This window comes from Novosphingobium sp. (assembly GCF_020852455.1).
In the GTDB taxonomy this organism is placed as follows: Bacteria; Pseudomonadota; Alphaproteobacteria; order Sphingomonadales; family Sphingomonadaceae; genus Novosphingobium.
This window is the reverse complement of record NZ_JADZAT010000031.1, coordinates 1-112,364: the sequence shown is the minus strand read 5'-3', so window position 1 is coordinate 112,364 and position 112,364 is coordinate 1. Positions and strand designations below refer to the sequence as shown.

The 112,364-nt window shown below is 64.0% G+C and carries 111 protein-coding genes, 2 tRNA genes and 2 pseudogenes (1 of these 115 running past the window's edge); 66 read left to right on the top strand and 49 right to left on the bottom strand.

What is annotated here, in order from left to right:
• From rpsA to aroA, 9 genes and pseudogenes are all read right to left on the bottom strand, one after another.
• Positions 1–926, bottom strand: partial view of a 30S ribosomal protein S1 gene (gene rpsA, locus IT549_RS14420; RefSeq protein WP_292974290.1) — the 5' portion only. The gene continues 784 nt to the left of window position 1, outside the view; 926 of the gene's 1,710 nt are visible here — the first part of the coding sequence; its start codon is at positions 924–926; its stop codon lies beyond the left edge, outside the window.
• Between the two features lie 220 nt (positions 927–1,146).
• Positions 1,147–2,163: a PHB depolymerase family esterase gene (locus IT549_RS14415; RefSeq protein ID WP_292974289.1), complete on the bottom strand. Its 1,017-nt coding sequence runs from the start codon at positions 2,161–2,163 to the stop codon at positions 1,147–1,149.
• 4 nt (positions 2,164–2,167) lie between these two features.
• Positions 2,168–2,527 carry a c-type cytochrome gene (locus IT549_RS14410; RefSeq protein WP_292974288.1) on the bottom strand — a complete coding sequence of 120 codons (360 nt, stop codon included), beginning with the start codon at positions 2,525–2,527 and terminating at the stop codon, positions 2,168–2,170.
• An 82-nt stretch (positions 2,528–2,609) separates the two neighbouring features.
• Positions 2,610–2,762, bottom strand: a pseudogene (locus tag IT549_RS14405) (cupin domain-containing protein); the annotation flags it as partial.
• 12 nt (positions 2,763–2,774) lie between these two features.
• Positions 2,775–2,951 (bottom strand): hypothetical protein, encoded by a 177-nt coding sequence (locus IT549_RS14400; RefSeq protein WP_292974287.1) that lies wholly within the window; start codon positions 2,949–2,951, stop codon positions 2,775–2,777.
• Between the two features lie 6 nt (positions 2,952–2,957).
• Complete coding sequence (locus IT549_RS14395) at positions 2,958–3,587, bottom strand: d(CMP) kinase (RefSeq protein WP_292974286.1); 630 nt, start codon at positions 3,585–3,587, stop codon at positions 2,958–2,960.
• 32 nt (positions 3,588–3,619) lie between these two features.
• Positions 3,620–4,198 carry a hypothetical protein gene (locus IT549_RS14390; protein ID WP_292974285.1) on the bottom strand — a complete coding sequence of 193 codons (579 nt, stop codon included), beginning with the start codon at positions 4,196–4,198 and terminating at the stop codon, positions 3,620–3,622.
• A 107-nt stretch (positions 4,199–4,305) separates the two neighbouring features.
• On the bottom strand, positions 4,306–4,524 hold the full coding sequence (locus IT549_RS14385) for a hypothetical protein (RefSeq protein WP_292974283.1): 219 nt from the start codon (positions 4,522–4,524) through the stop codon (positions 4,306–4,308).
• Positions 4,521–5,819, bottom strand: coding sequence for a 3-phosphoshikimate 1-carboxyvinyltransferase (gene aroA, locus IT549_RS14380; RefSeq protein ID WP_292974298.1), 1,299 nt, complete (start codon positions 5,817–5,819; stop codon positions 4,521–4,523). Before aroA ends, IT549_RS14385 begins: the two co-directional genes overlap by 4 nt.
• A 193-nt stretch (positions 5,820–6,012) precedes the next feature.
• On the opposite strand from aroA, the gene IT549_RS14375 reads away from it, so the two are divergent.
• From IT549_RS14375 to IT549_RS14350, 6 genes are all read left to right on the top strand, one after another.
• Positions 6,013–6,333 (top strand): FYDLN acid domain-containing protein, encoded by a 321-nt coding sequence (locus IT549_RS14375; protein WP_292974282.1) that lies wholly within the window; start codon positions 6,013–6,015, stop codon positions 6,331–6,333.
• A 97-nt stretch (positions 6,334–6,430) separates the two neighbouring features.
• Positions 6,431–6,506 (top strand) — tRNA-Ala (locus IT549_RS14370).
• A gap of 87 nt (positions 6,507–6,593) precedes the next feature.
• Positions 6,594–8,054 (top strand): signal recognition particle protein, encoded by a 1,461-nt coding sequence (gene ffh, locus IT549_RS14365; protein ID WP_292974281.1) that lies wholly within the window; start codon positions 6,594–6,596, stop codon positions 8,052–8,054.
• A gap of 40 nt (positions 8,055–8,094) precedes the next feature.
• Positions 8,095–8,673, top strand: a complete 579-nt coding sequence (gene rpsP, locus IT549_RS14360; protein WP_292974279.1) for a 30S ribosomal protein S16 — start codon at positions 8,095–8,097, stop codon at positions 8,671–8,673.
• A 3-nt stretch (positions 8,674–8,676) separates the two neighbouring features.
• Positions 8,677–9,186, top strand: a complete 510-nt coding sequence (gene rimM / locus IT549_RS14355) for a ribosome maturation factor RimM (protein WP_292974278.1) — start codon at positions 8,677–8,679, stop codon at positions 9,184–9,186.
• A 17-nt stretch (positions 9,187–9,203) separates the two neighbouring features.
• Positions 9,204–9,536, top strand: coding sequence for a hypothetical protein (locus IT549_RS14350; RefSeq protein WP_292974277.1), 333 nt, complete (start codon positions 9,204–9,206; stop codon positions 9,534–9,536).
• On the opposite strand, the gene IT549_RS14345 is transcribed toward IT549_RS14350, so the two are convergent.
• Positions 9,533–10,393: an N-acetylmuramoyl-L-alanine amidase gene (locus tag IT549_RS14345; RefSeq protein WP_292974275.1), complete on the bottom strand. Its 861-nt coding sequence runs from the start codon at positions 10,391–10,393 to the stop codon at positions 9,533–9,535. The two genes, IT549_RS14350 and IT549_RS14345, sit on opposite strands and share 4 nt — an antisense overlap.
• A gap of 80 nt (positions 10,394–10,473) precedes the next feature.
• On the opposite strand from IT549_RS14345, the gene trmD reads away from it, so the two are divergent.
• From trmD to IT549_RS14295, 10 genes are all read left to right on the top strand, one after another.
• Positions 10,474–11,211 (top strand): tRNA (guanosine(37)-N1)-methyltransferase TrmD, encoded by a 738-nt coding sequence (gene trmD, locus IT549_RS14340; protein WP_292974274.1) that lies wholly within the window; start codon positions 10,474–10,476, stop codon positions 11,209–11,211.
• Positions 11,212–11,217: 6 nt separating this feature from the next.
• Positions 11,218–11,586 carry a 50S ribosomal protein L19 gene (gene rplS, locus IT549_RS14335; protein WP_292974273.1) on the top strand — a complete coding sequence of 123 codons (369 nt, stop codon included), beginning with the start codon at positions 11,218–11,220 and terminating at the stop codon, positions 11,584–11,586.
• A gap of 144 nt (positions 11,587–11,730) precedes the next feature.
• Positions 11,731–13,068 (top strand): DUF418 domain-containing protein, encoded by a 1,338-nt coding sequence (locus IT549_RS14330; protein ID WP_292974272.1) that lies wholly within the window; start codon positions 11,731–11,733, stop codon positions 13,066–13,068.
• A gap of 172 nt (positions 13,069–13,240) precedes the next feature.
• Positions 13,241–15,418 (top strand): DPP IV N-terminal domain-containing protein, encoded by a 2,178-nt coding sequence (locus tag IT549_RS14325; protein ID WP_365777274.1) that lies wholly within the window; start codon positions 13,241–13,243, stop codon positions 15,416–15,418.
• A 2-nt stretch (positions 15,419–15,420) separates the two neighbouring features.
• Positions 15,421–16,029, top strand: coding sequence for a DUF1287 domain-containing protein (locus IT549_RS14320; RefSeq protein WP_292974270.1), 609 nt, complete (start codon positions 15,421–15,423; stop codon positions 16,027–16,029).
• 35 nt (positions 16,030–16,064) lie between these two features.
• The gene (locus IT549_RS14315) at positions 16,065–17,090 is read left to right on the top strand and encodes an aspartate-semialdehyde dehydrogenase (RefSeq protein WP_292974269.1); all 1,026 of its coding nucleotides are present in this window, start codon (positions 16,065–16,067) and stop codon (positions 17,088–17,090) included.
• Between the two features lie 4 nt (positions 17,091–17,094).
• Complete coding sequence (locus IT549_RS14310; RefSeq protein ID WP_292974267.1) at positions 17,095–17,562, top strand: GFA family protein; 468 nt, start codon at positions 17,095–17,097, stop codon at positions 17,560–17,562.
• On the top strand, positions 17,555–18,127 hold the full coding sequence (locus IT549_RS14305; RefSeq protein ID WP_292974266.1) for an RES domain-containing protein: 573 nt from the start codon (positions 17,555–17,557) through the stop codon (positions 18,125–18,127). Before IT549_RS14310 ends, IT549_RS14305 begins: the two co-directional genes overlap by 8 nt.
• A 10-nt stretch (positions 18,128–18,137) precedes the next feature.
• Entirely contained in the window at positions 18,138–18,584 is a 447-nt protein-coding gene (locus IT549_RS14300; RefSeq protein WP_292974265.1) for a GFA family protein, read from the top strand.
• The gene (locus IT549_RS14295) at positions 18,581–19,327 is read left to right on the top strand and encodes an alpha/beta fold hydrolase (protein ID WP_292974264.1); all 747 of its coding nucleotides are present in this window, start codon (positions 18,581–18,583) and stop codon (positions 19,325–19,327) included. Before IT549_RS14300 ends, IT549_RS14295 begins: the two co-directional genes overlap by 4 nt.
• Here IT549_RS14295 and IT549_RS14290 read toward each other — a convergent pair.
• The 5 genes from IT549_RS14290 to IT549_RS14270 form a co-directional block, all read right to left on the bottom strand.
• Positions 19,320–20,753: an AMP nucleosidase gene (locus tag IT549_RS14290; RefSeq protein WP_292974262.1), complete on the bottom strand. Its 1,434-nt coding sequence runs from the start codon at positions 20,751–20,753 to the stop codon at positions 19,320–19,322. The two genes, IT549_RS14295 and IT549_RS14290, sit on opposite strands and share 8 nt — an antisense overlap.
• A 97-nt stretch (positions 20,754–20,850) precedes the next feature.
• Positions 20,851–21,474: a 50S ribosomal protein L9 gene (gene rplI, locus IT549_RS14285; RefSeq protein ID WP_292974260.1), complete on the bottom strand. Its 624-nt coding sequence runs from the start codon at positions 21,472–21,474 to the stop codon at positions 20,851–20,853.
• A 13-nt stretch (positions 21,475–21,487) separates the two neighbouring features.
• Positions 21,488–21,712 (bottom strand): 30S ribosomal protein S18, encoded by a 225-nt coding sequence (gene rpsR / locus IT549_RS14280; RefSeq protein ID WP_292974259.1) that lies wholly within the window; start codon positions 21,710–21,712, stop codon positions 21,488–21,490.
• A gap of 3 nt (positions 21,713–21,715) precedes the next feature.
• Positions 21,716–22,078: a 30S ribosomal protein S6 gene (gene rpsF / locus IT549_RS14275; RefSeq protein WP_292974257.1), complete on the bottom strand. Its 363-nt coding sequence runs from the start codon at positions 22,076–22,078 to the stop codon at positions 21,716–21,718.
• Positions 22,079–22,233: 155 nt separating this feature from the next.
• Positions 22,234–22,605 (bottom strand): hypothetical protein, encoded by a 372-nt coding sequence (locus IT549_RS14270; RefSeq protein ID WP_292974255.1) that lies wholly within the window; start codon positions 22,603–22,605, stop codon positions 22,234–22,236.
• Between the two features lie 334 nt (positions 22,606–22,939).
• On the opposite strand from IT549_RS14270, the gene IT549_RS14265 reads away from it, so the two are divergent.
• Both IT549_RS14265 and IT549_RS14260 read left to right on the top strand, forming a co-directional pair.
• On the top strand, positions 22,940–23,890 hold the full coding sequence (locus IT549_RS14265; RefSeq protein WP_292974253.1) for a DUF808 domain-containing protein: 951 nt from the start codon (positions 22,940–22,942) through the stop codon (positions 23,888–23,890).
• A 101-nt stretch (positions 23,891–23,991) separates the two neighbouring features.
• Positions 23,992–24,519, top strand: a complete 528-nt coding sequence (locus tag IT549_RS14260; protein ID WP_292974251.1) for a GNAT family N-acetyltransferase — start codon at positions 23,992–23,994, stop codon at positions 24,517–24,519.
• Between the two features lie 10 nt (positions 24,520–24,529).
• Here the strand turns inward: IT549_RS14260 and IT549_RS14255 are convergent, their stop codons facing one another.
• Positions 24,530–25,939 carry a Mur ligase family protein gene (locus IT549_RS14255; protein ID WP_292974249.1) on the bottom strand — a complete coding sequence of 470 codons (1,410 nt, stop codon included), beginning with the start codon at positions 25,937–25,939 and terminating at the stop codon, positions 24,530–24,532.
• A gap of 53 nt (positions 25,940–25,992) precedes the next feature.
• Here IT549_RS14255 and IT549_RS14250 point away from each other — a divergent pair, with 53 nt between their 5' ends.
• From IT549_RS14250 to IT549_RS14220, 7 genes are all read left to right on the top strand, one after another.
• Positions 25,993–26,817, top strand: a complete 825-nt coding sequence (locus IT549_RS14250) for an LD-carboxypeptidase (protein WP_292974248.1) — start codon at positions 25,993–25,995, stop codon at positions 26,815–26,817.
• A 27-nt stretch (positions 26,818–26,844) separates the two neighbouring features.
• Positions 26,845–27,780 (top strand): ACP S-malonyltransferase, encoded by a 936-nt coding sequence (gene fabD, locus IT549_RS14245; RefSeq protein ID WP_292974247.1) that lies wholly within the window; start codon positions 26,845–26,847, stop codon positions 27,778–27,780.
• Positions 27,781–27,825: 45 nt separating this feature from the next.
• On the top strand, positions 27,826–28,257 hold the full coding sequence (locus IT549_RS14240; protein WP_292974245.1) for a GxxExxY protein: 432 nt from the start codon (positions 27,826–27,828) through the stop codon (positions 28,255–28,257).
• A gap of 4 nt (positions 28,258–28,261) precedes the next feature.
• The gene (gene fabG / locus IT549_RS14235) at positions 28,262–29,023 is read left to right on the top strand and encodes a 3-oxoacyl-ACP reductase FabG (protein ID WP_292974243.1); all 762 of its coding nucleotides are present in this window, start codon (positions 28,262–28,264) and stop codon (positions 29,021–29,023) included.
• A gap of 326 nt (positions 29,024–29,349) precedes the next feature.
• Positions 29,350–30,468 (top strand): DNA polymerase III subunit beta, encoded by a 1,119-nt coding sequence (gene dnaN, locus IT549_RS14230; RefSeq protein WP_292974241.1) that lies wholly within the window; start codon positions 29,350–29,352, stop codon positions 30,466–30,468.
• Between the two features lie 173 nt (positions 30,469–30,641).
• Positions 30,642–31,025 (top strand): hypothetical protein, encoded by a 384-nt coding sequence (locus IT549_RS14225; protein WP_292974240.1) that lies wholly within the window; start codon positions 30,642–30,644, stop codon positions 31,023–31,025.
• 20 nt (positions 31,026–31,045) lie between these two features.
• Positions 31,046–32,122: a DUF2855 family protein gene (locus tag IT549_RS14220; RefSeq protein ID WP_292974239.1), complete on the top strand. Its 1,077-nt coding sequence runs from the start codon at positions 31,046–31,048 to the stop codon at positions 32,120–32,122.
• On the opposite strand, the gene IT549_RS14215 is transcribed toward IT549_RS14220, so the two are convergent.
• The 5 genes from IT549_RS14215 to IT549_RS14195 all read right to left on the bottom strand — a co-directional run bounded on the left by IT549_RS14215 (position 32,123) and on the right by IT549_RS14195 (position 39,229).
• Positions 32,123–33,892, bottom strand: coding sequence for a D-aminoacylase (locus IT549_RS14215; RefSeq protein WP_292974238.1), 1,770 nt, complete (start codon positions 33,890–33,892; stop codon positions 32,123–32,125).
• 85 nt (positions 33,893–33,977) lie between these two features.
• Positions 33,978–35,369 carry a S41 family peptidase gene (locus IT549_RS14210; RefSeq protein ID WP_292974237.1) on the bottom strand — a complete coding sequence of 464 codons (1,392 nt, stop codon included), beginning with the start codon at positions 35,367–35,369 and terminating at the stop codon, positions 33,978–33,980.
• On the bottom strand, positions 35,366–36,679 hold the full coding sequence (locus tag IT549_RS14205; RefSeq protein ID WP_292974236.1) for an FAD-dependent oxidoreductase: 1,314 nt from the start codon (positions 36,677–36,679) through the stop codon (positions 35,366–35,368). The genes IT549_RS14210 and IT549_RS14205 overlap by 4 nt, the downstream gene beginning before the upstream one ends.
• A 4-nt stretch (positions 36,680–36,683) precedes the next feature.
• Positions 36,684–37,517 carry an alpha/beta fold hydrolase gene (locus tag IT549_RS14200; protein WP_292974235.1) on the bottom strand — a complete coding sequence of 278 codons (834 nt, stop codon included), beginning with the start codon at positions 37,515–37,517 and terminating at the stop codon, positions 36,684–36,686.
• Between the two features lie 14 nt (positions 37,518–37,531).
• Positions 37,532–39,229 (bottom strand): alpha/beta fold hydrolase, encoded by a 1,698-nt coding sequence (locus IT549_RS14195; RefSeq protein WP_292974234.1) that lies wholly within the window; start codon positions 39,227–39,229, stop codon positions 37,532–37,534.
• A gap of 160 nt (positions 39,230–39,389) precedes the next feature.
• On the opposite strand from IT549_RS14195, the gene IT549_RS14190 reads away from it, so the two are divergent.
• From IT549_RS14190 to lepA, 6 genes are all read left to right on the top strand, one after another.
• Positions 39,390–42,113, top strand: a complete 2,724-nt coding sequence (locus tag IT549_RS14190) for an EAL domain-containing protein (protein WP_292974233.1) — start codon at positions 39,390–39,392, stop codon at positions 42,111–42,113.
• Positions 42,114–42,219: 106 nt separating this feature from the next.
• A complete protein-coding gene (locus IT549_RS14185; RefSeq protein WP_292974232.1) occupies positions 42,220–44,463 on the top strand; it encodes an EAL domain-containing protein in 2,244 nt (747 codons plus the stop codon).
• A 94-nt stretch (positions 44,464–44,557) separates the two neighbouring features.
• Positions 44,558–45,298 carry a hypothetical protein gene (locus IT549_RS14180; protein ID WP_292974231.1) on the top strand — a complete coding sequence of 247 codons (741 nt, stop codon included), beginning with the start codon at positions 44,558–44,560 and terminating at the stop codon, positions 45,296–45,298.
• Positions 45,299–45,385: 87 nt separating this feature from the next.
• Positions 45,386–46,228 carry a hypothetical protein gene (locus tag IT549_RS14175; RefSeq protein ID WP_292974230.1) on the top strand — a complete coding sequence of 281 codons (843 nt, stop codon included), beginning with the start codon at positions 45,386–45,388 and terminating at the stop codon, positions 46,226–46,228.
• Between the two features lie 5 nt (positions 46,229–46,233).
• Positions 46,234–47,778 (top strand): peptidoglycan DD-metalloendopeptidase family protein, encoded by a 1,545-nt coding sequence (locus tag IT549_RS14170; protein WP_292974229.1) that lies wholly within the window; start codon positions 46,234–46,236, stop codon positions 47,776–47,778.
• 60 nt (positions 47,779–47,838) lie between these two features.
• Positions 47,839–49,656, top strand: coding sequence for a translation elongation factor 4 (lepA, locus tag IT549_RS14165; RefSeq protein WP_292974228.1), 1,818 nt, complete (start codon positions 47,839–47,841; stop codon positions 49,654–49,656).
• A 24-nt stretch (positions 49,657–49,680) separates the two neighbouring features.
• On the opposite strand, the gene IT549_RS14160 is transcribed toward lepA, so the two are convergent.
• The gene (locus tag IT549_RS14160; RefSeq protein ID WP_292974227.1) at positions 49,681–50,733 is read right to left on the bottom strand and encodes a diguanylate cyclase; all 1,053 of its coding nucleotides are present in this window, start codon (positions 50,731–50,733) and stop codon (positions 49,681–49,683) included.
• Between the two features lie 225 nt (positions 50,734–50,958).
• Here IT549_RS14160 and IT549_RS14155 point away from each other — a divergent pair, with 225 nt between their 5' ends.
• Positions 50,959–52,905, top strand: coding sequence for a lipoxygenase family protein (locus IT549_RS14155; protein WP_292974226.1), 1,947 nt, complete (start codon positions 50,959–50,961; stop codon positions 52,903–52,905).
• A 40-nt stretch (positions 52,906–52,945) separates the two neighbouring features.
• Here the strand turns inward: IT549_RS14155 and IT549_RS14150 are convergent, their stop codons facing one another.
• Positions 52,946–54,289, bottom strand: coding sequence for a DUF4118 domain-containing protein (locus IT549_RS14150; protein ID WP_292974225.1), 1,344 nt, complete (start codon positions 54,287–54,289; stop codon positions 52,946–52,948).
• A 102-nt stretch (positions 54,290–54,391) separates the two neighbouring features.
• Here IT549_RS14150 and IT549_RS14145 point away from each other — a divergent pair, with 102 nt between their 5' ends.
• From IT549_RS14145 to ligA, 9 genes are all read left to right on the top strand, one after another.
• A complete protein-coding gene (locus tag IT549_RS14145) occupies positions 54,392–56,317 on the top strand; it encodes a potassium transporter Kup (RefSeq protein ID WP_292974224.1) in 1,926 nt (641 codons plus the stop codon).
• 121 nt (positions 56,318–56,438) lie between these two features.
• Positions 56,439–57,236 carry an outer membrane protein assembly factor BamD gene (locus IT549_RS14140; protein ID WP_292974223.1) on the top strand — a complete coding sequence of 266 codons (798 nt, stop codon included), beginning with the start codon at positions 56,439–56,441 and terminating at the stop codon, positions 57,234–57,236.
• Positions 57,237–57,333: 97 nt separating this feature from the next.
• Positions 57,334–57,777: an Rrf2 family transcriptional regulator gene (locus IT549_RS14135; RefSeq protein ID WP_292974222.1), complete on the top strand. Its 444-nt coding sequence runs from the start codon at positions 57,334–57,336 to the stop codon at positions 57,775–57,777.
• Positions 57,778–57,813: 36 nt separating this feature from the next.
• Entirely contained in the window at positions 57,814–59,478 is a 1,665-nt protein-coding gene (recN, locus tag IT549_RS14130; protein ID WP_292974221.1) for a DNA repair protein RecN, read from the top strand.
• 102 nt (positions 59,479–59,580) lie between these two features.
• Complete coding sequence (locus IT549_RS14125) at positions 59,581–60,171, top strand: hypothetical protein (RefSeq protein ID WP_292974220.1); 591 nt, start codon at positions 59,581–59,583, stop codon at positions 60,169–60,171.
• Positions 60,168–60,740, top strand: coding sequence for a hypothetical protein (locus tag IT549_RS14120; protein ID WP_292974219.1), 573 nt, complete (start codon positions 60,168–60,170; stop codon positions 60,738–60,740). The genes IT549_RS14125 and IT549_RS14120 overlap by 4 nt, the downstream gene beginning before the upstream one ends.
• On the top strand, positions 60,733–61,425 hold the full coding sequence (locus IT549_RS14115; protein ID WP_292974218.1) for a GNAT family N-acetyltransferase: 693 nt from the start codon (positions 60,733–60,735) through the stop codon (positions 61,423–61,425). Before IT549_RS14120 ends, IT549_RS14115 begins: the two co-directional genes overlap by 8 nt.
• Before the next feature lie 2 nt (positions 61,426–61,427).
• The gene (locus IT549_RS14110) at positions 61,428–62,078 is read left to right on the top strand and encodes a hypothetical protein (RefSeq protein WP_292974217.1); all 651 of its coding nucleotides are present in this window, start codon (positions 61,428–61,430) and stop codon (positions 62,076–62,078) included.
• The gene (gene ligA, locus IT549_RS14105; RefSeq protein ID WP_292974216.1) at positions 62,078–64,144 is read left to right on the top strand and encodes an NAD-dependent DNA ligase LigA; all 2,067 of its coding nucleotides are present in this window, start codon (positions 62,078–62,080) and stop codon (positions 64,142–64,144) included. The genes IT549_RS14110 and ligA overlap by 1 nt, the downstream gene beginning before the upstream one ends.
• Here ligA and IT549_RS14100 read toward each other — a convergent pair.
• From IT549_RS14100 to IT549_RS14080, 5 genes are read right to left on the bottom strand one after another with little or no spacing between them, the layout of a single operon-like run.
• Positions 64,141–64,518 (bottom strand): PilZ domain-containing protein, encoded by a 378-nt coding sequence (locus tag IT549_RS14100; protein WP_292974215.1) that lies wholly within the window; start codon positions 64,516–64,518, stop codon positions 64,141–64,143. The genes ligA and IT549_RS14100 overlap by 4 nt on opposite strands.
• A gap of 35 nt (positions 64,519–64,553) precedes the next feature.
• Positions 64,554–65,438, bottom strand: a complete 885-nt coding sequence (locus tag IT549_RS14095) for a DMT family transporter (RefSeq protein ID WP_292974214.1) — start codon at positions 65,436–65,438, stop codon at positions 64,554–64,556.
• 7 nt (positions 65,439–65,445) lie between these two features.
• Positions 65,446–66,408, bottom strand: coding sequence for a 50S ribosomal protein L11 methyltransferase (locus tag IT549_RS14090; RefSeq protein WP_292974213.1), 963 nt, complete (start codon positions 66,406–66,408; stop codon positions 65,446–65,448).
• Positions 66,405–67,298 (bottom strand): subclass B3 metallo-beta-lactamase, encoded by an 894-nt coding sequence (gene bla / locus IT549_RS14085; RefSeq protein ID WP_292974212.1) that lies wholly within the window; start codon positions 67,296–67,298, stop codon positions 66,405–66,407. Before bla ends, IT549_RS14090 begins: the two co-directional genes overlap by 4 nt.
• A complete protein-coding gene (locus IT549_RS14080) occupies positions 67,288–68,007 on the bottom strand; it encodes an SDR family oxidoreductase (RefSeq protein WP_292974211.1) in 720 nt (239 codons plus the stop codon). The genes bla and IT549_RS14080 overlap by 11 nt, the downstream gene beginning before the upstream one ends.
• A 213-nt stretch (positions 68,008–68,220) precedes the next feature.
• On the opposite strand from IT549_RS14080, the gene sdhC reads away from it, so the two are divergent.
• The 3 genes from sdhC to sdhA are packed head-to-tail and all read left to right on the top strand — an operon-like array spanning position 68,221 to position 70,812.
• Positions 68,221–68,610: a succinate dehydrogenase, cytochrome b556 subunit gene (sdhC, locus tag IT549_RS14075; protein ID WP_292974210.1), complete on the top strand. Its 390-nt coding sequence runs from the start codon at positions 68,221–68,223 to the stop codon at positions 68,608–68,610.
• Between the two features lie 10 nt (positions 68,611–68,620).
• Complete coding sequence (gene sdhD, locus IT549_RS14070; RefSeq protein ID WP_292974209.1) at positions 68,621–69,001, top strand: succinate dehydrogenase, hydrophobic membrane anchor protein; 381 nt, start codon at positions 68,621–68,623, stop codon at positions 68,999–69,001.
• 2 nt (positions 69,002–69,003) lie between these two features.
• Positions 69,004–70,812, top strand: coding sequence for a succinate dehydrogenase flavoprotein subunit (gene sdhA / locus IT549_RS14065; RefSeq protein ID WP_292974208.1), 1,809 nt, complete (start codon positions 69,004–69,006; stop codon positions 70,810–70,812).
• Here the strand turns inward: sdhA and IT549_RS14060 are convergent.
• The 3 genes from IT549_RS14060 to IT549_RS14050 form a co-directional block, all read right to left on the bottom strand.
• A complete protein-coding gene (locus tag IT549_RS14060) occupies positions 70,809–71,324 on the bottom strand; it encodes a hypothetical protein (protein ID WP_292974207.1) in 516 nt (171 codons plus the stop codon). The two genes, sdhA and IT549_RS14060, sit on opposite strands and share 4 nt — an antisense overlap.
• Positions 71,325–71,424: 100 nt before the next feature.
• Positions 71,425–71,745: a type II toxin-antitoxin system RelE/ParE family toxin gene (locus IT549_RS14055; RefSeq protein ID WP_292974206.1), complete on the bottom strand. Its 321-nt coding sequence runs from the start codon at positions 71,743–71,745 to the stop codon at positions 71,425–71,427.
• The gene (locus tag IT549_RS14050) at positions 71,742–71,984 is read right to left on the bottom strand and encodes a type II toxin-antitoxin system ParD family antitoxin (RefSeq protein ID WP_292974205.1); all 243 of its coding nucleotides are present in this window, start codon (positions 71,982–71,984) and stop codon (positions 71,742–71,744) included. Before IT549_RS14050 ends, IT549_RS14055 begins: the two co-directional genes overlap by 4 nt.
• Before the next feature lie 151 nt (positions 71,985–72,135).
• Between IT549_RS14050 and IT549_RS14045 the strand changes: the two genes are divergently transcribed.
• Complete coding sequence (locus IT549_RS14045; protein ID WP_292974204.1) at positions 72,136–73,089, top strand: MBL fold metallo-hydrolase; 954 nt, start codon at positions 72,136–72,138, stop codon at positions 73,087–73,089.
• Here IT549_RS14045 and IT549_RS14040 read toward each other — a convergent pair.
• The 3 genes from IT549_RS14040 to IT549_RS14030 all read right to left on the bottom strand — a co-directional run bounded on the left by IT549_RS14040 (position 73,086) and on the right by IT549_RS14030 (position 76,593).
• A complete protein-coding gene (locus tag IT549_RS14040) occupies positions 73,086–73,514 on the bottom strand; it encodes a hemerythrin domain-containing protein (protein WP_292974203.1) in 429 nt (142 codons plus the stop codon). The genes IT549_RS14045 and IT549_RS14040 overlap by 4 nt on opposite strands.
• Before the next feature lie 79 nt (positions 73,515–73,593).
• Complete coding sequence (locus IT549_RS14035; protein WP_292974202.1) at positions 73,594–75,204, bottom strand: GMC family oxidoreductase N-terminal domain-containing protein; 1,611 nt, start codon at positions 75,202–75,204, stop codon at positions 73,594–73,596.
• Between the two features lie 66 nt (positions 75,205–75,270).
• Positions 75,271–76,593, bottom strand: a complete 1,323-nt coding sequence (locus IT549_RS14030; protein WP_365777235.1) for an APC family permease — start codon at positions 76,591–76,593, stop codon at positions 75,271–75,273.
• Positions 76,594–76,868: 275 nt separating this feature from the next.
• Here IT549_RS14030 and IT549_RS14025 point away from each other — a divergent pair, with 275 nt between their 5' ends.
• Positions 76,869–77,261 carry a BlaI/MecI/CopY family transcriptional regulator gene (locus tag IT549_RS14025; protein WP_292974200.1) on the top strand — a complete coding sequence of 131 codons (393 nt, stop codon included), beginning with the start codon at positions 76,869–76,871 and terminating at the stop codon, positions 77,259–77,261.
• Positions 77,258–78,868, top strand: a complete 1,611-nt coding sequence (locus tag IT549_RS14020) for a M56 family metallopeptidase (protein WP_292974199.1) — start codon at positions 77,258–77,260, stop codon at positions 78,866–78,868. Before IT549_RS14025 ends, IT549_RS14020 begins: the two co-directional genes overlap by 4 nt.
• Positions 78,869–79,031: 163 nt before the next feature.
• On the opposite strand, the gene IT549_RS14015 is transcribed toward IT549_RS14020, so the two are convergent.
• Positions 79,032–80,180, bottom strand: a complete 1,149-nt coding sequence (locus IT549_RS14015) for an alpha-hydroxy acid oxidase (protein WP_292974198.1) — start codon at positions 80,178–80,180, stop codon at positions 79,032–79,034.
• A gap of 105 nt (positions 80,181–80,285) precedes the next feature.
• Between IT549_RS14015 and IT549_RS14010 the strand changes: the two genes are divergently transcribed.
• The gene (locus IT549_RS14010) at positions 80,286–80,876 is read left to right on the top strand and encodes a hypothetical protein (RefSeq protein WP_292974197.1); all 591 of its coding nucleotides are present in this window, start codon (positions 80,286–80,288) and stop codon (positions 80,874–80,876) included.
• A gap of 65 nt (positions 80,877–80,941) precedes the next feature.
• Here IT549_RS14010 and IT549_RS14005 read toward each other — a convergent pair whose 3' ends face one another.
• A complete protein-coding gene (locus IT549_RS14005; RefSeq protein WP_292974196.1) occupies positions 80,942–81,805 on the bottom strand; it encodes a neutral zinc metallopeptidase in 864 nt (287 codons plus the stop codon).
• Positions 81,806–81,891: 86 nt separating this feature from the next.
• On the opposite strand from IT549_RS14005, the gene IT549_RS14000 reads away from it, so the two are divergent.
• The 5 genes from IT549_RS14000 to IT549_RS13980 all read left to right on the top strand — a co-directional run bounded on the left by IT549_RS14000 (position 81,892) and on the right by IT549_RS13980 (position 87,482).
• On the top strand, positions 81,892–82,647 hold the full coding sequence (locus tag IT549_RS14000) for a 3-hydroxybutyrate dehydrogenase (protein ID WP_292974195.1): 756 nt from the start codon (positions 81,892–81,894) through the stop codon (positions 82,645–82,647).
• A gap of 123 nt (positions 82,648–82,770) precedes the next feature.
• Positions 82,771–84,243 (top strand): M20/M25/M40 family metallo-hydrolase, encoded by a 1,473-nt coding sequence (locus IT549_RS13995; RefSeq protein WP_292974194.1) that lies wholly within the window; start codon positions 82,771–82,773, stop codon positions 84,241–84,243.
• Between the two features lie 59 nt (positions 84,244–84,302).
• A complete protein-coding gene (gene guaB / locus IT549_RS13990; protein WP_292974193.1) occupies positions 84,303–85,766 on the top strand; it encodes an IMP dehydrogenase in 1,464 nt (487 codons plus the stop codon).
• Positions 85,763–86,935 carry an RsmB/NOP family class I SAM-dependent RNA methyltransferase gene (locus IT549_RS13985; RefSeq protein ID WP_292974192.1) on the top strand — a complete coding sequence of 391 codons (1,173 nt, stop codon included), beginning with the start codon at positions 85,763–85,765 and terminating at the stop codon, positions 86,933–86,935. The genes guaB and IT549_RS13985 overlap by 4 nt, the downstream gene beginning before the upstream one ends.
• Positions 86,936–86,975: 40 nt before the next feature.
• On the top strand, positions 86,976–87,482 hold the full coding sequence (locus IT549_RS13980; RefSeq protein ID WP_292974191.1) for a tetratricopeptide repeat protein: 507 nt from the start codon (positions 86,976–86,978) through the stop codon (positions 87,480–87,482).
• Between the two features lie 24 nt (positions 87,483–87,506).
• Here the strand turns inward: IT549_RS13980 and IT549_RS13975 are convergent, their stop codons facing one another.
• Together IT549_RS13975 and IT549_RS13970 are read right to left on the bottom strand one after the other, a co-directional pair.
• A complete protein-coding gene (locus IT549_RS13975; protein ID WP_292974190.1) occupies positions 87,507–88,007 on the bottom strand; it encodes an RNA pyrophosphohydrolase in 501 nt (166 codons plus the stop codon).
• An 8-nt stretch (positions 88,008–88,015) separates the two neighbouring features.
• Positions 88,016–88,960 carry an alpha/beta hydrolase gene (locus IT549_RS13970; protein ID WP_292974189.1) on the bottom strand — a complete coding sequence of 315 codons (945 nt, stop codon included), beginning with the start codon at positions 88,958–88,960 and terminating at the stop codon, positions 88,016–88,018.
• A 184-nt stretch (positions 88,961–89,144) separates the two neighbouring features.
• Here IT549_RS13970 and IT549_RS13965 point away from each other — a divergent pair, with 184 nt between their 5' ends.
• The 7 genes from IT549_RS13965 (at position 89,145) to IT549_RS13935 (ending at position 96,395) form a co-directional block, all read left to right on the top strand.
• Complete coding sequence (locus tag IT549_RS13965; protein ID WP_292974188.1) at positions 89,145–91,016, top strand: 2-oxoacid:acceptor oxidoreductase subunit alpha; 1,872 nt, start codon at positions 89,145–89,147, stop codon at positions 91,014–91,016.
• Between the two features lie 139 nt (positions 91,017–91,155).
• Complete coding sequence (locus tag IT549_RS13960) at positions 91,156–91,512, top strand: hypothetical protein (RefSeq protein WP_292974187.1); 357 nt, start codon at positions 91,156–91,158, stop codon at positions 91,510–91,512.
• A 74-nt stretch (positions 91,513–91,586) separates the two neighbouring features.
• Positions 91,587–91,949: a hypothetical protein gene (locus IT549_RS13955; RefSeq protein WP_292974186.1), complete on the top strand. Its 363-nt coding sequence runs from the start codon at positions 91,587–91,589 to the stop codon at positions 91,947–91,949.
• On the top strand, positions 91,946–92,959 hold the full coding sequence (locus IT549_RS13950; protein WP_292974185.1) for a 2-oxoacid:ferredoxin oxidoreductase subunit beta: 1,014 nt from the start codon (positions 91,946–91,948) through the stop codon (positions 92,957–92,959). The genes IT549_RS13955 and IT549_RS13950 overlap by 4 nt, the downstream gene beginning before the upstream one ends.
• A gap of 7 nt (positions 92,960–92,966) precedes the next feature.
• Complete coding sequence (locus tag IT549_RS13945; protein ID WP_292974184.1) at positions 92,967–93,422, top strand: GxxExxY protein; 456 nt, start codon at positions 92,967–92,969, stop codon at positions 93,420–93,422.
• A gap of 58 nt (positions 93,423–93,480) precedes the next feature.
• Positions 93,481–95,025 (top strand): sodium:solute symporter, encoded by a 1,545-nt coding sequence (locus tag IT549_RS13940; protein WP_292974183.1) that lies wholly within the window; start codon positions 93,481–93,483, stop codon positions 95,023–95,025.
• The gene (locus IT549_RS13935; RefSeq protein WP_292974182.1) at positions 95,022–96,395 is read left to right on the top strand and encodes a deoxyribodipyrimidine photo-lyase; all 1,374 of its coding nucleotides are present in this window, start codon (positions 95,022–95,024) and stop codon (positions 96,393–96,395) included. The genes IT549_RS13940 and IT549_RS13935 overlap by 4 nt, the downstream gene beginning before the upstream one ends.
• Here the strand turns inward: IT549_RS13935 and IT549_RS13930 are convergent.
• From IT549_RS13930 to infA, 5 genes are all read right to left on the bottom strand, one after another.
• Positions 96,396–96,471 (bottom strand) — tRNA-Phe (locus IT549_RS13930). It lies immediately after the preceding gene.
• Between the two features lie 87 nt (positions 96,472–96,558).
• Complete coding sequence (gene yacG / locus IT549_RS13925) at positions 96,559–96,726, bottom strand: DNA gyrase inhibitor YacG (protein WP_292974181.1); 168 nt, start codon at positions 96,724–96,726, stop codon at positions 96,559–96,561.
• Positions 96,723–97,670: a ribonuclease gene (locus tag IT549_RS13920; protein ID WP_292974180.1), complete on the bottom strand. Its 948-nt coding sequence runs from the start codon at positions 97,668–97,670 to the stop codon at positions 96,723–96,725. The genes yacG and IT549_RS13920 overlap by 4 nt, the downstream gene beginning before the upstream one ends.
• Positions 97,663–98,241 (bottom strand): nucleoside triphosphate pyrophosphatase, encoded by a 579-nt coding sequence (locus IT549_RS13915; protein ID WP_292974179.1) that lies wholly within the window; start codon positions 98,239–98,241, stop codon positions 97,663–97,665. The genes IT549_RS13920 and IT549_RS13915 overlap by 8 nt, the downstream gene beginning before the upstream one ends.
• Positions 98,238–98,489: a translation initiation factor IF-1 gene (gene infA, locus IT549_RS13910; RefSeq protein WP_292974178.1), complete on the bottom strand. Its 252-nt coding sequence runs from the start codon at positions 98,487–98,489 to the stop codon at positions 98,238–98,240. Before infA ends, IT549_RS13915 begins: the two co-directional genes overlap by 4 nt.
• A 190-nt stretch (positions 98,490–98,679) precedes the next feature.
• On the opposite strand from infA, the gene IT549_RS13905 reads away from it, so the two are divergent.
• Positions 98,680–101,136: a TonB-dependent receptor gene (locus IT549_RS13905; RefSeq protein ID WP_292974177.1), complete on the top strand. Its 2,457-nt coding sequence runs from the start codon at positions 98,680–98,682 to the stop codon at positions 101,134–101,136.
• A 43-nt stretch (positions 101,137–101,179) separates the two neighbouring features.
• Here the strand turns inward: IT549_RS13905 and IT549_RS13900 are convergent, their stop codons facing one another.
• From IT549_RS13900 to IT549_RS13890, 3 genes are all read right to left on the bottom strand, one after another.
• Positions 101,180–101,611 carry an MAPEG family protein gene (locus IT549_RS13900; RefSeq protein ID WP_292974176.1) on the bottom strand — a complete coding sequence of 144 codons (432 nt, stop codon included), beginning with the start codon at positions 101,609–101,611 and terminating at the stop codon, positions 101,180–101,182.
• A 13-nt stretch (positions 101,612–101,624) separates the two neighbouring features.
• The gene (locus IT549_RS13895; RefSeq protein WP_292974175.1) at positions 101,625–102,056 is read right to left on the bottom strand and encodes an MAPEG family protein; all 432 of its coding nucleotides are present in this window, start codon (positions 102,054–102,056) and stop codon (positions 101,625–101,627) included.
• 72 nt (positions 102,057–102,128) lie between these two features.
• Positions 102,129–103,106 carry a pyridoxal-phosphate dependent enzyme gene (locus IT549_RS13890; RefSeq protein WP_292974174.1) on the bottom strand — a complete coding sequence of 326 codons (978 nt, stop codon included), beginning with the start codon at positions 103,104–103,106 and terminating at the stop codon, positions 102,129–102,131.
• 46 nt (positions 103,107–103,152) lie between these two features.
• Here IT549_RS13890 and IT549_RS13885 point away from each other — a divergent pair, with 46 nt between their 5' ends.
• Both IT549_RS13885 and IT549_RS13880 read left to right on the top strand, forming a co-directional pair.
• Positions 103,153–104,376, top strand: coding sequence for a saccharopine dehydrogenase family protein (locus IT549_RS13885; protein ID WP_292974173.1), 1,224 nt, complete (start codon positions 103,153–103,155; stop codon positions 104,374–104,376).
• Positions 104,377–104,560: 184 nt separating this feature from the next.
• Positions 104,561–105,760: a carboxynorspermidine decarboxylase gene (locus tag IT549_RS13880; RefSeq protein WP_292974172.1), complete on the top strand. Its 1,200-nt coding sequence runs from the start codon at positions 104,561–104,563 to the stop codon at positions 105,758–105,760.
• On the opposite strand, the gene IT549_RS13875 is transcribed toward IT549_RS13880, so the two are convergent.
• Positions 105,753–106,724 carry a DUF3137 domain-containing protein gene (locus tag IT549_RS13875; protein ID WP_292974171.1) on the bottom strand — a complete coding sequence of 324 codons (972 nt, stop codon included), beginning with the start codon at positions 106,722–106,724 and terminating at the stop codon, positions 105,753–105,755. The two genes, IT549_RS13880 and IT549_RS13875, sit on opposite strands and share 8 nt — an antisense overlap.
• Before the next feature lie 69 nt (positions 106,725–106,793).
• Between IT549_RS13875 and IT549_RS13870 the strand changes: the two genes are divergently transcribed.
• The 3 genes from IT549_RS13870 to IT549_RS13860 all read left to right on the top strand — a co-directional run bounded on the left by IT549_RS13870 (position 106,794) and on the right by IT549_RS13860 (position 109,921).
• Positions 106,794–107,342, top strand: coding sequence for a LemA family protein (locus tag IT549_RS13870; protein WP_292974170.1), 549 nt, complete (start codon positions 106,794–106,796; stop codon positions 107,340–107,342).
• A 2-nt stretch (positions 107,343–107,344) separates the two neighbouring features.
• Entirely contained in the window at positions 107,345–108,589 is a 1,245-nt protein-coding gene (locus IT549_RS13865; protein ID WP_292974169.1) for a serine hydrolase, read from the top strand.
• Positions 108,590–108,730: 141 nt separating this feature from the next.
• Positions 108,731–109,921, top strand: coding sequence for a type III PLP-dependent enzyme (locus IT549_RS13860; RefSeq protein ID WP_292974168.1), 1,191 nt, complete (start codon positions 108,731–108,733; stop codon positions 109,919–109,921).
• Positions 109,922–109,987: 66 nt separating this feature from the next.
• Here the strand turns inward: IT549_RS13860 and IT549_RS13855 are convergent, their stop codons facing one another.
• Both IT549_RS13855 and adh read right to left on the bottom strand, forming a co-directional pair.
• Complete coding sequence (locus tag IT549_RS13855; protein ID WP_292974167.1) at positions 109,988–110,671, bottom strand: TorF family putative porin; 684 nt, start codon at positions 110,669–110,671, stop codon at positions 109,988–109,990.
• A 155-nt stretch (positions 110,672–110,826) separates the two neighbouring features.
• Positions 110,827–112,239 (bottom strand): annotated as a pseudogene (gene adh, locus IT549_RS13850) (aldehyde dehydrogenase); the annotation flags it as partial.
• Positions 112,240–112,364 lie beyond the last annotated feature (125 nt).

The window sequence follows — 112,364 nt, the reverse complement described above, 5'->3', positions numbered from 1 at the left end:
ATGCCCGATTCCAGTTCGACGAAGGCGCCGTATTCGGTGATGTTGGTCACTACGCCGCGCAGCTTGGCGCCGACCGGGTACTTGGCGGCAACGCCTTCCCACGGATCCGATTCCAGCTGCTTCATGCCGAGCGAGATGCGCTGGGTGTCCTGGTTGATGCGGATGATCTGGACCTTCACGGTGTCACCGATGTTGATGACTTCGTTCGGGTGGTTGACCCGCTTGTAGCTCATGTCGGTGACGTGGAGCAGGCCGTCGATGCCGCCCAGGTCCACGAAGGCGCCGTAATCGGTGATGTTCTTGACCACACCGTCGATGATCTGGCCTTCGGCCAGGCCCGAGATCAGGCCCGAACGCTGTTCGGCGCGGGTTTCTTCGAGCACCGCACGACGCGAAACGACGATGTTGCCGCGGCGGCGATCCATCTTGAGGATCTGGAACGGCTGCGGGATATCCATCAGCGGCTGCACATCGCGAACCGGGCGGATATCGACCTGCGAGCCGGGCAGGAAGGCCACGGCGCCGTCGAGATCGACGGTGAAGCCACCCTTGACGCGGCCGAAGATCACGCCGTCAACGCGCTTGCCTTCGCCGAATTCGCTTTCCAGCTTGTCCCAGGCGGCTTCGCGGCGGGCGCGGTCGCGGCTGAGCATCGCTTCGCCATCGGCGTTTTCAACGCGATCGACGAACACTTCGACTTCATCGCCGACCGACAGGCCATGCGGCTGACCCGCCATGGCAAATTCCTTGAGGGGGACGCGGCCTTCGCTCTTGAGGCCGACGTCGATCACCGCCTTGTCGTTTTCGATCGCGGTGATGGTGCCCTTGACCACGCGGCCTTCAAAGCCACCGTCGGCAGCGCCGCCGAGCGTTTCGTCAAGGAGAGCCGCGAAATCATCGCGGGTGGGGTTGGCAGAACTTGCCATAGGGTAGAGTTTCCTCTTATCGATGTTTCCGGCCAAGCGGTTGTATCCGCTGGTCTTTTCTCCAGGCCGGCGGGATTGCCGGGCTGGGCCAAAAGGGCCGATTTGCCGTGGTGGCCGAATGCCTGCCACAGCGTCTTTCAAGCCAGGGGCTGTCGGGACCGGCGCCCCTTAGGCTCGCGGGGGGCGAAATGCAAGGAATTCCTTGGCCGGCGCGCGCCGATCAGACCCCGTCGATCTGCCGCAGCAGGGCCAGCGAACGCGGCAGCGCCAGCCCGCCAAAGCGCGCGTCGATCCGCAGCAGGTCCTTGCGCGCCTGGGCACGATCACCCCTGGCGATCAGCGCGGCCACCGCATCAAGCTCGGCAGCGATCCGGGTGTCGAGTTCGCTCCGGCACTTCTGGCTGGCCGGATCGAGCCTGGGCGGCGCGCCGTCCAGCGCATTGAGTGCGCGCAGCAACCAGCCGGAATCGACCAGCTCGTGCCCCAGGCCGGGGACCGACAGCTTGGCGGCGGTCCGAGCGCAGGCCCGGCGGATCGACGCGGCGGCGCTATCGGCCAGGCGCACGTTGATCTCGTCCCGGGCACCGGTCACGAAGACGATCCGGCTGTTGGCCCGAAACCGGTCGAACAGCTGGGCCGAAGGGAAGGTGAAGCCATCCTCGCCCACCGGATCGGCCCCGGCCAGCAGCAAGGCCCCGGCGAAGAGGTCGGGATAGCCGACCGCCAGCTTGAACGCGACTTTCGACCCGCCCGAAAAGCCCCCGACATAGACCCGCGCGGGATCAACCGGATAGCGCGCCTTGACGTTGATCGCGGCCAGCATGGCCAGCGGATCGCGGCGGCCCAGCACCGGCTCAGCGTTTCCGCTGCGCGCGGCGGTGACCATGATGATCCCCTTGCGGTCCAGCACCCCGCGCCAGGCCGGGGGGATCTGTGCGCCCTGCCAAGGCGGCACGAAGACCAGCAGGCCGTAACCGGCGGCGGGTCTTTGCGCCGGCACGAAGATCCGGAAGCTTTCGGCGGCCAGTTCGACCGGCTGGTCGCGGAACACCTGCCGGCGCCTGGCCAGATCGCGAAAGGTCTGATCGACCTCCAGCGGCGGCATCAGCCGCTGCGCCAGCACCTGGTTGGAGGACAGCGGATCATAGCGATCGAAGCTGATCTCGCGCTCCTCGCCCGGCGGCGGGCTGGCGGCCAGGACAAGCGCGGCCAGGACGGCGCGGGCGATCCGGCGCATCGGATCAGATCGGCGGGCGATAATCGGCCCGCTTCAGCGTCAGCATGTAGGCGGTCAGGTCATCGACCTTTTTGGGATCGACCTCGAACGCCATCTGTCCCGGGAAATTGTGCGAATCCCTCAGGAAAGTCTCCAGCGTCCGCGCGGTCAGCCCCTTGGTGTTGACCACCGCTTCGAACGGCGGGCTTTCGGGATTGGGCGAGGTGGCATTGGCGGTGATCGCGTGGCACCCGGCGCAATGCGCCTTGGCAAAGGCATAGCCGCCCGCTTCCTGCTCGGTCAGCTCGATCACCTGCCGGGGTGGGACGGTTTGGCAGGCGGCAAGGGCGGCAGTGCCAAGGGCGAGGGGCAGGAACTTGTGCATGGCTTGTCCTACCATCGAGAGCCCGGCCGGGGCAACCGGATCAGGGCAGGCGCATCAGGGCAGGCGCATCAGGGCAGGCGCATCAGGGCAGGGCGATGACCCAGGTCTTGGTCATGGTTTCCTCAACCAGCCATTCGCCGCTGAAGCCGGCCGGGATCACGAATTCATCCCCCGGACCGATCGGGCGCACGGTTCCATCGGCGGCCACCACTGCGCCTTTGCCCGACAGGATCCGGCAATATTCGTTCTAGTCGTAGGCGATCCGCCAGCGGCCGGGAGTGCAGGTCCATACCCCGGCTGAAAAGCGCCCATCGGGCGATTCGAAGTCGGTTCGCGCGGTTCCAACCGGGCGGCCCGCGAGCAGCCGCTCGTCTGGCGGGCTGGCCGGTTCGGTAATCGGCGCTGCCGGGTCGATCATGCGCATCGCAGGCTAGTCCTTGCTGGTCTGGCGCGCCGCCGCGATCCGGATCGCGGCCGCGATCGCCTCGTCGCGGCCAAGATCGCTGGTGTCGAGCAGCACGGCATCACTGGCGGCGATCAATGGCGCTTCGGCGCGGGTCCGGTCGCGCTGGTCGCGCGCTTCAAGATCGGCGGCAATCTCGGCCAGGCTGACCGCGCGGCCCTGGGCCTGCATTTCCCTGAAGCGGCGCTCGGCCCGGGCGGGGACCGAGGCGACCACGAACAGCTTTACCGCTGCTTCGGGCGCGATCACCGTGCCGATATCGCGCCCATCAAGCACCGCGCCGCCCGGCTGCAGGGCAAATTTGCGCTGGCGCTCATACAGCGCCTGGCGCACGTCCGGGTGAACCGAAACCCGGCTGGCCAGGCCGCCGCTGGCTTCGCTGCGCAGTTCGGGATCATCGAGCAGGCTGTCAGGAAAGTCGCAGGCGGCCAGCGCGTCGAGCGGATCGTCGGCATTGCCGTGGCTGAGCGCGCACTGCCGCCCGACTGCGCGATAGAGCAGCCCGGTATCCAGGTGCGGCAGGCCAAAATGCGCGGCCAGCGCCTTGGCAATGGTGCCCTTGCCCGAGGCGGTGGGGCCGTCAACGGCGATAATCATGACCGGAAACTAGGGCAGTTTGGTTCGGCCCGTCAAATCCCGCCGACCTGGTAGAGGTCGGCGCGGAGCAGCTGGTTGGCGCTGCCGAACAGCAATTTGACCCTGATTTTCGAGAATTCGTAAGTGCAGGAGGCAATCCCGTCGCCTTCGCCGGCGGCACCTGCCTCCAGGCAGCCAGGTTCTGCCCCCAGCAGATGACGGCTGGCATTCTTGAGCACGGTGGCCCGGTCACGGGCCGTGCCGATCCCCAGCGCCGCAATCGGGCGACCGGCAAAGTCCTCGGCAACCACAGCCTTGGACATCAGCATGTTGTCGGCATCCAGATAGTGCAGCACGCCATCAGGATCGCGCCACACGCAGCCGTCGCCGGATTTGGCGCAGTCCGCGTCAACCAGTGTGAAGCCCTGCTTCCGAAGGCCCAGCGCCTCTTCACCCAGCAGGTAGGCGGAAAAGCTGGTATCGGCCCGCTCTTCGATTTCATCGGTGCGGATCGGGCGGCCCACATCTTCGCTGTCGGCAGCGTCCGCGGCTTGCGCTGCGACGCCGGGCTGGCTGGTGGCGATCAGTGCTGCGGAAAGCAGGAAAGTTGCCGCAAGCCTTTTGGTATCCATGGATGCACCCCTATCGTCATGATCCGATCATCCGCTTTCACGCGGCGGCGGCTTTACCCTTGCTGAATGGCCGGGCCTTCACGCCGCGCCGATGCGGAAGGTCAGGATTAAGACCCTTTGGTCTGGTCGATCCGCTGTTTCAGCCGTTCCCGCCCAATCCTTGGCGCATAGTCCCAGCGCAGCCAGACCATGAACGAGGCCACCACCAGGAAGGCGGCGGCCAGTCCCAGTCGCGCAGGGCTGACTGCGGGGAAGCCGTTGTAACCCCAGACAGCGAGCGATGCGGCCGCCATCAGGGCAAAAGTCCACAGCAGTTGCCGGTTCATTGCGTTGCTCCATCCAGTAGGGCTTCGAACTGCGGAAAGCTCGTGGCGATCGGGCGGGTGTCGTCCACCTCCACCCCGTCTTTGCTGGCCAGGCCGGCCACCGCCATGCTCATCGCAATGCGGTGATCGAGGTGGGTCTTGACCCGCGAATTGGCGCTGCCGCGCAAGGGCGCGCCTCCGCTGCCGTGGATGGTCAGGCCGTCCTCGGTTTCAGTCACGCTGGCCCCGGCGCCGGTCAGTGCGGCGGCCATTACCGAAATGCGGTCCGATTCCTTGACGCGCAGCTCCTCCAGGCCCGTGCAGACCGTGGTCCCCTCGGCCAGCGCGGCGGCGACGAACAGCACCGGGAATTCATCGACCATGCTGGGCACCACGGCCGGATCGACCGCGATCCCCTTGAGCGGCGAGTGCCGGACCAGCAGGTCGGCCACCGGCTCGCCGCCGACTTCGCGCGGGTTCACTTCCGTGATGCTGCCGCCCATCTGGCGTAGCACGTGGACCAGCCCGGCGCGGGTGGGGTTGAGCCCGACATTGCGGATCAGCAGCTCGCTGTCCGGCACCACCAGCGCCGCGACCATGAAGAAGGCGGCAGAGCTGGGATCGCCGGGCACTTCGATCACCTGCGGGCGCAGCTCGGCCTCGCCGCGAACGCGGATCACGCGCTCGCCGCCGATCTCCTCGACGTCCAGTTCGGCCCCGAAACCGCGCAGCATGCGTTCGCTATGGTCGCGGGTCGGCACCGGTTCGATCACCGTGGTGATCCCCGGCGTGTTGAGCCCGGCCAGCAGCACTGCGCTTTTCACCTGGGCCGAGGCGACCGGCAGGCGGTATTCGATCGGCACGGCGGGATTGGCGCCGCGCACGGTCAGCGGCAGGCGGCCGCCTTCGGATGCTTCGAACGCCGCGCCCATCTGGCTGAGCGGTTCGATCACCCGGCCCATCGGCCGCTTGGACAGGCTGGCATCGCCGAAGAAGCGCGTTTCGATCGCGTGGGTCGCGACCAGGCCCATCAGCAGCCGGGTTGAAGTGCCGGAATTGCCCATGTCGAGCGGCGCTTCGGGCTGCAGCAGCGCGCCCACACCGACGCCAAGGACCGACCAGGCGCCTTCGCCGGTGCGTTCGACTTGCGCCCCCATCGCCCGCATCGCCGCGGCGGTGGCCAGCACGTCCTCGCCCTCAAGCAGGCCGGTGACCCGGGTTTCGCCCACCGCCAGCGCGCCCAGCATGATCGAGCGATGGCTGATCGACTTGTCACCGGGCACGCGAATCTCGCCCTTCAGCGGGCCCGAGGGCATGAACCGGCGCGGGGTGGGGGCAGAGTTTGCAGGGGCTGACACGTGCGGGCTTTCGGTGAAAATGCGCGCGGCTTTTGACAGCGCCTTCGCGCTATGGCAAGGCGCGCCCGCGCTGGGACTGGCGCAATGCGCTCCCAATACGTATTTAGCGATTTTTCGCGGCCCCACCGGGGCGGCGCTAGTGAGGAATTGTATGGTCAAGGCTGAATGGGGCGCCAAGCACGGCTGCCCGAAATGCGGCACCCGCTTTTACGATCTGGGCAAGGGCGATCCCGTCACTTGCATCGAATGCGGCTATGCCTGGCATCCCGATCCGGTGCTCAAGTCGAAGCAGCCGATTCCCTATGAAGAAATTCAGAAGGAAAAGGCCGAAGTGGTTGAGGATGCCGATCTGGCCGACAGCGATCTGGATATCGATGAAGACGGCGATTCGCCGGACAACGACGTCGATCTGGGCGGCGATGACGACCTTGGGGTCGGCGTCGATGCCGATGGTGACGGCGACGACAATTAGGGTCTTGCCATTCGCGAAGGCCGCCACTAGAGGGGCGGCCTCTCGCGGATGAAGCGAGGGTGGTTGGCCTCCCAGGGCTGGCCGAATGGATTGGTAAGGGGCCTTAGCTCAGCTGGGAGAGCGCCTGCATGGCATGCAGGAGGTCAGCGGTTCGATCCCGCTAGGCTCCACCATTCCGGACGATTTGAGTACCTGATTTACACGCTGGTTGACGAGGTTTCGTCCACCGGCGTTTTTCGCGTTTTGGAGTAGTTAGGCGAATGTTCGACGCACTGTCCGATCGGCTCGGCAATGTCTTCGACCGGCTCAAGGGGCGCGGCGCGCTCAAGGAGCAGGACGTTCGCGATGCCATGCGCGAAGTACGCATCGCGCTGCTGGAAGCCGACGTTGCGCTGCCGGTGGTCCGCCGCTTCATCGACCAGGTAACCGAAGCTTCCGTGGGGCAGAACGTGCTGCGCTCGGTCACGCCGGGCCAGCAGGTCGTCAAGATCGTCAACGATGCGCTGGTCGAGATGCTGGGCGGCGATTCGCCCGCCGAGCTGGACCTTGCCGCCACCCCGCCGGTGGTGATCATGATGGTCGGCCTGCAGGGTTCGGGCAAGACCACCACCACCGCCAAGCTGGGCAAGCTGCTCAAGGAAAAGCAGGGCAAGAAGGTGCTGATGGCGTCGCTCGACGTCAATCGCCCCGCTGCCCAGGAACAGCTGCGCGTGCTGGGCGAACAGGTCGAGGTGGCGACGCTGCCGATCATTGCCGGCCAGCAACCGACCGAGATCGCGACCCGCGCGCTGCAATCGGCCAAGCTGCAGGCGGTCGATGTCCTGCTGCTCGATACCGCGGGCCGGCTCCACGTCGATCAGCAGCTGATGGACGAAATGCAGGCCGTGGCCGGCATTTCGGCGCCCAAGGAAGTGCTGCTGGTGGTCGATTCGCTGACCGGCCAGGATGCAGTCAACGTGGCGCAGGCCTTTACCGCGCAGGTCCCGCTGACCGGCGTGGTGCTGACCCGGATGGACGGCGATGCGCGCGGCGGTGCGGCGCTGTCGATGCGCGCGGTCACCGGCAAGCCGATCAAGTTCGCCGGTACCGGTGAAAAGCTTGATGCGCTGGAACGCTTTGACCCCTCGCGGGTCGCCGGGCGGATTCTGGGCATGGGCGATGTCGTCTCGATCGTCGAGCGCGCCGCCCAGGCGATCGAGCAGGAAGATGCCGAGCGCATGGCCGAACGCATGGCCAAGGGCCAGTTCGACATGAACGACATGGCCGGCCAGTTCCGCAACATGCGCAAGATGGGCGGGATCGGCGCGCTGGCCGGGATGCTGCCGGGGATGAAGAAGGCCAAGGCGGCGATGGACGCCAGCGGCATGGACGACAAGGTGCTGATCCACCTTGAGGCGCTGATCGGCTCGATGACCCCCAAAGAACGCGCGCGGCCCGAACTGCTCAACGCCAAGCGCAAGATCCGGATCGCCAAGGGCGCGGGCCTGCAGGTGCAGGACGTCAACCGCCTGCTCAAGATGCACCAGGAAATGGCCGGGGCGATGAAGAAGCTGAAGAAGATGGGCGGGCTCAAAGGCCTGGCGCGCATGTTCGGCGGCGGCGGCGGAATGGGCGGCGCCGGCGGCCTGCCGGGACTTGGCGGGGGCGGCGGACTGCCGGGCCTGGGTGGTCCGGGACAGGGCGGCTTGCCCTCCAACCTCAATGATTTGCTCAAAAAGTAGTTTTCAATTGTTTATCTGTTTTGTTTGAAAGGTAGTTCAAATGTCTGTTTCTCTTCGTCTTTCGCGTGGTGGCTCGAAGAAGCGCCCGTATTACAAGGTCGTCGTCGCCAGCAGCCGCAGCCCGCGCGACGGCAAGTACCTGGAGCAGGTCGGCACCTACAACCCGCTGCTGGCCAAGGACGATGAAAACCGCGTCCGTCTGGTCGAAGACCGCGTCCGCTATTGGCTGGGCGTCGGCGCGCAGCCGACCGACCGCGTTGCCCGCATGCTCGACAAGGCCGGGATCAAGGAACGCGCCGCGACCGTGAACCCGAAGAAGGGTGAACCGGGCCAGAAGGCCAAGGACCGCGCCGAAGAAAAGGCTGACAAGGCCCGCGAAGCTGAAGAAGCCGCCAAGGAAGCCGCGGAAGCTGCTGCCGCTGCTGCTGCCGCCCCCGTGGTTGAAGAAGCTGCTGCTGAAGAACCCGCTGCCGAAGCTCCGGCTGCCGAGGAAGCCGTGGCCGAAGAAGCCCCGGCCGCTGAAGAAGCACCTGCCGCTGAAGCAGCCGCTCCGGCTGAAGAAGCTGCCGCCGAGGAAGCTCCGGCTGCTGAAGCCGGTGAAGCACAGGCCGAAGGCTAAGCCTTGGCTACCGATCGCCCCGTCACGCTGGCCGCCATCACCGGCGCGCACGGCGTGAGCGGGGAGGTCCGGCTCAAGCTGTTCGGTGAAGGCGTGGAATCGCTCCGGCGGTTCCGCGCCTTCAACGATTCCAGCCTGACGCTCAGCAAGCTCAAGGACGATGGCAAGGGCGGGGCGATCGCCCGCTTTGCCGAAGTGACCGACCGCACCGCAGCCGAAAGGCTGCGCGGCACCGCGCTCACCGTCCCCCGAGCCGCCCTGCCGCCGCTGGGCGAGGGCGAATACTATCACACCGACCTGCTCGGCCTGGCCGCAGTCTCGACCGAAGGCGAGGTGCTCGGTACCTGCGTCGCGGTCGAAAACTTCGGCGCGGGCGACGTGATCGAGATCGAGCGCCCGGCCGCAGATGGTAAGCCGGGCAAGAAATTCATGGTGCCGATGCGGATCGAGGCCGTACCCGAATGGGATGGCGAACGGATCGTGATTACTGCGGTGTTTGCCGAACAGGACTGAGCGGCTAGTCTGCGGCGATGCTCGCAATCATTTACCTATTCATCCTGGTCCTGCTTCCTGCAGCGATTGCCTTCATACTGGCGTCGACCTTGCCCAGGCTGTTTCCCGAAATGTCCCACCGATCGCAAACTTTCAGCGCGGCCGGGGCTGCAGGTTGCCTGCCGATGGCCTTGCCAATGATCGGATTGGTGATCGGTGCGTCTTATGGCGGCTTCGATGCCAGCTTGCTGATACCTGTGGCGGCGCTGTTGGTGGTGGCGCTGATCATCGCCCTGGTAATCGGTTTGCCGGTGGCGATGCTGGCGCAGCGGGGCAAGGGCGCCCCGCCTGATAGCGCTGATTTTGACTAGGCTGGTGATTTTAGCAAACGCTCCAGCTCTTTCCCGAACTGTTTCAGGTCGAAATTCTGCGGATCGTCGTGGGCGTCGGGGATCGTTGTATCGACGGTGTTGTGCTGCGCCGGGATCAGCCAGCGTCCGGCCCGCGCGCTGACATAGATGTAGAGCGCGGCCAATTGGCGGTACTGCTGCTTGGTAAAGCCGGGCCTGGGGCCATGGGTAAAGGCGCGCGAGGTGGCGCCGGGCAGGAAGCGGCGCGGCTGGACGGTTTCGATATGGACCATCCGCCCGCGTGCCCGCGACCCCACGACGCGGCTTTCCAGCTTGGTCGCGCGCCAGGGTTCCTGGAATTCGTGGCCGGCCCAGATCTGCCCGACCCGGTTCAGGAAGATGTGCGCGACCGGTGCCTTGGCGAAGGTCTGGTTCATGTATGGCGTGAAATCGTTGACCGTCAGGTTCCGGTTGAGGTTCTGGGGGAAGCGATCGTGCTTGTAGAACGGGTGACTGGTGTCGTGGATCACGAAATAGAGCAGCGGCAGGCCTTCCTCGGTCTGTGAAACCGGAGCCTGGGCATATTGCGCGGCATAGCTGCGATAGGGTTCAGGGAAAGCGGCGATTGCTGCGGCCTGCTGATCAGCGCTGGGCGCGCCGCCCTGGGTCATCAGGCGGACGATCACCGGCGGCAGCGGCTGGGCCTTGCGCACCGCGCCCAGCTCGACCTTGCGCAGCAGGCAGGTGGCCTGTTCCAGCGGGGTGCCGGCAAAGGTCAGCGTTTCGCGGCTGAAGCGGCATTCACCGATGTCCTCGGCCAATGCTGGCAGGGCCAGGGCCGAACCAAGGATCAATGTCAGGAAAATCCGCCGTACCATCGCCCAAGCTTTGCAACGTCGGGCCCTGCAAGCAATAGAACATTTGCGCAAAACAGCGGATTCTGGGAAAGGCCGCGCCGATGACCTTTCGCGCCACCGTTCTGACGCTCTATCCCGAGATGTTCCCCGGGCCGCTGGGCCTGAGCCTGGCCGGCCGTGCGCGCGAGGAGGGCAAGTGGAGCCTCGACACCGTCCAGATCCGCGATTTCGCGATCGACAAGCACAAGACTGTCGACGACACGCCCGCCGGTGGCGGGGCCGGAATGGTGCTGCGGGTCGATGTGCTGGCCGCCGCGATCGACCATGCCCGCGCGGCCAATCCGGATGCTCCGGTGCTGGCCATGACCCCGCGCGGCAAGCCGTTGTCGCAGGCCCGCGTGCGCGAACTGGCGGCGGGGCCGGGGGCAATCGTGCTGTGCGGCCGGTTCGAAGGGTTCGACGAGCGGATTTTCGCTGGACGCGGCGTGGAAGAGGTCTCGGTCGGTGACATCGTGCTGTCGGGCGGAGAGCCGGCGGCGATCATGCTGCTTGACGCTTGCATTCGCCTGCTTCCCGGCGTAATGGGCGCCGCTTCAAGTGGGACCGAAGAGTCGTTCGAGAACGGCCTTTTGGAATATCCCCACTATACCCGACCCCAGGAATGGGAAGGGCGCACGATCCCTGAAGTGCTGCGATCGGGGGATCATGCGAAGATCGCGAACTGGCGCAAGAGCCAGTCAGAGATCGATACACGGTTACGCAGGCCGGATCTTTGGGAGCGTCACTCCGGCGCTCGGGTCCAGTCTGCCTCTGGCGCGCAGGCGAAGAAGAAGGACTGAGGACCAGTGAACCTGATCCAGCAGATCGAGGCCGAGGAAGTAGCCAAGGCCGGCAAGACCATCCCCGAATTCCGTCCCGGTGACACCGTGCGCGTTGGCGTGAAGGTGATCGAAGGCGAACGCAGCCGTGTGCAGGCCTATGAAGGCGTCTGCATCGCGCGTGCGAACAAGGGGATCTCCAGCAATTTCACCGTCCGCAAGATGAGCTTTGGCGAAGGCGTGGAACGCGTATTCCCGATCTATTCGCCCAACATCGACAGCATCACCGTGGTCCGCAAGGGCGTGGTGCGCCGGGCGAAGCTCTATTACCTGCGTGGCCGCACCGGCAAGCGCGCGCGTATCGCCGAACGCCGCGACGTTCGCAGCGACGCCTAAGCGCTTCATTGCCGCAAGGTTTCAGGGGGCTCCGACCTTGGTCGGGGCCCCTTTTGTGTTGGGAAGCCCTGGCGGACCTGCCGCGTTGCGGCTTTTGGTCAGGATGATATCACTCCGGCACCAAAGCGTGCGGGAGAGACTTCGATGACAGCTTCGCCGGCTGCGAGCCGACCGGTTACGCTTGCGCCTGTGCGCGGCAAGGATCGGATTGCCGTGCTCGATGTGCTGCGCGGGATCGCGATCCTGGGGATCCTGTTCATGAACCTGCCGCCGATGGCGGGCCCGATCAGCGCGTTTATCGGTGATTTCCGGGCAATGGGCTGGGCCCCGCATGATCAGTCTGTCTGGCTGTTCCTGCAGACCTTCTGGGACGGAACCCAGCGCGGCGTGCTGGAATTGTTGTTCGGCGCCGGACTGATGGTGACCGCAGCCAAGGCGATGCACCCCGATGGACCGGTGGAGGTTGCCGATCTCTATATCAGGCGCAACCTGTGGCTGCTGGCATTCGGTCTGTTTGATGTGTTCGGGCTGCTGTGGTTCGGAGATATCCTGCACGTCTATGCGCTCTGCGCGCTGGCGCTGTTTCCGTTTCGCAAGCTGGCCGTGCGTTGGTTGCTGCTGCTGGCGCTGATCGTGCCGACCGCCGATGTGATCAGCGGCGGTGTCGAATATTATCAGCGGGCGGCATTGCAGCAAACCTATCAGGCGGCCATCGCCAATCAGGCTGAAGGACTGCCGGTCAGCCCCGAACAGGCTGCGGCGATCAGCGACTGGAACGAGGAGCTGGACCGGATCAATGGCCGGGACCCGGAAGAGCGCAGACTGGTTCGCGAAGAGCAGCAGGCCCGGGCCGGAAGCTTCGCCGACTATGCGGGGTTCTGGATCGCCACCTACAAATACCTTAGCGGGAATGGGCTGCTGCTGGGCAGTTTGACCGAAGCCTTCTGCACGATGCTGCTGGGCATCGCGCTGTGGAAGCTGGGCTTCATCCAGGGGCAGCGATCGACCAGGGACTATCTGATCGTGCTGGTGCTGGCCTATGGTTTCGGCCTGACCGCCCGCTATTGGGGCGGGCTTGAGCGGATGACCTTCCAGCCAATTCCCAAGACGATCTGGATGACCACCGAATATGCCCGCGTCGCGGTTTCGCTGGGCCATGTTGCGCTGATCAACCTGCTGATGCAGCTGGGCGCTGGCAGGGCGCTGCTGAAGCCGTTCATAGCGGCCGGGCAGATGGCCTTTTCGCTCTATTTCCTGGAACAGTTCATCGGCATCTACGTGATGTATTCGCCGCTGGGCCTGCACCTGCCGGGTGCGCAGGGCTGGGCACATGTCTCGCAGCTGGCCGGGCTGGTCGTGATCGGGCTGCTGGTCTTTGCCAACCTGTGGATGCGCTGGTTTGTCAGCGGACCGCTTGAATGGGTCTGGCGCAGCCTGTCGTACTGCCGCCGCCAGCCCTTTCTTCGCCGCGCGGAGAGCTGACGCCAAAACATTCTAGCGCTGGCAGGCGAAGCCGAACTAAGAAGGCGCGCTCCGGTCAAGGCCGGGGCGCGTTTTCGCCTTTTGGGAGCCGTCTCTTGCCATGCGCCTGCCTGCCGCCCTGCTTTCCGCCTCGGTCCTTTGCGCGTCACCGCTCCACGCCGGAGAACCTCCGGTGAGCGGGACTGAACAACCGGGCGCCCAGCCGCTCTCGATCGAACGCGTTTTTGCCAGCCCCAGCCTGGGCGGAGCGGTGCCGCGCGGGGTGAAGCTTTCACCCGACGGGCGCTGGCTGACCCTGCTGCGTAATCGCGCCGAGGATCGCGAGCGCTATGACCTGTGGGGCTATGACCGGCAGAGCGGGCAGTGGCGGATGCTGGTCGATTCCAAGACCCTGTCGAGCGGCAAGGAACTGTCCGAAGCCGAAAAGATGCAGCGCGAGCGCCAGCGGATCGGCGATCTCAAGGGCGTGGTGACCTATGACTGGAGCGCCGACAGCCAATCGGTGCTGGTGCCGCTGGATGGCGAGCTGTTCCTGGTCCGGCTGGACGGGACCAGCCGCAAGCTGGGCGGCGGGGGCGGCGATCTGCTCAATCCCGGGCTCAGCCCCAAGGGCGGCTATGTCAGCTTTGTGCGCGGGCAGCGGCTGTGGGCGGGGCAGGCGGGTGGCGAGGCCGCGCCGGTCACGCCTGACGAGACCGCCGAAACCGTCCATTGGGGCGAGGCCGAATTCGTCGCGCAGGAAGAAATGGACCGGATGACCGGCTATTGGTGGTCACCCGATGACCGCCGGATCGCGGTCCAGCGGTTCGATGAAGCGCCGGTTGGCGTAGTCACCCGCGCGGCAATCGGGGCCGAGGGGACCAGAACCTTCGCCCAGCGCTATCCGGCGGCGGGCACGCCCAATGCCACGGTGCAGCTGTTCGTGATGAACCCCGATGGCTCGCACCGGGTCGAGGTTGATCTGGGGGCTGACAAGGACATTTACCTGGCCCGGGTTGACTGGGCGCCCGATGGCAAGCTGCTCTACGTCCAGCGCGAGGATCGCGGCCAGACCCGGCTCGATATGCTGGCGGTCGATCCCGCGACCGGCAAGGCGCGGGTGCTGTTCAGCGAACAGGCCGCGCAGGGCAGCTGGATCAACCTGTCCAGCAGCTACAAGTTCCTGAAGGACGGCAGCCTGATCTGGTGGTCCGAACGCGACGGTTTCGGGCACCTCTATCGCTTTGCCAGGGGCCAGTGGCAGCAGCTGACCAAGGGGCATTGGGTGGTGACCGATCTGGTCGGCGTGGATGAAAAGGCCGGGCGGGTCTATTTCACCGCGACGAAGGACGATGTGCTGGCCCAGCAGGTCTATGCGCTCAATCTGGCAAATCCGGCCAAGATCGAGCGGCTCAGCGATCCCGCCTTTACCCATACCGCCGGGATGGACAAGGCCGGGCAGACCCTGCTGGTCACGCGCTCCTCCACCAGCCAGCCGCCGCAAAGCTACATCGCCGATGGCGCGGGCAAGCGGCTGGCCTGGGTTGAGGAAAACCGGCTCGATGCCAGGCATCCCTACACGCCGTTCCTGGCCAGCCATCGCCAGCCCACCTTTGGCACGATCAAGGCGGCGGATGGCAGCGAACTGCACTGGAAGATGATCACCCCGGTGATGGAACCGGGCAAGCGCTATCCGGTGTTCTTCGAACACTACGGCGGTCCGCATTCGCAGCAGGTCACCCGCGGCTGGGGCGGCGGGCTGGAACAGGCGATCGTCCAGCGCGGCTATATCTATTTCAAGCTCGACAACCGCGGCAGCGCCAACCGCGGAGTGGCGTTCGAATCACAGATCTATCGCGCGATGGGTTCGGTCGAGGTGGCCGACCAGAAGGCCGGGGCGCTGTTCCTGAAGGGGCTGCCCAATGTCGATGGTGCGCGCATCGCGACCTATGGCTGGTCCTACGGCGGCTATATGACGCTGAAGATGCTGGAGGCCGATCCCGGGCTCTATGCCGCCGGGATCGCCGGCGCGCCGGTCACCAAGTGGGAACTCTACGATACCCATTACACCGAACGCTATCTGGGTGATCCGCGCAAGGTTCCGCAGGTCTATGGACATTCGGGCGCGCTGGATCAGGCGGGTGCGATCAGGGATCCGCTGCTGGTGATCCACGGCATGGCCGATGACAACGTGGTGTTCGAAAACACCTCGATGCTGGCGGCACGGATGCAAGGGCAGGCGGTGCCGTTCGAAATGATGCTCTACCCCGGTCATACCCACAAGGTCGGCGGACCCAAGGTCAGCGTGCACCTGTGGAACACGATCTTTGCCTTCCTCGACCGGGCCATGCCCGCGGGCGAGGGCAAATAGCGATGCTGTCACGCCGGCAGGCGCTGGCGGGCGGGCTGGGCCTGGCGCTGGCCGGATGCAGGCAGGCTGCGGCGCAGGTCCGCACCGCCAGTCCCCGCGCACTGTCGTTGATTGCGGCGGCGCGGCGACAGATCGGCGTGACGCTGGCCTATGACCCGGCCTATACCCGGATCGCCTATCCGCTGGGTGATGTCAGCCGGGCCAAGGGAGTCTGCACCGATGTGGTGATCCGGGCCTATCGCGATGCGCTGGGCATCGACCTGCAGCGCGAAGTGCATCAGGACATGGCGGCACACTTTGCCGCCTATCCGCGCCGCTGGGGGCTGCGCCGGGCGGATCCGAATATCGATCATCGCCGGGTCCCCAACCTTGAAACCTTCTGGACCCGCGCGCGCGGCCGATTGCCGATCCCCGGCGATCCGCGGTCCTGGCAACCGGGTGACCTGTTCACCCTGCTGATCGACGGACGGCTGCCGCACACCGGGATCGTTTCGGACCGGATTGCCGCCAATGGCAACCCGCTGGTGATCCACAACATCGGTGCTGGCACGCGCGAGGAAGACGCGCTGTTCGACTACCGGCTGACCGGGCGCTTTCGCTGGCGGCTGTAACGCGCTAGGGCCGGTGGCCAGCAAGGAGTGCGCAAATGGGTTATCGGGTAGTCGTGGTCGGTGCGACCGGGAATGTCGGGCGTGAAATGCTCAACGTGCTGGCAGAGCGCGAGTTTCCGATCGACGAGCTGGCCGCAGTCGCCAGCCCGCGCTCGACCGGGGACGAGATCGAGTTCGGCGAGACCGGCAAGATGCTCAAGGTCAAGAATATCGAGCATTTCGATTTCACCGGCTGGCACATGGCGCTGTTCGCCGCCGGGTCCGACGTTTCGAAGGTCTATGCTCCCAAGGCGGCGGCGGCGGGCTGCGTGGTGATCGACAACTCCTCGCTCTACCGGATGGACCCCGATGTGCCGCTGATCGTGCCCGAGGTGAACCCCGATGCGATCGATGGCTACACCCGCAAGAACATCATCGCCAATCCCAACTGCTCGACCGCGCAGATGGTTGTCGCGCTCAAGCCCTTGCACGATGCCGCCCGGATCAAGCGCGTGGTGGTGGCCACCTATCAGTCGGTGTCCGGTGCCGGCAAGCAGGGCATGGACGAACTGTTCGAGCAGAGCCGCAACATCTTTGTCGGCGATCCGTCCGATCCGAAGAAGTTCACCAAGCAGATCGCCTTCAACGTGATCCCGCACATCGACAGTTTCCTGGACGATGGTTCGACCAAGGAAGAATGGAAGATGGTGGTCGAAACCAAGAAGATCCTCGATCCCAAGATCAAGGTCACCGCCACCTGCGTGCGGGTGCCGGTCTTCGTCGGCCACAGCGAGGCGATCAACCTGGAATTCGAGGACGAGATTTCAGCCGAACAGGCGCAGAAGCTGCTGCGCGAAGCGCCTGGCGTGATGCTGGTCGATAAGCGCGAGGATGGCGGCTATGTCACCCCGATCGAATGCGTCGGCGATGGCGCGACTTTCGTCAGCCGGGTGCGCGAGGACCCGACGGTCGAAAACGGCCTGGCGCTGTGGTGCGTATCGGACAACCTGCGCAAGGGCGCAGCGCTAAACGCAGTGCAGATCGCGGAGTTGCTTGGCCGGCGGCATTTGCAGCAGGGGTAGGGTGATGTCTGCAACGCTGAGCGGTGGGTGCCTTTGCGGTGCAGTGCGCTACACCGTTGAGCAGTCCGTCAGATTCGACGCCTATGCTTGCCATTGCACCGATTGTCAGACCCGCAGCGGCAGCGCGTTCGGCATCCAGCAGAGCGTTATGGCTAACGACCTGACAGTTGAGGGCCCACTGATTCGCGGCGAGCATATCCAGCCGAGCGGTGCTGTCGCGGGGATCTACGCCTGTGAGAAGTGCCTGACCCGAATCTATACGGACAACAACAACAGACCTGGGATCGTCAATTTGCGGGCCGGAACTCTAGATACCAGCTACCATCTGGTTCCGGGAGCGCACCTCTGGACAGCCAGCAAGCTGCCATGGGTGGTGATACCCGATGACGCGATCAACCTGCCGGGACAGCCTGCTGATCAGGTGGGCTGGATAGAAATCCTGAAACCGACCCCAGTCGAAAGTAATGGCTGAGGCCCCGCTCCACCGCATTTCAGGCCGCTTCTGGCGGGCCATTGCTGCGGGGCGAGCGAACGAGGTCCTCGTTCCGCCGGGGCCGGACAGTGCCGGGCGCTATCACCGGCCGGGGCAACCGGCGCTCTACATTACGCCCGAGGCGGACTGGGCCACGATCGCGATTGGGCGATATCTGTTGGCCGACGGGATTGCGCGGGTGGTGGTGCCGCTGGAGCTCGATGGAGCAGAGCTGTTTGACCAGCGCGACCCCGCCGCCTGCGCCGCGCTAGGGATCGATCCGGAGCGATCGCAGGTGCGCTGGAACGATGAACTGGCTGCCGGGCGTGAGCCGCCATCGTGGCTGGCCTCCGATGCGGCGCGGGCTGCGGGCGCGCAAGGGATCATCGATGTCTCACGCGGGATCGCGGGCGGCTGGCATGCCTGCCTGTTCGCGTGGAATGTGCCTGGTGCGCCGCAACTGCGGGTAGCCGGCGATCCGCTGCCCTGCGATTACTGGCCCGCGCGCGATCTCTGGCCGGCTCCCGCCGGCTGGGCGCTTCCCTCGCACCTTACGTCGCGCTAGGCTGCGCGCCATGACCCAGACCATGACCGGCGGCTGCCAGTGCGGCCGCGTTCGCTACAGTGTCGAGATCGACAGCGACGACGCCTATTGGTGCCATTGCCGGATGTGCCAGAAGGCCACCGGCGGGATCGCGGCGGCCTTTGTCGAGGTGTTGGCGGGCAAGATCACCTGGCTATCGGGGCCGGAATGGTATCAAAGCTCGCCGGTGGCGCACCGGCCGTTCTGCTCGGCATGTGGCACACCGTTGGGCTTTGCCTGGATCGACGGAACCGGAGGGCAGGACCTGACGGTCGGCAGTTTCGACGATCCTTCGCGGTTCAAGCCGGTTGCGCATGCCGGAAGCGAATCAATCCATGAGGCCTGGCTCGATACGAAGGACCTGCCGCGGCACACCTCGGGAACGACCGAAAGCGTCGTCAAGCGCTGGCAGGCGGCAGGGCTTGAGGTGCCCGAATGATCACTGAATTCTTCCCCGGCTTCGATGGCGCGCGGCTGGCGCTGCACCGGATGGGCACCGGGCGGCCACTGGTCATGCTGCACGGGCTGTTTTCCAGCGCGGAGATGAACTGGGTCAAATGGGGGCAGGCTGAGCTGCTGGCGGCGGCGGGTTTCGAATGCCTGATGCCGGATTTGCGCGCCCATGGCCACAGCGCCGCGCCGCACGATCCCGCCGCCTATCCTGACGATGTGCTGGCCAAGGACCTGGCCGCACTGATCGCGCATCTGGGCCTGACGGACTATGACCTGTGCGGTTTTTCGCTGGGCGCGCGCACTTCGGTGCGGGCCGTCATCAGGGGCCTCAGGCCGCGCCGGCTGGTGCTGGGCGGGATGGGCTTGCAGGGTCTGGCCGGATGGACCGGGCGCGGCGCCTTCTTCATCGATGCGATTGACCGGTTCGACAGCGTCAAGCACGGCGATCCGGCCTTTCCCGCGGTCTCGTTCATGAAGACCATGAAGGTCGATCGCGTCGCGACCCGGATGCTGCTGGGCACCTTTACCGATACGCCGCCTGAAGCGCTGGCCGCGCTCAGCATGCGCACGCTGATCGTCAATGGTGAGCAGGACCGCGACAACGGCGATCCCCAGGCCCTGACCGACACGCTGCCCGATGCGGTCCACGTGATTGTGCCGGGGACGCACATGAGCTGCGTGACCAAGCCCGATCTGGGGCTGGCGATCCGCGATTTCCTGCTTACCTGAACGGCGGCTCGTTGAAGGCCCGCAGCTTGCGGCTGTGGAGGCGTGAGCCTTGCGCGCGCAGCAGATCGACCGTGGTGGTGCCGATCAGGAGGTGCGAGGCAATGGTTTCCTCATAGAACCGGTTGGCCTGCCCGGGCAGCTTGAGCTCGCCGTGGAGCGGCTTGTCCGACACGCACAGCAGGGTGCCGTAGGGCACGCGGAAGCGGTAACCCTGCGCGGCGATGGTGGCGCTTTCCATGTCGATCCCGATCGCCCGGGCCAGCGAGAGCCGGCGCGAACTGTTGGTGAACTGCAGTTCCCAGTTGCGATCATCGGTGGTCGCGACAGTGCCGGTGCGCATCCGCTTCTTGAGGTTGGCGCCGATATCGCCGCTGACCATCTCGGCCGCCTGGGCCAGCGCAATCTGCACTTCGGCGATCGCCGGGATCGGGATTTCGGGCGGCAGCACGGTATCAAGCACATTGTCGTCGCGCAGATAGGCGTGAGCGAGCACGAAATCGCCGATCCGCTGGGTATCGCGCAGGCCGCCGCAGTGGCCGATCATCAGCCAGGCTTCGGGGCGCAGCACTGCCAGGTGATCGCAGATCGTCTTGGCGTTGGAGGGGCCGACCCCGATGTTGACCAGGGTAATGCCCGACTGGTCATCGCGGCACAGGTGATAGGCCGGCATCTGATGGCGCCGCCAGGCGGTATCGGACAGCAGCGCGCGGGCATCGTCGGTCTTTTCTTCAACCATCAGGCCGCCGGCACCGGACAGGCGGGTATAGCCATCGGTGCCCAGCATCTGGCCAGCCCAGTCAACGAATTCATCGACATAGCGGTGATAGTTGGTGAACAGCACGAAACGCTGGAAATGCTCAACCTGGGTGCCGGTATAGTGCGCCAGGCGGGCCAGGCTGAAATCGGTGCGCAGGCCATCGAACAGCGCCAGCGGGATCAGGTCTTCATCGTCGTCGAGGATGATCCCGTCGGCCAGTTCATCGCCGATCGCGGCAAGTTCGGTTGACGGGAAGTGCCGCGCCAGATCCTGCGGGCTGATCGAACCCAGCGTCGCGCTGGCGTCGATCACATAAGGGAAGGGGATTTCCTGGGTTGAACGGCCAACTTCGACATCGATCTCGTAATCGTCGGCCAGCAGCGCCAGCTGTTCGGTCAGGTAGCCGGCAAACAGCGCCGGGCGGGTGACGGTGGTGGCGAAAGTGCCCGAATGGGCCAGCCGGCCAAAGGCGCGGGCCAGATCGGGGCGGGTTTCGACGCCTTCGTAGTGGATCCTGAGTTCGGGATAGCACCACGCGCATTCGCTGCGCCGGCCGGGAGGTGGAAGGGTGCCGTCCTTGGCAAATGCGGCGATATCGCTGCGCAGGGTTGAAACGGCTTGTTCGTAAACGCGGACCAATTCCGCGATGATCTTTTCTGTCTTTTCCATCGCGGGCCTATATCCGCAATTGTGTGTCATTTCAATGACGCAAACGAAAAGGGGGCGCCGAAGCGCCCCCGATCCGGTGCAGAAGTGGCTGAAAGGCTTAGCCTTCGGCCTCTTCCGAAGCTTCGTCGGCAGCCGGAGCTTCGGCGGCGGGAGCCGCTTCTTCTTCGGGCAGTTCGCCGTTGCCGGCTTCGAATTCGCTGGCCGCATCAGCCGCGGCTTCGTCTTCGAACATCGCCTTGATGACATCGACGCCGGCAGCCTGCTGTTCGGCTTCGTCAGGCGAACGCGCGACGTTGACCTTGACGGTCACGGCCACTTCGGGGTGCAGCGCAACCTTGACTTCGAACACGCCGATGGTCTTGATCGGGCGTTCAAGCACGATCATCGCCTTCGACACTTCGGCGCCATCGGCATTCAGCGCATCAACGATATCGCGCACCGAAACCGAGCCATAGAGATGGCCGGCGTTCGACGAGGCGCGGATCAGCACCACCGACTTGCCGTCGACGTTCAGGGCGTGCTTTTCGGCATCGCCACGACGCGCGTCGTTGTCGGCAACGATCTTCGCCTTGTTGGCTTCGAAGACCTTGCGGTTGGCTTCGTTGGCGCGCAGCGCCTTCTTGTTGGGCAGCAGGTAGTTGCGGGCGAAGCCGTCCTTGACGGTCACCACGTCGCCGATCGTGCCCAGCTTCTCGATCCGTTCGAGGAGGATGATTTCCATGGTCCTTCTCCCCTTACTTCACGAGGTAGGGCAGCAGGCCCAGGTGCCGGGCGCGCTTGATCGCCTGACCCAGTTCGCGCTGCTTCTTGGCGGAAACGGCGGTGATGCGCGAAGGCACGATCTTGCCGCGTTCGGACATGTAACCCTGGAGCAGGCGCGTGTCCTTGTAATCGATCTTCGGCGCTTCCTTGCCCGAGAAGGGGCAAGACTTGCGGCGGCGGAAAAATGCGCGGGCCATCTCTTAGAACTCCTCGCGTTCGCGGCGCTTGGTGCGCTCACGGTCTTGCTTGCGCATCTGCACCGACGGGCCGGCTTCATGCTCGTCAACGCGCACGGTCAGCCAGCGGATCACGTCTTCGTTGATCGCGGTCTGGCGCTCCAGCTCGGCAACGGTGCCGGCGGGGGCCTCGATGTTGAGCATCACGAAGTGCGCCTTGCGGTTGCGCTTGATCTTGTAGGCGAGGTTCTTGAGGCCCCAGGTTTCGGTCTTGGTGACCTTGCCCTGGTTGGCTTCGACGATCTCGGTGGCGGTGGCAGCCAGCGCATCAACTTGCGCTTGGCTAAGGTCCTGGCGCGCCAGGAACACGTGCTCATATAGAGCCACGGCAGCTTCCTTTATCTATCTAACCGATCGCTGGCTGATCCGCACGATTGCGGGGCCCCTCCGGCTTTCTTTGATTTCCCTGCTGACGCGGGGAAGTGGCGGCCCTTAGCGAATGGAGAGCGGATTGCAAGGGAAAACGCAGCTTCCCTGCCGTGTCAGTCCAGATCCTTGACCACGACTTTCCAGGCCGCGCCATCATCGCCGGTTGACTTGCCATGCAATATGTAGCGACCGGGGCGGTCCCGATCCATTGCGAAGGTCAGTTCCGAGCTCGACGGCCCCCAGGTAATCTGCCGAGGAGGAGTATCGGCGGAAATCAGCCGGGTGAGTGGAATTGCGACGCCGACCTGATCGCCGCGAGACCAGCACCAGCCCGACATTTCGAATTTCGCCGAGTAATCTCGGTCGTCAAGGTTGAACCGTTCGATCCAGGTCCCGGTGAAATTGAATTCGGCATCGAGCAGGAAGGCGAGATCGAGCTGCGATACCCATTGTCCTTCCTGGGTGGTGGTTGTCGGGATGGTCATGATGCCGCGCCAGCGCCGGGCCAGGGCATTGCGGACGACCGCGCCAAATGGCCCAGGATTGCCGGCCCGTGCAGGCACAGCACCCAGGGTGATTGCGCCGGTTGCTGCGGCGATTCCATGAAGGGCGGTGCGACGTGAAATCAACAAAGGCTTGATCCTGTCCTGGGCTTTTTGCGGGTTCCACCTAACGCCGCGACTCTCCTCCAGCTTGTGAAACCGCGACAACGCGTTCGCCACGCTACACCATCTTCGCAATTTGGCTGATCGAACGGCTTGAACACGGCGGCCAAGTGCAGCACAGGAGCTTAAGGATTGTGACAGGAGATCGCTTTCAATGCCTACCGGCCTGGTTGCCCTGCTCGACGACATTTCCGTGATCGCCAAGGCCGCTGCCGCATCGATCGACGATGTTGGCGCGGCCGCGGCCAAGGCTGGAACCAAGGCAGCGGGCGTGGTGATCGATGATGCCGCAGTCACCCCCAGTTACGTCACCGAGTTCACTCCTGATCGCGAACTGCCGATTATCTGGCAGATCGCCAAGGGCAGCCTGAAGAACAAGCTGCTGTTCCTGCTGCCCGGAGCCCTGGCGCTAAGCGAGTTCCTGCCCTGGGCGATCACCCCGCTGCTGATGCTGGGCGGCCTGTTCCTGTGTTATGAAGGCGCGGAGAAGGTGATCGAGAAGCTGGGCGGAGCCAAGCATGGCGAGACGCTGGGCGATCAGATCACCGATATGGCCCAGTTCGAACAGGAGCGGATTTCGGGTGCAGTGCGGACCGACTTCATCCTTTCGGCGGAAATCATGGCGATCGCCCTGGCCGAAGTGGCCAGCGAGCCCTTGCTCAGCCGGGGGCTGATCCTGGCCATGGTCGGGATCATCATCACCATTGCGGTCTATGGCGTGGTCGCGCTGATCGTGAAGATGGACGATATCGGCCTGCATCTGGTCGAAAAGCGCTCAACCAGAGTTGAGAAGCGCATCGGCACGCTGCTGCTGCACGCAATGCCCAGGCTGCTGGTCGTGCTGTCGGTGGTGGGTACGCTGGCCATGTTGTGGGTTGGCGGTGGGATCATCCTGCATGGCAGCCACGAACTGGGCCTGCATGGCCCGAGCGAAACCGCACATACGGTTGAGCACGCGGTCGAGCAGGCGAGCGGAGCGCTGGGCGGACTGCTGGGCTGGCTCAGCTACGCAACTCTTTCGGCAGTGATCGGGCTGGTGCTGGGCGCGGTGGTTGCATTCTTGCTGCACAAGCTGCCTGCCCTGCTGGGGCGCGGGCACGCCTGAATCGCCTTCAAATCCTCGCTTGACCGTCGCGCAGTTGCGCAAGGTCAATGACGGCAATGCTGCACTTGCTAACAATTGCTGCATTGCAAAGGAGAATGGCCATGTTGGCTGATGAAACCGCCCCCAGGATCCAGGAAATGCGCACCCGCACCGGAAAGACGCTGGCCGTCCGGCCCGTGACGGTTGATGACGAGGCGCTGCTGGCCGATTTCTATGACCGGGTCAGCGACGAGGATCGCCGGTTCCGCTTCTTCACCCCGCGCAAGCACCTGACCCACGAACAGCTGGTGCCGCTGGTCGATGTCGATCACTTCCGCACCGAGAGCTTTCTGGCCTTTGACGAAGCCAGCGATGCTGTGGTCGCCCATGCCATGCTGGCTTGCGACGGGCCGCTTGATACCGGTGAAATCGCCGTGGCGGTCTGCAAGAACTGGCGCGGGCAGGGCGTGGGCTGGGCGATGCTCGACGTGCTGGCCCAGGCCGCGCAGGAACGCGGGCTGCGCCGGGTGATCGCGATCGAAGACCGCGAAAACCACGCCGCGATCGAACTCGAGCGCGAAAAGGGCTTTACCCCGCACGGGGTCGAAGACGATCCGCATGTCGTCATGCTGGAAAAGCTGTTGCGCTAGGGCAGTCGCGCTAGGACAGGCGCGCCAGCAGGTCCTTGGCGAACTGGGTCAGGGTGTCGTCGCGGGCACCCATGATCACCACCCGGTCGCCCGGGCTGGCGAGTTGGACAATCCGCGTTGCACAGTCGGGGCGGTCGGGCACATGTTCGGCCTGACCGCCGGCTTCGCGGATCAGCCCGACAATTCGCTCGCTGCCCTGGCTGCGATCGACAGTGCCGCCGAAATAGACCGGATCGCACAGCAGGGTCAGATCATCGGCGCACAGTTCGCGGGCGAAGACCTCGGCCAGTTCGTGGCCCATCTGGCGCAGCGGTCCGTAGCCATGCGGCTGGAAGAAGGCGATCACCCGGCCCGGATGGGCCTTCAGCGTGCGCAAGGTGGCCGCCACCTTGTCCGGATTGTGGCCGAAATCGTCGATCACCGTCACGCCCGATGGGCTGGTGCCGACAATATCGAACCGGCGGGCCAGGCCTGAGAAGCTGCCCAGCGCATGGACCGCCTCGGCCACCGGAACCCCGGCGGCGTTGCAGGCGGCAATTGCGGCCAGCGCGTTGGCCAGGTTGTGGCGGCCGGGCACCTGCAGGCGGAGCGGGATCGCGCTGCCATCGCGGCGATCCTCGATCGTGGCGGCCAGGCTGGTGGCCTGTTCGGCAATCGAGCCGGGACGGACGCCCAGCATGGCTTCACCGCTGTCGATCCCGAAACTGACCAGGCACTGCGCGCGCGGAGCCAGCGCTGCCGCCTCGGCATCGTCGAAATTGACTGCTGCGACTTCGGCTCTGGCCAGAAAGTCGCCAAACAATTCACGCAGTTCTTCCATGCTCTTGTGATCGAGGCTGACGTTGAGCAGCGCCGCCACCGCCGGGCTGTAGAGCGCGATCGAGCCGTCGCTTTCGTCGACTTCGGACACGAACACCCCGCCGTGACCGACCCGCGCGCTGGCAAAGGGCGCGTCAGGACCGACGAAATTCTTCATCACCGCGCCGTTCATGATCGTCGGGTCGCGTCCGGCCTGTTGCATGATCCAGCCAGCCATCCCGGTGACCGTGCTCTTGCCGCTGGTTCCGCCGATGGCGATCCCGGTCGGGGCGGCGTTGAACAGACGCGAAAGCAGCTCGGCCCGGCTCATCCGCGGGCAGCCGAGTTCGCGGGCACGGACTATTTCGGGCACGGTCTCTTCAACCGCCGCCGATGCCACCAGCGTCTGCGCGGGTGAGGTTACCCCGCTGCCATCCTGCGCAAACAGCTTGAACCCCAGGCTTTCCAGCCAGGCGAACTTTTCCGGGGTGCGGCCCTGATCGCGGCTGCGATCCGATCCCGCCACCTCGGCTCCGGCGCCTTTCAGGATCAGGGCCAGCGGCAGCATGCCCGATCCGCCGATGCCGCAGAAAAACCAGGGGTGGGAAGTAAGTTCGCTCATCTCGCTTCCGGTATGCGGCATTGCTTGCGAGCGCAACCGGGTTAGAAGGAGCCATGCCCCGGATTGCGATATGCGCCCCCTCACGCTCGATAACCGAAGAGGATGCCGCGCGCGTCACCGCGCTGGCGCTCGAATTTCCGGGGCTGGAACTGCACTTTCATCCGCAATGTTTCCGGACCCAGGGCCATTTCGCCGGCAGCGATGCCGAACGGATCGCCGCGCTGGTCGAATGCGCCAACGATCCCATGTTCGATGCGGTCTGGTTCGCACGCGGCGGCTATGGCGCGGCGCGGGTGGCAGAGGATGCCATCGCGCAGATGGGGCGTGAGGCTGACCGCAAGACCTTCCTGGGCTATTCCGACGGCGGCGTGATCCTGGGCGGGCTTTACGCCGCCAAGCTTGGCCGCCAGGTTCACGCGCCGATCCCGGTCGATATTCGCCGCGAAGGGGGAGAGGCTGCGGTGCGGCGCACGCTGGGCTGGCTGGCGGGAGAGCGGACCGGGCTTGAACCTTCGCTCGATCATCATCCCACGGTGGCCTTCAACCTCTACAATCTGGCGATGATCTGCGGCACCCGGCTGATGCCGGGGCTGGCCGGGCATGTGGTGATGGTCGAAGAGGTTTCGGAATATCTCTATTCGGTCGATCGGCTGTTCTTTCACGCTACGGCACATCTGGGCGGGATTGCCGGGCTGCGGCTGGGCCGGATCAGCAATGTCCCCGAAAACGATGCGCCGTTTGGCCATGACGTTGAGGACATCGCCCGGCACTGGTGTGCGCGTCATGCGATCCCCTTCTTGGGGAGAGCCGACATCGGCCACGATATCGACAACAAGATCGTGCCTTTCGGGGTTGCAGGCGAGGCCGCTTGGACATAACCGCGCCGGCCAGAGCGGAGGTAAGTGATGAGAGCATTCGTTTTTCCGGGGCAGGGTAGCCAGAAGGTTGGCATGGGGGTGGAACTTGCCGCAGCCAGTGCCGTGGCCCGCGAAGTGTTCGAGGAAGTCGATGATGCGCTGGGGCAAAAGCTTTCGGCGATCATGGCAGAGGGGCCCGAGGATGCCCTGACGCTGACCGAGAACGCCCAGCCGGCGATCATGGCCCATGCCATTGCGGTACTGCGGGTGCTAGAACAGGAAGGCGGGATCAGCCTGGCCGACAAGTGCGACTATGTCGCCGGGCACAGCCTGGGCGAATACACCGCGCTGTGCGCCGCAGGGGCTTTCTCGCTGGCCGATACCGCGCGGCTGCTCAAGCTGCGCGGGCAGGCGATGCAGGCCGCCGTACCGGTGGGCGAAGGCGCGATGTGCGCGCTGCTGGGTGCCGATATCGCCAAGGCCCAGGCGCTGGCCGATGCTGCCGCCGGGGGAGAGGTCTGCACCGTCGCCAATGACAATGACCCCGGCCAGGTCGTGCTTTCCGGCCACAAGGCCGCGATCGAGCGCGCCATTGCCATGGTCAAGGACTTCGAGATCAAGCGCGGCGTGCTGCTGCCGGTCTCGGCCCCGTTCCATTGCCCGCTGATGCAGCCCGCCGCCGATGCCATGGCCGCTGCACTGGCCAAGTGCCCGCCGGGGGCCTTGCGCGTGCCGGTCTTCGCCAATGTCACCGCTGCGGCCGTGTCCGATCCGGCGGAAGTCCAGCGCCTGCTGGTCGAACAGGTCACCGGCCGCGTCCGCTGGCGCGAAAGCGTGGTGGCGATGCAGGCTGCGGGCGTGGACAGCTTTGTCGAACTGGGCGGCAAGGTGCTCGGCCCGATGATCGGCCGCTGCGTCAGCGACGTCAGTGTGGCCAGCGTTGTGACGATGGGCGATATCGAAGCGCTCGCGAAGGAGATTTGATTTTCGGAAACGTATCACGCGGAGACGCGGAGGCGCGGAGAAGAAATGGAGATCGAGAGAATCACTGCGGAAATCGTCGACGCTGCAGTGAGGCTGCATCGTGAACTTGGTCCGGGCCTACTGGAATCGGTTTACGAACGTGTCCTTGCCGCCAGTTTGAGCCGCGCCGGATTGCAGATCGACCGGCAAGTGCCGGTCAGCTTTGAATTCGAAGGGATGCGATTTGACGATGCGTTTCGCGTTGATCTGCTGGTTGAAAAGTCAATTGTAGTCGAACTCAAATCTACCATGCAACTCGCACCTGTTTACGGCAAGCAGGTGCTGACCTATTTGCGATTGATGAATCTGGAAGTTGGCCTGCTGCTCAATTTTGGCCAAGCAACGATGAAAGAGGGCATTCGGCGCATAGTGAACAGTCATCCTCCTTCTCACTCCGCGTCTCCGCGTCTCCGCGTGAAATCTGAATTTGGGGAATAGTAGCATGGAACACCGCCTTTTCGACCTTTCGGGCATGACCGCCCTCGTTACCGGTGCCGCCGGCGGGATCGGGTCCGCGATCAGCCATGCGCTGGCGCGGCAGGGCGCACGGCTGGCCCTGTCGGGGACCAACCCGGCCAAGCTGCGCGCTTTTCGCGAGGAATTGAACGACACCTACGGCCACGACCATGTCGAGATTACCTGCGATCTTTCGAACACCGAACAGGTCGAACACCTGGTGCCGGCCACGGTCGATACGCTGGGCAAGATCGATATCCTGGTCAACAACGCCGGGATCACCCGCGACAACCTGGCCATGCGGATGAAGGACGAGGAATGGGATGCGGTGATCAAGATCAACCTTGAAGCCGCTTTCCGCCTGATGCGCGCCGCCTGCAAGCCGATGATGAAGGCGCGCCATGGCCGGATCATCACGGTGACCAGCGTGGTCGGCGCCACCGGGAATCCCGGGCAGGTCAACTATGCCGCTGCCAAGGCCGGGCTGGTCGGCATGTCGAAGTCGCTGGGGCAGGAAGTCGCCAGCCGCGGTATCACCGTCAACTGCGTCGCCCCCGGTTTCATCCGCACCGCGATGACCGAGGTGTTGCCCGATGCCCAGAAGGAAGCGCTCAATGCCCGGATCCCGATGGGCCGGATGGGCGAGGGCGAGGATATCGGTGCAGCGGTGGCCTATCTTGCCAGCAAGGAAGCCGGATACATGACCGGGCAGACCCTGCATGTGAACGGCGGGATGGCGATGCTTTAAGGCCCTTTCCCCTTGATGGGGAAAGGATACGAAGCCTTGGCGCTGCAAGCGCCTAGGCGTAGTTGGAATGGGGTGATGGTGCCGGCAAGGCTTTGGATCGGGCGCGAAATCACCCCCACCCAACCTTCGCCAGGCAGCAAGCTGCCAAGCTTCGGTATCCATCCCCCATCAAGGGGGCGGTGATCATCGTTTTTATCCCCAGATTAGCCCGGTTTTCGTGGGTCCAACCTTGCCGCGAGGCTGCGCATCGCTAAGGAATAACGACCGCAAACCAAGGCGCGCGGGGCGATTCCCCTTTGCGCGTCCCACGGGGATACGAGTCGACCATGAAGGCCACAATCGAACGCGCGACGCTTCTCAAGTGCCTGTCGCACGTCCAGTCAGTCGTCGAACGCCGCAACACCATCCCGATCCTCTCGAACGTGCTGATCGAGGCGGCTGGCGACGGCACGTTGAAAGTCATGGCGACCGACCTTGACCTGCAGGTGGTCGAAAGCCTGAGCGCGGTCTCGGTTGAAGTGGCGGGCGCAATCACCGTGTCGGCGCACCTGCTGTTCGATATCGCCCGCAAGCTGCCCGATGGCAGCCAGGTCAGCCTGGAAACCGCCGACAACCGCATGACTGTGAAGGCCGGGCGCAGCCGCTTCAGTCTGCCGACCCTGCCGCGCGACGATTTTCCGATGATCGTTGAAGGTGATCTGCCAACCACTTTCGAACTGCCCGCAGCAACGCTGGCACAGCTGATCGATCGTACCCGCTTTGCGATCAGCACCGAGGAAACCCGGTACTACCTCAACGGCATCTTCCTGCACGTCACCGACGACGAACTGCGCGCCGCCGCGACCGATGGCCACCGCCTGGCCCGTTTCACGATCAAGCGCCCCGATGGCGCCGAAGGCATGCCCGATGTGATCGTGCCCCGCAAATGCGTGGCCGAACTGCGCAAGCTGCTGGAAGAATCGCTTGATGCCAACGTCCTGATTGATCTGTCGGCCAGCAAGGTGCGCTTCACGCTGGGCGGTGAGAATGGCGTGGTGCTGACCAGCAAGCTGATCGACGGCACGTTCCCCGACTACAGCCGCGTGATCCCGACCGGAAACGACAAGCTGCTGAAGCTTGATCCGAAAAGCTTCTGGGAAGGCGTTGACCGCGTCGCCACCATCGCCACCGAAAAGACCCGCGCGGTCAAGATGGCGCTGGAACCGGACAAGGTCACGCTGTCGGTCACTTCGCCGGACAACGGTACGGCGGCGGAAGAGGTTCCGGCCGACTACAAGTCGAGCGGGTTCGAGATCGGCTTTAACGCCAACTATCTCAAGGACATCCTTGGCCAGATCGAAGGCGATACGGTTGAACTGCACCTGGCCGATGCCGGTGCGCCGACGCTGATCCGCCAGGATGAGAAGAGCCCGGCGCTCTATGTGCTGATGCCGATGCGGGTGTGAGCGAAGGCTCTCCCGCCACGGTCAAGGGCCGCAGTTGCGGTTCGTGTACGCTGTGCTGCAAGGTTCTGAAGATCCCCGAAACCGATAGCGGCAAGGGTGAATGGTGCCGGCACTGCCAGACCGGAAAGGGTTGTTCCATATATGAAAATCGGCCCGATCGGTGCCGGAACTTCATGTGTGGATACCTGGTCTGGGATGCGGTGCCCGATCACTGGCATCCGGCCAAATCGCGGATCGTGATTGTCAGCGAGCTGGGTTTTCGGGTCAACTTCACGGTCGATCCGGGTTCCCCGGGGCGCTGGCACGAGGCGCCGTGGTTCAATGAAATCAAGGCGTTGTCCGTCCTGGCTTTCCAGGAAAACCGCCAGGTGCTGATCACGATCGGCAACAAGGTGGTGGCCATGCTGCCCGATCGCGATGTCGATCTGGGGGCGGTGGCCGAGGATGAGATCGTGATCACCGGCCGTCGCCCCGATGGCACCTGGGGGGCGGCAAAGGTGCACAAGGATGACCCACGGGTGACACACGGAGGCGGGGCCACGGTACCGCTCCATTAATTGCTGAAGGAAACCCAACGATGAGCCGCACCGTTCAGGTCAAGCGCAACGCAATCACCGAAACCCGCATCGTCGCTGCGCCGTTGGCGCCGCTGGGCGATGGCGAAGTGCGGCTGAAGGTTGAGAGCTTCTCGGTCACCGCCAACAATGTCACCTACGCCGTGGCGGGCGATGCCTTCGGGTACTGGAACTTCTTCCCGGGTGAGGGTGATTGGGGCGTGGTGCCGATGTGGGGCCATGCCACGGTGGTCGAGAGCCGCCATCCCGACCTTGCAGTGGGCGAGCGGGTCTATGGCTATCTGCCGATGGCCGAGCACCTTGACGTGCTGCCCGGCCAGGTGAGTGCGGGGGGCTTTACCGACATGGCGGCACACCGCCAGCCGATGAGCCCGATCTACAACCAGTATTCACGCCTTGCCGCCGATCCGGAACACGACCCGGCGCGCGAGGCCGAGCGGATGATCTTTGGTCCGCTGTTCAAGACCGGGTTCCTGATCGAAAGCTTCATGCGCCGCGAGGGCTGGTTCGGCGCCGGGGTGCTGATCTGCACCAGCGCTTCATCGAAAACCGCCATGGCCACCGCCAGCGTGGCGCGCGACAAGTCGCCGGGCGTAAAGCGGATCGGGCTGACTTCGGCGGGCAATGTCGAATTCGTTCGCGCCGGGGGCTTTTATGACGAGGTCCTGGCTTATGACCAGATTGGCGAACTGCCACCGGCCCCTGCCGTGCTGGCGGACTTTGCCGGCAACGCGGGCGTGATCCACGCGGTCCACACGGCGATGGGTGACCAGCTCAAGTATTCCTGCACGGTCGGTGCCACCCATGTCGGCGCCGGGTTCGGGCAGGACAACGGGCCGCTTCCGGGACCGGCGCCGGTGCTGTTCTTCGCTCCGCACCATGCCGTGGCGGCGATCCAGGAACTGGGCCCCAAAGGCTTTGGCGAGGCTGTCGCGGCCAGCTGGGTACGCTTCGTTGGCGAAGCCGGCGGCGCGGTGAAGGTCGATGAACGTCACGGCCTTGAAGCGGCGGCAGCGGCTTTTGTGGCCACCGCCGCCGGCAAGGCCGATCCGGCAATCGGGATCGTTATCCGGCCCTGATCATTCGGCCGCTTCCAGCATCGCCGCCTGCTGCGGTCCGCGGATCAGACCGCCGGGGGTGGCGCCGGTCCATTCGCCGTTCCGGAAGGTGACGACGCCGCCCTTGATCGTGCAGTCATAGCCCTCGGCCTTCTGCAACAGGCGCTTGCCGCCCGCCGGGAGGTCGAACGCCAGCCAGGGCTTGCCCAGCTTGAGCCGGTCCATGTCGATCACGTTGATATCGGCCAGATAGCCGGGGGCGAGCACGCCGCGATCGTTGAGGCCATAGAGCCGGGCGGTGTCATAGCACTGGCGCTTGACCGCCACTTCCAGACTGATCCGGCCATTGGGACGATCCTTGGCACGCTTGCGATCGCGGACCCAGTGCTGGAGCATGAAGGTGGGGCTGGCAGCATCGCAGATCGTGCCGCAGTGCGCGCCGCCGTCTGACAGCGAATTGACCGTATCGTCGCTGCCCTGCAGCGCCTCGAGGAAATCAAGGTTGCCATCGGCATAGTTGAGGATCGGCAGATAGATGAAGCCCTTGCCATCGTCCTTGCACAGCAGGTCATAGGCATATTCGTCGGGCGACAGGCCGGCCGCAGTGGCGCGCGCCAGGATGCTGGCATCGGCGGCGGGTTCATAGTCGAAATCGGGATCCATTTCGTACTGCAGGCCCCAGCCGGCGCTGATCACCATGGCGACGCCCATGATATCCTCGGGCACCTGGCTGTAGTCGCTCGCTTCGGACAGCAACTGCGCCTTGAATGCCGGATCGAGCAATCTGGCCCGCTGCTGGTCCCACGGCAGTTCGGCCACGGTCTGCCAGCTGGGCCGCATCCGGAACGGATGGACCGTGCCCTGCCAGGCCATGATGATCCCGTTGCCGCGCAGCGCGATCGCGGCGACGATGTTGGCGCCGTTGTCGTTTTCGGCGCGCATGTTGGCGATCTGCTCGTCAAGCGGCTGTTCCTTGGCGATCGATTGCAGCGCGGCGAAGGTCACCGGCAGGCCGGTTTCGCGGCTGATCTGGCCCATCCAGCCGAATTCGTTCCATTCGCGCTTCAGGTCGCTGGCCAGTTCGAACACGCCATAGCCGACCTTGCCCATCGCCCGGCCGATCGCGATCAGCTCTTCCTCGGTGGCGGTGGTGCCGGGCACCAGTTCGCCGTCGATCGAACGGTGCAGCACGGTGCGGCTGGTCGAAAAGCCCAGCGCCCCGGCGCGCACGCCTTCCTCGACGATCTTCGACATTGCGGCAATATCATCGCTGGTCGGCACCGCGCCGGGCTTCTCACGCTCACCCAGTACATAGGCGCGGACCGCGCCGTGCGGCACATGGGTGCCGACATCGACAGTGCGCGGCAGGCGTTCCAGCGCGTCGAGGTATTCGGGGAAGGTTTCCCAATCCCACTTCATTCCTTCGGCCAGCGCGGTGCCGGGAATGTCTTCCACGCCCTCCATCAGCGCGATCAGCCATTCGTGCCGGTCAGGCGCGGCGGGGGCAAAACCCACCCCGCAATTGCCCATCACCACGGTGGTCACCCCGTGCCAGCTGGACGGAGCCATTTCCTGGTCCCAGGTCGCCTGACCATCGTAGTGCGTGTGCACATCGACCCAGCCGGGCGCGACCACCTTGCCGCCCGCGTCGATTTCCTGCGCGGCATCGCCATGAACCGTGCCAATCGCGGCGATCAGCCCGTCCTTCACCGCCAGATCGCCGGTAAAGCGCGGCGCGCCGGTGCCATCGACAATGGTGCCGTTGCGGATGATCAGATCATAGGTGGGCATAGGCTCTCTCCGGTTGCAGCGACTCTCGCAGGGTCGCGCTTAACCGGGCGATTAAATCAGAGCCGTGCCCGGCTGGCAAGCGGTGTCAGGATTGCAGGCAACGCCCGCTATTGCCACTTTCGATCGACCTTACCAGGGCTGCGATCGAAGCGGCATGTCGATCCATCGTGATCGGGCAGCCTTGGCGTGGCGGAATTCCGCGTCCTTCCCAGACAATGCCCCGCGAATCCCGATAAAGTTCCGCCGGAAGGGCAAAGCTCCAACCGTTGGCGAGGCGCTTGGGCAACTTGTCGGAAAGATCGCCGCGGGTGGTCTGGCCCAGATGAATTACGTTGGGCAGAGCCCGCATCGCCAGCGTAAAGCTTTCGCCGGCACTGACCGTAACTTCGCTGGTAACCAGCCAGACCGGGCCGCTGAAGGTTGCATGGCCCGATGGCGGAGCGATTGAAAAGTGCTGCCACGGCGCTGCTCCGCCAAATCCGCGCTTGGCATAGACAAGAGTCTCCCGCGTGGCGAACCGGGCAGCGATATGCCGACCGATCGCGTCGTAGCCACCCCGATTGTTGCTGACATCAACGATTACCGCGCTCAATCCGGCAAAATCGCCAAGCGCTTCGTCAAGCACTGCATCGAGTACGGCTGTCCCGGCGGCGTTTTCCTCGTACCCGCCCATGGTCAGGATGTTGAGATAGCCGACCGTGCCGATCCTGCCCCAAAAGATCCGGTTGTTGGCTGCAAGCTTGCCTTTTGGGCCCAACAGGTCGAGCAATTCCTTGCGATACTGTTCAAGCCAAACCCGTTCACGCCGGGCAGGGTCCGGGCCAAAGCGGGGATCCTGGGATAGCTCTGCAAGGAAAGCGCTGGGCCCCGATTGAAAGCTGCGCCCGGCCTGACCTTCTTCACGTTCGAGTTCAACGTGGGCATCCGACAGCGATGCAAGCGGACCCGTCAAGGCATCAAAGCGCCGCGCTTCTTCAAGCGCGTCGGCGGATCGCATTCCCGCAAGAAAGACCGCTCGATCGATTTTGCGCGGTGCAAAGCCCGGATAGTAGGCGGCGAATGTTGCAGCCATGAAAGCCCCGACGGGCGGCGGGGAGCCATTGCACGAAGCCGGAAGCAAGGAGCGCCGGACAAAACGATAACGGGTTTCATTGGGCGCGGGCGTAAACTCCGCTGTGTTCTGCCCGATCAACCGGTAGAAAACGAACAGGGTGTCGCCATCGTCTTGCGGGTCGCGCTGGCAAAGCCCTTGCGCAAAGTTGTAGACCTTGAGCTTCGGACCCGTAAAATCGAGGATCCAGCCATAGCCCTGCGATTGCCAGACACCCTTCAGACGGGCATCCCGGGCCGAAATCGCCGAAAAGGACAGGTTGGACTTTGATGCGGCCCCGCCCGGCGCGACGGCTGTGACGCACAGCATTGCCGCAATCAATGCCGGACGCAGCCAGGTTTGGATCCAGCCCGCAAACCTGCTCATGGCTTGCTGGCCGCCTTTATCATTTCATCAACATCAGTGAACTTTTCGCGCGGGGCACCTTCGCGGGCGCGGGCTTCTTCGGCTTCCTCGATCTTCTTCCAGTCGCGGAAGGTCACGACATCAAGCTTGCGCTCCTCGGCCAGCCTGTCGAAGCCGGGTCGGCCAGCCTTGCCCGAACCCACACCGATATCCTCGGCGATCTTCTCGATCACGCCAAAGCCGTCGGGGCGGTTGGTGCCGATCGTGCCCGACGGCCCGCGCCGGGCCCAGCCGACGCAGTAGAGCCCCGGCAGGATCCGTCCTTCGTCATTGGCAAAGCGGCCGGCGTTCTCTTCAAACGGAACACCGGGGATCGGGCTGGTCTTGTAACCGATGCAGGTGACGACCAGCTCGCAATCGATCGTATAGCTCTCACCAGTGCCCGATGCGCGGCCATTCTCGTCCAGCACGGTGCGTTCGATCTCGATCCCGCTGACCCGGCCATCGCCCACGATCGCCTTGGGGCTGGCGAAGAAATCGAAATCGATCTCGACCGGCTTGTCGCAGCGGAACTCTTCCGGGATCGCCGCGAAGCTGCGCAGATGCTCCACCGATTTGCGCTGGCCCGGTTCAAGGAACAGGTCCTCTTCCACATCGGGCAGGTCGGCCGGATCGACCCGCGGGCAGCCGCGCGTCAGATGGGCCAGTTCGCCCAGTTCCTTCGGCGTCATCGCGATCTGGTGCGGCCCGCGCCGGCCCAGGATCACCACGCGTTCGATATGCGACTTCTGCAAGGCATGCAGCGCGTGGGCAACGATATCGCTGCCGGTGAATTCGGCGGCGGTCTTGGTCAGGATCCGCGCCACATCCAGCGCGACATTGCCGTTGCCGATCACCACTGCGGTCCTGCCGGTCAGGTCCGGGTTGAGCTTCGCGAACTGCGGGTGGCCGTTGTACCAGCCGACAAAGGCCGCGCTGCCGAAGACGTTTTCCAGACCTTCCCCTGGGATCCCGGCGGGCTTGTCGTTGGGGGCGCCGGTTGCCAGCACCACTGCATCGTAGAGTCCCTGCAGTTCGGCAATGGTGATGTCTTCGCCCACCGTGACATTGCCGACGAAACGCACATTGTCGAGCTGGGCGGTGCTTTCATAGCGCCGCGAGACGCCCTTGATCGACTGGTGATCGGGCGCCACCCCGGTGCGGATCAGGCCATAGGGGACCGGCAGCAGATCGAAGATATCGACGCGTACATCCTCGCCCCACTGCTTCTGCGCGGCCTCGGCCGTATAGTACCCCGCGGGACCCGAACCGATGATCGCGATATGGCGCATGGACTTATGCCGCTTTCCTGTCTTGCCGGTCGGGCGCATCAAGGAACCCCCTGAGCGATGATATCGTCTGCTCGCGGTGGGTCAGCATGAACAGGTGCCCGCCCTGTTCGAAGATCTCCAGCCGGCTGCCCGGGATCAGTGCTTCAAGGATCTTGCCATTGGCCAGCGGCACGATCTGATCGTCCTCGCCCATCATGATCAGCACTTCCTTCTTCAGGAAGGGCAGGGCGGGGGCGCTGGTCCAGCCCAGCATGCACAGCAACTGGTACATATAGCCGCGCGGACTGGGCGGGGTCAGGCGGTTGATGTGCTCTTCCTTGCCGCCGGTCAGCCCGCCGTAGAGCGTACGGAAGTGCTTTTCCATGAAGGCGGCGTCAACATAGCGGCGCGGGTTGGCCATCTTGGTCAGCGCGGCCGGGTTGCCGGGCACCATGAACATGCCCGCAGTCGTGGCCGCCAGCACCAGCCGCCGCACCCGGTCACCATGCTGCAGGGTAAAGTGCTGCGCCATCGCGCCGCCCCATGACACACCCATCACATCGACCCGGTCGGCGCCGAAGCGATTGAGCAGTTCCTTGGCGGTCCAGCTCATGGTGAAGGGGTTATAGGGCACCAGCGGTTCGGGGCTGCCGCCCACGCCCGGCATGTCGAACATGATGAAGGGCCGGTCGGTCAGCGCCTCGGCCAGCGGGGCAACCGCCTCGATATTGGCGCCGATGCCGTTGAAGAACAGGATTGGCAGGTGCTCGCTCGGCTGGTCCCAGCGCCAGCGCGCGACGCGCAGGGTGCGCCCGCCGACGGTTTCCATCGAGAATTCGGCGGTAAGATCCAGGCTCACTTGGGAGTTGTTCCTCAGGACTGTTCGAGCACGTAGAGCCCGGGAGCCGCTTCCTTGGGCGGGTGCTTCTTGCTGCCCAGGGCCTTGGGTGCTGCCACCTTCTTGCCCGCGCGCTCCTGCACCCATTCCATCCAGAACGGCCACCAGCTTCCGGCCACTTCCTCGGTCCCTTGCAGCCATTCGTCAACGTCGGCGGGCGGATGTCCACCCTTTTTCGAAACGTAGTACTTGGCCTTGGGGTTGCCCGGCGGGTTGAGGATCGCCTGCATGTGGCCCGACTGGCTGAGCACGAAGGTGATGTCCTTCGATCCGAACAATTGGGTCGAACGATAGCAGGCGCGCCACGGGGTGATGTGATCGGTGGTGCCGCCCAGGATGAACAGGTCGCTCTTGACCTTGGACAGGTCGATCCCGTGTCCGGCCATTTCGACCTCGCCTTGCTTGGTGAAGGCCAGTGTTTCAAACAGATGCAGGAAATCGCCCATCAGCGTGGCCGACAGGTTGGTGGCGTCCGCGTTCCAGAACAGCACATCGAAGGCCGGCGGATCGTCACCCATCAGGTAATTGTTGATGACATAGTTCCAGATCAGGTCGTTCGGGCGCAGCCAGGCAAAGCCGCGGGCCAGATCGTTGCCCTTGATAATCCCGGCCTTGGCGGCGCGCTTCTTGGCCAGTTCCAGCCCGTTGGCGGTCATCAGCGATCCGGCCTCGATATCGTTCTGCTTGGGATGCAGCACGGTGACCATATAGGTCAGCGCGCCCAAGCGCTTGTCACCGGCGGCTGACATCTTGCTGGCCAGGATCGCCCCGGTCTGCCCGCCCGAGCAGGCACTGGAAATATTGACCTTGGGCGCGCCGGTAATCTCGCAGACCACATCCACCGCCTTGAGGCACGAGGCGATGTATTCATCCATCCCCCAGACGCCTTCGTCCTTGCTGGGGTTCTTCCAGGAAATGACGAAGCACTGGATGCCGTTATCGACCTGCCATTTGACCACCGATTTCTCGGGCGACAGGTCGTTGATGTACATCTTGTTGATTTGCGGTGGAATTGTCAGCTGCGGGATCTCGTACACTGCGTCCGTGGTCGGGGCGTAGTGGATCAGTTCGAACATGTTGTCGCGATAGACGACTGCACCTTTCGAGGTGGCAACATTCTCACCCAGCTTGAACGGCTTCTTGTCAACCTGGCTGACCATGCCCTGGTTGTGGACCACGTCGTTGTAGGCGTTCTTCAGCCCCTTGATCAGCGATAGGCCGCCGCTGTCGATCAGCCGCTTCTGCGCGGTGGGATTGCCGACCAGCGTGTTGGTCGGCGCCAGTCCGTCGATGATGATGTTGGAGATGAAGTTCGCCCGGTCGCGCTCCAGCTCGTCCAGTTCAAGGTCTTCCAGCCAGTTCTTGGCGTTCTTCTGGATTGCCAGGTAATATTGCGCGCCGGCCCGGAAGAAAGGGTTGTACTGCCAGGCCGGGTCCTTGAAACGCTTGTCCTTGGGATCGGGGGCAAGATCGGACTTGCCGGTCAGGATCTTGACCACATCGTCGCCAAAGCTTTGCATGTGCTTGAAGGTGCGGCCCGGATCGGTGGCGGTCTCACGCAGCAGCAGCGCAACCGCGCCGACAAAATCCTCACGCGCCAGGCCGACCAGCGGGCCCAGCGCCGTGGTCGATTGCGCGGCTTCGTTTTCCAGCGTTGTTCCGCCCTTGGCCATACCCGATCCCCATCCGCCTGTGTTGTTTGCAGGCGAACATGCCTTGCCTAACCGGCCATTTCAAGCGGCCTCGCTCGGGCGGGCCGGGCGTGCGGAATTCTGCGGACGAAAATGGTAAATTTAACGGTTTCGCAAGCGCTTCCATGCAATTGGCGTGGGCATGTCAGCCGAACCTTTGAGGCAGGCCGAAGCCGATCATGGCGCGCAGCAAGAGCGCGCGCCTGCTGCTGCGCCTGAAAGACGCGGCGATTCCGAGCCCTCCAAGATCGTTGCAATGCGCTCGCAAGCCGCGCGGACACGGGCTGCGGGCGGGCGCCGGGTGGCATCGCGCAGCGCGCTGCGCGACCAGATCGAACCCAACTGGTTCCTGATGGCCCCGATCCTGGCCCTGGCCACTGTGCTGGTCGGGATTGCGATGATTTCGGTGCCCGATATTGATGCCGTGCTGTTTATCCTGGCCGCAATCTGGTCCGCAGCGCTGACCCCGGTCGCAGCCCGGATTGAACGCGAACGGATCGATGCGGCCAATCGCCGGATCCTGTTCCAGACCTTGCTGGTCGGCGCTCCGATGCTGATGTTTGGCTATGCGGTGGCCGAATGGACCGCTGAAACCGGCGGCCGCTGGGAGGATTCAATCGGCATCCTGGTGATTGTCGGCGCGCTGGCGGCAATCATCCTCAACCGACGGGTCGCCGCGATCGTTATCAGTCAGGTTGCCCTGTGGCTGGGTGTGGCGGTTATCGCTGGATCGCGCGGAACCTTTTTTGCCCTGCTTGTCGGGCTGGCAGTGGGCTTCTACACCTCGGTCCGCCAGGCCAAGGCCGATGCCAAGTTCGAACTTGAGGACCGTGAACGCCAGCGGGCGCAGGTCCGCGCCGAGGAAATCCTGCACGACTTCGAACAGACCGGCCACGGCTGGTTCTGGGAAACCGACCGGCGCGGCGCGCTGGTCTATGTGTCGGAACCGATCGGGGAAATCCTGGGGCGCAAGGCCTCGAGCCTGATCGGCAAGCCGTTTAGCGAACTGTTCGTCCCCGATCCGCAGGGGCAGGAAAGCGAACGCACCCTGTCGTTCCACCTGACCGCGCGGTCTGCCTTTACCGAACTGGCGCTGCGCGCCGCGACCCGCGGTGAAGAACGCTGGTGGTCAATCAATGGCCGGCCGCTGTATGATTCCTTCGGAAATTTCGTTGGTTTTCGCGGTTCGGGCAATGACCTGACCGAGAAGAAGCGCTCGGAAGAACATGCCACCCGCCTGGCGCATTACGATTCGCTCACCGGATTGGCCAACCGCCTGCAGATGGCGCAGACCCTGGAGAAGATCCTCTCTGCCCCGAACCTTGAGCATCGCGCCTGCGCGGTGTTCCTGCTTGACCTCGACCGGTTCAAGCAGGTCAACGATACCATGGGCCACCCGGCTGGTGATGCGTTGCTCAAGCAGGTGGCAAGCCGGCTTGAACGGACCATCGGCGAACATGGCCGGGTGGGCCGTCTGGGCGGCGACGAGTTCGAGGTAATCCTGCCCGGGCGGCATCGCCGCGAAGATCTGGGCGATCTGGCCGATCGGGTGATCCGCAACCTGTCCGAACCCTATTCGATCGAAGGGCACCGGGTTGTCATCGGCGCCTCGGTCGGGGTGGCGCTGTCGCCTGATGACGGGCTGACCGCCGAAGCTATCATCCGCAATGCCGACCTTGCGCTGTATGCCGCCAAGGATGGCGGGCGCGGACGTCACCACTTCTACGCCGCCGACCTGCACTCCGATGCGGAGGAACGTCGCCAGCTGGAACAGGACCTGCGCGATGCGCTGGCCCATGGCGGGCTTGAGCTTTACTACCAACCGGTCATCCATACCTCGACCGAGCGGATTACCGGCTTCGAAGCATTGCTGCGCTGGAACCATCCCACCCGCGGCCAGCTTTCGCCCGGCAAGTTCATTCCGATTGCCGAGGATTCGGGACTTATCGCCCCGATCGGCGAATGGGCCCTGCGTCAGGCTTGCGGAGATCTGGCTTGCCTGCCGGAAGCTGTGCGGATCGCGGTCAACGTATCACCGCTGCAGTTCGCCAATCCGGCCTTGCCGGCGATCATTACCAATGCGCTTGCCGCCGCCCAGGTCAATCCGGCGCGGCTTGAGCTGGAGATTACCGAGAACGTCTTCCTGAATGACGATGAAGGCACCGATACGATGTTCGCCGCGCTCAAGCGGGTGGGCGTACGTCTTGCGCTCGATGACTTCGGGACCGGCTATTCCTCGCTTGGCTATCTCAAGAAAGCGCCGTTCGACAAGATCAAGATCGACCAAAGCTTTGTGCGCGGGGCGACGATCAACGGCAGCCGCAACGGCGCGATCATCGCTTCGATTGTCAGCCTGGCCGAAGCGCTCAACATGGAAACGACCGCCGAAGGTGTGGAAACGCTCGACGAACTCGATCTGGTTCGCATGCTCGGCTGCAGCCACGTCCAGGGCTATATCTATGAAAAGCCGCTCAGCTTCGATGCGGCGATCGAACGCCTGCAGACCGGGCTGACGGCGATTGCCCAGGGCCCGCGCGCTGCCCGCGCCACGCGCCACACCATGCTGCGCAAGGTCCTGCTGGATCACGGCGGGCAGCACTATCACGGCACGATCCGCAACATCTCGACCACCGGGGCGATGGTTGAAGGGCTGTGGAATGTCCCGCCCGGCACCATCTTCAGTATCGTGCTGGCCGAAGGGCAGATCGTGACCGCTACGGCGCGTTGGTGCCAGGAAGACCGCATGGGGGTGGAATTTTCCAGCCCGCTCGAACTTGATGAAACCGGGCGCATTGCCATCATGGCGCAAGCCCAGCAAGGCAGCAGGCCTGTGGTCGTGCGGCGTGAAGCGGGAGCGCAAGGGTGATGCTGCGGCCCGTCCATTCGGCTTGTGTTAGCCAAATCTCAACCATGTTCGGTTATGCGCGGGAAATGCACCGTGCAGATTTGCCTCTGGAATTCAAAGACCTGTCATGAGCGCTAGTGGATCCTCGACTTTTGGGCGCCTCCGCGGGCTGCTGGGGGCGGGCAAGGATGCCTCTTCGCGTTCGGCCGGAGGCAGCGCCGCGCCTGCGCTCAGCGGACAGGAACAGCAGCAGGCATTGCTGCTGCTGCGCGATTACGAAGCCTCGGGGCTGGGTTGGTTCTGGTCAAGCGACGGCGAAGGCAAGATCACCTATATCTCAGACTGCGTCGCCGAAACCATGGGCGTGCCGCGCAGTCAGTTGCTGGGCCAGGCCGTGCAATCGCTGTTCATCCTTGAACGCGACGAAGACGATATTCACGAACGCACGCTTCCACTGATCCTGTCGGCGCGCAAAACCTTTTCGGACCTGCAGGTTCGTGCTGCGCTGGACCAGAGCGAGATCTGGTGGTCGATTTCGGGTCGTCCGCAGTTTGGCAGTGACGGAACCTTCATCGGCTATCGTGGCAACGGCAACGATATCACCGCAACCCGGCAGAGCCAGAAGGATGCCTCGCGGCTGGCGCAGTATGACTCGCTGACCGGGCTGGCCAATCGCCACCGGATGGGCAAGCGGCTCAATGCTACACTTACCGCTTACCAGTCGGCCAAGCGGGCCTGCGCGGTGATGATGATCGACCTTGACCGCTTCAAGCAGGTCAACGACACGCTGGGCCACCCGGCCGGCGACGAATTGCTCAAGCAGGTGGCCAACCGCCTGCAGCGCGTGGTGACTGACAAGAGCTGCGAAATCGGCCGCCTCGGCGGCGACGAATTCCAGATCATGCTGCCCGATATCGACGACCGCGGGCGGCTGGGCGAAATCGCGATGACGATCATCACCATGATCTCGCAGCCCTATCAGATCGAAGGCAATCGCTGCGTCATCGGCGCTTCGGTCGGGATCGCGATTGCGCCCTATGACGGGATCAATTCGGAAGAGCTGATCCGTTCGGCCGACCTTGCGCTCTATGCTTCGAAGGGCGGCGGGCGCGGCCAGTTCCGGTTCTATTCAAGCGATCTGCATTCCGAAGCCGAACGTCGCCGCCAGATCGAGGAAGACCTGCGCGATGCGCTGGCCAGCGACCAGATGCGGGTGGCCTATCAGCCAATTCTGGATACCAAGACCAACAAGGTTGTCGCGCTTGAAGCGTTCAGCCGCTGGGAACACCCCGAAATGGGCGATATTCCCCCATCGGTCTTTATCCCGATCGCCGAAGAGGCGAACCTGATCGGAGCACTGGGCGACTGGATCCTCAAGCAGGCCACCGCCGACGCCGCGCAATGGCCAGGCAGCGTGCGGGTGGCTGTTAACGTCTCAGCTGCGCAATTCGCCAATGCCGGATTTGCGACCCTGGTGACCCAGGCGCTGGCCAATTCCGAACTTCCGCCCGAACGGCTGGAACTGGAACTGACCGAGTCCATCTTCCTGGGCGATCGCGCGGCGACCGAAGACATGTTCAATTCGCTCAAGCTGCTGGGCGTGCGCCTGGCACTCGACGATTTCGGGACCGGCTATTCATCGCTCAGCTACTTGCAGCACGCGCCGTTCGACAAGATCAAGATCGACAAGAGCTTCATTCGCGGGGTGACCCAGCCGGGCAACCGCAATGCCGCGATCATTGCTTCGATCGTCAGCCTGGCCGAAGCGCTGCAGATGGACACCACCGCCGAGGGGATCGAAGCTCACGATGAGCTTGAGGCGATGCGCAAGCTCAAGGTCGGGCAGATCCAGGGCTTCATCTATGCCGCGGCGGTTTCGAACGAGGATGTCACCGAAGCGTTGCTTTCGGGCGAATGGGTGATCGAGCCTGACGGCCCCAGCAAGTACCGGCCGGAACGCCGCACGGTGCTGCGCAAGGTCGGCCTGATCCACGAAGATCACCGCTATGAAGCGACGATGCGCAACCTGTCGCGCTCGGGCTGCATGGTCGAAGGCCTGCTCGATGTGCCGATCGGCACCCCGTTCGTGGTCGACTTTGGCGAGGGCCAGTTGGCGGTTGCAGTGGTGCGCCGCTCGGCCGGGGCGATGCAGGGGCTCGAGTTCGAACAGCAGCTGGTCGATGACGGGGCAGGGGGACTGTGCACCCGCCACCGCGTCTCGCCCTACGTGCTGGCCCAGGCCGGCATGCCGCTGCAGGCGCTGCCCAAGGGGCAATACCCGATGCAGCTGATGCAGCAGCCCGGTGCGGCACTGAGCCTGCCCAAGTTCGGCACTGCCGAAATCGGCAAGCCCAAGACCAAGGTGGCCTGAGCGCCTGCACTGCGTAACTTGGTGCCGGCCATGGATATCTCCAGTCTGGCCAGTAACCCTTGAACCTCACCTTTTGCTCGGGCATAACTTGAGCATGGGTGAAAGTGTCTACAATCCTGCGAAGCGATACGTGCTGGCAATTGGTGCAGGGCTATTGTCTGCGATCGCATTTACCGCCGTTCGGGCGCAAGTGCCGGTCATTTCTGTTAGGCCGCCGCAGTTGCGAGAAGTCATTCGCGAATCCGTCAATACTGCCGGGAACTCGATAATCGGCGTTACAGGGGAGTCTCTGGGCAAAGGGGTCCGGACAACCGAACTCGTAATTTCGGGGCTGAAAAAAGATGACACCGTGCTGTGCGTTGGGATCGAGCAATCTTCGGGACTCTACTCTGCGAATTTCATTGTGCCTGTCCCGTCAGGGAAACCCACGCTTCGGGTCAAGATTGAGAGTGCACAATTGGCCAGCCTTCGGTTTCGCACGGGTGAATTCGCGATTCACGCCCGCGCTGGTCGAGGGGCGTGCAAGCAAGCGGACCCGATCCTGCCGGCGAAATGGTTCGAACAATCAACTGGAACAAGACGTCTCACTCTGCTGGTAAACGGCCAAGGCGCAGACGCTGTCTTTCTGCAGGCTGAAAGCGGGGTAAAAACCCGGCCAATTCGCTGTGGCGACCTACGTAGTGCTTTGGGTGCTTCAGCTTCAACCCGATCATTTGATCGGGCCTGCCAGATTGAAGTCCCGGTTTGCGGTCAAGTGGCAACCTACAGTCTTTATCGCCGCTTTTCAGGAAATTTGCGCGCGCCGCAAAGTTTTGACATCCAGGGCTGGTGCTAGCCTAGAATGCGCCGAGCAACAGGTCGACTAGCCTCACGAAGGATCATGCCGTCGAGGAGCGAGACTCGCTTTCGCCGTGTTCCGCTTATGCTGTTCAGAATTAATCTGGCAGTCGATGCGTTGCTACTGTTTGCTGCAATCGCAATTATCGTTGCGCCGCGCGCTGCCACCTTTGTCGCCGATATCGACACCGCAGTTGTAAATATCGATTATCGACCTGGTGATACTGCTCCGGATTTTGGCGAAAGCGAAATCACCCTGATCGATTTCGACCAGCAAACCCGTTGTGAAGGCGGGTTGATCAGTCTTCCCGATCCGCTTGACCGGCAACTCGGCCTTAAGGTCAGTGCACAAGACGGTCTCAAGATTTACCTGAGCACTAGCGACCCCCGGGGGCTAGGGCTGAGGGGGTGTGGAAGCAACGCTGGGCCTAGCCATGTGAGCGAGGCAATCGTTGATTGGCCGACAGGTCAGGCCCGTTCGAAAGTTCTGGCTATTGAAGGGCGCATTACTGCAGGCGCGCTGCCGCAGAAAGGGGACCTTACCCCTTCGCTGCTCGAGTCCGGAAGGCTACAGATGGAGACTTCAGCCAGTCCATTTGGCGATGGCAGGGCGTCCAGCGAGGTTTTGCTGCACCTGGGTGACGAGCTGCAGATTCTCGACAGCGCTGGGCAACCAGCAAAGGCCTATGGGCTCTTGCGGTGGGACAATGGCAGACTCAAGCTTATGCTTCGCGCAAAAGGGCACCGTGCCATGATTAATGCTATCGGACAGGAACGGGCCGGAGCAGTTGCAGTGGCACCTTCGTTCTGGACCAAACTTCAGGCGCAAAGTGAATGGGCGGTGATCATATTCTGCGTTGCGATTCTTCTGAATATGATTTCCGCAACGCAGGCATTGTGGGGTCTATTGCGGGATGAACGAGCGTGAGGCGAGTGTTTGTCATCGTAAGTGCAGGCATCGCACAGTTGGCGAGCGCGACCCCTGTGTATTCGGCAATTCCAAATCCGCTTTACGTACAATCGACCGATAGCAAGACCATTGGGCAGGGCTTCCTGATCAAGACCGGACTGGGCTGCCAAGTATTGACTCCCCAACATCTGCTAGAAGACAAACTACGAATGGAAGTCCGTGGCCAGTCTGGCCAACGAGCGGTGTCGACGGAGATATATTCCGATCCGGCAATCGATTTTGCGATCATGGAAATTCGTCCATCGGTTGGTGACTGTGATCCGATAGTTGACGACGTGAAGCAAATCGATGCGACGGTTTTCAGCCAGGGTGCCTTCATGCTCGTTCGTGGGCCTACCGGCACGGTCCAGCGAATAGAACTGCAGCCCAATCATCTGGATGATCGCGAGATTGAGTTTCGCGTAGCAAATGGGGTTGAGATCAAGCAGGGGATGAGTGGCGCGCCAATCGTTCAAGATGGGCGGGTCGTGGCGATGCTGGTCTCGGTTCGCGGAGATCGTAAGGATGCGACTCTAGTAGCGTTGCGGACCGACTACATTGCGCGCGTTGCTGGAACGCGCTTGACAATGACCGCCGACCAGCAGGCTGAGGCAGAAAACCCGATGCCAGTCAGCGGTCTGACCTGGCCGGTAGATGGTCCCATGGTGTCGGATTTCCGTTCACGCGAAAATATTGGCTATCATGACGGAATCGATATCGCGGCAAGCAATGGAACAGATGTCCATGCAGCAGCCGCAGGCAAGGTCATATTTGCGAAAGAAGGTGTTGCCGACTTTGGTGGACTAGTGTTGATTAATCACCCAAACGGCTACACCACAGCTTACGGTGGTGTCGAACAGATCGGTGTTTCGGAAGGTGAGATTGTTGACCAGGGTAGTGTCATTGCCCGGGTCGCAGCTCCAAGCACGGACGGCTTTTCGAGCGGTGTTCACTTTGAAGTCCGCAAGGACGGACTGGGGGCAGCTGTAATCGACCCACTGTTTCTTTTGGGATCTAGGCAATTAGCACAGGGCAAGGCCGATGCGTTTTCAGGCTATCCGCTCAGTTATCACGCCATTGCAACCGTTGTAGCGGCGGCCGCAGCGCGGACGGGGGCGAAGAACAGGGAATATGCCTCGCCTGAATATGAACAGGCTGCGCTGGAGCAAATAGACAAAGTCAGTGGCGGTGAGCTGGAAACTTTTGCAAGCAAGTATATTGCCGAGCATCCGCAAGAGATGGGCACAAGCAAATTCGGGTTCCTCGCCGGCGCCAAGTTACTGAAGGTTGACAACCTTCCTCAGTCAGCATCGCGGGTCTTATTATTGAATTATCAAGTCAATCGTGGAGGCAGCCATGCGGCCGAAACTCTGATCATGCTGGCTGCCGCCATGCTGAAGCAGGGCGACAGGCAACGAGCCTGCGTCGCCAAACAGGAATATGAAAACACCTTTCCCGGCGATACCGCACTCGATAGCCCGGCGCCATCACAGCTTGACGAGCTGGAGAAGGCGAATGTGTGCAACTAGCTGAAAGGTGACATCGCCAGTCAGTACTGGTAACGGCGATGCAAACTCGCCGGGATTCCCATGACTGACCTGACAAAAATACGTAATTTCAGTATCATAGCTCACATTGACCACGGCAAGAGCACCCTGGCTGACCGGCTGATCCAGTTCACCGGCGGGCTGAGCGAGCGCGAGATGAGCGAGCAAGTCCTTGATAACATGGACATTGAGCGTGAGCGCGGAATCACCATCAAGGCCCAGACCGTCCGCCTCAACTACCGGGCTGACGATGGCGAAACCTACGAACTCAATCTGATGGACACGCCCGGCCACGTTGACTTCGCCTATGAAGTCAGCCGCAGCCTGGCGGCCTGCGAAGGCGCGCTGCTGGTGGTCGATGCGGCGCAGGGGGTTGAGGCGCAGACCCTCGCCAACGTCTATCAATCGATCGAGCACGACCACGAGATCGTTCCCGTGATCAACAAGATCGACCTGCCCGCAGCCGAGCCTGACAAGGTCCGCCAGGAAATCGAGGAAGTGATCGGCCTCGACGCCAGCGAAGCCGTTCTCACTTCGGCCAAGTCGGGCATCGGCATCAAGGAAGTGCTGGAAGCCGTGGTCAAGCGGATCCCGGCCCCCAAGGGTGACGCGGATGCGCCGCTCAAGGCAATGCTGGTCGATAGCTGGTACGATCCCTATCTCGGCGTGGTGATCCTCGTCCGGGTGATCGACGGCACGCTCAGGAAGGGCCAGCAGGTCAAATTCATGGCCGGCGGCACCGAACACCTGATCGACCGGGTCGGCTGCTTCACCCCCAAGATCGAGCAGTTGCCCGAACTCGGCCCCGGCGAAATCGGCTTCATCACCGCCCAGATCAAGGACGTTGCCCAGGCCCGCGTCGGCGATACCATCACCACGGTGAAGGGCGGGGCGACCGAGGCCTGCCCGGGCTTCAAGGAAGTCCAGCCGGTGGTGTTCTGCGGGCTGTTTCCGGTCGATGCTGCCGATTTCGAAAAGCTGCGCGAAAGCATCGCCAAGCTGCGGCTCAACGACGCCTCATTCAGCTTTGAAATGGAATCGAGCGCGGCGCTGGGCTTTGGCTTCCGCTGCGGGTTCCTGGGTCTGCTCCACCTCGAGATCATCCAGGAACGGCTGACCCGCGAATACGACCTGGACCTGATCACCACCGCCCCCAGCGTGGTCTATCGCATCCAGCTGCGCAAAAGCCGCACCGAGGAAGCCGGCGAACTGCTGCTTCACAACCCGGCCGACTATCCCGATCCCAGTCGGATCGAGAGCATCGAGGAACCCTGGATCAAGGCGACGATCTACACGCCCGATGAATACCTCGGCTCGATCCTCAAGCTGTGCCAGGATCGCCGCGGGATCCAGACCGGCCTCACCTATGTCGGCGGCCGCGCGCAGGTCAGCTACGAATTGCCGCTCAACGAAGTGGTGTTCGATTTCTATGACCGGCTGAAGAGCATCAGCCGCGGCTATGCCAGCTTTGACTACGAACAGATCGGCCTGCGCGATGGCGATCTCGTGAAGATGGGCATCCTGGTCAACAACGAGCCGGTCGACGCGCTGTCGATGATCGTCCACCGCTCGGTTGCCGAAACCCGCGGCCGCCACATGTGCGAACGCCTGAAGGACCTGATCCCGCGCCACCTGTTCAAGATCCCGATCCAGGCCGCGATCGGCGGCAAGGTTGTGGCCCGTGAAACCATCAGTGCGATGCGCAAGGACGTCACCGCCAAATGCTATGGCGGCGACATCACCCGCAAGAAGAAGCTGCTGGAAAAGCAGAAAAAGGGCAAGGCGCGGATGCGCGAATACGGCAACGTGAGCATCCCCCAGGAGGCCTTCATTGCGGCGCTGCGGATGGGCGAGGAGTAGCTCTCCGCAATCGCCCGCTAGCGATCAGGCCGCGTCGCGCAGCGCCTCGGCCTGGACCGCACGGTTTCTTCCGTCGCGTTTGGCTTCGTAGAGCGCGCGGTCGGCGCGTTGGAACAGGTCGCGCCAATCACCTTCGCTGTGCACCGGGCCTTCGGCGATCCCCAGGCTGACGGTGACCGTGCCGCCGTGCGGCATGCGTGCGGTGCGCACATCGTGGAGCAGACCGGCGGCAAGCGCTTCGGGCAGTTCGTCGGCGCGGCCCAGGATGGCGAATTCCTCGCCCCCGATCCGCGCGACCGAGCCCATCAGTTCGGCCCGGATCGCCAGCCGTTCGGCGACCTCGCACAGCACCTCGTCGCCCTTGTCGTGACCGTGCTGGTCATTGATCGCCTTGAAGTGATCGATATCGATCACCAGCAACCGCAGCGGACCCTGACTGCCCAGCGCCAACGCGTTGTCGATCAGCGCGCGGCGGTTGAGCAGCCCGGTCAGCGGATCGGACAGTGCCAGTTCGCGCGCCGATTTCTGCAGGCTGAGCAATTCGACAATGCGGGCCTGGTTGGAATCGATCATGTGCAGCTGGAACACTGCGGCGATAGCCAGGCTGACCCCGAAGGCCAGGTCCATCCGCTCGCCCGAAGTGAACAGCAGCATCAGCATCGGCACCAGATTGATCACCAGATTGGCGATTGCCGCGCCGCGTGCGGCGGCAAGGCAATAGGCGGTCGAGAAGGCACCCAGCGCGATGATGATCGGGTAGTAGATCCGCTCACCGGGTGAAGAGCCAAGCCACGAATAGACGCACCACGCGCTGCACAGCACCGCGATGGCGGATGAACCGATCGTGGCTTCCTTGATGAAACGTGTGGCGCGGCGCTGGCTGACCGCCAGCCGCAGATCGCGGCCGAGATTGAGGAAGCCGGCAAGGCAGAAAAAGCACATTGCCGCCGGCGCGCCATAGCGCACCCAGGCGCTTGCGCCCGGTGCGGCAGCCAGCGCGGCGGTGGGTGTGGTGAGCAACAGTGCCAGGAACAGCAGCCGCGCATGCTTCTGCATCTGCACGGCGGATAACTGCATGAATTCACCCCGGATTTCCTCCGGAATGGTCGGCGCGAAAAACGCGCGAATTCGTGCAATTCCCCCAATCACGCTGCAAAACTTATCCAGTGGTACTGAAGTATTGGTTAAGTCGTGATGGCGTGACTGAATATTCTTTGTGTTCTGATGTCGGGTGTTGATTGCTCGTTAACCATACCAGCGTAGCCCTGCCGCATCGGTTTCATTGTCAGGACAGTCCACGCCATGCCGCACACCGCTCCCGCCAATCCCAGCCTGCCGCAGAACGACAGCGCCGCCGGCCAGCTTGAACGCGCCGCCCAGCTTGACCTGACGCGGCTGGGCTATGAATGGAGCACCGCGGTGCCCTCGCTGCCGCAAGTCCCGGTGGTGAATGGCCTGCCGGGCACCGAAACCCCGACTCTGACCTGGTGGGTCATGCTGAGCGGGATCTTCGTCACCCTGATCGAAAACCACCTGGCAGTGCAGAAACTCGCCGCCGAGCGCGGCGTTGCGGTTGACCTGGTGGGGATCGCCGCGAACCAGGCGTTGGCGGCCACGGTCGCCGCCGATGTCGCCGCGATCAAGACCAAGATCGCGCACAACACCACTGGCGGCACGATCTGGTCGCGGCTGGCGCAGGACGCCGAACTGGAATTGCTGGCGCTGGGCGAAGAGGCGCTTGCCGCGAAGTTTGAGGATCACGCCCGCAAGCTCTGCGCCGCGCTCGAACTGGGTGTCGCGCGCGAGGCGGAGCTGGGCCATGCCTTCCCGCGCGGGCTCGAAAGCTATCGCGAGCTGTTCCAGACGATCCCGCTGCCCGGCATCGCCTGGTGTTTTCAGGACGATCACGAATTCGCCCGCCTGCGGGTCGCCGGGCCCAACCCGATGCTGCTGAAGCAGGTTCACGCGATCCCGGCCAAGTTCCCGCTCGATGGGGCCAGCTATGCCCGGGTGGTCAATGGTGATACGCTGGCTGCCGCGCTGGCCGAAGGACGGCTCTACGTGCTCGATTACCACGCGCTTGATGTGCTGGTGCCGGGCAGCACTGATGGTCAGGCCAAATACGTCTATTGCCCGATCGCGCTGTTCGCGGTGCCGCCGGGCGGGGCGGCGCTGGTGCCGGTCGCAATCCAGTGCGGGCAGGACCCGGCGGAAAATCCGATCTTCACCCCCTCGGTCCGGCCCGACGAGCAGTGGGGCTGGGAAGTGGCCAAGCTGGTGGTTCAGGTCGCCGATGGCAACTGGCACGAACTGTTTGCGCACCTGGCGCACACGCATCTGGTGATCGAGGCGGTGGCAGTTGCCACCCGCCGGCACCTGGCCGAAATGCACCCGCTGTGGGCGCTATTGGTGCCGCATTTCGAAGGCACGATGTTCATCAACTATGAAGCCGCGACCAGCCTGATCACCGCGGGTGGACCGATCGACCGGATTTTCGGCGGGACGATCTCCTCAAGCCAGCAGACGGCCGCCGATGCGCGCTTTGGCTTCGACTTCACCCAGCGGATGCTGCCCAACGACCTCAAGGCGCGCGGGGTCGATGATCCCGCGAAGCTGCCCGACTATCCCTATCGCGACGATGCCCTGCTGGTCTGGCAGGCGATCCACGAATGGGTCCAGGGCTATGTCGGGCTGTATTACGCCAACGACGCTGCAGTCACCGGCGATACCGAGCTGGCCGCCTGGGTGGCGGCGATCGCGGGTGAGGGCGCGCTGAAGGGCTTCGGCCCGATCCAGACCCGCCACCAGCTGGTCGATTGCTGCACGATGATCCTGTTCACCGCCAGCGCCCAGCACGCGGCGGTCAACTTTCCGCAGGCGACGATCATGGAATTCGCCCCGGCAGTGACCGGCGCCGGCTGGCAGGCCGCCCCGCTTGAGCGGCAGGGACACGATCGGCAGGACTGGCTTGGCTACATGCCGCCCAGCGCGCAGGCGCTGAAGCAGCTTGAGGTCCTCTACCTGCTGGGCTCGCTGCACTATCGCCCGCTCGGCACCTACCTCAGCCGCGACTTCCCCTATCCGGCCTGGTTTACCGATCCCAGGGTCACCGGCCCCGAAGGCCCGCTCCCGCGCTTTCAGGCGGCGCTGCTGAAGGTCGAGGAACGGATCGTGGCGAGGAACGCCGAGCGGCGCGTGGCCTATCCGTACCTGCTGCCGAGCAAGGTGCCGACGAGTATCAATATTTGAGGGGGGCGTCACCTGGCACAGATGCTCTGAATCTTGCTGCTCAGTGTAGTGCCAAACGATAACCGACCCCTGGTTCATTGAGTATCAGCCGAGGATTGGATGGTTCCGCCTCCAGCTTTTGTCGTAGCGCGCGGATAGCTACCCGAAGGTAGTCGACATGATCTTGTTGGGCTGGCCCCCAGACTGCCCGCAGCAAATGGGCATGGGTGAGGACCCGACCCGCATGTTTGGCCAGTTCGGCAAGCACAGCAAACTCCTTGGGTGTCAGGTGGATTTCCGCTCCAAGCCTTGTCACAATCCGACGATGAAGATCGATCGCAATCTCTCCCAACGGGATTGCTACGGAATGAGCGCCCGGGCTTACGTCAACCAGATTGTCGATGTGCCGTTCGATTCCGGTCATTTCACTGTCAAGTTCGGACACAAGGGCGCGGTCCGATGCGCCCTCGCGGCGCAGCGCACGAACGACGGTCTGCACAGCCTTGATCCGGGGCTTGATTTCATCGCCGATCGAAGTGAGCAATGCCGAACGCAAGCGATCGCGCGCCCTTAGCGCCGCTGCGTCGCGGGCATCACCTTCGATCTGCGCGCGGGCGAATGCCAATGTCAGCTGATTGAGCAGACTCTCGAAAAGCAACTTTCGATCTTCGCAAATCGGCGGCATACCATCATCGCGAGCCAGTCCGATTGACGCCAGCATGTCGTTGCCAGACCGAATGGGGTGGAACTGCCAGTCAGCTTGCGACACGCGCCTTTCACCTCGACCCGAAGGCTCACCAGTCTCAAGTGTAAAGGCTGCCGCAGCCAAGTCGCTAGGGCTCGGCAGGATATTTTCCGGCTGACTAGCCAGGATGGCCGTTTCATCAGATGCAGAAAGGATCATGACCTGGCAGCTGAACAACTCGGCAAACTGGCTGACACCAATTTGTGCGACCTGGCCAACGTCAAGCGCTGCAAGCAAGCGGCGAGCGAAACTGGCAATGGTGGCATTGCGCGCAGCATGGCTGGAAGCGAGTTGAGCCTGACGTCGAACCGACGCGGCGAGCTGACTGCACACCGCAGCGACTAAGAACAGCATGATCACGGTGACAATGTCGGCCGGGTTGTGGATCATTAAGGTGTGATAAGGCGCCGTGAAATAATAGTTGAAGGCCAGCGCTGATGCCGCAGCCGCCACCAGACCGGGGCCGAATCCAGCGTAAATCGCCGCAGCCAGGACCGGAAGCAGGTAAAGCATGTCGACCGGCGAGCTGTTCCAGCGAGCTTCGATAACCAGTCCAATCACGGTCGAGATGGCAACTAGCAGCAACGCGGCGGCGTAGGCGGCCAATGTCTGCGCCAGCGGAATTGCCGGATTGCGGGTGGGGGGCAGCTTAAAGTCCATGCGTTCAGGATGCCGACAAGGCCTATCCGCGTCGAGGAATTATGCCATTCACGGCAAAAATCCACATGGAATCTTTATGCGCAACAGGCGCACAATTAAGTCATGCATATACCCGCTCAAGCCCCCGCCAGCGAACCGAATGCCGGTACGCCCGACTCCACCTCTCCTGCTCCCCGGGATAACCTGGCCGTCCTGGTCGTGGGAGCGATCGGGGTCGTGTTTGGCGACATCGGCACTTCGCCGCTGTATGCCATGAAGGAAAGCTTCATTGGCCCCCACCCGCTGGCGGTGGATCGTCTCCACATTTTTGGCGTTCTCAGCCTGATCTTCTGGGCGCTAATGCTGATAGTCACGGTCAAATATGTCTTGGTCGCGATGCGCGCTGACAACAAGGGCGAGGGTGGCTCGTTTGCCTTGCTGTCGTTGATTTCAAGCCACCTCGATGAACGACGCAAGGCGATACTGCTGGCGCTGGGCGTGCTGGCGGCGGCGCTGTTCTATGGCGACGCAATGTTAACGCCAGCGATTTCGGTACTGTCGGCTGTAGAGGGGCTGACGATCATTGAGCAACGGCTGGAGCCATTGGTACTGCCGATCTCGGTCCTGATCCTGCTCGGCCTGTTCTTCATCCAGTCGCGTGGGACGGCACGGGTAGGCGCCCTGTTCGGTCCGGTCATACTGGTCTATTTCGTCGTACTTGCAGCGCTGGGCCTGTTCAATATCGCGGCCCATCCCGAGATTCTGTCGATCTTCAATCCTTGGTGGGCGGTTGATTTCTTCCGCCACGACCCTCGTTTGGGCTTCCTTGCGATGGGATCCGTCTTTTTGGCGGTGACCGGGGCGGAAACGCTATATGCCGACATGGGCCATTTTGGACGCAAGGCGATCGGACTGAGTTGGCTTGGCCTAGTGTTCCCCTGCCTAATGCTCAATTACATGGGGCAGGGCGCGCTGCTGCTGGACAATCCGGCGGCGGTTGAGAACCCGTTCTATCTGATGGCTCCCGATTGGGCGCGGCTGCCGTTGATCTGCCTCGCGACCTGCGCCACGATCATCGCCAGTCAGGCGGTGATATCCGGGGCTTTCTCGGTCACGCACCAGGCGATCCAGCTGAGCTTCCTGCCGCGCTTCAAGATCCTTCATACCAGTGCGAAGGCGGCGGGCCAGATCTATATTCCGACCATCAATTGGGGGCTGCTGCTGATGGTGCTGATTCTGGTACTGGGCTTCCGAAAATCGACCAGCCTGGCTTCGGCCTATGGCATCTCGGTGGTGGGGACGATGCTGATCACAACAGCGATGCTGGCCTTTCTGATTTTCAAGGTCTGGCGCTGGAACCCCTGGGCCGCTGGGGCGACAATTGCTCTGTTTGCTACCGTCGACATTGCTTTCTTTCTCTCAAATATTGCCAAGATTGCCGACGGCGGTTGGGTTCCGCTGACCGTAGCGGTGGCGATCTTCACTGTGCTGACCACCTGGGCCAAAGGGAGGAAGATGCTACGCGAGCAACTTGAGGTCGACACCTTGCCGCTCCAAACTTTCGTCAACTCGACCTCGGGTTCAATACACCGGGTAAAGGGGACCTCGATCTTCCTTTCGGCAGCCAAAGACGGAATTCCGGCGGCATTGCTCCACAACATCAAGCACAACCAAGTGCTGCATGAGAATGTTGTGCTGCTGACCGTTGAAGTTGCGGAATCTCCACGCGTCAATGTGCAAAACCGCCTTGAAGTCCACCATGTCGGGCAAGGCTTCCATCGCGTCATCATGCACTATGGCTTCACTGAAGAGATTGATATTCCTAGTGATTTGACTCCTTTGGTCAAACTTGGAATTCCCCTGGATCCGATGCGGACAAGTTACTTCCTGGGACGGCAAAAGCTGATCGCAACTCGGGAAATTGCGGGTATGGCCCTTTGGCGAGAACACCTTTTCGCCTGGATGCTCAAGGCTTCTGAATCAGCAATGGACTATTACCGCCTGCCGGCGAACAGGGTAGTAGAGCTGGGAAGCCAGATACGAATTTGATTCGTCGCGGTGCCAAAACATTGGTGGACGGGGCCATCGGGTGGGCTGCATCCACCAACCCCGGCAAAACCCCACCAACTTCACTTGGCGTTCAGCAAAGCTCTGGCTATAGGCCTAGCCCATGCGTGACCGTTCGCCGATGAAGCTCGCCCTTGGTGCCACTGCCGTGGCTGCACTCCTGACGCTGTCTGCCTGTGGCGGGCGCGGGGGCGGGCCGAAGGATACCGCCTTTGTCGCGCGCGATGTCGATACGCTTTATGCCACTGCGAAGGAAAAGCTCGATCGCGGTGATACGCAGGTTGCCGCCGCGCTGTTCGACGAGGTGGAGCGCCAGCACCCCTATTCGCCCTGGGCCCGCCGTGCCCAGTTGATGAGCGCCTTTTCCTATTACGTCGCCAAGGATTACAACAAGTCGATCCAGGCGGCGCAGCGCTTCCTTTCGATCCACCCGGGCAACCGCGATGCGGCCTATGCCTATTACCTGATCGGGCTGTGCTATTACGAGCAGATCAGCGATGTCGATCGGGATCAGAAGATTACCAACCAGGCGCTCAACGCGCTGAACGAAGTGGTCCGCCGCTTCCCGACTTCGCGCTATGCCGCCGATGCAAAGCTGAAGATCGACCTGGTGAACGATCACCTGGCCGGCAAGGACATGCAGATCGGGCGGTTCTATGAACGCTCGGGCCGGTGGCTGGCCGCCAACCAGCGGTTCCGCAACGTGGTCGAAAAGTACCAGACCACCAGCCACACCCCCGAAGCGCTGTTCCGGATGACCGAAACCAGCCTGCAGCTGGGCGTGCCGGAAGAAGCGCTGAAATATGCCGCGGTGCTGGGGGCGAACTATCCCGGCAGCGAATGGTACCAGAAGGCGCACGACCTGATGCAGAAGCACGCGCCGGGCACCAGCACCAAGTAAGCGGCGGGGCGGCGAAAGGGCAGACTGCACAGGGGCTGTTTCTTTCTACTTCCCAAGTTGACAATTGGTCCCGCTTGGCGCTCTATGGCGGGCAACCATGCTTTCGCAGAAGACCCGCTATACGATCCGTGCACTCCAGCATCTGGCCGATACCTGGCGGCAGGGGCCCGTGCGGCTCGATACGATTGCCGAGGCGCAGAACATCCCGCGCAAGTTTCTGACGGTGATCCTGTCGGAGATGGTTCGTGGCGGGCTGGTCAATTCCACGCGCGGGCGCGAGGGCGGCTATGAGCTGGCGCTGGCCCCGGTCGACATCCGCTATGGCGATATCATCCGCCTGACCCGCGGCAGCCTGGCCCTGGTGCCCTGCGCCAGCCGCAACGCGCATGAGCATTGCCAGAACTGCCTGCCCGAAGCCGAATGCCGCCTGCGCGGACTGATGCTGACCCTGCGCGATGAAATGGCGGCGATGCTCGACAAAGTGACCCTGGCCGATCCGATCAAGGTCGAAGCACCGTTTGCCGACAGCGAAGACGGGTGACTCCGGCGTAACACCGCGCTAGAACAGTCCGCGAACATGCTGACTTCGCTTGCCATCCGTAATGTCGTGCTGATCGAGGCGCTGGACCTGGCGTTTGGCGCCGGGCTGGGCGTGCTGACCGGGGAAACCGGGGCGGGCAAATCGATCCTGCTCGATTCGCTGGGGCTGGCACTGGGCGCGCGGGCAGACAGCGGGCTGGTGCGCGCCGGGGAAGATCAGGCCAGCGTTACCGCGAGCTTTGAATTCGCCGCCTTGCCAGCAGCAATCGGCACCCTGCTGGGCGCTGCCGAAGTCGATCTGGATCCGGGTGAGCCGCTGATCGTCAAGCGCCGGGTCAAGGCCGATGGCGGGTCCAAGGCCTTCATCAACGATCAGCCCGTCAGCGCGGCGCTGCTGCGCGAACTGGGCGCGCATCTGGTTGAGCTGCATGGCCAGCATGACGATCGCGGGCTGGTCAACCCGCGCGGCCACCGTGCACTGCTCGATCGCTATGCCCGCGCCGATGCCGAAGGGGTGGCTGCGGCCTGGACCGATTGGCGCGCGGCGCGTGAAGCGCTGGAAGCGGCGCGGGCGGCGATCGCGCAGGCGGCGGCCGACCGCGACCTGTTGCTCGCGCACCTGGCCGAACTGACCGCGCTCGAACCGGTCGAGGGTGAAGAGGCCGAGCTGGCCGGTGCGCGCGCGGCGATGCAGAAGGGTGAGCGGCTTTCGGACGATCTGGAGGAACTGCGCAAGCTGTGGGCCGGATCGGATTCGGCGCTGGCTAGCCTGCGCGGCGCGGCGCGGCGGCTGGACCGGATTGCGGGCGAACATGCCCTGCTGGCCGAAGCCCTGGCCGCGCTCGACCGCGCGGTGATCGAGGCAAGCGAGGCCGAAGACCGGCTGGAACGCGCGGCCGAGGCGCTGAGCCACGATCCGCAAATGCTCGACCGGATCGAGACCCGTCTGTTCGAGCTGCGCGCCGCCGCGCGCAAGCACCAGTGCCAGGTCGATGAATTGCCGGCGCGGATGCGGGCAATGCGCGAAACGCTCGACGCGATCGAGGGTGGGGAGGCCAATCTGGCCGCGCTCGAAGCAGCGGCGGAGATTGCTGGTGAAGACTATCGCCAGCGCGCCACCGATCTGTCGGCAGCGCGCAGCGCGGCCGCGCTGCGGCTTGACCAGGCGGTGGCGGCGGAGCTTGCTCCGCTCAAGCTCGATGCCGCGCGGTTCCGCACCAGCGTGACCCGGCTGACCGAAGAGCAATGGGGGGCGAGCGGGATCGACCGGGTGGAGTTCCTGATCTCGACCAACCCCGGCGCCGACTTTGCGCCACTGGCCAAGATCGCTTCGGGCGGCGAGCTGTCGCGGTTCATCCTCGCGCTCAAGGTTGCACTGGCCGAAGAGGGCGGGGCGGCAACGGTGATCTTTGACGAGATCGATCGCGGGGTGGGCGGCGCGGTTGCCAGCGCGATCGGCGAACGGCTGGCGCGGCTGGCCACGGGCGGGCAGTTGCTCGCGGTCACCCATTCACCGCAAGTCGCCGCGCGCGGCCACACCCATTACGTGATCGCCAAAAGCAGCGAAGGCACGGTCACCCGCACCTCGGTCCACCTGCTCGACGCCGGCGGCCGCCAGGAAGAGATCGCCCGGATGCTGAGCGGAGCAGAGGTCACGCCAGAGGCGCGGGCGCAGGCGGATCGGCTGCTGGAACAAGCCTGACCATTGCCACGCCGGGTGCCTGTGTTAGTTCTGCATCCAGTTTCAGATACGAGGATCACCATGCTCAAATTGTCCAGACTGTTCCGTGCCTTCTGTGCCCTCATGATCGCCCTCGCGCTGCCCAGCGCGGCGCACGCGATCAAGGTCTATGTCGACAACACGCTGGGCGAAGTGAAGCCCGAGGAGAAGGTCACTCCGGCCAAGCCGGTGCCGGTGCAGGTGCTGTTCGAATTCCAGCGCGATGGCGCGCCCAATCCCAAAGCGACCAAGGTGACCAAGGCCTGGGTGCTGGATGCGCTGAAGGCGACCGGCGATTTCAGCGAAGTGGTTGAAACCCCGACCAGCAACGGCGCGGTGCTGAGCATCAAGTTCAACAACATCGTCAAGAAGGACGAACTGGACAAGTCCAAGGGCGATGCCTTCAAGGCCGGACTGGGCTTTGGCCTGTTCGGCGGGGCGATGGCCACTGACTATTACGAAGTGACCTTCGAATATGTCGCGGCGACCGGCGCGACACCGATCAAGACCGTGGTCAGCCACAAGCTCTACACCACCTTCGGCAAGCAGAAGAAGGACGTGGTGATCCCCGGCACGCAGTACAAGAAAGTTGACGATGCGGTGAAGGCGCTGATGATCCAGGTGATCAATCGCGGCGCGAACAATATCGTGTCGGACCCGGCCTTTCCGAAGTGAGTCCTGGCGCCAGACCTTTCGCGCTGGCGGCGGCCTGTGCCGCCCTGGCGCTGGGCGGGTGCATCAGCACCACGATCGACGAACTGCCGCCCTCGCTCGAAACGCTGCAGGTGCTGCGCAAGGCCGATGTGCCGCCGCTGGCGCTGGGGCCGTTCACCGTGGCCAAGGGGCTCGACGCGCGCACGGTCAATATCCGGGGATCGACGATCCACCCGGCCAAGGGTAGCAATTTCGCCGAATTCCTGGGGGAGACCTTCGCCACCGAACTGCGCGCGGCGGGCAAGCTTGAACCGGCATCGCCCCTGCGGCTGGGCGGGGTGCTGACCGAAAGCCATGCGGGTGAGAACCTGGCAAATGGCAAGGCCTGGCTGGCCGCGACGATCACGCTGACGCGCGATGGCAAGCAGGTGTTTGCCAAGCCCTATCGCGCTGACAACCAGTGGAAGTCCGATTTCATCGGTGCAATCGCGATCCCCGATGCCTTCCGTAACTACAACGCGCTCTATGCGCAGCTGGTCCGCCAGGCGCTGTCCGACCCGGAACTGATCGCGGCGATGCGCGGTGGCTGACCCCGCCCATCCGCTCGATCGCCCGGTCTGGAACTGCCTGACCGGCCCGCAGGCGGCCCTCGCGCGGGGCAGTGAGCTCGCCTGGCGGATCGATCCCGGTTACGGCCCCTTCGCCGCTGCGCGCGACCAGTCCGACGCGGCACTGGCGGCGCTGGCTGCGCAGTGCGAGCCGGACGGAGAGCTGTGGCTGGTTGAGCCCGAGGCCTGGCCCCCGCCGCCGGGCCTCAGGGTAGCCCGCACCGCGCCCTTGCTGCAGATGCTGGCCGAAGCACCCCGGCCGCTCCAGCTCGGCGACGAACGCTGCGAGCCGCTGGGCGAGGGCGATGCCGCGCAGATGACCGCACTGGCGCTGGCCACCGAGCCCGGCCCATGGGGTGAGCGCACCCGGCTCTACGGCCAATTCTACGGGATCCGCGATGGTGACCGGCTGGCGGCGATGGCGGGGGAGCGAATGCGCCCGGCGCCGGGGCTGGCCGAGGTTTCGGGCGTCTGTACCTGGCCCGACTATCGCGGGCAGGGCCTGGCCGGCAAGCTGATCCGCACAGTCATGGCCGGCTTTACCGCGCGCGGGCAGGTGCCCTTTCTCCACTCCTATGCCGGCAATGCCAAGGCGATCGGGCTTTACGAATCGCTCGGTTTTGTCGGAAGGCGGGCTATGGTGGTAACGGTGCTGGTGAAGGAGTGAACATGCGGCACGGCGATCCCGCCCAGTACTGGCAGCAGGGCTTCCTGCATGTCGAACAGCTGATCCCGCGCGAAGTGGCGACCGGGATGCTGGTACGGATGAAAAGCGATTTCGCGCGCCAGGGGATCGATGTGGCACGGCTGGAAAAGGACGGCCCGTTGCTGGCCCGCCCGGCGGTGGAAATCTATGGCTTCCACTATCCGATGTTCGCCGCGTTCCACTGGGGGCTGACCGCGACCGTGGCCGAACTGACCGGCAAGGAAGTGCTGCCCAGCTACTGCTATTTCCGGATCTATCGCCAGGGTGACATCTGCCGCGTCCATGGCGACCGCCCGGCCTGCGAGCATTCGATTTCGCTGACGCTGGGCTATGGCGATGAGCAACCCTGGCCGCTGGAGCTGGCGCGGCGCCCGATCGCCGAACCCTATGAGCGCGCCGATCCGGTCTTCGCGCCCGAAGAGGATGCCGCCGCAGTGGCCATGGCGCCGGGCGATGGCGTGCTGTACCAGGGCGTGCACCACCACCATGGGCGGACCATGCCCAATCCCAACCGCTGGTCGGCGCATCTGTTCCTGCACTGGGTCGATCGTGATGGACCCTTTGCCGCTGAGGCGTTTGACCGGCAGGCGGTTCCGGCCCGGGCCGAATTCTGATGAGCGAGCTGCCGATGCTGGACGAGGCTGCCGCCGCGAACGAACTGATGCGCCTGGCCCGGGCGATTGCGCATCACAACCGGCTTTATCATTCCGACGACAATCCCGAGATTTCGGACGCCGAATTCGACGCGCTGGTGCGCCGCAATGCCGAACTGGAAGCGCAGTTTCCGCACCTGATCCGCGATGACAGCCCCAGCCGCAAGGTCGGGCACGAGGTCGCAGCCTCGCCGCTGGCCAAGGTGCGGCACGACCAGCGGATGTTCAGCCTCGATAATGCCTTTTCGGATGACGACGTGGCCGATTTCGTGACGCGGGTGCGGCGGTTCCTGGCTTTGGGCGAGGACGCGCCGGTGGCCTTCACCGCCGAAGACAAGATCGACGGGCTGTCCTGCTCGCTGCGTTATGAGCACGGGCGGCTGGTCCGCGCCGCGACCCGCGGCGATGGCGAGGTGGGCGAGGATGTGACCGCCAATGTCCGCATGATCGCCGACATTGCCGAGCAGCTCAGCGGAAAAGTCCCTGATCTGTTCGAGATACGCGGCGAAGTTTACATGGCGAAGCAGGATTTCGTGGCGCTCAACCAGGCGCAGGAAGCGGCTGATGGCAAGATCTTCGCCAACCCGCGCAATGCCGCTGCCGGATCGCTGCGGCAGAAGGACCCGGCAGTCACCGCCGCGCGGCCCTTGCGGTTCCTCGCCTGGGGCTGGGGTGCGGCGAGCGATGTGCCGGAAGCGAGCCAGCACGCGATGATGCAGCGGATTGCCGATTGGGGCCTGCCGGTCTCCCCGCTGCTGACCCGCTGCGAAAGCGTTTCGGCGATGCTGGAGCATTATCGCAGCATCGAACGGGCCAGATCCGACCTGCCATATGACATCGACGGGGTGGTCTATAAGGTCGATCGGCTCGACTGGCAGGAGCGGCTTGGCTTTGTCGCCAAAGCGCCGCGCTGGGGGATCGCGCACAAGTTTCCGGCCGAACGCGCCGAAACCACGCTGGAAGCGATCGACATCCAGCTGGGCCGTACCGGCAAGTTGACTCCGGTCGGCCGGCTCAAGCCGGTCACGGTGGGCGGGGTGGTGGTGTCCAACGTCACGCTGCACAACCGCGACGAGATCGCGCGGCTGGGGGTGCGTCCTGGCGACCGCGTGGTGATTCAGCGCGCCGGCGATGTGATCCCGCAGGTGGTCGAAAACCTGACCCGCGACGTCCCGCGCGATGCCTGGCACTTTCCCGACCATTGCCCCGAATGCGACAGCGAAGCGGTGGCCGAAGAGGGTGAGGTCGATGTGCGCTGCACCGGCGGGCTGATCTGCCCGGCGCAGCGGACCGAACGGCTCAAGCACTTCGTCAGCCGCGCCGCGCTCGATATCGAGGGGCTGGGCGAAAAGACCATCGACGAGTTCTTCGCGCTCGGTTGGCTGGAAAGCCCGGCCGACATCTTTCGCCTGCGCCGCCGCCGCGAGGACATCGTCGGGCGCGAGGGGTGGAAGGACAAGTCAGTCGACAACCTGCTCGCCGCGATCGAGGCCAAGCGCCAGCCCGATGCCGCGCGGCTGCTGTTCGGGCTTGGCATCCGCCACGTTGGCGCGGTGACCGCACGCGACCTGCTCAAACGGTTCGCGACTTTGCAGGCGCTGCGCGAAGTGGCCCAGCGCGCCCTGGCAGAGGATGCTGAGGCTCTGGCGGACCTGACATCGATCGATGGGATCGGTCCCGCCGTGGTCGAGGCGCTGGGCGATTTCTTCCATGAACCACACAACATTGCAGTGTGGGACGACATCCTCTCCGAAGTCAGCCCGCCGCCTTACGTGGTCGAAACCAGGGACAGCGCGGTGGCCGGCAAGACTGTGGTCTTCACCGGTGCGCTCGAAACGATGAGCCGCGACGAGGCCAAGGCCCAGGCCGAACGCCTTGGCGCGCGCGCCGCCGGATCGGTCAGCGCCAAGACAGATCTGGTGGTGGCCGGGCCTGGTGCGGGATCTAAGCTGAAGAAGGCGCAGGAACTGGGGATCGAAGTGATCGACGAGGCCGCCTGGGCTGAAATTGTAAAAGCGGCGGGTTAGTCCCCGATCCCGTCCGTCCAGTCCATCGCATGGCCGGTCTGACAGATCCGGTCATAAAGCGCGCGGTTTTCCTTGATCCACAGCATGCCCTGCATGTCCTCCAGCTCAAGCGCCTGGTCAAAGCGCAGCCCGCATTCGCGCCCGCGCACCCACATTACCGTGCTGAACAGCTTCAGTTCGTGGAACGACAGGATCAGGCTTTGCCGTTCGGCCAGCGGATGATCGATCCGCAGCCGTGCGCCGGTGCTGGATATGTCGTCGATCAGGCACTTGCGGCTCTCATGGGTCAGCACCAGCGTGGCCGGCACGCCGAGTTGCAGCCGGTTGAAGTGGCGATGCCCTTGCGACGGGCGGGGGTGCGACTGGATACCCATGCGTCCCGGCTTAGCAGGCGGAGGTTAACCTTCCCCTAGGAATGCTCCTCGGCCTGGACCACCGCCGATCCCTTGCCGGTGCGCAGGGCGATGATCAGCACCCCGGTCAGCGCGATCACCGTGCCGACGATCATCTTGGCGTCGATCGGATCGGCGATCAGCCACGATCCCAGGCCGATGGTCATCAGCGGGGTCATCAGGGTCAGCGCAGCGACCAGATTGGCTTCGTACTTGGCGATCAGGAAGTAGTAGGCGGTGTGCGCGAAGATCGAGGTGACCAGCGCCGAATAGAACACCGCCGCCAGTGCCGGCCAGCCGGCGTCGAGCGTGTGGGTCAGCGCATGTGGCTCAAACGCCAGCGAAAGCGGCCCGATCAGCAGCACGCCCATCAGCGCGACCCAGGCCTGGAACTGCAGCGGACGGATCTCGCCCATCTGCTTCATCATGATCGCCCCCAGCGAACCGCAGAATGCCGAGGCGAGCAGCAACAGCATGCCGGCGCTGATCCTGAAGCCGGGCTGGTACATCACGATCAGCACGCCGGCGAAGGCCAGCGTGATCCCCAGCGTGCGGCGCCAGCGGATCCGTTCGCCCAGCATCACGATCGACAGCAGCGTGGTCATCGGCACGCTGGTCTGCACCACGATCGCGGCTTCGGAAGCGGAAACCCAGTTGAGCGCGATGAACATCAGCGCGAAATTGCCGCCACCCATCAGCACGCCAAGGAATGCAATTCGCCAGACCGGGCGGGGCAGGGGACGCAGCCAGGGCAGGGTGCAGACCAGCACGATCCCAAACCGCAGTGCGGTGTAGAACAGCGGCGGCACATGCCAGTGGCTGATCAGCACCTTGCTGAGCACGTTGTTGCTGGCCCAGACCAGGCAGATCAGCACGAACAGCAGGAAGTGGCTGGGCTTCATGCGGTGCTCACCACTTGCGCGACCATTCGGCCAGCTGCGAAATGCGGGTCGGGCGGACCCCGGCCCAGTTGCGCTTCCTGAGCCACAGGATCGACCAGTCGCCATTGACGATCCGTTCGGCGATCCGCAGGCCGGCACGGCGGCAGGCGCGGCGAACCTGGGCTTCCTGGGTTTCGAGCAGCCCGGCCAGCAGCAGGCTGCCGCCCGGCAGCAGGCTGCGCGAGAAATGCGGGGCCAGATCGATCAGCGGCCCGGCCAGGATATTGGCCAGGATCAGGTCATAGGGTCCGCGCGCCTTGAGCAGCGGGTGGTCCATCCCGTCGGCGACCAGCATGGTCAGTTCACCCGGCTTCGCGCCCAGCTGGATCCCGTTGGCCCCGGCGTTGTGATCGACCACGTCAATGCAGACCGTGTCGATATCGCTGGCCGTGGCATTGGCGCCCGGCCACAGGTGCAGCGCGGCAAAGGCCAGCAATCCGGTGCCAGTGCCAATATCGGCGCAGTTGCGCACCACCAGCCCGCGCCGCTTCATCTCGCTGAGCATGGTCAGGCATCCGGCGGTGGTGGCATGCTGGCCGGTGCCGAAAGCCTGACTGGCCGGAATTACGAAATTGCGCAGGCCCGGGCGGCGCAGCGGCTGATGATCAGGCGTATGAACCCGAAACCGCCCGGCCACGATCGGCTTCAGGTCCTGCTGGCTTTGGGTGAGCCAGTCGACCTCTGGCAGCTTCATTTCGGTGAGCATCGGCGTGCAATCGGCGAACAGCCCCAGCAGGGCTGCCTTGTCGGCCCGGTTGGGCTTGCGCGACAGCCAGGCTTCAAGCTGCCATTCGTCGGGGCGATCCTCGGCGACTTCGCTGCCCGAAATGACGATTTCGGGATCCCAGTCAATGACGTCCTCGTGCGCCAGCAGCGCGCCCTCGATCACTGTGCGCGGGGCATAGGCAATCAGCTTCCAGGCCTCGCTCACTTGGTGGCTGCTTCCTTGGCAAGCCGACCTGCCAGGCGCTCGCTGCCGCCCTGGGCATAGGCCTCGCAGGCGCGCGGACCGGTCAGCGGGGCCTTGCCGGACAGTCGGTCCAGCAGATCGCTGCCGCCGGGGTGCGGGGTCAGCAGCAGATCGCAAGGCAGCCGCTCGATCACGCGCAGTCCGGCGCGGGCTTCATCGACGCGCTTGGGGTGATCGGTAAACCGATAGGCGTCGGACGAGATCGTGCTGATCGAATCCGCATAGGCGATCGTCAGACACTGGCCCTTTTCGCAGCTCTGCCAGGTCCAGCTGGTCGATCCGGGTGAATGGGTGGGGTTGGCGTGCATGGTGAAACGCGTGCCGCCCAGCACCAGCGCCGCGCCATCGCGCAGCACCCGGTCAACCCGGGCCGGCTTCATCGGATAGGCCAGCAGCAGATCGTGCTGGGGATCATCGGCATGAGCCTTGCCGCTGCGCAGCACCGGCGCGGCCATGGCACCTGCGGCCAGCCGGGCCCCGGTGGCCTGCTGGATCGCGGCGACTCCGCCGGTGTGATCAAAGTGTTCGTGGGTGGACAGCATCCACTTCACCTGGCGCGGATCAAATCCCAGGGCCTTGATGCTGGCCAAGACGTGCGGGGCGGCATCTTCGGGGCCGGTGTCGATCAGCACCAGACCGGCATCGGTTTCAATCAGCACCACGGTGATCCCGCAGGTACCGACGTACCACGAGCGGCCATGGATATGCGCCGGCGGGGCCGGTTCCGACCAGCCATCGCGCGGGCCGCAGGCACCGGCAATGTCCTTGCTGGCGCCGGGGCGGTCAACTGGGGCGGGGGATGCGCCGAGCAGCGCGAGCGGGGCGAGGGCAAACAGAGCTTTAGCGGACATAGCTGGCCCCGTTGGCATCGATCACCGTGCCTGTCATGCTTTCGGGCGCGTCGAGCGCACAGAATTCGACGATGCGTGCAATTTCGTCGGGCGTTGCCACCCGGCCCAGCGGAATGTCGGCCAGCAGCCCGGGGCCGCCGCGGCTGGCCAGATAGTCGCCGGCCATCGCGGTGTCGGTAAAGCCGGGGCAGACCGCATAACTCATCACGCCCTTGTTGGCATATTGCCGCGCGATCGTCTTATGCATTGCAATCATGCCGCCTTTCGCTGCGGCATAGTGCCAGTGATCGGGCGAATCCCCGCGATAGCCGGCGCGGCTGGCCACGTGGACCACCCGCCCGCCGCGCGCGCCTTCCAGCCAGTGCCTGACTGCATAGCGCGACAGTTCCGCCGCAGCTGTCAGATTGATCCGCAGCGTGTCTTCCCAGTTGTCGAGCCATTCGATGTCCGACAGGTCGATCGGGTTCGCCGCGAACAGCCCGGCATTGTTGACCAGTACGTCGATCTGCCCATTTGGCGAACGGGCCAGCGCCTGCTGCCAGATCGCCGACGGCGCGGTAGGGTCGGCCAGGTCTGCACCGATCGTATCGGCATCGTAAGCCTTGCTGGCATGGCCGATCACATGTGCGCCGCGCGCCTTGAGGGCCTGAACAATGGCCGCGCCAATCCCGCGCGAGCTTCCGGTAACAAGGATGGTGGGCTGGGTCATGCACCATCCTTGGCGCAGCGCGCGACCTTCGACAAGTTCAGGCCGGGGGACGGAGGTGAAAATGTTCACGGACCGGCCTTTGCTGGATCGGGCCTGTCGAAACATGTTGTGCCAAGTTCGCCCCAGACCCGCTTGCACACCCGCGCTTTTTGGCTAAGGGGATGGCGACAAGGGGCCGCGCGCCCCGCCAACCGCACAGGGGTTTACCGCCGCATGGCCCAGGCAAAGAACCGTCCGATATCGCCGCACCTTCAGATCTGGCGCTGGGGACCGGCGATGTTCGTTTCGATCCTCCACCGCGTTACCGGCGATGGCATGGCGTTTGTCGGGCTGGGGGTGCTGCTGTGGTGGATCTATGCCGTGGCGGCCGGGCCGGCCAGCTATGAGACTTTCGCCGGCCACGCCGGAGCCTGGTATGGCAAGGTGGTGCTGGTCGGGCTGACCTGGGCCTTCTTCAATCACATGGCATCGGGGCTGCGCCATTTCGTGCTCGATATCGGTGCCGGATTCGAACTCAAGAGCAACAACCTCTGGTCCATGCTCACCCCGCTGTTCGCGCTGGCCGCGACCGTGGTGACCTGGACTGTGATCCTGCTGAAGTAAGGGGCAGACGATGGGCAACGGAACTTCGATCGGCCGCGTCCGCGCACTGGGATCCGCACACACCGGCGCGCATCACTGGCTGGTCCAGCGCTATACCGCGATCGGTAACCTGGTGGCGGGGCTTTTCCTGGTGATCTCGCTGGCGGGACTGCCGGACTGGACGTTCAAGACCATGCTCGATTGGCTCCATCGGCCGCTGCCCGCGACCATGCTGGGGCTGTTCGTGATTTCGACCTTCTGGCACGCGCGGCTGGGGCTGCAGGTGCTGGTTGAGGACTATGTCCACGAACATGCCAACAAGTTCGCCAGCATGGCGCTGCTTAACCTTCTCTCGTTCGCAGGGGCGGCCTTTGGCCTGCTCTGCGTTCTCCGCATTGCCCTGGGGTCCTGATAATGACCGCTCCCGCCTACAAGATCATCGACCACACCTATGACACCGTCGTCGTCGGTGCCGGCGGCTCTGGCCTGCGCGCCACCATGGGCAGCGCCGAAGCGGGCCTCAAGACCGCCTGCATCACCAAGGTGTTCCCCACCCGCAGTCACACCGTGGCCGCCCAGGGCGGGATCGCGGCCAGCCTGACCAACAACACGCCCGATCACTGGACCTGGCACATGTTCGACACCGTCAAGGGGTCTGATTGGCTGGGCGATCAGGACGCGATCGAATACATGGTGCGCGAGGCACCCGCCGCAGTTTACGAACTGGAACACGCCGGGGTGCCGTTCAGCCGCAATGCCGATGGCACGATCTATCAGCGCCCGTTTGGCGGGCACATGCAGAACATGGGCGAAGGCCCGCCGGTGCAGCGCACGTGCGCCGCAGCGGACCGCACTGGGCACGCCATGCTCCACGCGCTTTACCAGCAGAGCCTGAAGTACGACGCCGACTTCTTCATCGAATACTTCGCGATCGACCTGATCATGGAAGATGGAGCCTGTCGCGGCGTGATCGCGATGTGCATGGAAGACGGCTCGATCCACCGCTTCCGCGCCAAGGGCGTGGTGCTGGCGACCGGCGGTTATGGCCGCTGCTACTACACCGCCACATCGGCCCACACCTGCACCGGTGACGGCGGCGGGATGGTGCTGCGCGCGGGCCTGCCGCTGCAGGATATGGAATTCGTCCAGTTCCACCCGACCGGGATCTACGGCGCGGGCGTCCTCATCACCGAAGGCGCGCGCGGCGAAGGCGGCTACCTGACCAATTCCGAGGGCGAGCGGTTCATGGAACGCTATGCCCCTTCGGCCAAGGACCTCGCCAGCCGCGATGTCGTTTCGCGCTCGATGGCGCTGGAAATGCGCGAAGGGCGCGGGGTGGGACCGAACAAGGACCACATCTACCTGCACCTCGATCACATCGCACCCGAAGTGCTGGCCCAGCGCCTGCCCGGGATTACCGAAAGCGGCAAGATCTTCGCGGGCGTTGACCTGACCCGTCAGCCGCTGCCGGTCTGCCCGACAGTGCACTACAACATGGGCGGCATCCCCACCAATTACATGGGCGAAGTCGTCACCATCGGTGCTGATGGCAACCCGGAAACGGTCGTCCCCGGCCTGTTCGCGGTGGGCGAGGCAGCCTGCGTTTCGGTCCACGGCGCCAACCGCCTGGGCTCGAACTCGCTGATCGACCTGGTGGTCTTCGGCCGCGCGGCCGGTCACCGGCTCAAGGAGCTGATCAAGCCCGGCTCGGCCCATGCCGAACTGCCCAAGGACAGCGCCGACCTCGCGCTGACCCGGCTCGATCATTTCCGCAATGCCAAGGGCGGCTCGCCGACCGCCGAAGTGCGCACCGAAATGCAGCGCAACATGCAGACCCACTGCGCGGTGTTCCGCAATGACGAGCTGATGGCCGAAGGCAAGAAGCAGCTCGCCAAGACCTATGAACGCATGCAGGACCTGCACGTCAGCGATCGCAGCCTGATCTGGAACAGCGATCTGATCGAGACGATGGAGCTCGACAACCTGATCAGCCAGGCCAGCGTGACCATCCACGGCGCGCACAACCGCAAGGAAAGCCGAGGTGCCCACGCGCACGAGGATTTCCCCGATCGCGACGACAAGAAGTGGATGAAGCACACCGCCGCCTGGTTCGACGGCTGGGGCGGCAAGGGCGGCAAGGTCCGCCTGGATTACCGCCCGGTGCACGAATACACGCTGACCGACGATGTGGACTACATCAAGCCGAAGAAGCGGGTTTATTAGACCATCCAGTCGCGACGGCTGCGTTGGATGGCGGAGTTGGCTTCCGCAGTTCGACGGGCGCGCTCATCGCGCTCTTGTTGCTGCCGGGTATAGCCTGCTGAGACGAAGGAAGTGACCGGGCGGTATTCCGAATTGCATTGAGGGCATTTAGCACCTACTTCATCACCGTTCTGCACAAGAAATGCCATTTTCTTTGTGCCATCTTTGCATTTTGGGCAAACCGGCCATCCTATCGGAGTTCCATCATTCCCGTTTCTATAGTAGTATCCGTCATGTTCGGACAATGCGGCAAAGTCGGCTTCGGCTCCATTGATTCGCTCAAGCTCTTTCCGTAATTTTTCAATCTCTTCGACAAGTTCGATTTGAGCAAGTTTGGCATTTGCTAATTCGCCCATCATTTCTGCTAGCTTGGCCTTGAGCGTGGCTGCGTCGAGGGCTCTATCAGCTTGAACGACTGACTTTCCGATTCCTATGGCAGCATTGATAGCGCCTAACCCAGCAATAAGATCCATTCAGCATATCCATCTGCTTTTGTTCGATCACCGCTTCTTAGCAGTCCTCAAATGATAGCTGCAATGGTTGCAGTGACACCTTAATCCCTTCAAACAATACTCACCCCTCATCCTCCCACTTCCCAGCCTTCAAAAGCATCCCCGGATCGCGCTGGGCGTGGATCACGTTGAGCACTTCGACGGTGTTCTTGCTGACAATGAAATAGATGTGATGCATCCCGCTGCGCTTGCGGCGCAGGCCGGGATTGATCGGATCGTACAAGGGATGTCGCAGGGCTGAGCTGCGCAGCTTCTTGATGTCAGCCACCAGCATGGCGACATAGCGCCTGGCTTGATCGTTGTCCCAGGTTCGCCGTGTGTAGCGCTCAACCTCGTTCAGATCGGCAAGCGCGTCAGGTCGATAGATCAGCTTGCGCGTCATTCGGACCCGAACTTTTCCTCAAACCAGGCGTCGATATCGAACTCTACCGCTGGTCCGCTATCGAGCGACTTTTGCACCATCGCACGCACTGCCTGGATCGCCGCATCCTCGTGCATATACTGTCGCATCGCCTCTCTCACCACTTCACTGGTCGAGCCGAATTCACCGCTTTCCACCTTGCGGCGGGCGAATTCAATGAAGGGGGCGCCAAGGGCGATCGAGGTGTTCTTGCTGGCCATGGGAGGAAGCGTACCAAATATTGGTAACGCGTTCAAGCCGACGGCCACCTCCGCCGAGCCTCAATCCTCCTTCGTCGATTGCGGCTATCCATCGCGGCGGCGCCTGCTCAACCCTAGGCACCACGCCTTGCGGGAGGGAGCATCCATCACCATGCTCAAACCAGTTGCCCTGATTGCCGCCGCCCTTGCGCTGTCCGCCGTCGCGCCGCGACCCGCGGCCCATGTGTTCCAGCCCGGCCATATCGACCTTGAGCGCGGACCGGATGGCAACACGGTGATCCTTGATGCGCCGCAGGGGCTGGTGGTGGTCGATACCGGACGGCATCCCGAACATGCTCAGGCGGTGCTCGATCACCCGCGCAAAGTGGGCAAGCCGGTGGTGGCGGTGGTCAATACGCACTGGCACCTCGATCACAGCACCGGCAACCGCGATCTCTTCGCGATCTATCCCAAGGCCCGCCTGATTGCGAGCGATGCGGCCAGCGGGGCGCTCAGCGGGTTCCTTGCGAAAGGCCGCGAAGCGGCTCGCCAGCGACTGGCCGATCCCAAGACACCTGCTGCTGACAGGGCCCGGATTGCCCGCGCGCAGGCGCTGTTGGACGATCGGCCTGCGCTGGTTCCGGCCGATCCGGTGGTGCAATCCGGGCCGGTCATGCTGGGCGGGCGGCGTCTGGTGGTAAATCTGGCCCGCAATGCCGCCACCGAGGGTGACCTGTGGCTGCTGGTGCCCGACGAGCAACTGGCCGTGGTCGGCGATCTGGTGGTGGCGCCGCTTCCGTTCTTTGACACCGCTTGCGAAGAGGGTTGGGCCGAGGCGCTGAATGCCATCGCCAGGGCGCGCTGGACCACGCTGATCCCCGGGCATGGTGCCCCGATGAGCCGCAAGGCGTTCAACCGCTGGCACAAGGCCTACACCCGCTATGTCGACTGCGCGCACTCAAGCGCTACACCGCAGGCCTGCGCCGCGCAGTGGCAGGCCGACGCGGCAGGGTTCTATACTCCGGCCGAACGCGATGATGTGGGCATGATGGCCCGCTACTATGTCGCCGAGGTGCTGCGCGCGCCGGCCGACAAGCGGATGGCCTATTGCCGCACAGCGGCTTAGCCGACCCGCTCGGCCCTTTCGGCCAGCGGGTAGAGCATGGTGTTCTCGCGTTCGATCCGATTGGCGAGCGCGGCCAGCAGCGCCTTCCAGTCACGCCTGAACCAGCCCGGATTGCCATGGATCGCAGCAGCGCCGGACCAGGTTTCCTTGAACCGGGAATAGCTGTGCACGATTCCGCCCATTTCCGTCTTGAAACTGCTGGCCACGTCTGCGGCATTACGATCGCTGCCATCGATCATCGCCGGATAGAGGAAGGCGTCTTCCGAGGTCAGATGGGTAAGCAGGACGGAATCGAGCCGGATCAGGACCTTGGCCAGCTGCTCGGCAGCTTCGATAGTGTCGAGCCGGGGCAGGATGGCCTCCACATCGCCAGCCAGATCGACGATCAGGTCATGCTGTTTGCGCCAGATGGCAATGCGGCTCATGGTCCCGTGGCCTCCCCAGGCACAGTCTGCTAAGCCCAGCGGTGTAGCGCCAAGGTGTGTAGCTCGGGTAAACGGGGGGTTAGCCGCGTGCGTCCGCTTTCAGCATGTCGGCGGCCTTTTCCGCGATCATGATCGTTGGCGCATTGGTGTTGCCGCTGACCAGGTTGGGCATCACCGAAGCATCGATCACCCGCAGCCGGCCGACCCCGCGCACCTTCAGCCGGGCATCGACCACCGCCAGCGGATCGCTGTCCGGCCCCATCTTGCAGGTCCCGACCGGGTGGTACTGGGTATCGGCACGGTTGCGGATGTCCTCTTCCATCGCCGCCACATCGTTGCGGTCGATCGCATAGAGCATCTTGCCGCGCACACCGTCGAAAGCCGCGCTCTCCATGATTGATTGCTGAAGCTGCCCGCCCTTCAGCAGCACCGCCAGATCGCGCTCATCGGCCAGGAAACGCGGATCGATCAGCGGTGCATCGCGGGGATCGCGGCTGCCCAGCGCCACCGTGCCGCGGCTGTAGGGGCGCAGCAGATCGACATGGCAGGAAATCCCGGTGCCCAGATGCTGCTTGCGGGCGTGATCGTCCACGATCGCCAGCACCATCAGCAATTGCAGATCGGGCGCGGGCACATCGGCGCCGCTCTTCACGAAGGCGCCCGAACAGACGAAGGGGCTGGTGAGCAGGCCGGTGCGTGACTTGCTCCACTGGAACATGCCCTTGATGAAGGCCAGACCCGACTTGGGCGCCACGCCAAACACGTCGCTGCGGTCCTTGATCCGCCAGCTCTGCACATAGTCGATATGGTCCTGCAGGTTCTTGCCGACGCCGGGCGCGTGGCATTGCACCGCGATCCCCTGGGCGTTCAGGTCCTCTCCATCGCCGATCCCGGACAGCAACAGCAGCTGCGGCGATCCGAAGGCCCCGCCGCAAACCAGGGTCTCTCGCCGGGCCCGGGCGGTGCGCAATGTCCCGCCGGTTTCGTACTCGACGCCCTGCGCCTCGCCCTGTTCGATCAAGACCCGGTGGGTCAGCGCCCCGGTCACCACCTTCAGGTTGGGCCGCGAAAGGTTGGGGGTGAGATAGGCCTTGGCCGCGCTGCAGCGCTCGCCATCCTTCTGGGTGGCCTGATAGTGGAAGGTGCCTTCCTGCTGCTCGCCATTGTAGTCCGGGTTGGGGCGGATCTGGTGCAGCTTGGCACCTTCGATGAACAGTTCGGCCAGCGGGCTCTGGTGGTTGGGGTAAGTGACGTTGAGCGGGCCGCCCTGGCCATGCCATTCGTTGTCGAACTGCTCGTTGTTTTCGGCCTTCTTGAAGTAGGGCAGGCACTCGTCAAAGCTCCAGCCGGCATTGCCCAGCCGGGCCCACTCGTCATAGTCCCAGCGGTTGCCGCGGACATAGAGCATGGCGTTGATCGAGCTTGATCCGCCCAGCACCCGTCCGCGCGGCTGGTATCCGCGCCGTCCGTTCAGGCCGGGCTGGGGCACTGTTTCATAGGCATAGTTGTTGAACTTGGTGGGCATCATCGCCACCGAGCCGACCGGGGCCTGGACAAACACCGACTGGTCCGATCCCCCGGCCTCAAGCAGGCAGACGGTGACCGCCGGGTCTTCGGTCAGCCGCCCGGCCAGCACACAGCCGGCCGAACCCCCGCCGACGATCACATAGTCGAATTCATCCACCTGCATTGCCCTGCCTCCCGTCCGGTCGATCTTGGGGCAATCGCCCGGACGGGGCAAGGGGCAGCGTGGCGATCAGGCGGCGGCGGGTACCGCGGCCTTGCGGCGCTGGGCGCTCAGCAGCAGCGGGACAAAGCCCAGCGCGATCCCGCCCAGGCCGACGCCGATGGTCAGCCAGTCAAGGTCCTTCATCGAATAGAACCCGACGAAGACCATGAAGGCGGTGGAAAGGCCGGGCCAGATCACGTGGGTCAAAGCGTCCATCGGCTTGCCCCTGATCATGCCGCGATAGTGCCAGACCGAGGCAGCACCGGCGATGCCCATGTAGAAGCAGATCTGCAGGCCGATCGCGGTCAGCGAGGTATTGAGGATGTCGGTCACCGCCGGCAGATAGGAAAAGCCCAGCAGCAGCAAAAGCCCCAGCGCCCAGATCCACACGGTCGCGGTCAGCGGGGTCTGCCATTCGGGGTGGACTTTGGCATAGCGCGGGTGGAGCATGTCGGCGCGGCTCATCGAGAACATCGAGCGGGTGAAGCACAGGATCTGTGTTTCAATCGTGCCGATGGTCGAAAGGATGGTCGAAACCACCGCCAGGTAACCCCACGGACTGGGGAACAGCTTTTCGGCCACCGCGAACATCACATTGGTATCGGCGTCTGCAATTTCCTGATCGGTCAGTACGATCAGCACCACGGTGAGCATGATCACGAAGAACACGATCAGGTTGACCATCGACCAGAACGCACCCTTGCCGGCCGGCTGGGGCTCGCCTTCGACGGTTTCCTCACCCAGGTTCATCGTCACGTCCCAGCCCCAGTAGAAGAAGATCGCCACCAGCGCGCCCGAAGCAAAGGTTTCGGCAGTGAACGAGGTGGGCGAGAACCAGTGCAGGCTGGGCACGTGGGCCGGCTGGTCCCAGAAGTAGTACAGCCCGGCCGCGATGATCGTCAGCACGATCGCGGTTTCGATGATCGTGAACAGGATCTGCGCAAAGCTGGCGTGCTTGATCCCCTTGCCGACCACTGCCGAAATCAGCGTCAGCCAGATCGCCGCAGTGGCGGTAACCCAGCCGGTGCTGTCAACATGATCGGGCGAGAGGATCTTCAGCGTGGCCTGGGCGGCTGGCACCGTGGCGGTGACCATGAACACCACCGAAGCGACGATCAGCCCCCAGCCGGAGAAGAACCCCCAGGTCGGGCCGAACACCCGGCTGACCCAGGCGAAGCTGGCCCCGGCATCGGGCGCCATCTTGTTGAGGTTGATGAAGGCCAGCATCATGCCGAACATGATCAGCCCGCAATAGAGGATCGAGCCGACCGACAGCACGCCGACCGTTCCCACGATCAGCGCGGTCGTGGCCGCGATCGAATAGGCGGGGGCGGTCCCCGCGATGCCCATGATTACGGATTCAACAACCCCCAATGCCCCTTTGGCGAGGCTATGCTCTTGCGCCATGGCAACCCTGTCCCCTTTGTTGTGTCTTGTGGCGTGCACCATGTCGCATGCGGGGGGAGTAGCAAGAGCCATAATGCAGGCCGTTAGCTATCGGAAAGGTCGATAGCTGGCCGTTCGTCGCCCGTTCGATGTCGTTGGTCGAGCCTGTCTGGCTGTAAATCCGGCGTTCAGGTTTGGCGGAGCAATCGATTACACACGTAAACGATACGAGGTGGGAGATGGCCGAAGAATCCGTTGAACGGATCAGCGAGGCTGAGCATGCGGTAATGGAAGCGCTGTGGGCGCGCCATCCGCAGACCGCGAACGAGGTGGCCGATACGGTCGCCCCGGCGCGGGGGTGGAGCCTGGCCACGGTCAAGACGCTGCTGTCGCGGCTGGTCGCCAAGCAGGCGATTGTTACCCAGCCCGATGGCAAGCGGTTCCTCTATTCGCCGGCGATTGCCCGCGAGGCCTATCTGGGCGGGGAAAGCCGCCGGCTGGTCGATCGCCTGTTTGGCGGCAGCGCGGCCGGGCTGTTCGCGCATCTGGCCGAAGCCGAAGCGCTGAGCGACAAGGACCTCGACCAGATCGAGGCGCTGCTCAAGACCATTCGCAAGGAGGGCGGGCAATGACCTGGCTGCTCGACACCGCACTCTACACCGGCGCGCTGATCGCCCTGGTGCTGGTGCTGCGCCGCCCGGTTGCCCGTTATTTCGGGCCGGGTCTGGCCTATGCGCTGTGGGCGCTGCCGCTCTTGCGGCTGGTGCTGCCGCCGCTGGTCCTGCCGGCTGACCCGGTTGCCCTTGTCGAACCCGTTTCCGGCGTGGTGGTGGAGCTAGTCCCTGCTGCCACGACGCCACCGGCCCCCGCCTGGATCGATCCTGCCCCGGTGATCCAGGCGGTGTGGCTGGCGGGCGCACTGGCCTTTCTGCTCTGGCGGGTCTGGTCATACCGCGCGATGCGCCGCACTTTACTCGCCCAGGCGCACCCGGTGGGCGAGCATGGCGCGGTGCGGCTGGTTGAATCCCCGGCGATTGCCGCGCCAGTGGCCTTCGGGCTGCACGACAAGGTGGTTGCCTTGCCGCTTGGGTTCATGGACCGGACCGATCGTGCCGGGCGCGACCTGGCCATCGCGCATGAGCTTGAACACCACGCCGGGCGCGATCTGGCGGCCAACATCGCAATGCAGCCGCTGCTGGCGCTGCACTGGTTCAACCCGCTGGCCTGGGCCGGCTGGCGGGCGATGCGGCGCGATCAGGAGGCGGCCTGCGATGCCCGCGTGCTGGCCGGCCGTGATGCCGCGACCCGCGCTGCCTATGCCCGCCTGATCACCAGCTTTGCCCATTCACCCCGCCTGGCCATGGCCGCGCCGATGGCCTGCCCGGTGCTGGGCGAAAAGAGCATAATCCATCGTTTGAGGAGCCTGACCATGACCCAACCCAAATCGCACGAACGCCTGCTGGGCCGCCTGCTGCTGGGCGCCGCGGTGTTGGCGCTGCCGCTGACCGCTTCGATCAGCTATGCCGCGCAGGATGCGCCCGAACCGCCGGCGCCGCCCGCAGCGCCTGCTGCGCCCGAGGCACCGGCCGCGCCCGATGCGCCGAAGATTCAGAAGACCACCAAGATCATGATCGTCGATCATTCCGACGGCGCCGGGCACGATGACAAGACGCTGCACACCAGGGTGATCGAACGCGGCGGCAAGACCATCGTGCTCAAGACCAGAGAGCCGCTCAGCGATGCCGAAGCCGAAGCCCGCGTGGCCAAGGCTGAAGCCGGCATGGCCGATGCCCATGTCATGGCGATGGCCGACGAACACATGCTGATGACTGACAACGTCACGTCCGATGGCAAGTCGCACAAGGTCCAGAAGATCGTGATGGTCAGCACCGATGGCGCGGGCGCACCAAAGGCCGGCAAGCACGAAGTCCGCAGCTTCGTGATGAGCCACAACGGCGATGGCAAGGCCGTGGCCTGGACCGGCGATCACGCCATGGCGATGAGCACTTGCAGCGAAGGCAAGCCGATCACCGCCACTTCGGAAAGCAACGAAGGCGGCAAGCGCGAGGTTTCGCGGGTGATGATCTGCAGCAAGGCCGGTGACAAGGCGCATGCGCTTGACGGGCTGAAGAAGGCGCGTGACCGGGTGGCCCGGGACAGCAACCTGTCTGACAAGATCAAGTCCGAGATCCTGCAGCAACTTGATGCGGAAATCGCGAAGCTTTCGAAGGCGGGCTGACCATCAGACCCTCTCCAGATTTGCGAAGCACATCTGGGGAGGTGGCAGACGCGAAGCGGCTGACGGAGGGGTATCGACGCTAGCGTCCAAAGCCCCTCCGTCTCGGCCTTACGGCCGATCCACCTCCCCATTTGTCGCGTTCGCGAAAAATGGAGAGGGCCTGCTACCGCCAGCGCAGCCGATCTGGGGTGAGTTCCGCCACGGACTTCACCCCCATCAGCTTCATTCCGCGCTCGATCTCTTCCTTCAGGATCGTCAGCGCGCGTTCCACTCCGTCCTGTCCAGCAGCGGCCAGCGCATAGAGGTAGAGCCGCCCGCCCGAAGCCGCGGTGGCCCCGGCGCAGAGGCTTTTCAGCACATGGGTGCCGCGCCGCACTCCGCCATCGCAGATCACTTCGATCCGCCCGCCGACCGCCTCGACAATCTCCGGCAGCTGGTCGAACGGGGCGCGGCTGCCGTCCAGCTGCCGCCCGCCGTGGTTGGAAATCATGATCGCGTCGATCCCCATGTCGGCCGCGCGGCGCGCGTCGGCCACGCTCATCACGCCTTTGAGCGCAAAGGTTCCGCCCCAGTCGGCCCGGATCTGTTCGACCATTTTCCAGTCCATCGACTGGTCGAGCATTTCCGAGAAGTACTTCTGGATCGAAACCGATTCCGCTGTGCCTTCGCGCACGTGGGTGTCGAGGTTGGGCAGGGCGAAGCGTTCGCGGAACAGATAGTCGAGCGCCCAGCGCGGCTTGACCGCATAGGACAGCGCCGAGCTGGCGGTGAACTTCGGCGGCGAGGAAAAGCCCGAACGCAGGCAGCGCTCGCGCTTGCCGCCGACGATCGTGTCCACCGTCAGCGCGATCGCATCGAACTTCGCCGCCTTGCAGCGTTCGATCATCGATGCGTTGAGTCCCTTGTCCTTGTGGACATAGAGCTGGAACATCTTGGGCGTCGAAATCAGCGCGCCGATCTCTTCGATGCTGACGGTGGCCAGGCTGGAAATCCCGCACCATACCCCGAACTTCTCTGCCGCCCGCGCCACCGCGCGTTCGCCCTGCCAGTGGAACACCCGTTGCAGCGCAGTGGGGGAGAGGACCAGCGGCAAGGCGCTGCGGCGGCCCAGGATCGAACATGACAGGTCGATCGTCTCGACCCCGGCCAGCACATCGGGGACCAGATCGGCGCGGTTGTAGGCTTCGGTGTTGCGCGCCTTGGTCAGCTCATCATCGGCGGCGCCATCGATATAGTCGAACACCGGCCAGGGCAGCCGCGCCTTGGCCAGGCGGCGGAAGTCGTCGATGTTGTGGCAATCGGAAAGGCGCATGACAGGCGAGTAGATCAAGCGTCACCGTCCTGCAATTCTGATGTTGGGTGCTTGATAAGCTGTCTGGTCAAAGCGATAGAGGGTCTTCGGGCGGGAGAATTGTTGATGCAGGCCAGCGATCAGATTGCTTCGTTTGGAGGTCCAGTCGGCTGGATCGGGAATGGCTTGATCAAGACAAGGAATGCGATCAGGCGCAACTATAACCTCTTGATCGACATCTGCTTCTGGATTCAGTTCTATGTCCAGGGAAAGGCGCTTCTGCAGGATTTCAGGATCCTTCCGGAACCGCTCTATTCGCAGTCCGATTTCGGGCAGTTCCTGTATCGCCTGCAGTTGACGCTGGAATATCCGTCGGGATGGATCCTGATCTTCCTGCTGGCCTTCAGCAGTTTTCGGGACGAATTTTGCGAACGAATCTGGGCCAGGGCGGCAACTTCGTTCGCCAAGTTCTTGGTCTTGTTTCCAACGATCTGGTACGGGATTCTGCTGACATTCCTGCCCTGGTCGAACGAGGAGCTTGTGAAATTCATGCTGCCCAACCTGCTGCCCCCCCACATGGAACTTGTGCCAAACCTCGAGAATATCGGGATGATTCAGCTTCAGGCGATGAATTTCATGCTGATGGAAATCGTGCTGGTTCTTCCGGTCCTGCTGGCCGGGTTTTACAAATGGAATCGCTGGCGCAGCGGCAACTAGGGTCAGCGTCCAATCCGCCTTACCAGATTTGGAGGTCAGGCGGACGGGCTTGCCCTCCGATCCCGCTATTGCATGTAAACGTCGCAGACGCTGTCGTCCGAACCCTGCAGCCCCCTGCGCAGCGCCTCCATGCGCTGTTCGCTCGATCCATGGGTGAAGGCGGCTTCGACCGGGCGCCGCCCGGCGTTACGCATCAGGGTGTCATCGCCGATCGAATGGGCAGCCTTGAGACCTTCTTCCATGTCGCCCGGTTCGATCCGGTCACGATTGCGCGCGGCCCAGACCCCGGCATAGCAATCGGCCTGCAGTTCCATCCGCACCTGCAACTGGTTGGCGCGGTTCGGGCGTTGCTGCTGGGCGCTGCGGATCTGGTCGGAAATGCCGGTCAGCGTCTGGATGTGATGGCCGAATTCATGCGCGATGACATAGGCCCGGGCGAAATCGCCACCGGCCCCCAGGTTGCTTTCCATTTCGCGATAGAAATCGGTGTCGATGTAGATGCCCTGATCGCTGGGGCAGTAGAACGGCCCCATCGCGCTTTGCGCCGCGCCGCAACCGGATTGTCCGGCCTGCGAATAGAACACCAGCTTGGGCTGGGCGAATTTGACTCCGGCCTGACGGAAGATCGGCTCCCAGGTCTTGTTGAGCGACGACAGCGCGTTGCAGGTCTCGCGGCTCAGCGGGTCGGTGGTGCAACTTTCGCTGGTGGTAGAGCCGCCCGCTGCGGGGGCCGATTGCTCAACCGGCGCACCTTGCTGAAGCCCGCCCAGCATCTGCGTGGGATCGACGCCGAACACCGTGGCCGCGATCAGCACGATCACCAGCGTTCCGCAACCAAGCTGTCCGCCGCGTCCAACCGGCATGCGGCTGCCGCCACCGCGCTGATCTTCGACATTGATGGCGTTGGGATCGAAATCGTCGAGCCGCATGAAAGTCCCTCCAACGGGCTGGACAAGGCGCGTCCCAGCCGCAATGGCCCAGCTATAGCCATTTCTTCAAAAGGTTGGAGTCGAGAATGTTCCTGTCCGGCAAGCGCGCGCTGATAACGGGTTCCACTTCGGGCATTGGCCTGGCCATCGCCCGTTCGCTGCATGCCGAAGGGGCCGAAGTCGTGCTGTCGGGCTTTGGTGACGAGGCGACCATCGCCGCCCTGTGCGACGAGCTTAAGGCCAGCCACGTCCCTGCCGACCTCGCCAGCCGCGCCGGGGTGGAGGCGCTGATGGCCGGGGCAGGGCCGATCGACATCCTCGTCAACAATGCCGGGATGCAGCACGTCGCCCCGGTCGAGGAGTTTCCGGTCGACAAGTGGGACACGATCATCGCGCTGAACCTGACCGCCGCGTTCGATGCCTGCCGGCTGGCGATCCCGCACATGAAGGCGGCCGGGTGGGGGCGGATCATCAACACCGCCAGCGCCCATTCGCTGACCGCATCGCCTTACAAGGCGGCCTATGTTTCGGCCAAGCACGGGCTGGCGGGGCTGACCAAGACCCTGGCGCTGGAACTGGCGACCTTCAACATCACCGCCAATTGCATCAGCCCGGGCTATGTCTGGACCCCGCTGGTCGAAAACCAGATCCCCGACACCATGGCTGCCCGCAATCTGACCCGCGATCAGGTGATCAATGATGTGCTGCTGACCCGCCAGCCGACCAAGAAGTTCGTTCAGCCTTCGGACATCGGTGAAATGGCTGTGTTCCTGTGTCGTGACGCTGCTGCCAACATTACCGGGACCAATATCTCGATGGACGGCGGCTGGACCGCCGAATAGCACATGCAACTGTAGCTTTCCTGCAACCAGCGCGAACAACTCGTCGCAAGCGACAACTTATGCGCTTGCGGGGATGACGGCTTTCGTGATTGATGGCTGTCGATGAAGCGTTTTGCGAGAGCGATGAGCCGTTGTGTTTTGCTGCTGCTGGCGGCGACAACCGCGTTCGGCCCGCTCCATGCAGCATCGCGCCAGGAAAAGGCCGCGGCCGAGCTCAAGACGCAGCTGATGGCGCACATCGTCGAACTGGCCAGCGATGCCTATGGCGGACGCGAGCCGGGCACTGATGGCGAGGTCAAGACGCTGCGCTATCTCAGCAAACAGCTGGTCGATATGGGGCTGGTTTCGGGCACCAACGATCCCGGGCATGCCTGGTTCGCGCCGGTGACGATCCTGGCGCGCGAACCCGATGTCAGCCGCGCGGTGTTCAGCCGCAAGGGCAAGCGGGTGTTCGTTCGGCAGGATCAGGTGCTGGTGCTGACTTCGGGCAAGCGCGCGCTGGTGGAGAATGCGCCGCTGGTGTTCGTCGGCACCGGCAAGGTGATCCCGGCCCGGGCCGATCTGGCCGGGCGGGTCGCATTGCTGCTCGATGGCGGGCAGGACAATTCCGAACGGCAGAACGCGCTGCTGCAGGCCGGGGCTTCGGGCGTGCTGACCGTGCTCGACGGGGAACGGACGCTTGAACAGGTTGGCGCGCACCGCAAGCGGCAGGGCTACGCCCTGGCCGGGGCAGAACTGGGCGGCGATCTGGACGCCTTCATCAGTGCCGAGGCGCTGGGCGGGGCGCTGGTTGGGACCAAGGTCAGCCTGGCCAGCCTCAAGTCGAGTGCGGCTGCGCCCGATTTCGTGCCTGGACCAATCGACCTTGCGGTCTCGCTGGAAGCGACCACCCGCGAAACCCGGATCCATACCCATAACGTGATCGGCAAGCTGCCGGGCAAGCGGCCTGAACTGGGTGCGGTGCTGCTGCTGGCGCACTGGGACCACTTCGGCGAATGCGCCGAGCCTCCGGCCGAACACCTGATCTGCAACGGCGCGATCGACAATGCCAGCGGCATGGCGGTGCTGATCGAGGCCACCCGGCGGCTGGCCCGGCAACCGCAGCTGGATCGCGACGTCTATGTGCTGTTCACCACCGGCGAGGAATTAGGTCTCCTGGGCGCACAGGCCTTTGCCGAAAATCCACCGGTGCCGCTGGGGCAGTTCGTTGCCGCGTTCAATATTGACAGTGTCGCGCTGGGTCCTTCGGGGCAGCCCTTCGCCGTGGTCGGCAAAGGCATGACCGGGCTCGATGCCCAGATTGCTGCCGTGGCCAAGCAGCAGAAGAAGAAACTGGTCGGCGATGACAAGGCCAATGCCTGGGTGCGGCGGCAGGATGGCTGGGCGCTGCTCAAGCATGATGTGCCGGCGGTGATGGTATCCAGTTCGTGGAGCGACATTGCCACGGTCGAACGCTTCATGGATACCGATTATCACCGCCCGACCGACGTGGTGAAGCCCGCGATCGAGCTGGGCGGGGCGGCGGACGACGTTGAATTCCTGGTGGCGCTGACCCGCTGGTTCAGCGACGTCAAGAAAGTGCCGAAACGGCCCTAGCCCTTTGGGCACAGTGCGTTTACATGGGCCGCCACGAATCGAACCCTGCACGAGGCACTGTGGCAACCAACGACATCCCCCTTGGCCTGACTTTCGACGACGTCCTGCTGCGTCCGGCGGAATCCGATATCCTGCCTTCGATGGCTGATACCCGTACCCGGCTGACCGGCCAGATCGGGCTCAATATCCCAGTGATCTCATCGGCGATGGATACGGTGACCGAGGCTGATATGGCGATCGTCATGGCCCAGCTGGGCGGGATCGGGGTGCTGCACCGCAACCTGACGGTCGAGGAACAGTGCGCAGCGGTGCGGGCGGTCAAGCGGTTTGAAAGCGGGATGGTGGTCAATCCGATCACCATTTCGCCCGATGCAACGCTGGGCGAAGCCAGCGCGCTGATGCAGGCCAACCGAATTTCCGGGATTCCCGTGGTCGAATCGGGCGGCAAGCTGGTGGGCATTCTGACCAACCGGGATGTCCGCTTTGCCGACAATCCGGCCCAGCCCGTGCGCGAACTGATGACGCATGAGAACCTGGTCACCGTCCGCGCCGGGGTCAGCCAGGACGAGGCCCGCCGCCTGCTGCATGCCCGCCGGATCGAAAAGCTGTTGGTGGTGGATGAAAGCTATCACTGCACCGGCCTGATCACCGTCAAGGACATGGAGCGTGCGGTAACCTATCCAGATGCCACCAAGGACGCTGCTGGCCGGCTGCGCGTTGCTGCGGCGACCACCGTGGGCGAAAAGGGCTTCGAACGTACCGAGGCGCTGCTGGCGGCCGAATGCGACGTGGTGATCATCGATACCGCCCACGGCCACAACAAGGACGTCGCCCGCGCGGTTGAGCGGGTGAAGAAGATTTCCAACGCAGCCCAGGTGATCGCCGGCAATGTCGCGACCTATGACGCAACCCGTGCGCTGATCGATGCCGGGGCCGATGCGGTCAAGGTGGGGATCGGGCCGGGCTCGATCTGCACCACGCGCGTGGTTGCCGGGGTGGGCGTGCCGCAGCTGACCGCGATCATGGATGCCGCGCGCGCCGCGGCTGACAGCCGGACCCCGATCATCGCTGATGGCGGACTGCGCACTTCGGGCGATGCGGCCAAGGCGCTGGCCGCCGGGGCCAGCACGATCATGGTAGGTTCGATGCTGGCCGGCACCGAAGAGGCACCGGGCGAAACATTCCTGTACCAGGGCCGCGCCTACAAGAGCTATCGCGGCATGGGCTCACTCGGCGCGATGGGCAGTGGCAGCGCCGATCGCTATTTCCAGGGCGATATCAAGGACCAGATGAAGCTGGTGCCCGAAGGGATCGAAGGCCAGGTGGCTTACAAAGGCCCAGCCAAGGACGTGGTCCACCAGCTGGTCGGCGGGATCAAGGCAGCGATGGGTTACACCGGCAGCGCCACGATCGAAGATCTCCAGACGCGCGGTCAGTTCGTCCAGATTACCGGCGCGGGCCTCAAGGAAAGCCACGTCCACGACGTGACGATCACCCGCGAGGCGCCGAACTACAAGCTGTGACACCGCAGGCGCGCGTCCAGGCGGCGATCGAGCTGCTCGACGCCGTGATCACTGCGGCGCGTAGCGGCGGGGCCAGCGCGGACCGGACCCTGGCCGACCAGTTCCGCCAGCGCCGCTATATGGGCAGCGGCGATCGGCGCGCGGTGCGCGAGCTGGTCTTTTCGGCAATTCGCGCCTGCGGGCCGATACCCGCCAGCGGCCGCGCAGCGATGCTGCGGCTGGCGGCGAGCGATCCGGGCCTGGCCGCACTGTTCGATGGCGCACGCCATGCCCCGGCACCAATTGTCCCCAGCGAACAACCGGCCGAAGGTGGGCTGGCTCCGGCCTGGCTCGAAATGCGGCTCACCGAAAGTGGGATTGACGGCGCAGCTGCTGCGGCGCTGCTGGGCCGCGCACCGCTCGATCTGCGGATCAACCGACTGAAGGCGGGGCGGCTTGAACTGCCGCTGCCCGGTGAAAGCCTGGCTGTGCCCGATGGTTTGCGGTTTCCTCCAGGGACCCCGGTTGAGCAGTGGGACGCCTACCAGCAGGGGCTGATCGAAGTGCAGGACGCCGGATCGCAGCTGACCTGTCTGGCCGTGGCGGCCAACCCGGGCGAGACGGTGATTGACCTCTGCGCTGGGGCCGGGGGCAAGACGCTCGCGCTGGCGGCGGCGATGGACAATCGCGGGCGGCTGCTGGCCTGCGACAGCGATCGCACCCGGCTGTCGCGCCTGACCCCGCGTGCCGAGCGAGCCGGGGCCAGTATGATCGAGACCCGCCTGCTCAACCCTGGCCATGAGCATGAGGCGCTGGCCGACCTGACCGGCCAGGCCGATGCAGTGCTGGTCGATGCACCCTGTTCTGGCACCGGCACCTGGCGCCGCAATCCCGAAGCGCGCTGGCGGTTGACCGAGCGTGAACTGGCGCGACTGGTGGCCCTACAGGCGCGGTTGCTCGATCTGGCCGCCACTTTGGTGCGTCCCGGTGGGCGGCTGGTTTTCGTGACCTGTTCCTTGCTTGATGCCGAAGGGGCCGATCAGGCTGCGGGATTTCTGGAGCGGCATTCCGGCTGGCGCGCCACCACGCCAGTACTCCCCGCCGGGACCGTGCGCGGGGCAGGGGTACGGCTCGATCCGGCGCATGACGGCACTGACGGATTTTTCGTCGCCCAATTCAAAACGCCGTGATAACAGGCTTGGTGAAATGGCTACGCTCAAGGAGCAGATAATGCGTTACACCCCAGCCGCCCTCGCTCTTGCCATGCTTGCGGCGGTGACGGCCAGCAGCGGTTTCAGCGCGCCTGCGGTGCCGCTCGATCCGCGTGCGGCGGCGCTGGTGCAAGCCGGGCGGGCGGCACTGGTCGCCGGGCAGGTCGATGATGCCGTGGCCGATTTCGAAGCCGCATTGGCGCTGCAGCCGGGGCATGTCGCGATCTACCTCAACCTCGCCGAAGCCGCGCGCAAGCAGGATATGCAGGGCAAGGCGCTGCATTACTACCGCGTCGCGCTGAAGCTTGATCCCAACAACCAGTATGCGATCGCCGGTGAAGGCGAGGCGCTGGTGGAAAAGGGCGCGGTCGAAAAGGCCAAGAAGAACTATGACCGGCTGGTCGCCCTATGCGGCAGCAATTGCGCGGCAGCGCGCAGCCTGGCCAGCGCGATCGCGCGCGGCCCGGCCAAGCAGGTGGTCAGCGCCGAACAGGTCAAGCCCAAGCCGGAAGTGACTTCGAACTAAGGCCGCTCGCTTAGCCGGCGAACCTCAGATCAGGTCGCGAAACTCTTCCAGAACAGCGCGATAGACGCGTTTCTTGAAAGGAACGATCAGGTCCGGAAGCTCGTCGGGCTGGGCCCATTGCCACTGGCTGAATTCGGGCGGATCGTGGCGTGCCAGGTGGATATCAGCATCATCGCCTGAAAACCGCGCCAGCACCCAGTGCTGGCGCTGGCCGCGGTACTTGCCCTTCCACAGCTTGCCGATCAGATCGTCGGGCAGGTCATAGAACAGCTCTTCGCGGGTCTGGGCGAGCAGGGTGACGTGGCGTTCCTCCACCCCGGTTTCCTCCCACAGCTCGCGCAGTGCGGCGGTCTGCAGGTCTTCGCCCTCGTCGATCCCGCCCTGCGGCATCTGCCAATAGATCCCGCCCTCGTCGGGCTGGCCGCGGGTGTCGATCCGCTGGCCGACAAAGGCCAGGCCCTGGGCGTTGACCAGCATGACACCCACGCAGGGGCGGTAGGGAAGGTTGGCAAAAGGATCGGACATGGCCCCCCTTAAGCCGAATTCTTCTCCAACATCAACTTCATCGCCGCCATGATCGTTTCCATGTCCTTCTGCGCGCTGGGCAGCGCCTTGCGGGTGGTGGAAAAATCATGGGTCAGCCCGGGGAAGTGGAGGAACAGCGTATCGACCCCGGCATCGACCAGCTTGGCGGCCATCCGCCGGCCCTGGTCCTGCAAGGGATCCAGCCCTGCCGTGGCAACGATTGCCGGGCACATCCCCTTGGCATCGGCATGCAGCGGGAAGGCACGCGGATTGCCGCTTTCGGGCAGGTAGAGCGAATAGAACCAGTCCATCGCCAGCTTGGTGAGGAAGTGCCCCTCGGCGAACTGGGCCATCGAGCCGTCCTGCGATTCGTCGGTCGCGGGATAGAGCAGAACTTGCAGCAGCATCGGCGCGGCGGCGGGACGATCACGCAGGGCGGCGGCGGTGACGGTGGCGAGGTTGCCCCCGGCGCTGCCGCCGATCGTGACCAGGCCGGTGACCGTGCGGCCCAGTTCGGCCGGGCTGGCGGCGAGCCAGCGGGCGGCGGCTTCGCAATCGTCGGGCGCGGCGGGGAAGGGGTGCTCAGGGGCGAGGCGATAGTGGACCGCCAGCACCGGCAGATCGAGCACGGCCGACAGTTCGGTGCACAGCGAATTGTGCGTATCAAGATCGCCGATCACGAACCCGCCGCCGTGGAAGAAAAGGATCACCGGGGAGGGATCACGGTCACTCCGCACGTCGTAAAAGCGCACCGGGATGTCACCCGCAGGTCCGGGGCAGGTCAGGTCCTTGATTACCGCCATCGGCCTGGGGTCGGCCTCTGACATTGCCTTGAGGCCAAGGTAGCCCAGACGCTGCTCTTCGGGCACCAGCGCCTCGGGGGCGGGGAGCGAGTTGACCAGCCCCAGGAAGGCCTTGACGTCCTCGCGGTAGAATGTGTCGGTATCGGCCATCGGGAATCCTCTCGCAAAAGCTGTTTAAGCGCGAGGTTAAGTCGCGAATTGCCACTTGACTAGCCGCCTTGGCGCTTCTCTTGTGATCTTTGCCGCGCGACAGGTTTTCTTGATTGCACGGCAAGCCCGGTGGAGACTAGGGCACCTGACGAAGGCGCAGAGTCAGCCTGAGCAAGGAAGACAGATGGCAACGCAATTGGCCGAAGCAGAAGCATCCAGCAAAAATCATCCCGAATCCGTGGTCGTCCGCTTTGCGGGGGACTCGGGCGACGGCATGCAGCTGACGGGCGGACAGTTCACCCTGTCAAGCGCGCTGGCCGGCAACGACTTTGCGACATTCCCCGATTTCCCCGCCGAAATCCGCGCGCCGCAGGGTACGCTGTTCGGGGTTTCGGCATTCCAGATCAACTTCGGTTCGACCGAGATCGACACCGCCGGCGACGCTCCCGATGTGCTGGTGGCGATGAACCCGGCGGCGCTGAAGACCAACCTTGGTGCGCTCAAGCCCGGCGGGCTGATCATTGCCGACACCGGTGAATTTTCGAAGCGCAACCTGGAAAAGGCCAAGTACGACGTCTCGCCGCTGGAGGATGGCAGCCTTGCCAAGTGGCAGGTGCTGGCCTTCGATATCAGCGCGCTGACGGTTGAGGCGGTCAAGCCGTTCGGGCTGGGCAACAAGGATGCGCTGCGCTGCAAGAACATGTGGACGCTGGGGCTGGCGCTGTGGATGTTCGATCGCGATCGCGCGCCGCTGCATGACTGGCTCAACGCCAAGTTCCGCAAGAACCCGGTGCTGGCCGAAGCCAACATCGCCGCGCTCAACGCCGGGCACGCCTATGGCGAAACGGCGGAGCTGGGCGGGCAGCTGCACAAGGTCCATCTGGATGCGGTGCCGGCCCCGTCGGGGCTCTATCGCACCATCACCGGCGCCGAAGCCGTGGCGCTGGGGCTGGTCGCGGGGGCGCAGCTGGCGCACCTGCCGATGTTCTTTGGCGGCTATCCGATCACCCCGGCCAGCTCGATCCTGCACTATCTGGTCGGGCTCAAGGAATTCGGCGTCACCACCTTCCAGGCCGAGGATGAAATCGCCGCGATCGCCTCGGCAATCGGCGCCAGCTATGCCGGGCACCTGGGGGTCACTTCCAGCTCGGGCCCGGGGATCGCGCTCAAGACCGAGGCAATGGGCCTCGCGGCGATGACCGAGCTGCCGCTGGTGATCGTCAATTCACAGCGCGGCGGCCCTTCGACCGGTCTGCCGACCAAGACCGAGCAGTCTGACCTTTACCAGGCGGTCTATGGCCGCAACGGCGATACTCCGATGCCGGTAATCGCCGCGCGCAGCCCGGGCGATGCCTTCGATTGCGCGATCGAGGCTTGCCGGATCGCCACCCAGTACATGACCCCGGTGATCCTGCTGACCGATGGCTATATCGCCAATGCGGCCGAGCCTTGGGCGGTGCCCGATCCGGCCAGCTACGCCGAATTCCCGGTCAGCTTCCTTGAACAGCGCAACGGCCCCGATGGCACGCTGCTGCCCTATGCCCGCGATGCCAAGGGCGCACGGCCGTGGATCAAGCCGGGCACCCCGGGGCTGACCCACCGGATCGGCGGGATCGAGAAGAACCCCGGCACCGGCAATCTCGATTACAGCCCCGCCGCACACCAGACGATGACCGATGCGCGCAAGGCCAAGGTCGATGGCGTGGCCAAGTCGATCCCGGCGCAGGAGGTCACGCTGGGCAATACCAGTGGCAAGCTCGTCGTGGTCGGCTGGGGCAGCACCTTCGGCCCGATCCACCAGGCAGTGCGCCGCGCACGGGCCAAGGGGCAGGACGTCAGCCACATCCACGTCCGCCACATCTGGCCACTGCCGGAAAATCTGGGCGATCTGCTAAGGGGTTACGAGCGGATCCTCGTCCCCGAAATGAACACCGGCCAGTTCAAGACCGTGCTGCGCGACCAGTTCCTGGTCGATGCCAAGCCCTACAACAAGGTGAGCGGGCAGCCGTTCACGATTGCCGAGATTGAGGCGGCGATTGAGGGCGCGCTGGGGTGATTTTCAGCCCAGCCTTTCCCTTCAACCGTCATGCTGAACTCGTTTCAGCATCCATTTTGCCGTTCAGGCCTTCGGTTTGCGTGGCACGATGGACCCTGAAACAAGTTCAGGGTGACGGACGTAGTTCAAGTGAGGTAGCGTGAAAAATCTCATAGCAATCCCGGCCATTCTAGGCCTGTTTGCAGTAATGCAGTTTTTCCCGGGCAATGCGGCATTAGCATTTGCCGTTGGAGTTGTCGCAGCTCTGCCAATGGTGTTTTTTAGTTTGACATGGTTGCGTGATCCCCAGTCTTCGACGCCCTCGCGTGACAACGCCATGGTGGTCAAACTCCTGAATTTTTTGGCGCTTGGGATGGTGCTGTTTGCTGGCTGGACGGCATTCAAACTTCGCGGTGAGAGCAATCCGACTATGATCTCGGTGTATGGAAACGTGATTGGAACGATGCTGGTGTTCGGCGCAGGCCTCTTCTTTCAAGCTCGAAAGTTTGCGGCATGAACGACATGACCCCCACCATCACCACCCTCATTGCCGAGATTGAGGCCGCGATTGAGGGTGCATTGGATTGAGCGATGTACCCTTCCAGAGTTATTCATTGTTGCGCGAGCGCGGTGACCGGGGTGCCAATAGCGGCAAGGCTTGCAAATGCGCCTTTGGCGTTCGTCTTCGGGATTGTCGGCGGTGGTATAGTTGCAATGTTTTATCTGAAATCTGATCGCTTCTCACATTGGTGGGACCGAGGGGCATTGGAACGCTTCAGCGGCCTTTTTTGGTCGATTTCACTTCTGGCAATAGGTGGAATGGCAGTTGCTGTGTCTGCGCATAGCAGCGGAAGACCGCTCCAAGTTTCCACTCTTGTGGCTGCGCTCGGCGGTCATTTGCTTGCCATTGTCGCAGCCATTTACGCTCTTGCGAAAAGAGAAGATAAGCTATGAACGACATGACCCCCATCACCACCACCCTTAAGGACTGGGAATCGGACCAGGAGGTCCGCTGGTGCCCGGGCTGCGGGGACTATGCGATCCTCAAGGCGGTGCAGCGCACCTTGCCAGAGCTTGGCGCGGACCCGGCGAAGACCGTGTTCGTCAGCGGGATCGGCTGCTCCAGCCGGTTCCCCTATTACGTCGAAAGCTATGGCTTCCACACCATCCACGGCCGCGCGCCGGCGGTGGCGACCGGGATCAAGCTGGCCAATCCGGAACTCGATATCTGGCTGGTCACCGGCGACGGCGATGGCATGTCGATCGGCGGCAACCACACGATGCACCTGCTGCGCCGCAACCTCAATTGCCAGGTGCTGCTGTTCAACAACGAGATCTACGGCCTGACCAAGGGCCAGTACTCACCGACCAGCCGCGAGGGTACGCACAGCCCGACCACGCCGCTCGGCTCGGTCGATCGCCCGGCCTTGCCCTGCGCTTTTGCGCTGGGGGCGGGGGCGCGGTTCATCGCCCGCGGGTTCGACGTTTCGAAGCACCTGCCCGAAGTGCTCAAGGCCGCCCACGCCCACAAGGGTGCGGCTTTCGTTGAAATCTTCCAGAACTGCATCGTTTACAACAAGGACCGCTTCGAGGACTTCGCCGCCCCCAAGGGCGCCGAGGACCGGCAGCTGTGGCTCAAGCACGGTGAGCCGATGCTGTTCGCCGGCGGCACCAAGGGCATCACGCTCGACCATGAAACGCTGACCCTGAAAGTGGTCGATGTAGCGGACGGCGATTGGCAGGCGGCCAAGGTAATCGTCCACGACGTCACCAACCGCTCGGTCGCGCACATGCTGGTCGAAATGCCGTTCGGAGCCTTCCCGATGGCGCTGGGCGTCCTCTACGACGATCCCCGCCCGACTTACGAAGACGCCGTCCTGGGCCAGGACGCCAAGGCCCGCGAAGGCAAGAGCACCGACCTGCGCAAGCTGCTGGCGAAAGGGCAGACCTGGACTGTGGAGTAGGGGTTTCTTGGGTTCACACGAAGACACGAAGATCACGAAGAAGTTGCGCCCGGACGAGCTCGAAGCGCTCGCGCGCAAGGTCATCGATTTCGGTTTTCAGATCCACCTCGCCCTCGGTCCTGGTTTACTTGAACACGCATATGAAGCCTTGCTGGAGTCAGCGTTGCTTCAAGCGGGGCATCATGTTCAGAGGCGAGTTTCGATTCCAATGCGATTCAACGGCGTTGTCGTAGACAACGCATTCAAGATCGATCTGCTGATTGACAACAATCTGATTGTGGAACTCAAATCGAATGAAAGGCTGGCCGCAGTTCATAGCAAGCAGGTGCTGACCTACCTTCGCCTGATGGAACTCCCCTTGGGAATCCTCATGAATTTTGGCCAACCGCTTTTCAAGGATGGCCTGAAGCGTATCGCCAACGATTACCAGGGGCCGTTTGGGCAAGGCGAAACCTCTTTGTGATCTTCGTGTCTTCGTGTGAACCAAGAATAACTCAAACCGTGGGAGATTGCGCAGACCAATGACCAGTCCGTTCACATCGCTCGACTGGCTGGTGCTGGGGCTCTACGTCGCGGTGATGGTTGCCGGGGGGTGGTTGTTCCGGCCGCGGCATACCGATGATACGCGGGAGTATTTCCTTGCTGGCGGGAAGATCCCGGCGTGGATGGCGGCGATTTCGGTGCTTTCGGCAACGCAGAGCGCGGCGACGTTCCTGGGCGGGCCGGACTATGGCTTTCGCAATGATTACACCTACATCGCCGGAAATGTCGGCGGGCTGATCGGCGCGCTGTTCGTGGCGCATTACCTGATCCCGCGGTTCTACGCGATCCGGGCGACCACGGTGTACGAGTTGCTGGAACTGCGTTTCAGCCGCCGGGCGATGCGCGCGGCGGGGGCGATGTTTCTGGTCGGGCGGGTCTTTGCCGGGGGCGCGCGGGTCTATCTGGCGGCGATCGCGGTTTCGATGGTGATGTTCGCCAGCGTCGAGGCCGGCGGGATCGTGATCGCGGCTGCGCTGGTGATGCTGGCGGCGTTCCTGTTCACTTTTGCAGGCGGGCTGAAGAGCGTGATCCTCAACGATCTGATCCAGTTCGCGATCTACCTGGGAGCAGCGCTCGCAACCTTGTTATGGCTGTGGACCAGCATCCCGGCCAGCACGGCGGAGATCGTGCACGCCCTGGCGAACAGTCCCGATGGCGTCAACAAGCTGCGGCTGTTCGACTGGTCGTTCGATCCGGCCAAGCCCTTTGCCATGCCGGCGGTGATCCTGGGTCTTTCGCTGCTCTACATCGCCTCGACCGGGACCGATCAGGACGTGACCCAGCGCCTGCTGGCTTCGCCCGATGCGCGCACCGGATCGCGCGGGCTGATGCTGTCGGTGGTGGCGACGGTGCCGATCGTCTTCGTGTTCATCACCATCGGCCTGCTGCTGCACGTGGTCTATCAGCGGCCCGAGCTGATGGGCGGCCAGACATTGCAACTGGGCACCACCTTTGAAGGCCAGAAGATCAGCACCTTCATGCACTACATCCTGACCGAGCTGCCCGGGGGCTTGCGCGGGCTGGTGACAGCTGGGGTCTTCGCCGCAGCGATCGCCACCACCAATTCGGCGCTCAATGCGATGTCGAGCGTGATGGTGCAGGATTTCTATCGCCCCTGGAAAGAGCGGAGCGGCGGCGCGGACGAGCATCACTTCGTCACCGCCGGTCGCTGGGGCATGGCCTTGGCAGGGGTGGCGATGTTCGGCTTTGCGGTGCTGAGCTTCTATTGGCAGCGCGCCAGCGACAAGCCGCTACTGGAATTCGCGCTGCAGGTGATGGTCTTCGCCTATGCCGGGCTGCTGGGGGTCTATTTCACCGCGCTGTTTTCCACGCGGGGCAGCAGCAATTCGGTGATCGCCGCGCTGCTGGCGGGCTTTGTCGCGGTAGCCTGCTGCCAGCCCTATATCGGCGGCGCGCTGGGCCTGCCGGAATGGCTGGGCAAGCTGGCCTTCCCCTGGCAGCTGTGCATCGGCACCCTGGTCGCGACCGTGGTCTGCATGCTGCCGCCGGCCAAGCGCGCATGACCGCGCCGGTGATCCTGTGGCTGCGCCGCGATCTGCGGCTGGCCGATCAGGCGGCGCTGGTGGCGGCCTGCGCGGCGGGGCCGGTGCTGCCGGTCTATGTGCTGGACGATGAAACGCCGCAGCACCGGCGGATGGGCGGGGCCAGCCGGTGGTGGCTGCATCATTCGCTTGCCAGCATGGATGCGGCGCTGCGGGCCAGGGGATCGCGGCTGGTGCTGCGCCGGGGCAAGAGCGAGGAGGTGCTTGCCGCGCTCGCCGCCGAAACGGGCGCGGAGCAGGTCCACGCCTTGCACCATTACGAGCCGTGGTGGCGCAATGCCGAACGCGCGGTGGGCAAGCGGCTGCAGCTGCACCTGCACCACGGCAATTACCTTGCCCCGCCGGGGTCGGTGCTGACTGGGTCGGGCACGCCGTTCAAGATCTACACCCCGTTCTGGCGCGCCTTGCAGCAGCAATTGCCGCCGCCCCAGCCGCTGGCCGCGCCCGCGCAGATCCCGGCGTCGGACAGCTGGCCGCCCAGCGACCGGCTGCAAGACTGGGGCCTGCTGCCCACCAAGCCCGACTGGGCCGGCGGGTTTCGCGCCGAGTGGACTCCGGGCGAGGGCGGGGCATTGGACCGGCTGGAGGCGTTCGCCAGCCGCGCCGCGCGCTATGCCGATCGGCGCAACCTGCCGGCGGCGGAAGGCACTTCGCGCCTCTCCCCGCACCTGGCCTTTGGCGAGATTTCGCCCGCAACGGTGTGGCATGCGGTGGCCGGTGCCGGCGGCTCGACCGGGACCTTCCTGGGTGAACTGGGCTGGCGCGACTATGCCCAGAACGTGATCCTGCAATTGCCGGCCTATGGCGCGACGAGCGCCAAGGCCGAATTCGAGCGCCTGCCCTGGCGCGAAGGCGCAGAGGCCGAGGCTGATCTGGCCGCCTGGCAACAGGGCCGCACCGGCTATCCGATCGTCGATGCCGGGATGCGCCAGCTGTGGGCCAGCGGCTGGATGCACAACCGGGTGCGGATGATCGTCGCCTCGTTCCTGATCAAGCATCTGCTGATCGACTGGCGCCGCGGTGAGCAGTGGTTCTGGGAGGTGCTGGTGGATGCCGACTACGGCCAGAACGCGGTCAACTGGCAATGGAGCGCGGGCTCGGGCGTCGATGCCAACATGTTCGTGCGGATCATGGCGCCGCTCAGCCAGTCGGAGAAATTCGATGCCGGCGAATATATCCGCGCCTGGGTGCCCGAACTGGCGCACCTGCCCGATGCCGCGATCCACGATCCGCCGCTGCCGGTGCGTGGCTATCCCGCAAAGCTGGTCGGCCATGCCGAGGGCAGGGCGCGGGCGCTGGCCGCGTGGGGGGCGCTGAAGGGCGAAAAATAGTGGTGCCCGGGGGCGGATTCGAACCACCGACACGCGGATTTTCAATCCGCTGCTCTACCAACTGAGCTACCCGGGCAACGCTGCGGCGGCGGCCTTTTTCAAGACCGGCGAGCGGCTGGAAGCGCGCCTATGGCGAAGCATTGCGCGCTTGGCAAGGGGCTTTTCAAGCCTTTCCTTCATCTTCGTCGATCGCGGGCGGGCCGGGCAGGGCGTAGCCATCCTCCAGCCAGCGCACCAGATCGCGGTCCTTGCAGCGGGTCGAACAGAACGGCGCGTGCTCCGCCTGGCGCGGCTTGCCGCAGATCGGACATTTGCGGTTGGTCAGGGTCATGCCGCCACCGCTTGGGCGAAAGCGGCCGCGGGCGCAAGCGCGGGATCTTCGTGCCAGTGCAGCACGCGGCCGGTGCGGCGGGCCAGCTCTGCCTCCCACTCGGCCAAGACGCGGGTCCGCACGGTGGGATGTGCGGTCAGCAAGAGCGCGCCCGGTTCTGCCACCAGTTCAGCGCGGCGCAGTAGCAGCCGAGCAGCGCCGCCGATCGGGTCATGGCTGAACAGGTGCAACAGCGAAGGCCGTTCAAGCCGGGCGACCAGCTGGACGAAGCCGAAGCCGTTCATCGCAGTACGTTCGTGCGGCCAGCCGGCCAGCGCCGCCGCCAGCGCCTCGTCCACCGCCTTGCGGTCGGCCTTGTCGGACAGGCTGGGGAAGTCGATCCCGATCGACCCGGCCAGATCGAGCCGCCGGATCGCGGCGGCAATCGCCGGGATCGCAGCCAGCGCCAGCGCACGCGGCGGCAGGTCGCCGTCGATATCGATCAGCGTCATCGCCGGGGTCGGGCTTATGGTCAGCGAACCGCCGGCAAAGGCGATCTCTCCGCCCAGCGCATCGGTGATCACCTCTTCCCACAGGCCGGCGGGAAAGTGCGGCACCAGCTTGCCGGGAAGGGATGGGGCAGGGCAGGGGGCCGCATCGCTGGGGCGGGCCTGCGCGCGTTTGAAGCGGCCTTGCTCAGCCAGGGCGGCACGGGTGACTTTCAGCCGCAGCGCGGCGCCTTCGCTGGCATCGGCGGGCAGGCCATCGACCAGCGCTTCCTGACCATTGCCGAACCGGGCGGTGCCGCGCTTCGATCCGGCGGCGCGGGCCACCAGCCGGGCATCCTCGACCAGTCCGGCCTCCAGCCCGCCCGGCCAGCGCAGCCGCGCGGCCAGCACTTCGCCATGGTCGAGCAGAATCGCGCGCTCTTCACCGATCCCGCGTTCGACCAGCCACTCAGCCAAGGGGCAGTCCTGCCGCCTTGAGCAAGGCGCGGGTCTCGAACAACGGCAGCCCGATCACGCCCGAGTGGCTGCCCGCAACCGCGCGGATCAGCGCTTCGGCCCGGCCCTGGATGGCATAGCCGCCGGCCTTGCCCAGTCCTTCGCCGCTGGCCACATAAGCGTCGATCTCGGCCTCGGTCAGGCGCTTGAAAGTGACGATCGTTTCGACCGTGCGGGTCCGCACCTGTCCCGCCGCGTCGATCACGCAGATCGCCGAAATGCAGCGATGTCGCCGCCCTGACAGCAAGGCCAGCAGCTTGCGCTGGACAGCCTCGGTATCCGCCGGGGGCAGGATCCGACGTCCGACCGCGACCGTGGTATCACCCGCCAGCACCACTTCGCCCTGATCGCGGTGGACCGCCCGGGCCTTGCCCTGGGCCAGCCGCAGCGCATAGGCGCGCGGCAGCTCGCCTTTCAGCGGGCTTTCATCGATGTCGGGACTTTCGATCCGGTCAGGCGTGACGCCGATCCGCGCCAGCAATTCGCGCCGACGCGGTGAAGATGAGGCAAGGACGAGCCTGAGCGCGCTCAAGCGCTATACTGGCCGGGACCGCCGCGGCCGGGCATGAAGCGATAGGTGATCCGACCCTTGGTCAGATCATAGGGGGTCAGTTCAACCAGCACTTCGTCACCCACCAGCACGCGGATGCGGTTCTTGCGCATCTTGCCGGCGGTGTGGCCAAGGATCTCGTGGTCGTTTTCCAGGCGGACGCGGAACATGGCATTGGGCAGCAGTTCAACCACCGTCCCACGCATTTCGAGCAGTTCTTCCTTCGCCATTCGCGCCTAGTTTCCGTTGCTGGTATTGATCATTGCGGCGCCCCATAGCCGCCAGACGCGCAAAAGGGAAGCCTTGCCGCCGTTTGTCGATCCTGATCGGCATTCCGACAATTTGTTACAAGCTTCAGCGCGAATTCATGTCTAAGCGGCCTACTCGTTGCGGCCCAATTGCCATGAAAGCAAAGTAATCGTGAAGCGCCGGATAGTCAGTCTGCCCTTGTTCCTGTTTGCTTTTCCTGCCCTGGCGCAGGAAGTGCCAGCGGCAAATGATGCCCAGGAACCGGCTAAGGAGCAATCGGACGAGCTCAATCTGCCGTTTTCAAAAGACGATATCGTCGTGGTCGGCGGCTGGATCCGCGGCAAGGTCGATACCCCGATGGCTCCGGTCGCGACGTTCGACGAGGCGGAAGTGCAGGCGATGGGCGTCAGTTCGATCGGCGAACTGATGGGCCGGATCGCGCCGCAAACCGGATCGGGGCGCGGGCGCGGCGGCGGGGGGATGCCGGTGATGCTGGTCAACGGCCAGCGGATCACCGATTTCCGCGAAATCCGCAACATTCCGCCCGAAGCGATCAAGAAGGTTGAAGTGCTGCCCGAAGAGGTGGCGCTCAAATACGGCTATTCGGCCGATACGCGGGTAGTGAACCTGATCCTGAAGGACAAGTTCCGCGCGGTGACCGCTGAAGGGGTCTATTCGCTGCCCACGCTGGGCGGGTTCAGCAGCTGGAATCTCGAATCCTCGCTGACCCGGATCGAGGGGCCAAGCCGGCTGAGCCTGTCTGCCAGTGCCGCTGATACCAGCCCGCTGTTCGAAAGCGAACGCGGCGTGATCCAGGCCAGTGCGCCGGCCCCGGGTGCGCCCGATCCGGCAGAATTCCGCACGCTGATTTCGGATTCGCGCAATCTCGGGCTCAATGCCGCCTGGACCCGCGGGCTGGGCAAGAACGGGATGGGCCCCTCGCTCAGCCTCAATGCCGCGGTCAGCCGCAGTGACAGCCGCCAGTGGCAGGGGCTTGACGCGGTGCTGCTTGCTGGCGGGACGGTCGATCCGATCCTGCAGGATGTGCAGACCACCACGCTGCAAGGCGGGGCCGGGCTGAACACCGCGCTGGGTGACTGGCAGTTGAGCGCCACGATCAATACCATCCATGGCAACACCCGAACGCTGACCGACCGGCGCGGCAGCCTGATTGGCGAACGCGACCGGGCCGAAAGCATATCCAACCGGGTCGAAAATCTTGTCACCCTGATCGGCCGTCCGCTGCGCTTGCCAGCGGGGCCGGTCAGCGCGACGGTCAAGGCCGGCTATACCTGGATCGGGTTTGAGAGCAGCGATCAGGCCAGCCTGTCCGGCCCGGCCTCGCTCAAGCGGGGGCGCCTGCTGGGCGGGGTCAACCTGGGGATCCCGCTGACCAGCAAGCGCGAAGGCTTTCTGGGCGGGATCGGTGACCTGACGCTCAACCTCGGCGGCGATGTGACGCATGTTTCGGACTTTGGCGGGGTCAACAGCTGGAACGCGGGGCTGACCTGGGCGCCGACCGGCAAGCTCAACCTGCAAGTCAGCTTCATCGCCAATGACAGCGTTCCTTCGATCAGCCAGCTGGGCAATCCGGTGACCCAGACCTTCAATGTCCCGGTCTATGATTTCACCCGCGGCGAAACCGCGCTGGTGACGGTGACCAGCGGCGGCAATCCGCTGCTCAAGAAGGAAAGCCAGCGTGACCTCAAGCTGGGGCTCAACTGGGCCTTGCCGTTCCTGGCCAATTCGAACGCAGTGGTCGAATATTTCCGCAATCGCTCCAGCGATGTCACCGCCAGTTTCCCCAGCCTCACGCCCGAAATCGAGGCTGCCTTTCCCGGCCGCGTGACCCGCGATTCCACCGGCAGGTTGATCGCCATCGACCGGCGCCCGATCACCTTCGCCCGGCAGGATGGATCACGCCTGCGCTGGGGTTTCAACCTGACCAAGGGCTTCGGCAAGGCTGAGCCAGCGCCCGGTGGCGGCGGGTTTCTGGGCGGGGCCGGTGGTGGGCGCGGGCCGGGTGGCGGTCGCGGACCCGGACCTGGCGCCGGTGGCCCGCCCGGACCCCGCGGGGGCGCCGGGGGCGGTGGCGGTGGTGGTCGCGGCGGGATGATGGCGGCGATGTTCGGCGGCGGCGGTCAGCCTGGCCGCTGGAGCCTGGGGATCTATCACACTGCGCAGTTCGAAAGCCGGGTGCTGGTTGCGCCCGGCGGGCCGGTGCTGGACCTGCTGAACGGCGATGCGCTGGGCAGTGGCGGCACCCCGCGGCACTCGATCGAATTCAATGGCGGGCTTGGCTACAAGGGCATCGGTGCGTTTTTCCAGGGTAGCTGGAACGCGCCGACCCGGATCGAGGCTTCGGGCCTGCCAGGGACCAGCGATCTGCGCTTTGGCAGCGTCACCAACATCAACCTGTTCATGTTCATGGATTTCAGCGCCCGGCCCAAGCTGGTCGAGGCGGTGCCGTTCCTGAAAGGCGCGCGGGTGATGCTGCGCTTTGAGAACCTGCTGAATTCCCGCCAGAAGGTGACTGACGGTACGGGCGCCGTGCCGCTGTCGTATCAGGCCGACTATATCGATCCGCGCGGACGGATCATCGGGATCAGTTTCCGCAAGGTCTTCTGAAGGTAACGCTCCGGGGCGGGCGTGCCGCCCCGGAGCCGTCAAATCAGTGGAACTGGCCCAGCACCAGGTGCAGGGTCAGCGCCATCAGGCACAGGCTGGACAGTGCGAACAGCAGGAAGCGCACCATCACCCGGTTCCACAGCGCCTGGACCAGCGAATGCGCGATCCGCAGCAGCACATAGCCCCAGGCGATCTGGGCATTCAGTCCATCGCCCTGGCCGCTGATCGCCAGCGCCAGCGCCACGGCATAGAACACGGTCGGGGCTTCGTGCAGGTGGTTGTAATTGTGCGCGATCCACTGGACTTCGCCGGGCAGAACCTCTTCCAGGTTCTTGCCGGTGCCGCCGACCAGGTTCTTGCTGTCGATCCCGGCCTTGCCCATCGCGGGAATGCGCGTGACATACATCCAGATCCACATGATCATCGTCCAGCCAGCCAGGACCGCCAGCGGTTGCAGGATATCGGCTTGAATCATTGTCAGTCTCCCCTCAGGCCAGAACGGTCAGTTCAACGGCGTGGATTGCCAGCAGCAGCAGGCAGATGGTGGACAGGATAAACAGCGTGAAGCGCACCGGGATGGTGTTCACCGTGGCCTGCCAGATTGAATGGACGATCCGCAGCGCCACATAGGCCCAGGCGATCATCACCGTTCCCGCATTCGGCCCCAGCAAGGCCAGGATCACGACGGTCGGGTAAAAGATCGTCGGCTGTTCCATCAAATGCATGTAATTGTGCGATTTCCATTGCACGGGATCGGGCAGAACACCGTCCAGGTTCTGGCCGCGCCCACCCGGCGGAGCGGTCTTGATATTGGCTCCCAGCTTCTTCATCGCCGGAAAGCGCGTCGCCGCGGTCCAGACCAGCATGATAAGCGACCACATCACCAGCACGGCGGCTGGTGCAAGCATCTTGGCTTCCATTGTTCTCCCCCTCGTTTCGTATGACCCGAGGCGGGGGAGGTTGCGGCGGCAAAAGCCGATTGTCAAATGCAACTAATCGGTGGTGGAGAGCACCCGGGCGAAGGCATCGGCATCGGTGTTGCCGCCTGACAGGATCACCGCGGTGCGGCCATCGACCGGCACCTTGCCGGCCAGCACCGCAGCCAGCGCGGCCGCGCCGCCGGGCTCGATCACCAGGTGCAGATTGGCAAAGGCCCAGCGCTGCGCCGCGCGCACCTCGGCGGCGGTCACGGCAAAGCCGCGCGCCACGCGTTCCTTCAGTACCGCGAAATTGATCGGCCAGGTGGCAGGCGTTTGCAGCGCGTCGCACTGGGTCGGGAATTTGGGGTCGGGCACCGGCACGATCTCACCCTTTTCCAGGCTGAGCCGGACATCGTCCCAGCCTTCGGGTTCGACCGGGACGATCTCGGCGTCGGGGCAGGCCAGCGCCAGCCCGGCGGTCAGTCCTCCGCCGCCACAGGGGCAGACGATCCGCGTCGGGCCATCCAGCCCGCGTTCGGCCAGCTGCGCGGTGATCTCGATCCCCGCCGTTCCCTGGCCTTCGATCACCCAGGGATCGCCGTAGGCATGGACCAGCGTGGCCCCGCTCTGGTCGATCAGCTTCTGGGCCACCGCATCGCGGTTTTCGCCGCCGGGGCGGTCATACAGCACCACTTCCGCGCCATAGCCGCGGGTCGCCTCGATTTTGGTCCGCGGGGCATCGCGTGGCATCACGATCGTTGCCGCGATCCCCAGCCGCCGCGCCGCCCAGGCCACGCCTTGCGCATGGTTGCCGCTGGAGACGCCGACCACGCCGCGCGCGCGCTCGGCCTCGGTCAGGTCGGTCAGGCGGTGCCAGGCGCCGCGAATCTTGAACGCGCCCACCGGTTGCAGGCTTTCCGCCTTGAACCAGACCGGCAGGTCATGCAGCGATGCCTCGATCAGGGGTGTTTTCGGCAGCAATTGCGCTATCTTGGCGGCAGCAAGAGAGACTCCCTCGGGAGTCGGGCTTCGCATTTGTTGTGTGGCCATGAAACAAATCTATATGCCCCCCAGCCACAGGCAAGGAGATTCGGGTGTGAGCAAAGTTCTGGTGATTGGTGCGGGCGGCGTCAGCTCGGTCTGCGTCCACAAGATGGCCCAAAGCGCGGCAGGGAACGCGGGCATTTTCAGCGAGATCCACCTCGCCAGTCGGACCCGTTCGAAGTGCGATGCGATTGCCGCTTCGGTCAAGGAACGCACCGGTCAGACGGTCCAGACCTATGAGATCGATGCCGAGGAAGTGCCCGCGCTGACCCGGCTGATCGAGCAGATCGGCCCCAAGCTGGTGGTCAATCTCGCGCTGCCGTACCAGGACCTGCCGATCATGGACGCCTGCCTGGCGGCGGGGGTGAGCTATCTCGACACCGCGAACTATGAACCCAAGGACGAGGCCAAGTTCGAATACAAGTGGCAGTGGGCCTATCACGACCGCTTCAAGGAAAAGGGCCTGATGGCGCTGCTGGGTTCGGGCTTTGATCCGGGCGTGACCAGCGTGTTCGCGATGTGGCTCAAGAAGCACAAGCTCAAGACGATCCGTCAGCTCGATATCCTCGATTGCAACGGCGGCGATCATGGCCAGGCTTTCGCGACCAATTTCAACCCCGAAATCAACATCCGCGAAGTGACCGCCCCGGCGCGGCACTGGGAGAATGGCCAGTTCGTCGAAACCCCGGCGATGTCGAAGAAGGTGGCGTTCGACTTCGACCAGGTCGGCCCCAAGAACATGTACATGATGTACCACGAAGAGCTGGAAAGCCTGGCCAAGTTCCTGCCCGAGCTGGAACGTGGCCGCTTCTGGATGACCTTCGGCGATGCCTATATCACCCACCTGACCGTGCTGCAGAACGTGGGCATGACCCGGATTGATCCTGTGATGTACCAGGGCAAGGAAATCGTCCCCCTGCAGTTCCTTGCCGCCGTGCTGCCCAAGCCCGAAACGCTGGGTCCGACCACCAAGGGCAAGACCAACATCGGCGACATCGCCACCGGCGAGGCGCTCGACGGTTCTGGCGAGAAGACCTTCTACATCTACAACATCTGCGACCACGAAGACGCCTATGCCGAAACCGGCAACCAGGCGATCAGCTACACCACCGGCGTCCCCGCGATGATCGGCGCGGCGATGATGCTGACCGGCGCCTGGAACGGCGAGGGCGTGTTCAACATGGAAGAAATGGACCCCGATCCGTTCATGGACATGCTCAATACGCAAGGGCTGCCGTGGCAGGTGAAGGAACTGGACGGGCCGGTGGAGTTTTAGGCTGAAGTAGAAGGGTTCGCGCGGAGGCGCGGAGACGCGGAGAGTTGACTGCGGAGTTGCGATCAGCGTCCCCTTGCGGCAACCGAAGTAGCGCGACGACAGCGTTCCAGGGCGGCTTCGCCGCCAAGAAGTTTTCCTCCGCTTCTCCGCGCCTCCGCGTGAACCGAATGGATTGTTACCAACTATGGAAACCAGAGCCGGCGATCCGGGTGCTTTTGCCCACTTCGATCTCAATCGCGTCGATAGCCCCAGCTTCGTGGTCGATGCCGCGCGGCTGCGGCAGAACCTGTCGGTTCTGGCCGATGTGCGCGATCGGGCGGGGATCAAGTTGCTGTCCGCGCTCAAGGCCTTTTCGATGTGGTCGACCGCACCGATCATTGGCGAGTACCTCGACGGGGTCTGCACCTCGGGGCTGTGGGAAGCGCGGCTGGCGAGCGAGTTCTACGACGGCGAGATCGCGACCTATTGCGCGGCTTACAAGCCCGAGGACCTGGACGAGATCCTGCGGCTGTCCGATCATGTGATCTTCAATTCGCCGCAGCAGATCATCCGCTGCAGCGCGATCATCGAGGCTGCGCGGGCGCGGGGGGAGGACTTCGATATTGGCCTGAGGATCAATCCCTTGCACCCCGAAGGTGAAGTGCCGCGGTATGATCCCTGCGCGCCGCATTCGCGGCTGGGCTTTCCGATCGACCAGCTGACCGAAGAGCATATGGAACTGGTCGACGGGATCCACATGCACACGCTGTGCGAGCAGGATCTGGAACCGCTGAAGCGCACCTGGGACAAGGCGTTCGACTATCTCGAGCCCTACTTCGGCCAGTTCAAGTGGATCAACCTGGGCGGCGGGCACCACATCACCCGCGCCGATTACCAGCGCGACGAACTGGTCGAATTCCTGCAGGACCTTAAGGACGATACCGAGGCCGAGGTCTATCTCGAACCCGGCGAGGCGGTGGCGCTCGATGCCGGGATCCTGGTCGGCACCGTGCTTGATCTGGGCGAGAACGGCATGCCGGTCGCGATCGTCGATATTTCCGCGACCTGCCACATGCCCGATGTGATCGAAGCGCCCTATCGCCCGGCGATGCTGGGCGAGCTGCCCCCGGTCGATCGCGATATCGATGAGGGTGCGGGCGGGGCGGTTCGGCTGGGCGGGCCCAGCTGCCTGGCCGGTGACGTGATCGGCGATTACCGCTTCGCCCAGGGGCCGCGCGTCGGCCAGCGCTTTGCCTTCCTGGATCAGGCGCACTATTCGATGGTCAAGACCACCACCTTCAACGGTGTGCCGCTGCCCTCGATCTGGTTGTGGGACAGCGAAACCGACAGCCTCGAATGCATCAAGCGGTTCGGATACGAAGACTTCCGCGACCGGCTTAGCTAGGCTGGCCCAGATCACTCATGGTCAGTCGCGGCTTTTCGTTGAGCCGCATCGCCAGTTCGGCCAGCGCGGTGAACTGCTCGATCGCCTTTTCCAGCAAGGCCCGGTCGTTGCCCGCGTCGAGCGATCCGCTTTCGAACAGGTCGCCGGTCTTGAGCACAATCAACAGGTCGCCTTCGTGGAACAGCGCGCGGATGTCCTCGCCGGCAAAGGCTGTCTCGACCGCCAGCAGCCGCTCAAGATATTCGGGGTGGGCGATATAGCGCGCCTCGACCTGGTCGTTGGACCACAGCGTGAAGCGGTTCTCGAAATCCGGATGGACCATGTCGATCCGCTCCATGGCCACCCCGCCGACTGTCGCCTGCTCCTTCTCGCTGCCGATCAGGAACTTGCGGCGCTGGCCATCGGGTTCGAGCAGGGTGGTGGCGCCAAACCGGCGGTTGAAGCCGATCGACATGATCTGGCCTTCGAACACCGTCACCGTCCGGCGGTTCTTGCCCGAGCCGCGCTGCTCGGTCAGCTTGGCCTCGTGCATCGCGAAGGGGCGCCCGCCGACCAGGCCCCACCACAGATCGGCGAAGTGTGAATTGTCATAGCTGGGCAGCATTTCGAACTGTTCGGCCCGGGCGAAGACCTTGCCCGGTTCGACATCAACCGCATATTCCAGCCCCAGCGCGCCCGCTATCGCGCCGTTGATTCCGCCCTTCAGCTTGTTGAGCATCGGCCGCTTGGCCAGCTCGGCCAGGCCAAACCCGCCGACGCCCACGAAGAAGCCGAACTGCAGCGCAGTACCGAATTCTCCGCCGAACAGGATCACCGCCGCAGCCAGCGCGCAGGCCAGACCCAGCCCGATCTGCCAGATCCGCGCCGCCTTGGCCTTGACCGCAGCGCGCTCGGCATTCTGGCTTTCCAGCCAGGCCCCCAGCGGACCGGCCAGCAGTGCGTCGGCATCGGGGCGTTCGATCATCGCGCTTGCCTCTGGCCCGTGTGGTGGTAGCCATTGCTGTTCAGGCAATTGTGTTGGGAGTTTTGCGCGGTGAGCATTCTTATTTTCATCGGACTGCTGGTCCTTATCGGGCTGATGCTGATCGGTATCTATAACCGGCTGGTCGGCTTGCGCCAGAACTGCAACCAAGGACTTGCGGATATCGATGCACAGCTGCGCCAGCGCCACGATCTGGTGCCCAATCTGGTCGCCACGGTGCAGGGCTATGCCGCGCATGAGAAGAGTACGCTTGACCAGGTGATCGCGGCGCGCAACCGCGCCGTTGGCAGCGCTTCGCCCGAGGCCGAGCAGGAACTGAGCGGCGCGATCAAGGGCCTGCTGGCATTGGGTGAGGCCTATCCCGATCTCAAGGCCAACACCAATTTCCAGGCGCTGCAAGGCGAACTGGCCGATATCGAGGACAAGCTGGCCGCCGCCCGCCGCGCGCTCAACGCCGCAGCCGCCAATTACAACACCGCACGGCAGAGCTTCCCGGCAGTGCTGTTCGCCAATTCCTTTGGTTTCCAGCCGTTCGAGGTCAGCCATATCGCCGCTGGTGAACGCGCCAGCGTGGGCGCGGTGCCCGAGGTGAAGTTCTGACCATGCCCGACAAGATCCTCGACGCGCACAGTTCCGATCCGGTCGCGATGGGCTGGATGCAGGGCTTCCCGCCACCCGATGCCAAGCGGCTGACCTGGGAACGCGCCGATCACATGCGCTTTCCGATGCATCGCCATGCCTTTTCGCACATGCGCGAATTCCTGCCGACGGTGCGGGTCTCGCGCGGCTATGGCCCGGTGTGGGAGCTGCCCGTGGCGCTGCGCGATGATATCGACGCGGTCAGCTTCAAGGCACTGGATGACGGGCGTGAGCTTACCTGGCAGCAATCGCTGGCGGTCAACTTCAGCGATGCCGTGCTGGTGCTGCACAAGGGTACGATCGTTTACGAACGCTATCTGGGCGTCACCCGGCGCGATACCCCGCACATCGCCTTTTCGGTGACCAAGAGCTTTGTCGGCACGCTGGCGGAAATGCTGATCACCGAAGGCAAGCTTGATCCCGCCGCGCCGATGGCTGAGCTGATCCCTGAACTTCAGGGCAGCGGCTTTGCCGATGCGACCCTGCGCGAAGTGCTGGACATGACCACCGCGCTCGAATTTTCCGAGGAATATACTGATCCCAATTCGGGGATCGGCGCGATGAGCAACGCGCTGGGGCTGACCCCGCGCGCGCCGGGCTATGCCGGTCCGCGCGATGTCTATGCATTCCTGCCGACGATCCGCAAGAATGGCGAACACGGCGAACGCTTCACCTATCGTACCTGCAACACCGAAGTTTTGGGCTGGCTGGTTTCGCGCACCGAAGGCAAGCGGCTCGACCAGGTGCTGTCAGAGCGAATCTGGCAGCCGCTGGGGATGGAACAGGATGCCGATTTCCTGATCGATTCGACCGGGATGCCGTTCGCCGGGGGCGGGCTCAATCCGGTGCTGCGCGACATGGCCCGCTTTGGCGAAGCGATGCGTTGCGACGGGCAGGGCAATGGCGGGCAGGTGATCGCAGCGCCCACGGTTGCCGCGATCAAGGCCGGCGGCCGGGCAGAAGCCTTTGCGCCTGCCGGTTACGCCTGGATCCCGGGCGGTTCGTACAACAGCCAGTGGTGGGCAATGGGCGGAAATCACGGCGTTTTTTCCGCGCGCGGAATCCACGGCCAGGCGATCTGGATCGATCCGGTGGCCGAGGTGGTGATCGTCCGGTTCGGCTCGCACCCCACCGCCGCCAACGGTGCTTTTGACCCCACCTCGCTACCCGCCTACCGGGCGGTGGCCGACCACCTGATGAAGGGGTGATCGGTCCTGATTTTCACTTGCAGTTAAGGCGCGAATCTCTATAGGCGACCCCCGCTGCCCCAAGGGGACTTCCAATAACCGCAAGGCAGCCTTCGTCTTATGTGTTGTTTTGGCCGCAAGGCCTATTGGGGGTCCCTTGAGTTGCAGCAGTATCCTGACGCTCTGTCCGTAGTTCGCGCGCTCGCGCCCGAAGAACCGGTCATCCTGAATCGCCCGCACGCCGCAGCGCGCGCCGCCCGCTTCTTTGCCGAGAAGTTTCCGGGCAAGGCGCTCTATGCGGTGAAGGCCAATCCTTCGCCCGAGCTGCTGAAGGTGCTGTGGGCTGCCGGCGTAACCCATTACGACGTCGCCTCGATTGCCGAGGTGCGGCTGGTGCGTGCAACGCTACCCCAGGCCGTGCTGTGCTTCATGCACCCGGTGAAGTCGAAGGGCGCGATTGCCGAGGCCTACAAGGTCCACGGCGTGCGCGTGTTCAGCCTCGACAGCCATGAGGAACTGGCCAAGATCGTCGAAGCGACCGATCACGCCACCGACCTTTCGCTGTGCGTGCGGCTGCGTGTTTCGTCGGACTATTCCGAGCTTAGCCTCGCTGCCAAATTCGGCGTTGACCTGGCCGATGTGGCCGCGCTGCTGCAGGCGACCCGCCAGGTTGCCGATGCGTTGGGCGTGTGCTTCCACGTTGGCAGCCAGGCGATGACCCCGTTCGCCTATGTCCAGGCGCTGGAACGCGTGCGCGCGGCGGTGGTCGATGCGTCTGTCACGGTCGACATCGTCGATGTCGGCGGCGGGTTCCCGTCGATCTATCCGGGAATGGAGCCGCCGCCGCTCGAAGACTATTTCGGCGCGATCCACCGCGCGGCTGAATCGCTGCCGGTCAGCTATTCGTCGGAACTGTGGTGCGAGCCGGGCCGGGCGCTGTGCGCGGAATATTCCTCGCTGGTGGTCAAGGTCGAGAAGGGCCGCGGGGAAGAGCTGTACATCAACGATGGCGCCTTTGGCGCGCTCTACGATGCCGCGCACGTCGGCTGGCGCTTCCCGGTCCGCTGCCTGACGGCGGGCCGGTCCGAAGTGCTGACCCCGTTCGCCTTCTATGGCCCCACCTGCGACGATGCCGACTATATGGAAGGCCCGTTCATGCTGCCGGTTGACATCAAGCCGGGCGATTTCATCGAGATCGGCATGCTGGGCGCCTATGGCGCAGCGATGAAGACCGCCTTCAACGGGTTCGGCCAGGCCGAAGCGATCGAAGTTGCGGATGAGCCGATGGCCAGCCAGTATATGGGTGACCGCCGCGATCCGCGCGCCAAGGACAACGTCGTCTCGCTGCGCTGAGTTTGAAAGGGACAAGGGAGCCGCTGCAAATTGCGACGGCTCCCGAACCGGCAGACGTTTTGGCGATCAGAAGCTTACGCTGAACGAGCCGACGATCCGGGCCTTGCCCAGCCGGCCGAACAGCACGCCGCTGTCATCGGTATCGTGATAGCGCACGGCCACGCTCGCGCCCTTGGCGACGGCGTAGGACGCGCCCAGGTTCCAGGTGTTGTAGCCGAACAGACCGTTGACCGTCTGGTGGCCGAACGCGCCCGACAGACTGATCTTGTCGGACACCGGCATGCTCAGCGCGCCTTCGTAATAGGTCGCATCTGCATTGGTGCCGAAGTAGTTCCAGGTGTGATAGACCGACGCCGTGGCCGAAGCCTTGCCGATCGGCACGGTCACCGCGCCCTTCACTTCGAAGGTGTCGATCTTGGCCGGGGCATCGACATAGCCATAGCGCACGAAGCCCACGTCGATCTTGGCCTTGCCGACCGGCAGGACATAGCCGCCCCAGACGTCGTATTCCTGGTTGATCCCGGCGAAATCGACGTTCTCGGTCTCGGCCCCCAGGTAGAAACCCTTGTAGCTGGCGTTGACCGCCGCGAAGACTGCAGCGTGGTTGTCTGACTGGCTGACGCCGCGCCATTCGTAATTGGTGGTTCCGGTCAGCGTGACGCCGAGATCGACGGTGTCGCCATCCTCGGCATGGGCCGCGCAGGGCAGGGCGAGTGCGGCCAGCGTGGCCGAAAGCAGCAGCTTGTTCATGGCAAATTCCCTCATTCGATTGGTCAAGGCTTCCCCGATCGCGGAGCGCAGGTGCGCTTCGCGTCCAGCCTTGGTTGTGGTCTGGGCAGGTGGGTCCGGCGGGCGGGGGATGAGGAGAGGTTCGGGTCCTCGCCCGCCGGACCTGGGTGCGACCCCTAGAAGAACCCGAGCTTTTTCGGGCTGTAGCTGACCAGCAGGTTCTTGGTCTGCTGGTAGTGTTCAAGCATCATCTTGTGGGTCTCGCGCCCGATGCCCGATTGCTTGTATCCGCCGAAGGCCGCGTGGGCGGGATAGGCGTGGTAGCAATTGGTCCACACCCGTCCGGCCTCGATCGCGCGGCCAAAGCGGTAGCAGGTGTTGACGTTGCGGCTCCACACGCCCGCGCCCAGGCCGAACATGGTGTCGTTGGCGATGGCCAGCGCCTCTTCCTCGGTCTTGAAGGTGGTGGTGGAGACCACGGGGCCGAAGATCTCTTCCTGGAAGATCCGCATCTTGTTGTGGCCCTTGAACACGGTCGGCTGGATGTAGAAGCCGCCCGACAGATCGCCATCAAGCTGTGCAGCAGCGCCGCCGATCAGCACTTCGGCGCCTTCGTCCTTGCCGATCTGCAGGTACTTGAGGATCTTTTCCTGCTGTTCCTGGCTGGCCTGTGCGCCGATCATCGTGGCCGGATCGAGCGGGCTGCCCTGGACGATCTCGCCAACCCGCTTGAGCGCGCGTTCCATGAACCGGTCATAGATCGATTCGTGGATCAGCGCGCGGCTGGGGCAGGTGCAGACTTCGCCCTGATTGAGCGCGAACATCACGAAGCCTTCGATCGCCTTGTCGAAGAAGTCGTCATCCTCGTCGGCCACATCGGCGAAGAAGATGTTGGGGCTCTTGCCGCCCAGTTCGAGCGTCACCGGGATCAGGTTTTCGCTGGCGTAGCCCGCGATCAGGCGGCCGGTGCTGGTTTCGCCGGTAAAGGCGATCTTGGCGATCCGCTTGGAGCTGGCGAGCGGCTTGCCGGCTTCGAGGCCAAAGCCGTTGACCACGTTGAGCACGCCCGGCGGCAGCAGGTCGCCGACCAGTTCCATCAGCACCAGGATCGAGGCCGGGGTCTGTTCGGCCGGCTTGAGCACCACGCAGTTGCCTGCCGCAAGCGCCGGAGCAACTTTCCATGCGGCCATCAGGATCGGGAAGTTCCACGGGATGATCTGGCCGACCACCCCCAGCGGCTCGTGGATGTGATAAGCCATGGTGTCATGGTCGATCTCGCCGATCGAGCCTTCCTGCGCGCGCACGCAGCCGGCGAAGTAGCGGAAATGGTCGATCGCCAGCGGGATATCGGCGGCCATGGTTTCGCGGATCGGCTTGCCGTTGTCCCAGGTTTCGACCAGCGCCAGCTGATCGAGGCTGGCTTCCATCCGGTCGGCGATCTTGTTCAGGATATTGGCGCGCTCGGCCGGGCTGGTGCGGCCCCAGGCAGTCTTGGCGGCGTGGGCCGCGTCGAGTGCCAGTTCGATATCGGCGGCGTCGCTGCGCGCCACCTGGCAGACCGGCTGGCCGGTGATCGGGCTGATGTTGTCGGGTATCCGGAATTTCTGGTTGATAAAATGCCAAAGATGTAAAGAAGAAAATCTTTCTCAGCGGATTATCTGATTGATCCTCTTCAGCCTACTCTACTGCCAATTTTCTGTTTCCACCTTCGCCT

Bases quoted from the DNA above. Each gene is read 5' to 3' on its own strand.
- IT549_RS14415 (WP_292974289.1), bottom strand. From the start codon at position 2,163: ATGCGCCGGATCGCCCGCGCCGTCCTGGCCGCGCTTGTCCTGGCCGCC.
- IT549_RS14410 (WP_292974288.1), bottom strand. From the start codon at position 2,527: ATGCACAAGTTCCTGCCCCTCGCCCTTGGCACTGCCGCCCTTGCCGCC.
- IT549_RS14400 (WP_292974287.1), bottom strand. From the start codon at position 2,951: ATGCGCATGATCGACCCGGCAGCGCCGATTACCGAACCGGCCAGCCCG.
- IT549_RS14395 (WP_292974286.1), bottom strand. From the start codon at position 3,587: ATGATTATCGCCGTTGACGGCCCCACCGCCTCGGGCAAGGGCACCATT.
- IT549_RS14390 (WP_292974285.1), bottom strand. From the start codon at position 4,198: ATGGATACCAAAAGGCTTGCGGCAACTTTCCTGCTTTCCGCAGCACTG.
- IT549_RS14385 (WP_292974283.1), bottom strand. From the start codon at position 4,524: ATGAACCGGCAACTGCTGTGGACTTTTGCCCTGATGGCGGCCGCATCG.
- aroA (WP_292974298.1), bottom strand. From the start codon at position 5,819: ATGCCCTCGGGCCCGCTGAAGGGCGAGATTCGCGTGCCCGGTGACAAG.
- IT549_RS14375 (WP_292974282.1), top strand. From the start codon at position 6,013: ATGGTCAAGGCTGAATGGGGCGCCAAGCACGGCTGCCCGAAATGCGGC.
- ffh (WP_292974281.1), top strand. From the start codon at position 6,594: ATGTTCGACGCACTGTCCGATCGGCTCGGCAATGTCTTCGACCGGCTC.
- rpsP (WP_292974279.1), top strand. From the start codon at position 8,095: ATGTCTGTTTCTCTTCGTCTTTCGCGTGGTGGCTCGAAGAAGCGCCCG.
- IT549_RS14350 (WP_292974277.1), top strand. From the start codon at position 9,204: ATGCTCGCAATCATTTACCTATTCATCCTGGTCCTGCTTCCTGCAGCG.
- IT549_RS14345 (WP_292974275.1), bottom strand. From the start codon at position 10,393: ATGGTACGGCGGATTTTCCTGACATTGATCCTTGGTTCGGCCCTGGCC.
- trmD (WP_292974274.1), top strand. From the start codon at position 10,474: ATGACCTTTCGCGCCACCGTTCTGACGCTCTATCCCGAGATGTTCCCC.
- IT549_RS14330 (WP_292974272.1), top strand. From the start codon at position 11,731: ATGACAGCTTCGCCGGCTGCGAGCCGACCGGTTACGCTTGCGCCTGTG.
- IT549_RS14320 (WP_292974270.1), top strand. From the start codon at position 15,421: ATGCTGTCACGCCGGCAGGCGCTGGCGGGCGGGCTGGGCCTGGCGCTG.
- IT549_RS14315 (WP_292974269.1), top strand. From the start codon at position 16,065: ATGGGTTATCGGGTAGTCGTGGTCGGTGCGACCGGGAATGTCGGGCGT.
- IT549_RS14310 (WP_292974267.1), top strand. From the start codon at position 17,095: ATGTCTGCAACGCTGAGCGGTGGGTGCCTTTGCGGTGCAGTGCGCTAC.
- IT549_RS14305 (WP_292974266.1), top strand. From the start codon at position 17,555: ATGGCTGAGGCCCCGCTCCACCGCATTTCAGGCCGCTTCTGGCGGGCC.
- IT549_RS14300 (WP_292974265.1), top strand. From the start codon at position 18,138: ATGACCCAGACCATGACCGGCGGCTGCCAGTGCGGCCGCGTTCGCTAC.
- IT549_RS14295 (WP_292974264.1), top strand. From the start codon at position 18,581: ATGATCACTGAATTCTTCCCCGGCTTCGATGGCGCGCGGCTGGCGCTG.
- IT549_RS14290 (WP_292974262.1), bottom strand. From the start codon at position 20,753: ATGGAAAAGACAGAAAAGATCATCGCGGAATTGGTCCGCGTTTACGAA.
- rplI (WP_292974260.1), bottom strand. From the start codon at position 21,474: ATGGAAATCATCCTCCTCGAACGGATCGAGAAGCTGGGCACGATCGGC.
- rpsR (WP_292974259.1), bottom strand. From the start codon at position 21,712: ATGGCCCGCGCATTTTTCCGCCGCCGCAAGTCTTGCCCCTTCTCGGGC.
- IT549_RS14270 (WP_292974255.1), bottom strand. From the start codon at position 22,605: ATGACCATCCCGACAACCACCACCCAGGAAGGACAATGGGTATCGCAG.
- IT549_RS14265 (WP_292974253.1), top strand. From the start codon at position 22,940: ATGCCTACCGGCCTGGTTGCCCTGCTCGACGACATTTCCGTGATCGCC.
- IT549_RS14260 (WP_292974251.1), top strand. From the start codon at position 23,992: ATGTTGGCTGATGAAACCGCCCCCAGGATCCAGGAAATGCGCACCCGC.
- IT549_RS14255 (WP_292974249.1), bottom strand. From the start codon at position 25,939: ATGAGCGAACTTACTTCCCACCCCTGGTTTTTCTGCGGCATCGGCGGA.
- IT549_RS14250 (WP_292974248.1), top strand. From the start codon at position 25,993: ATGCCCCGGATTGCGATATGCGCCCCCTCACGCTCGATAACCGAAGAG.
- fabD (WP_292974247.1), top strand. From the start codon at position 26,845: ATGAGAGCATTCGTTTTTCCGGGGCAGGGTAGCCAGAAGGTTGGCATG.
- IT549_RS14240 (WP_292974245.1), top strand. From the start codon at position 27,826: ATGGAGATCGAGAGAATCACTGCGGAAATCGTCGACGCTGCAGTGAGG.
- fabG (WP_292974243.1), top strand. From the start codon at position 28,262: ATGGAACACCGCCTTTTCGACCTTTCGGGCATGACCGCCCTCGTTACC.
- dnaN (WP_292974241.1), top strand. From the start codon at position 29,350: ATGAAGGCCACAATCGAACGCGCGACGCTTCTCAAGTGCCTGTCGCAC.
- IT549_RS14225 (WP_292974240.1), top strand. From the start codon at position 30,642: ATGTGTGGATACCTGGTCTGGGATGCGGTGCCCGATCACTGGCATCCG.
- IT549_RS14220 (WP_292974239.1), top strand. From the start codon at position 31,046: ATGAGCCGCACCGTTCAGGTCAAGCGCAACGCAATCACCGAAACCCGC.
- IT549_RS14215 (WP_292974238.1), bottom strand. From the start codon at position 33,892: ATGCCCACCTATGATCTGATCATCCGCAACGGCACCATTGTCGATGGC.
- IT549_RS14210 (WP_292974237.1), bottom strand. From the start codon at position 35,369: ATGAGCAGGTTTGCGGGCTGGATCCAAACCTGGCTGCGTCCGGCATTG.
- IT549_RS14205 (WP_292974236.1), bottom strand. From the start codon at position 36,679: ATGCGCCATATCGCGATCATCGGTTCGGGTCCCGCGGGGTACTATACG.
- IT549_RS14195 (WP_292974234.1), bottom strand. From the start codon at position 39,229: ATGGCCAAGGGCGGAACAACGCTGGAAAACGAAGCCGCGCAATCGACC.
- IT549_RS14190 (WP_292974233.1), top strand. From the start codon at position 39,390: ATGTCAGCCGAACCTTTGAGGCAGGCCGAAGCCGATCATGGCGCGCAG.
- IT549_RS14185 (WP_292974232.1), top strand. From the start codon at position 42,220: ATGAGCGCTAGTGGATCCTCGACTTTTGGGCGCCTCCGCGGGCTGCTG.
- IT549_RS14180 (WP_292974231.1), top strand. From the start codon at position 44,558: ATGGGTGAAAGTGTCTACAATCCTGCGAAGCGATACGTGCTGGCAATT.
- IT549_RS14175 (WP_292974230.1), top strand. From the start codon at position 45,386: ATGCTGTTCAGAATTAATCTGGCAGTCGATGCGTTGCTACTGTTTGCT.
- lepA (WP_292974228.1), top strand. From the start codon at position 47,839: ATGACTGACCTGACAAAAATACGTAATTTCAGTATCATAGCTCACATT.
- IT549_RS14160 (WP_292974227.1), bottom strand. From the start codon at position 50,733: ATGCAGTTATCCGCCGTGCAGATGCAGAAGCATGCGCGGCTGCTGTTC.
- IT549_RS14155 (WP_292974226.1), top strand. From the start codon at position 50,959: ATGCCGCACACCGCTCCCGCCAATCCCAGCCTGCCGCAGAACGACAGC.
- IT549_RS14150 (WP_292974225.1), bottom strand. From the start codon at position 54,289: ATGGACTTTAAGCTGCCCCCCACCCGCAATCCGGCAATTCCGCTGGCG.
- IT549_RS14145 (WP_292974224.1), top strand. From the start codon at position 54,392: ATGCATATACCCGCTCAAGCCCCCGCCAGCGAACCGAATGCCGGTACG.
- IT549_RS14140 (WP_292974223.1), top strand. From the start codon at position 56,439: ATGCGTGACCGTTCGCCGATGAAGCTCGCCCTTGGTGCCACTGCCGTG.
- IT549_RS14135 (WP_292974222.1), top strand. From the start codon at position 57,334: ATGCTTTCGCAGAAGACCCGCTATACGATCCGTGCACTCCAGCATCTG.
- recN (WP_292974221.1), top strand. From the start codon at position 57,814: ATGCTGACTTCGCTTGCCATCCGTAATGTCGTGCTGATCGAGGCGCTG.
- IT549_RS14125 (WP_292974220.1), top strand. From the start codon at position 59,581: ATGATCGCCCTCGCGCTGCCCAGCGCGGCGCACGCGATCAAGGTCTAT.
- IT549_RS14110 (WP_292974217.1), top strand. From the start codon at position 61,428: ATGCGGCACGGCGATCCCGCCCAGTACTGGCAGCAGGGCTTCCTGCAT.
- ligA (WP_292974216.1), top strand. From the start codon at position 62,078: ATGAGCGAGCTGCCGATGCTGGACGAGGCTGCCGCCGCGAACGAACTG.
- IT549_RS14100 (WP_292974215.1), bottom strand. From the start codon at position 64,518: ATGGGTATCCAGTCGCACCCCCGCCCGTCGCAAGGGCATCGCCACTTC.
- IT549_RS14095 (WP_292974214.1), bottom strand. From the start codon at position 65,438: ATGAAGCCCAGCCACTTCCTGCTGTTCGTGCTGATCTGCCTGGTCTGG.
- bla (WP_292974212.1), bottom strand. From the start codon at position 67,298: ATGTCCGCTAAAGCTCTGTTTGCCCTCGCCCCGCTCGCGCTGCTCGGC.
- IT549_RS14080 (WP_292974211.1), bottom strand. From the start codon at position 68,007: ATGACCCAGCCCACCATCCTTGTTACCGGAAGCTCGCGCGGGATTGGC.
- sdhC (WP_292974210.1), top strand. From the start codon at position 68,221: ATGGCCCAGGCAAAGAACCGTCCGATATCGCCGCACCTTCAGATCTGG.
- sdhD (WP_292974209.1), top strand. From the start codon at position 68,621: ATGGGCAACGGAACTTCGATCGGCCGCGTCCGCGCACTGGGATCCGCA.
- sdhA (WP_292974208.1), top strand. From the start codon at position 69,004: ATGACCGCTCCCGCCTACAAGATCATCGACCACACCTATGACACCGTC.
- IT549_RS14060 (WP_292974207.1), bottom strand. From the start codon at position 71,324: ATGGATCTTATTGCTGGGTTAGGCGCTATCAATGCTGCCATAGGAATC.
- IT549_RS14055 (WP_292974206.1), bottom strand. From the start codon at position 71,745: ATGACGCGCAAGCTGATCTATCGACCTGACGCGCTTGCCGATCTGAAC.
- IT549_RS14050 (WP_292974205.1), bottom strand. From the start codon at position 71,984: ATGGCCAGCAAGAACACCTCGATCGCCCTTGGCGCCCCCTTCATTGAA.
- IT549_RS14045 (WP_292974204.1), top strand. From the start codon at position 72,136: ATGCTCAAACCAGTTGCCCTGATTGCCGCCGCCCTTGCGCTGTCCGCC.
- IT549_RS14040 (WP_292974203.1), bottom strand. From the start codon at position 73,514: ATGAGCCGCATTGCCATCTGGCGCAAACAGCATGACCTGATCGTCGAT.
- IT549_RS14035 (WP_292974202.1), bottom strand. From the start codon at position 75,204: ATGCAGGTGGATGAATTCGACTATGTGATCGTCGGCGGGGGTTCGGCC.
- IT549_RS14030 (WP_365777235.1), bottom strand. From the start codon at position 76,593: ATGGGCATCGCGGGGACCGCCCCCGCCTATTCGATCGCGGCCACGACC.
- IT549_RS14025 (WP_292974200.1), top strand. From the start codon at position 76,869: ATGGCCGAAGAATCCGTTGAACGGATCAGCGAGGCTGAGCATGCGGTA.
- IT549_RS14020 (WP_292974199.1), top strand. From the start codon at position 77,258: ATGACCTGGCTGCTCGACACCGCACTCTACACCGGCGCGCTGATCGCC.
- IT549_RS14015 (WP_292974198.1), bottom strand. From the start codon at position 80,180: ATGCGCCTTTCCGATTGCCACAACATCGACGACTTCCGCCGCCTGGCC.
- IT549_RS14010 (WP_292974197.1), top strand. From the start codon at position 80,286: ATGCAGGCCAGCGATCAGATTGCTTCGTTTGGAGGTCCAGTCGGCTGG.
- IT549_RS14005 (WP_292974196.1), bottom strand. From the start codon at position 81,805: ATGCGGCTCGACGATTTCGATCCCAACGCCATCAATGTCGAAGATCAG.
- IT549_RS14000 (WP_292974195.1), top strand. From the start codon at position 81,892: ATGTTCCTGTCCGGCAAGCGCGCGCTGATAACGGGTTCCACTTCGGGC.
- IT549_RS13995 (WP_292974194.1), top strand. From the start codon at position 82,771: ATGAGCCGTTGTGTTTTGCTGCTGCTGGCGGCGACAACCGCGTTCGGC.
- IT549_RS13980 (WP_292974191.1), top strand. From the start codon at position 86,976: ATGCGTTACACCCCAGCCGCCCTCGCTCTTGCCATGCTTGCGGCGGTG.
- IT549_RS13975 (WP_292974190.1), bottom strand. From the start codon at position 88,007: ATGTCCGATCCTTTTGCCAACCTTCCCTACCGCCCCTGCGTGGGTGTC.
- IT549_RS13970 (WP_292974189.1), bottom strand. From the start codon at position 88,960: ATGGCCGATACCGACACATTCTACCGCGAGGACGTCAAGGCCTTCCTG.
- IT549_RS13965 (WP_292974188.1), top strand. From the start codon at position 89,145: ATGGCAACGCAATTGGCCGAAGCAGAAGCATCCAGCAAAAATCATCCC.
- IT549_RS13955 (WP_292974186.1), top strand. From the start codon at position 91,587: ATGTACCCTTCCAGAGTTATTCATTGTTGCGCGAGCGCGGTGACCGGG.
- IT549_RS13950 (WP_292974185.1), top strand. From the start codon at position 91,946: ATGAACGACATGACCCCCATCACCACCACCCTTAAGGACTGGGAATCG.
- IT549_RS13940 (WP_292974183.1), top strand. From the start codon at position 93,481: ATGACCAGTCCGTTCACATCGCTCGACTGGCTGGTGCTGGGGCTCTAC.
- IT549_RS13935 (WP_292974182.1), top strand. From the start codon at position 95,022: ATGACCGCGCCGGTGATCCTGTGGCTGCGCCGCGATCTGCGGCTGGCC.
- yacG (WP_292974181.1), bottom strand. From the start codon at position 96,726: ATGACCCTGACCAACCGCAAATGTCCGATCTGCGGCAAGCCGCGCCAG.
- infA (WP_292974178.1), bottom strand. From the start codon at position 98,489: ATGGCGAAGGAAGAACTGCTCGAAATGCGTGGGACGGTGGTTGAACTG.
- IT549_RS13900 (WP_292974176.1), bottom strand. From the start codon at position 101,611: ATGATTCAAGCCGATATCCTGCAACCGCTGGCGGTCCTGGCTGGCTGG.
- IT549_RS13895 (WP_292974175.1), bottom strand. From the start codon at position 102,056: ATGGAAGCCAAGATGCTTGCACCAGCCGCCGTGCTGGTGATGTGGTCG.
- IT549_RS13890 (WP_292974174.1), bottom strand. From the start codon at position 103,106: ATGGCCACACAACAAATGCGAAGCCCGACTCCCGAGGGAGTCTCTCTT.
- IT549_RS13880 (WP_292974172.1), top strand. From the start codon at position 104,561: ATGGAAACCAGAGCCGGCGATCCGGGTGCTTTTGCCCACTTCGATCTC.
- IT549_RS13875 (WP_292974171.1), bottom strand. From the start codon at position 106,724: ATGATCGAACGCCCCGATGCCGACGCACTGCTGGCCGGTCCGCTGGGG.
- IT549_RS13865 (WP_292974169.1), top strand. From the start codon at position 107,345: ATGCCCGACAAGATCCTCGACGCGCACAGTTCCGATCCGGTCGCGATG.
- IT549_RS13855 (WP_292974167.1), bottom strand. From the start codon at position 110,671: ATGAACAAGCTGCTGCTTTCGGCCACGCTGGCCGCACTCGCCCTGCCC.